The sequence below is a fragment of the Sphingomonas sp. SKA58 genome (assembly GCF_000153545.1).
GTDB classification, from domain to species: Bacteria; Pseudomonadota; Alphaproteobacteria; order Sphingomonadales; family Sphingomonadaceae; genus Sphingobium; species Sphingobium soli.
This window is the reverse complement of the sequence record NZ_CH959307.1, coordinates 972,143-1,059,510: the sequence shown is the minus strand read 5'-3', so window position 1 is coordinate 1,059,510 and position 87,368 is coordinate 972,143. Positions and strand designations below refer to the sequence as shown.

General features: G+C 64.5%; 82 protein-coding genes, 2 tRNA genes, 4 pseudogenes and 1 riboswitch. Of the genes and pseudogenes, 52 read left to right on the top strand and 36 right to left on the bottom strand.

Annotated features, from left to right (window positions below):
• Positions 1–545: pseudogene (locus tag SKA58_RS14560) on the bottom strand (dihydrodipicolinate synthase family protein); the annotation flags it as partial.
• A gap of 99 nt (positions 546–644) precedes the next feature.
• Here SKA58_RS14560 and SKA58_RS14555 point away from each other — a divergent pair.
• The 6 genes from SKA58_RS14555 (at position 645) to rmuC (ending at position 10,993) form a co-directional block, all read left to right on the top strand.
• Positions 645–2,720 (top strand): lytic transglycosylase domain-containing protein, encoded by a 2,076-nt coding sequence (locus SKA58_RS14555; protein ID WP_009823226.1) that lies wholly within the window; start codon positions 645–647, stop codon positions 2,718–2,720.
• Positions 2,721–2,788: 68 nt separating this feature from the next.
• A complete protein-coding gene (greB, locus tag SKA58_RS14550; protein WP_009823225.1) occupies positions 2,789–3,274 on the top strand; it encodes a transcription elongation factor GreB in 486 nt (161 codons plus the stop codon).
• Positions 3,275–3,370: 96 nt separating this feature from the next.
• On the top strand, positions 3,371–4,186 hold the full coding sequence (locus SKA58_RS14545) for an ImuA family protein (RefSeq protein WP_009823224.1): 816 nt from the start codon (positions 3,371–3,373) through the stop codon (positions 4,184–4,186).
• Positions 4,089–5,705: a Y-family DNA polymerase gene (locus tag SKA58_RS14540; protein WP_009823223.1), complete on the top strand. Its 1,617-nt coding sequence runs from the start codon at positions 4,089–4,091 to the stop codon at positions 5,703–5,705. The genes SKA58_RS14545 and SKA58_RS14540 overlap by 98 nt, the downstream gene beginning before the upstream one ends.
• Entirely contained in the window at positions 5,702–9,358 is a 3,657-nt protein-coding gene (locus SKA58_RS14535) for an error-prone DNA polymerase (RefSeq protein ID WP_009823222.1), read from the top strand. The genes SKA58_RS14540 and SKA58_RS14535 overlap by 4 nt, the downstream gene beginning before the upstream one ends.
• A gap of 153 nt (positions 9,359–9,511) precedes the next feature.
• Positions 9,512–10,993: a DNA recombination protein RmuC gene (rmuC, locus tag SKA58_RS14530; protein ID WP_009823221.1), complete on the top strand. Its 1,482-nt coding sequence runs from the start codon at positions 9,512–9,514 to the stop codon at positions 10,991–10,993.
• A 46-nt stretch (positions 10,994–11,039) separates the two neighbouring features.
• On the opposite strand, the gene SKA58_RS14525 is transcribed toward rmuC, so the two are convergent.
• On the bottom strand, positions 11,040–13,202 hold the full coding sequence (locus SKA58_RS14525; RefSeq protein WP_009823220.1) for an AsmA family protein: 2,163 nt from the start codon (positions 13,200–13,202) through the stop codon (positions 11,040–11,042).
• A gap of 157 nt (positions 13,203–13,359) precedes the next feature.
• Between SKA58_RS14525 and rpmI the strand changes: the two genes are divergently transcribed.
• The 5 genes from rpmI (at position 13,360) to pheT (ending at position 18,313) form a co-directional block, all read left to right on the top strand.
• A complete protein-coding gene (gene rpmI, locus SKA58_RS14520) occupies positions 13,360–13,563 on the top strand; it encodes a 50S ribosomal protein L35 (protein WP_009823219.1) in 204 nt (67 codons plus the stop codon).
• 13 nt (positions 13,564–13,576) lie between these two features.
• Positions 13,577–13,939: a 50S ribosomal protein L20 gene (gene rplT / locus SKA58_RS14515; RefSeq protein WP_007711871.1), complete on the top strand. Its 363-nt coding sequence runs from the start codon at positions 13,577–13,579 to the stop codon at positions 13,937–13,939.
• Between the two features lie 170 nt (positions 13,940–14,109).
• Entirely contained in the window at positions 14,110–14,724 is a 615-nt protein-coding gene (locus SKA58_RS14510) for a LysE family translocator (protein WP_009823218.1), read from the top strand.
• Positions 14,725–14,795: 71 nt separating this feature from the next.
• Positions 14,796–15,887 carry a phenylalanine--tRNA ligase subunit alpha gene (gene pheS, locus SKA58_RS14505; protein WP_009823217.1) on the top strand — a complete coding sequence of 364 codons (1,092 nt, stop codon included), beginning with the start codon at positions 14,796–14,798 and terminating at the stop codon, positions 15,885–15,887.
• A complete protein-coding gene (gene pheT, locus SKA58_RS14500; RefSeq protein ID WP_009823216.1) occupies positions 15,884–18,313 on the top strand; it encodes a phenylalanine--tRNA ligase subunit beta in 2,430 nt (809 codons plus the stop codon). Before pheS ends, pheT begins: the two co-directional genes overlap by 4 nt.
• Positions 18,314–18,401: 88 nt before the next feature.
• Here pheT and SKA58_RS14495 read toward each other — a convergent pair whose 3' ends face one another.
• Complete coding sequence (locus tag SKA58_RS14495) at positions 18,402–18,926, bottom strand: hypothetical protein (protein ID WP_009823215.1); 525 nt, start codon at positions 18,924–18,926, stop codon at positions 18,402–18,404.
• Positions 18,927–19,049: 123 nt separating this feature from the next.
• Here SKA58_RS14495 and SKA58_RS14490 point away from each other — a divergent pair, with 123 nt between their 5' ends.
• Both SKA58_RS14490 and SKA58_RS14485 read left to right on the top strand, forming a co-directional pair.
• Positions 19,050–19,934, top strand: coding sequence for an aldose 1-epimerase family protein (locus SKA58_RS14490; protein ID WP_009823214.1), 885 nt, complete (start codon positions 19,050–19,052; stop codon positions 19,932–19,934).
• A gap of 123 nt (positions 19,935–20,057) precedes the next feature.
• Positions 20,058–21,635 (top strand): peptide chain release factor 3, encoded by a 1,578-nt coding sequence (locus SKA58_RS14485; protein WP_009823213.1) that lies wholly within the window; start codon positions 20,058–20,060, stop codon positions 21,633–21,635.
• A gap of 6 nt (positions 21,636–21,641) precedes the next feature.
• On the opposite strand, the gene SKA58_RS14480 is transcribed toward SKA58_RS14485, so the two are convergent.
• Entirely contained in the window at positions 21,642–22,892 is a 1,251-nt protein-coding gene (locus SKA58_RS14480) for a spinster family MFS transporter (protein WP_037543681.1), read from the bottom strand.
• Between the two features lie 90 nt (positions 22,893–22,982).
• Positions 22,983–25,334 carry a TonB-dependent receptor gene (locus SKA58_RS14475; RefSeq protein ID WP_009823211.1) on the bottom strand — a complete coding sequence of 784 codons (2,352 nt, stop codon included), beginning with the start codon at positions 25,332–25,334 and terminating at the stop codon, positions 22,983–22,985.
• A gap of 159 nt (positions 25,335–25,493) precedes the next feature.
• On the opposite strand from SKA58_RS14475, the gene SKA58_RS14470 reads away from it, so the two are divergent.
• On the top strand, positions 25,494–26,108 hold the full coding sequence (locus SKA58_RS14470; RefSeq protein ID WP_009823210.1) for a TetR/AcrR family transcriptional regulator: 615 nt from the start codon (positions 25,494–25,496) through the stop codon (positions 26,106–26,108).
• 6 nt (positions 26,109–26,114) lie between these two features.
• Here SKA58_RS14470 and SKA58_RS14465 read toward each other — a convergent pair whose 3' ends face one another.
• Both SKA58_RS14465 and SKA58_RS14460 read right to left on the bottom strand, forming a co-directional pair.
• Positions 26,115–28,235 carry a prolyl oligopeptidase family serine peptidase gene (locus tag SKA58_RS14465; RefSeq protein ID WP_009823209.1) on the bottom strand — a complete coding sequence of 707 codons (2,121 nt, stop codon included), beginning with the start codon at positions 28,233–28,235 and terminating at the stop codon, positions 26,115–26,117.
• Positions 28,232–28,531: a hypothetical protein gene (locus tag SKA58_RS14460; RefSeq protein WP_037543233.1), complete on the bottom strand. Its 300-nt coding sequence runs from the start codon at positions 28,529–28,531 to the stop codon at positions 28,232–28,234. The genes SKA58_RS14465 and SKA58_RS14460 overlap by 4 nt, the downstream gene beginning before the upstream one ends.
• A gap of 38 nt (positions 28,532–28,569) precedes the next feature.
• Positions 28,570–28,680, top strand: a riboswitch (TPP riboswitch).
• Positions 28,681–28,721: 41 nt separating this feature from the next.
• Here SKA58_RS14460 and thiC point away from each other — a divergent pair.
• The 3 genes from thiC (at position 28,722) to SKA58_RS14445 (ending at position 32,399) form a co-directional block, all read left to right on the top strand.
• Complete coding sequence (thiC, locus tag SKA58_RS14455; RefSeq protein ID WP_009823206.1) at positions 28,722–30,617, top strand: phosphomethylpyrimidine synthase ThiC; 1,896 nt, start codon at positions 28,722–28,724, stop codon at positions 30,615–30,617.
• A 172-nt stretch (positions 30,618–30,789) separates the two neighbouring features.
• A complete protein-coding gene (locus SKA58_RS14450) occupies positions 30,790–31,497 on the top strand; it encodes a glutathione S-transferase (protein ID WP_009823205.1) in 708 nt (235 codons plus the stop codon).
• On the top strand, positions 31,494–32,399 hold the full coding sequence (locus tag SKA58_RS14445; protein ID WP_009823204.1) for a pirin family protein: 906 nt from the start codon (positions 31,494–31,496) through the stop codon (positions 32,397–32,399). The genes SKA58_RS14450 and SKA58_RS14445 overlap by 4 nt, the downstream gene beginning before the upstream one ends.
• Before the next feature lie 33 nt (positions 32,400–32,432).
• On the opposite strand, the gene SKA58_RS14440 is transcribed toward SKA58_RS14445, so the two are convergent.
• The gene (locus SKA58_RS14440) at positions 32,433–33,287 is read right to left on the bottom strand and encodes an MJ0042-type zinc finger domain-containing protein (protein WP_009823203.1); all 855 of its coding nucleotides are present in this window, start codon (positions 33,285–33,287) and stop codon (positions 32,433–32,435) included.
• A 167-nt stretch (positions 33,288–33,454) separates the two neighbouring features.
• Between SKA58_RS14440 and ftsE the strand changes: the two genes are divergently transcribed.
• From ftsE to SKA58_RS14420, 4 genes are read left to right on the top strand one after another with little or no spacing between them, the layout of a single operon-like run.
• On the top strand, positions 33,455–34,183 hold the full coding sequence (gene ftsE, locus SKA58_RS14435) for a cell division ATP-binding protein FtsE (RefSeq protein ID WP_009823202.1): 729 nt from the start codon (positions 33,455–33,457) through the stop codon (positions 34,181–34,183).
• On the top strand, positions 34,180–35,085 hold the full coding sequence (locus tag SKA58_RS14430; RefSeq protein WP_009823201.1) for a cell division protein FtsX: 906 nt from the start codon (positions 34,180–34,182) through the stop codon (positions 35,083–35,085). The genes ftsE and SKA58_RS14430 overlap by 4 nt, the downstream gene beginning before the upstream one ends.
• On the top strand, positions 35,082–35,612 hold the full coding sequence (locus SKA58_RS14425) for a YdcF family protein (RefSeq protein ID WP_009823200.1): 531 nt from the start codon (positions 35,082–35,084) through the stop codon (positions 35,610–35,612). Before SKA58_RS14430 ends, SKA58_RS14425 begins: the two co-directional genes overlap by 4 nt.
• 14 nt (positions 35,613–35,626) lie before the next feature.
• Positions 35,627–36,325, top strand: a complete 699-nt coding sequence (locus SKA58_RS14420) for a lysophospholipid acyltransferase family protein (RefSeq protein ID WP_037543679.1) — start codon at positions 35,627–35,629, stop codon at positions 36,323–36,325.
• 21 nt (positions 36,326–36,346) lie between these two features.
• On the opposite strand, the gene SKA58_RS14415 is transcribed toward SKA58_RS14420, so the two are convergent.
• From SKA58_RS14415 to SKA58_RS14405, 3 genes are all read right to left on the bottom strand, one after another.
• Positions 36,347–37,252 (bottom strand): prephenate/arogenate dehydrogenase family protein, encoded by a 906-nt coding sequence (locus SKA58_RS14415; protein ID WP_009823198.1) that lies wholly within the window; start codon positions 37,250–37,252, stop codon positions 36,347–36,349.
• A gap of 4 nt (positions 37,253–37,256) precedes the next feature.
• Positions 37,257–38,366, bottom strand: a complete 1,110-nt coding sequence (gene hisC / locus SKA58_RS14410; protein ID WP_009823197.1) for a histidinol-phosphate transaminase — start codon at positions 38,364–38,366, stop codon at positions 37,257–37,259.
• 146 nt (positions 38,367–38,512) lie between these two features.
• Positions 38,513–38,604, bottom strand: a tRNA-Ser gene (locus SKA58_RS14405).
• A 228-nt stretch (positions 38,605–38,832) separates the two neighbouring features.
• On the opposite strand from SKA58_RS14405, the gene SKA58_RS14400 reads away from it, so the two are divergent.
• Positions 38,833–39,654: a DUF1134 domain-containing protein gene (locus tag SKA58_RS14400; RefSeq protein WP_009823196.1), complete on the top strand. Its 822-nt coding sequence runs from the start codon at positions 38,833–38,835 to the stop codon at positions 39,652–39,654.
• Positions 39,655–39,662: 8 nt separating this feature from the next.
• Here SKA58_RS14400 and dinB read toward each other — a convergent pair whose 3' ends face one another.
• From dinB to SKA58_RS14380, 4 genes are read right to left on the bottom strand one after another with little or no spacing between them, the layout of a single operon-like run.
• On the bottom strand, positions 39,663–40,745 hold the full coding sequence (gene dinB, locus SKA58_RS14395) for a DNA polymerase IV (RefSeq protein ID WP_009823195.1): 1,083 nt from the start codon (positions 40,743–40,745) through the stop codon (positions 39,663–39,665).
• 39 nt (positions 40,746–40,784) lie between these two features.
• Positions 40,785–41,429 (bottom strand): hypothetical protein, encoded by a 645-nt coding sequence (locus SKA58_RS14390; RefSeq protein ID WP_009823194.1) that lies wholly within the window; start codon positions 41,427–41,429, stop codon positions 40,785–40,787.
• A 34-nt stretch (positions 41,430–41,463) separates the two neighbouring features.
• Positions 41,464–41,985: a DUF177 domain-containing protein gene (locus tag SKA58_RS14385; RefSeq protein WP_009823193.1), complete on the bottom strand. Its 522-nt coding sequence runs from the start codon at positions 41,983–41,985 to the stop codon at positions 41,464–41,466.
• Complete coding sequence (locus SKA58_RS14380; RefSeq protein WP_037543678.1) at positions 41,982–42,506, bottom strand: ubiquinol-cytochrome C chaperone family protein; 525 nt, start codon at positions 42,504–42,506, stop codon at positions 41,982–41,984. Before SKA58_RS14380 ends, SKA58_RS14385 begins: the two co-directional genes overlap by 4 nt.
• A gap of 166 nt (positions 42,507–42,672) precedes the next feature.
• On the opposite strand from SKA58_RS14380, the gene SKA58_RS14375 reads away from it, so the two are divergent.
• Positions 42,673–43,188, top strand: coding sequence for an outer membrane protein assembly factor BamE (locus SKA58_RS14375; RefSeq protein ID WP_156784241.1), 516 nt, complete (start codon positions 42,673–42,675; stop codon positions 43,186–43,188).
• A 52-nt stretch (positions 43,189–43,240) separates the two neighbouring features.
• Here SKA58_RS14375 and metW read toward each other — a convergent pair whose 3' ends face one another.
• Positions 43,241–43,831 (bottom strand): methionine biosynthesis protein MetW, encoded by a 591-nt coding sequence (gene metW / locus SKA58_RS14370; protein WP_009823190.1) that lies wholly within the window; start codon positions 43,829–43,831, stop codon positions 43,241–43,243.
• Positions 43,828–44,964, bottom strand: a complete 1,137-nt coding sequence (gene metX / locus SKA58_RS14365; RefSeq protein ID WP_009823189.1) for a homoserine O-acetyltransferase MetX — start codon at positions 44,962–44,964, stop codon at positions 43,828–43,830. Before metX ends, metW begins: the two co-directional genes overlap by 4 nt.
• Positions 44,965–45,034: 70 nt before the next feature.
• Between metX and SKA58_RS14360 the strand changes: the two genes are divergently transcribed.
• Positions 45,035–45,991, top strand: coding sequence for a 2-hydroxyacid dehydrogenase (locus SKA58_RS14360; RefSeq protein ID WP_009823188.1), 957 nt, complete (start codon positions 45,035–45,037; stop codon positions 45,989–45,991).
• A gap of 89 nt (positions 45,992–46,080) precedes the next feature.
• Entirely contained in the window at positions 46,081–46,371 is a 291-nt protein-coding gene (locus SKA58_RS14355; protein ID WP_009823187.1) for a helix-turn-helix domain-containing protein, read from the top strand.
• 162 nt (positions 46,372–46,533) lie between these two features.
• Here SKA58_RS14355 and SKA58_RS14350 read toward each other — a convergent pair whose 3' ends face one another.
• Positions 46,534–47,250, bottom strand: a complete 717-nt coding sequence (locus tag SKA58_RS14350; protein WP_232209436.1) for a DUF6891 domain-containing protein — start codon at positions 47,248–47,250, stop codon at positions 46,534–46,536.
• 114 nt (positions 47,251–47,364) lie between these two features.
• Between SKA58_RS14350 and SKA58_RS14345 the strand changes: the two genes are divergently transcribed.
• The gene (locus SKA58_RS14345) at positions 47,365–49,215 is read left to right on the top strand and encodes an ABCB family ABC transporter ATP-binding protein/permease (protein ID WP_009823185.1); all 1,851 of its coding nucleotides are present in this window, start codon (positions 47,365–47,367) and stop codon (positions 49,213–49,215) included.
• Here SKA58_RS14345 and SKA58_RS14340 read toward each other — a convergent pair.
• The 11 genes from SKA58_RS14340 to SKA58_RS14290 form a co-directional block, all read right to left on the bottom strand.
• Complete coding sequence (locus tag SKA58_RS14340; RefSeq protein WP_009823184.1) at positions 49,212–49,610, bottom strand: hypothetical protein; 399 nt, start codon at positions 49,608–49,610, stop codon at positions 49,212–49,214. The genes SKA58_RS14345 and SKA58_RS14340 overlap by 4 nt on opposite strands.
• Positions 49,611–49,721: 111 nt before the next feature.
• The gene (locus SKA58_RS14335; protein WP_009823183.1) at positions 49,722–50,279 is read right to left on the bottom strand and encodes a hypothetical protein; all 558 of its coding nucleotides are present in this window, start codon (positions 50,277–50,279) and stop codon (positions 49,722–49,724) included.
• Positions 50,280–50,310: 31 nt separating this feature from the next.
• Complete coding sequence (locus SKA58_RS14330) at positions 50,311–50,865, bottom strand: demethoxyubiquinone hydroxylase family protein (protein ID WP_009823182.1); 555 nt, start codon at positions 50,863–50,865, stop codon at positions 50,311–50,313.
• The gene (locus tag SKA58_RS14325; RefSeq protein WP_009823181.1) at positions 50,862–51,344 is read right to left on the bottom strand and encodes a disulfide bond formation protein B; all 483 of its coding nucleotides are present in this window, start codon (positions 51,342–51,344) and stop codon (positions 50,862–50,864) included. The genes SKA58_RS14330 and SKA58_RS14325 overlap by 4 nt, the downstream gene beginning before the upstream one ends.
• Positions 51,345–51,405: 61 nt before the next feature.
• Complete coding sequence (locus SKA58_RS14320; RefSeq protein WP_009823180.1) at positions 51,406–52,752, bottom strand: S41 family peptidase; 1,347 nt, start codon at positions 52,750–52,752, stop codon at positions 51,406–51,408.
• A 133-nt stretch (positions 52,753–52,885) separates the two neighbouring features.
• Positions 52,886–53,974, bottom strand: coding sequence for a hypothetical protein (locus tag SKA58_RS14315; RefSeq protein WP_156784218.1), 1,089 nt, complete (start codon positions 53,972–53,974; stop codon positions 52,886–52,888).
• A gap of 327 nt (positions 53,975–54,301) precedes the next feature.
• The gene (locus tag SKA58_RS14310) at positions 54,302–55,537 is read right to left on the bottom strand and encodes a murein hydrolase activator EnvC family protein (protein WP_009823178.1); all 1,236 of its coding nucleotides are present in this window, start codon (positions 55,535–55,537) and stop codon (positions 54,302–54,304) included.
• A 58-nt stretch (positions 55,538–55,595) separates the two neighbouring features.
• A complete protein-coding gene (locus tag SKA58_RS14305) occupies positions 55,596–56,018 on the bottom strand; it encodes a 23S rRNA (pseudouridine(1915)-N(3))-methyltransferase RlmH (protein WP_009823177.1) in 423 nt (140 codons plus the stop codon).
• A gap of 47 nt (positions 56,019–56,065) precedes the next feature.
• On the bottom strand, positions 56,066–56,455 hold the full coding sequence (rsfS, locus tag SKA58_RS14300) for a ribosome silencing factor (RefSeq protein WP_009823176.1): 390 nt from the start codon (positions 56,453–56,455) through the stop codon (positions 56,066–56,068).
• Positions 56,456–56,467: 12 nt separating this feature from the next.
• Positions 56,468–57,106, bottom strand: a complete 639-nt coding sequence (locus SKA58_RS14295) for a nicotinate-nucleotide adenylyltransferase (RefSeq protein WP_269572090.1) — start codon at positions 57,104–57,106, stop codon at positions 56,468–56,470.
• 33 nt (positions 57,107–57,139) lie between these two features.
• Positions 57,140–57,958, bottom strand: a complete 819-nt coding sequence (locus SKA58_RS14290) for an inositol monophosphatase family protein (RefSeq protein ID WP_009823174.1) — start codon at positions 57,956–57,958, stop codon at positions 57,140–57,142.
• Between the two features lie 66 nt (positions 57,959–58,024).
• On the opposite strand from SKA58_RS14290, the gene SKA58_RS14285 reads away from it, so the two are divergent.
• Positions 58,025–58,465, top strand: coding sequence for a VOC family protein (locus SKA58_RS14285; protein ID WP_009823173.1), 441 nt, complete (start codon positions 58,025–58,027; stop codon positions 58,463–58,465).
• A gap of 66 nt (positions 58,466–58,531) precedes the next feature.
• Positions 58,532–58,768: a hypothetical protein gene (locus tag SKA58_RS14280; protein WP_009823172.1), complete on the top strand. Its 237-nt coding sequence runs from the start codon at positions 58,532–58,534 to the stop codon at positions 58,766–58,768.
• A 92-nt stretch (positions 58,769–58,860) separates the two neighbouring features.
• Here SKA58_RS14280 and SKA58_RS14275 read toward each other — a convergent pair whose 3' ends face one another.
• Entirely contained in the window at positions 58,861–59,796 is a 936-nt protein-coding gene (locus SKA58_RS14275) for a ribose-phosphate pyrophosphokinase (RefSeq protein ID WP_009823171.1), read from the bottom strand.
• Positions 59,797–59,929: 133 nt separating this feature from the next.
• Between SKA58_RS14275 and SKA58_RS14270 the strand changes: the two genes are divergently transcribed.
• Together SKA58_RS14270 and gltX are read left to right on the top strand one after the other, a co-directional pair.
• Entirely contained in the window at positions 59,930–61,591 is a 1,662-nt protein-coding gene (locus SKA58_RS14270) for an NAD+ synthase (RefSeq protein ID WP_009823170.1), read from the top strand.
• Positions 61,592–61,606: 15 nt separating this feature from the next.
• Positions 61,607–62,935: a glutamate--tRNA ligase gene (gene gltX / locus SKA58_RS14265; RefSeq protein WP_009823169.1), complete on the top strand. Its 1,329-nt coding sequence runs from the start codon at positions 61,607–61,609 to the stop codon at positions 62,933–62,935.
• A 38-nt stretch (positions 62,936–62,973) separates the two neighbouring features.
• On the opposite strand, the gene SKA58_RS14260 is transcribed toward gltX, so the two are convergent.
• Complete coding sequence (locus tag SKA58_RS14260; RefSeq protein WP_037543671.1) at positions 62,974–63,723, bottom strand: alpha/beta fold hydrolase; 750 nt, start codon at positions 63,721–63,723, stop codon at positions 62,974–62,976.
• Between the two features lie 476 nt (positions 63,724–64,199).
• On the opposite strand from SKA58_RS14260, the gene thiL reads away from it, so the two are divergent.
• The 18 genes from thiL (at position 64,200) to SKA58_RS19555 (ending at position 81,252) form a co-directional block, all read left to right on the top strand.
• Positions 64,200–65,111, top strand: coding sequence for a thiamine-phosphate kinase (thiL, locus tag SKA58_RS14255; RefSeq protein ID WP_009823167.1), 912 nt, complete (start codon positions 64,200–64,202; stop codon positions 65,109–65,111).
• Positions 65,112–65,552: 441 nt separating this feature from the next.
• Positions 65,553–67,676 (top strand): sodium-translocating pyrophosphatase, encoded by a 2,124-nt coding sequence (locus SKA58_RS14250; RefSeq protein ID WP_009823165.1) that lies wholly within the window; start codon positions 65,553–65,555, stop codon positions 67,674–67,676.
• 156 nt (positions 67,677–67,832) lie between these two features.
• Positions 67,833–68,957 carry an 8-amino-7-oxononanoate synthase gene (locus SKA58_RS14245; protein WP_009823164.1) on the top strand — a complete coding sequence of 375 codons (1,125 nt, stop codon included), beginning with the start codon at positions 67,833–67,835 and terminating at the stop codon, positions 68,955–68,957.
• Positions 68,954–69,568: a dethiobiotin synthase gene (gene bioD / locus SKA58_RS14240; protein WP_009823163.1), complete on the top strand. Its 615-nt coding sequence runs from the start codon at positions 68,954–68,956 to the stop codon at positions 69,566–69,568. Before SKA58_RS14245 ends, bioD begins: the two co-directional genes overlap by 4 nt.
• Positions 69,569–69,674: 106 nt before the next feature.
• The gene (locus SKA58_RS14235; RefSeq protein WP_009823162.1) at positions 69,675–71,747 is read left to right on the top strand and encodes a M13 family metallopeptidase; all 2,073 of its coding nucleotides are present in this window, start codon (positions 69,675–69,677) and stop codon (positions 71,745–71,747) included.
• Positions 71,748–71,940: 193 nt separating this feature from the next.
• Complete coding sequence (locus tag SKA58_RS14230; RefSeq protein ID WP_009823161.1) at positions 71,941–72,381, top strand: DUF4168 domain-containing protein; 441 nt, start codon at positions 71,941–71,943, stop codon at positions 72,379–72,381.
• A 142-nt stretch (positions 72,382–72,523) separates the two neighbouring features.
• Positions 72,524–74,335: a cation:proton antiporter gene (locus tag SKA58_RS14225; protein ID WP_198005975.1), complete on the top strand. Its 1,812-nt coding sequence runs from the start codon at positions 72,524–72,526 to the stop codon at positions 74,333–74,335.
• Positions 74,332–74,979: an OmpA family protein gene (locus SKA58_RS14220; protein ID WP_009823159.1), complete on the top strand. Its 648-nt coding sequence runs from the start codon at positions 74,332–74,334 to the stop codon at positions 74,977–74,979. Before SKA58_RS14225 ends, SKA58_RS14220 begins: the two co-directional genes overlap by 4 nt.
• Positions 74,980–75,011: 32 nt before the next feature.
• Positions 75,012–76,301, top strand: coding sequence for an adenosylmethionine--8-amino-7-oxononanoate transaminase (locus tag SKA58_RS14215; RefSeq protein WP_009823158.1), 1,290 nt, complete (start codon positions 75,012–75,014; stop codon positions 76,299–76,301).
• 59 nt (positions 76,302–76,360) lie between these two features.
• Positions 76,361–76,579 (top strand): translation initiation factor IF-1, encoded by a 219-nt coding sequence (gene infA / locus SKA58_RS14210; RefSeq protein ID WP_003049127.1) that lies wholly within the window; start codon positions 76,361–76,363, stop codon positions 76,577–76,579.
• 12 nt (positions 76,580–76,591) lie between these two features.
• Positions 76,592–77,164: a Maf family protein gene (locus tag SKA58_RS14205; RefSeq protein ID WP_037543225.1), complete on the top strand. Its 573-nt coding sequence runs from the start codon at positions 76,592–76,594 to the stop codon at positions 77,162–77,164.
• 8 nt (positions 77,165–77,172) lie between these two features.
• Complete coding sequence (locus SKA58_RS14200) at positions 77,173–78,162, top strand: hypothetical protein (protein WP_009823156.1); 990 nt, start codon at positions 77,173–77,175, stop codon at positions 78,160–78,162.
• Entirely contained in the window at positions 78,152–78,346 is a 195-nt protein-coding gene (locus tag SKA58_RS14195; RefSeq protein ID WP_037543222.1) for a DNA gyrase inhibitor YacG, read from the top strand. The genes SKA58_RS14200 and SKA58_RS14195 overlap by 11 nt, the downstream gene beginning before the upstream one ends.
• Positions 78,347–78,394: 48 nt before the next feature.
• Positions 78,395–78,470: transfer RNA gene (locus SKA58_RS14190), tRNA-Phe, on the top strand.
• Between the two features lie 173 nt (positions 78,471–78,643).
• Positions 78,644–79,864, top strand: a complete 1,221-nt coding sequence (locus SKA58_RS14185) for a tyrosine-type recombinase/integrase (RefSeq protein ID WP_037543221.1) — start codon at positions 78,644–78,646, stop codon at positions 79,862–79,864.
• Between the two features lie 201 nt (positions 79,865–80,065).
• Entirely contained in the window at positions 80,066–80,170 is a 105-nt protein-coding gene (locus tag SKA58_RS20360; protein ID WP_232209435.1) for a hypothetical protein, read from the top strand.
• Between the two features lie 79 nt (positions 80,171–80,249).
• Positions 80,250–80,663, top strand: coding sequence for a type II TA system antitoxin MqsA family protein (locus SKA58_RS14175; protein ID WP_009823152.1), 414 nt, complete (start codon positions 80,250–80,252; stop codon positions 80,661–80,663).
• Positions 80,664–80,958: 295 nt separating this feature from the next.
• A complete protein-coding gene (locus SKA58_RS19555; RefSeq protein WP_083784911.1) occupies positions 80,959–81,252 on the top strand; it encodes a helix-turn-helix domain-containing protein in 294 nt (97 codons plus the stop codon).
• Here SKA58_RS19555 and tnpC (SKA58_RS19550) read toward each other — a convergent pair.
• A pseudogene (gene tnpC, locus SKA58_RS19550) lies at positions 81,200–81,967 on the bottom strand (IS66 family transposase); the annotation flags it as partial. The gene SKA58_RS19555 and the pseudogene tnpC (SKA58_RS19550) overlap by 53 nt on opposite strands.
• A 64-nt stretch (positions 81,968–82,031) precedes the next feature.
• Here tnpC (SKA58_RS19550) and SKA58_RS14160 point away from each other — a divergent pair.
• Positions 82,032–83,158, top strand: a protein-coding gene (locus SKA58_RS14160; RefSeq protein WP_115288562.1) for an IS3 family transposase whose coding sequence is annotated in 2 segments (ribosomal slippage) — positions 82,032–82,263 and positions 82,263–83,158 — 1,128 coding nt in all. Because the reading frame shifts where the segments join, the coding sequence is not laid out codon by codon here.
• Between the two features lie 35 nt (positions 83,159–83,193).
• Here the strand turns inward: SKA58_RS14160 and tnpC (SKA58_RS14155) are convergent.
• The 3 genes and pseudogenes from tnpC (SKA58_RS14155) to tnpA all read right to left on the bottom strand — a co-directional run.
• Positions 83,194–83,985: pseudogene (tnpC, locus tag SKA58_RS14155) on the bottom strand (IS66 family transposase); the annotation flags it as partial.
• Positions 83,986–84,045: 60 nt separating this feature from the next.
• Positions 84,046–84,393 (bottom strand): IS66 family insertion sequence element accessory protein TnpB, encoded by a 348-nt coding sequence (gene tnpB, locus SKA58_RS14150; RefSeq protein WP_009823147.1) that lies wholly within the window; start codon positions 84,391–84,393, stop codon positions 84,046–84,048.
• The gene (gene tnpA, locus SKA58_RS14145; RefSeq protein WP_037543215.1) at positions 84,390–84,773 is read right to left on the bottom strand and encodes an IS66-like element accessory protein TnpA; all 384 of its coding nucleotides are present in this window, start codon (positions 84,771–84,773) and stop codon (positions 84,390–84,392) included. Before tnpA ends, tnpB (SKA58_RS14150) begins: the two co-directional genes overlap by 4 nt.
• Positions 84,774–84,941: 168 nt before the next feature.
• Between tnpA and SKA58_RS14140 the strand changes: the two genes are divergently transcribed.
• From SKA58_RS14140 to SKA58_RS14130, 3 genes and pseudogenes are all read left to right on the top strand, one after another.
• Positions 84,942–85,280: a transposase gene (locus SKA58_RS14140; protein WP_037543664.1), complete on the top strand. Its 339-nt coding sequence runs from the start codon at positions 84,942–84,944 to the stop codon at positions 85,278–85,280.
• On the top strand, positions 85,277–85,633 hold the full coding sequence (tnpB, locus tag SKA58_RS14135; protein ID WP_009823144.1) for an IS66 family insertion sequence element accessory protein TnpB: 357 nt from the start codon (positions 85,277–85,279) through the stop codon (positions 85,631–85,633). The genes SKA58_RS14140 and tnpB (SKA58_RS14135) overlap by 4 nt, the downstream gene beginning before the upstream one ends.
• A gap of 100 nt (positions 85,634–85,733) precedes the next feature.
• Positions 85,734–86,423, top strand: a pseudogene (locus SKA58_RS14130) (IS66 family transposase); the annotation flags it as partial.
• A 101-nt stretch (positions 86,424–86,524) separates the two neighbouring features.
• Here SKA58_RS14130 and istB read toward each other — a convergent pair.
• Positions 86,525–87,349 carry an IS21-like element helper ATPase IstB gene (gene istB / locus SKA58_RS14125; protein WP_083784919.1) on the bottom strand — a complete coding sequence of 275 codons (825 nt, stop codon included), beginning with the start codon at positions 87,347–87,349 and terminating at the stop codon, positions 86,525–86,527.
• Between the last annotated feature and the right edge of the window lie 19 nt (positions 87,350–87,368).

Genomic DNA, 87,368 nt, shown 5'->3' with positions numbered 1-87,368 from the left:
GCAGAAGTCCGGGCGGCAGGCCAGACGCTGCGCGGTGACCCGCCCCAGATCCCGGTCGCGTCCTTGATCCAGACGATGGTCTGAAACTCCTCCGACAGGCGGTGGATCACCGGCACGCCGATGTCGGTGATGGTGCGGCTGGGCACATTATACAGGATGATGGGCAGGTCGCAGCGTTCGGCCAGCCAGGCGAAATGGCGATAGACGCCGTCCTGGTTGGGCTTGTTGTAATAGGGCGCGACCACCAGCGCCGCATCCGCGCCCGCGCCCTGCGCCGCATACATATGGTCCAGTGCGATGCGCGTGTCGTTGGACCCGCATCCCGCGATCACCGGCACGCGGCCTGCTGCCTGATCGACGCAGATGGCGATGACGCGGTTATGCTCCTCAACGGTCATCGTCGCGCTTTCGCCAGTCGTCCCGCACGGCACCAGCGCGCTCGATCCATCCGCAATCTGCCAGTCGACGAACGCGCGAAAGGCGGCTTCGTCGATCGTCCCGTCGCGGAACGGGGTGACCAGAGCCGGAATCGAGCCCGAAAACATGATGAAACTCCTTCAAATCTCCGGGCTGCCGGGGCATGATGGGACAAGCGGCGCGCTATAGCGCGTCATTCAGGGCCTGATAAGGACGCAAATGCGATTATGTCCAGCATGCGCACCCCTCCTCCTATCGAAAGTTATCTGATCCGCATGCCGATTATTGCCTTGTTGCTGATGACCGCGGGCGCCAGCGCGCAGACCGAGGACGCGGCGCGGCCTTCGCCCACCGGCGCGATGGTGCAGCCGGTGCCGCCCGAATATGGCCAGCCCAGCCAGTGGAACCAGGTCCAGGCGCAGATTGGCCAGCCGACCGATAGCTCGATCGCCGGCACGATCAGCCAGTGGCGCGCGCTGCAACAGAGCGATGGGCTGGGCTTTGCGCCCTATGCCAGCTTCATCATGGCCCATCCGGGCTGGCCGGGCGAAGACCGGATGCGCCGCCTGGCCGAAACCGCCATCAATCCCGACAGCTATGCGCCCACGCAGGTCGTCGCCTTCTTCGCGCAATTTCCGCCGCGCACGCCCGTCGGCCACGCCCGCAACGCGGTGGCGCTGATGCAATTGGGGCGGATGGACGAAGCGCGAATCGCCGCGCGCAACGCCTGGGTCGGCGGCACGTTGCAACCCAGCGACGAAGCGCGGCTGCTCTCGCTGTTCGGCTCGGCCTTCTCGCCTGCCGACCATGATCTGCGCGCCGACATGCTGCTGTGGAATGGCGACGTTGCCGGCGCGATGCGGATGCTGCCCTATGTCAGCGCCGCGCGCCGCCCGGTCTTTTCCGCGCGTATCGCCTTCAAGCGCAAGGCGCCTGAAGCGACCGCGCTGATGCAGTCGGCCGATGCGATGGGCGCGGCCGATGCCAGCTATGTCGCCGACAAGGCGGCCTGGTTGCGCGACAGCGGCAACTGGATCGCCGCGCGTCAATATCTCGCCAATCGCCCCGCCGCCACCTATCGCCCCGGCGATCCGGAAGAATTTTACGAAGTCCTGCTCAACCAGGCGCGGGGCGCTGCCAATGATAGCCAGTGGAGCTTCGCCTGGGGCATCGCCAGCAAGATTGATGACGCCGTGCCGCCCGGCTCCGACGTCAGTGACCAGCCGATCGGCGTGCGCGACGATTATACCAGCCTTGCCTGGCTGGCGGGCACCACCGCCTTCTACAATCTCAATCGTCCCTCGGACGCGGTCGGCATGTTCCGTCGCTATGCCGACGCGGCCAAATCGCCCCAGACCCGGTCGAAGGGCTATTATTGGGCCGGCCGCGCCGCCCTCTCCGCCGGCGACAGCGCCAGCGCGAACAGCTATTTCGCCCAGGCCGCCAATTATGGCGACCAGTTTTACGGCCAGCTCGCGCTCGAACGGCTCGGCCGTCCGGTGCCCGCGCCCGCCACGGTCGAACGGCCGGTGCCGATCTCGGCGGCCGAACGCGCGGCGTTCAACAACCGCTCGGTCGTGCGCGCGGTCAAGGCGCTGGGGCAGATGGGCTATTGGGCCGACCAGAGCAAATTCGCCCGCGCCATCGCCAATAATGCCGACAGCGACACCGATCATTTTCTGGCCGCTGAACTGGCCCAGCAGATCAATCGCCCGGACATGAGCGTGATGGTCGGCCGGCGCGCCGTCTCCAGCGGCCTCACCGGCTATGGCGACAGTGCCTTTCCCCGCGTGCCGGTGCCCAGCCAGGCGCAATATAACTGGACCATGGTTCATGCCATCGCCCGGCAGGAAAGCCAGTTCGACAAGCAGATCGTCAGCCATGCCGGCGCGCGCGGCCTGATGCAGCTGATGCCCGGCACTGCGCGCGAACAGGCGGGCAAGCTTGGCATGAGCTACAATCCCGCCTCCCTCAATGATCCCAGCTACAACATCATGCTGGGGTCGGGCTATTTTCAGCGCATGCTCGATTATTATGGCGGCAGCTATCCGCTCGCGGTGGCCGCCTATAATGCCGGGCCGGGCAATGTGAACAAATGGATTCGCGCCAATGGCGACCCGCGCCTGCCGGGGTCAGACATTCTGCGCTGGATCGAGAATATCCCGATCTACGAGACGAAAAATTACGTCCAGCGTGTGCTCGAAAACGCTGTCGTCTATGAAGCGATGAACCCGGAACGCGCCAAATTCCGCGGCAGCAACGCGGTGCTCAGCCGCTATCTGGGCAAGCAGACGCCGGGCTGACCCCCTTACGCGGAGTCGGGACGCCCGTCTCGACTTCGCTCCGCCCGAACGGCTAGGAAGGGTCGGCCATGGCCACCCCTTATCCCAATTATATCACACCCGAAGGCTTCGCGAAGCTGCGCGCGGACTATGACCATCTGCTCGGCGTCGAACGCCCCAGCATCGTCGAGGTGGTCAGCTGGGCGGCGGGCAATGGCGACCGCAGCGAAAATGGCGACTATCTCTACGGCCGCAAGCGGATGCGCGAAATCGACGGGCAGTTGAAGCGCCTGTCGAAGAAGATGAAGGATGCCAAGGTCGTCGATCCCTGGCAGCAGCCGGACAAGAGCCGCGTCTATTTCGGCGCGACCGTCACCATCGCGGATGAAGACGACAATCATCGCACCGTCACCCTTGTCGGCAATGACGAAACCGACGTTGACGCTGGCCGCATCGGCTGGGGATCGCCCATCGCCCGCGCCTTGCGCGGCGCGGCGGTCGGCGATTTGCGTCGCGTTATGCTGCCGGCGGGCGAACGTGAATATGAGGTAATGGCGATCCGCTATCCTGATTGAAAAAGCGCCATTTTCGCGTGCTCATGCTCTTTGGCGAAAGAGCATCCATTGACTCGCGCCGTTCCTGCGCAGAAATAGAACATAACAGGAACATTTATGGCCGAGTCGATCCCCAGCCTCGCCGCGCTCAGGCGGCATATCGCCTCGCTGGACCGGGCGCCAGCGCGGGACGCGTGCGTCCGCTTCGCCACCGGCCATGGCCCGCTTGACGCCATGCTGGGCGGCGGGCTGGCGCGCGGGCGCGTGCATGAAGTCTTCGGCGCGGGCGGGGAGGAGGGGGCGGCGACCGGCCTTGCGCTGCTTTGGGCGCAACTGGCGGGGGGGAACGCGCCTTTGCTGTGGCTGCGCAGCGACGGCGCGGCGCGGATCGGCGGCCTTCCCTATGGTCCCGGCCTCGCCGCGCTAGGCCTTGATCCTGCGCGCCTGTTGCTGGGGGCGATGCCCGATGACGCCATGCTGCTGCGCGCGGCGGTCGATGCGCTGCGCTGCGCGGCGTTGGGCGGGCTGGTGATGGAATTGCGCGGCCGGGCGCCCTTGCTCGATTTGACCGCCAGCCGTCGGCTGGCGCTGGCGGCCGAAGCATCGGGCGTCACCGCGCTGCTGCTGCGTATCGACGGCGCGCCGGTGCCCAGCGCGGCGGACACGCGCTGGCAGGTGGCGGCCGCCCCGTCCGCGCCGCTGCCCGGCAATGCGCCGGGACATAGCGCCTTTGACCTCACCCTGCTGCGCCGCCGGGCGGGACCGGACGGGCAGGCGTGGCGGCTGGTGTGGGACACAGAAAGACGATGTTTTGGAGATGTGGGCGATGAACGCCATGGCGATGGACGGGATCGGGCAGACGCTGCCGCGCCGTTATCTGGCGCTGAGCTTCCCCTTCCTGCCGATCGATCGGCTGCGGGTCGCGCGGCCTGATCTCTGGGCCGCGGGCGAAGGGCCGGCGGTGGTGGTGGACATGGTGCGCGGCGCGATGCGGCTGGGGTGCATCGACGCCGACGGGCTGGCGATCGGCCTGATGCCGGGCATGACTCTGGCCGACGCGCGCGCGCGCGAACCGGACCTGCGCGTTTTCGAAACCGATCCCCATGCCGATCAGGACTGGCTGGAACGGCTGTGCGACGGTTGCGCCCGTTATACACCCAATGCCGCGCCCGATGGCATTGACGGGCTGATGCTCGACATCAGCGGCTGCGGCCATTTATGGGGCGGCGACGACGCGCTGGCGGCGGATGCTGTGGAACGGCTGGAGCGGCACGGGTTGCGCGTCCGCCATGCCCTTGCCTCCAGTCCGGAAGCGGCGCATGCGCTCGCCCGCTTCCCCGGTCCCCCCGCGCCGGACGAGGACGCTGCCGTCCGTCGTCTGCCGGTCGAGGCGCTGGGGCTGGACCCGGACAGCGCGGTGGCGCTGCGCCGCGCGGGGCTGCGCACCGTGGGTGATCTCGCCGCCCGCCCCGCCGCGCCGATCGCCGCGCGCTTTGGGGAAGAGGCGATCGACGCGCTCGACGCCTTGCTGGGCCGGGGGCATCGCCCGCTCGCGCCGCGTCGCCCGCGCGCGGCCATACGCATCGACCGGCGCTTTGCCGAACCGATCGGCAGCACCGCCTATGCCCTCAAAATATTGGAGGATATGGCGGCGCAAGCGGGTGATCGTCTTGCCGAACGGGGGGAGGGCGGCCGACGGTTCGAAGCGATCTTCTTCCGCAGCGATGGCCTCGCCTTCCCGCTGCGCGTTGAAACCAGCCTGCCGATACGCGACGCGCCCGCGATCCTGCGCCTGATGCGGGAACGGATCGACGCCCTGTCCGACCCGATCGATCCGGGCTTTGGCTTTGACATGCTGCGCCTCACCGTGCCGCAGGCGGAAAAGCTCGCCCCCACCCAATTGGCTCTGGAAGGGGGGGAGGCGCGGCGGGAGGACAGCGTCGCCGCGCTGGTCGATCGCCTGTCGATCCGCGCCGGGCGCGCGCGCATTCAGCGGCTCGCCCCGCGCGACAGCCATATTCCCGAACAGGCGCAACTGGCCCTGCCCGCGGTGGAACCGCGCGCGCCCGAACCCTGGCAGGGACCTGGCGATGCCGCTAGGGGATTGGGTGATGCCACTGGCGAGCCGGGCGACCCGCCGATGCGGCCGCTTCATCTGTTCGATCCGCCCCAGCCGATCGAGGTGATGGCGCTGTTGCCCGATGGCCCGCCCCGCCGGTTTCGCTGGCGTCGGGGACTGCATGACGTCGCCCGTTATGAAGGGCCGGAACGGATCGCGCCCGAATGGTGGCACGCCAAGGACGGGGCCATTGCCGGCGACGCCATCGGCCGCACCCGCGACTATTATCGGGTCGAGGATGCGCGCGGCCGCCGCTACTGGATTTTCCGCCATGGTCTCTCCGGCGCGGAAACGCCGCAGCCCGGCTGGTATATTCACGGCCTGTTCGCATGAACGGGGGGCGCAAAAGGCGCGGCTATCCCGATCCCGCCCGACCAAAATCCATCGACCGGCGCGAACGGGACGCGCTGGAGGCCGCGCGCGCGCAAAGCAAGGATGCAGCCCCGCCGCCTCCGCCGTCCCCACCGCCCCCGCCGCACGATCCTCCATCGCCACGCGATCCTGCGCCCGCCTTCGCCGAACTGGTCGCCGCAACCAACTTCTCCTTCCTGCGCGGCGCGTCCCATGCGTCCGACATGGTCGCCCGCGCGATGGAGCTTGGACTGGCGGGCATCGGCATTGCCGATCGCAATACGGTGGCGGGCGTGGTGCGCGCCCATGTCGCCCGCAAAAAGGCGCAGGAACGCGCCCGCGCCGCGCTGCTGGAGGCAAAGGCGCAGGCTGGCCTGCCGCCCGACCTCAGCGCTGACGAAGAGGCCGCCTGCCACATCGACCTGCACCTCATCGTCGGCGCGCGGCTCGTCTTTGCCGACGGGACGCCCGACATTGTCGCCTATCCCGCGACCCGGCGGGGGTGGGGCGAACTCACCAAATTGCTGACGGTCGGCAATCTGCGTGCGGTCAAGGGCGGCTGCATTCTCCACTATGAAGATCTGACTGCCTATCTTGATGACCTGTTGCTGATCGTGCTGCCCACCTCCACCGCGACCGAGCAGCAGGTCCATCGCAATCCGGTGGACTATGACTTTGCCGATCGCCCGCCGGGGGAGCTGGTGCAGCATGGCCATCTCAGCCTTGTCCCGCCCCCCCGTCCGGCCGATCTGGCCGCCTTGCTGCGCCGGCTGGCGCGACTGGCGCCGGAGCGCGTATGGCTGGGCGCGCCGCTGCGTCGCGACGGCCGCGACGCGCGGCGGCTGGCCCGCTTCCAGCGCCTGTCGGACCGGGCCGGGGTGCCGCTGCTCGCCACCATGGACGCACTCTATGCCAGCCCCGCGCAGCGCCCGCTTCAGGATGTGCTGACCTGCATCCGCGCCGGCACCACGATCGGGAAGGCGGGGCGGCGGCTGGAGGCCAATGCCGAACGCCATCTCCACGATCCCGCGGAAATCGCGCGCCTGTACCGCGCCTGTCCCGACGCGGTGGCGCAGACCGCTGTTTTTCTGCGTCGAATCCGTTTCTCGCTCGACCAGCTGCGCTATGAATATCCGCACGAACCCGTGCCCGAAGGCTGGACCGCGCAGCAATGGCTGGAGGAACTGACGCTCAGCGCCGCCCACGCCCGCTACGGCCCGCATATCCCCTATCAGGTGCGCCAGCTGCTGGACGAGGAATTCTCCCTGATCGCCAGGCAGCGCTATGCCTATTATTTCCTCACCGTCTACGACATCGTCGCCTTCGCCCGGACGAAGGGTATCTTGTGCCAGGGGCGCGGGTCCGCCGCCAATTCGATGGTCTGCTTCCTGCTCGGCGTCACTTCCGTCGATCCGCAGAAGCATGACCTGCTCTTTTCCCGCTTCGTGTCGGAGGAACGGGACGAACCGCCCGACATCGACGTCGATTTCGAACATGAGCGGCGCGAAGAGGTGATGCAATATATCTATGATCGCTATGGTCGCCATCGCGCCGGCATCGCCGCGACCGTCATTCATTATCGCTCGCGCAGCGCGATCCGCGAAGTGGCCAAGGTGCTGGGCCTGTCCGACGATATCGTCACCCGCCTCTCCAGCACCATCTGGGGCAGCTATGCGCGCGACATGAACGAACAGCGGATCAGCGAAGCGGGCTTCGATCTTGCCAATCCGCAGATCGTGCGCCTGCGCGAACTGGTGGGGCAATTGCTTGAAGCGCCCTTTCCCCGCCATCTGTCACAGCATGTCGGCGGCTTCATCCTCACCCAGAACCGGCTCGATGAAACCGTGCCGCTTCATCATGCCGCCATGGCCGACCGCAGCTTCATCGAATGGGACAAGGATGATATTGACGCGCTCGGCCTGATGAAGGTCGATGTGCTGGCGCTCGGCATGCTCACCTGCATCCGCAAGGCGTTCGACCTGATGCGCGACCATGGGCTGGGCGATCACCAGCTGGTGGTGGACCTTAATGCCGATGATCCGGCCGTATACGACATGCTGTGCCGGGGCGACAGCATCGGCGTGTTCCAGGTGGAAAGCCGCGCCCAGATCAACATGCTGCCGCGCTTGCGCCCGCGCGAACTGTACGACCTCACGGTCCAGGTCGCGATCGTGCGTCCCGGCCCGATCGAAGGGGACATGGTCCACCCCTATCTGCGCCGCCGCGCGGGACTGGAAAAACCCGAATTTCCCTCGCCCGATCCGCCGCACAATCCCAATGAACTGCGCGATCTGCTGAAACAGACCTATGGCGTGCCGCTGTTCCAGGAACAGGCGATGAAGCTCGCCATCGTCGCGGCTGAATTCACCCCGTCGCAAGCGAACCAGCTGCGCCGGTCGATGGCGACCTTCCGCCATGTCGGCGGCATGGACAAGTTCCGGGAAAAGATGATCGGCGGCATGGTGAGGCGTGGCTACAAGCGCGATTTCGCCGAACGCTGCTACAGCCAGATCGAAGGGTTTGGCAGCTATGGCTTCCCCGAAAGCCATGCGCTCTCCTTCGCGCGGCTCGTCTATGTTTCGGCCTGGATCAAATGCCACCAGCCCGCCGTGTTCGCCTGCGCCCTGCTCAATTCCCAGCCGATGGGCTTTTACGCGCCCGCGCAGCTGGTGCGCGACGCGCGCGAGCACGGCGTCACCATCCATGGTGTCGACGTGAATATGAGCCGGTGGGACAATCATCTCGAACCACTGTTGCGCTCGCGCCGAAGCGACCGGGGCGAAGGGGCGGGGCGGGCGTTGGCGCTGCGCCTGGGCTTTCGTCAGGTCGACGGGTTTCGCGAAAGTTGGGCGACGCAACTGGTCGCGGCGCGCGCGGATGGCGGCCTGTTCACCAATATGGAGGATCTCGCCCGGCGCGCAGGGCTGCCGGCGCGGGCGCTACGGCTGCTCGCCGATGCCGACGCCTGTCGCTCGCTGGGGCAGGACCGGCGCGCCGCTTTGTGGGAGGCGCGGCGCACGCCTTCGGACGAGCTGCCCCTGTTTGCCGCCGCGCGCCAGCGGCAGGGCGATGCGCGCGAACTGGGCGCGGAGCCTGATGCCCAACTGCCCGCCATGCCGCTCGCCGAACAGGTGACGACCGATTACGCCATGACGCGCCTGTCGCTGAAGGGGCATCCCATGCAGTTCCTGCGCCCCGTCTTCGCCGCCGAAGGCGTGCTCAGCTGCGCGCAGGCGGGCGCGGCGAAAAATGGCGCGAAGGTCAGGGTCGCGGGCGTGGTGCTGGTGCGCCAGCGGCCGGGCAAGGGCAATGCCGTCTTCATCACCATCGAGGATGAAACCGGCATCGCCAATATCCTGCTTTGGGCGCGCCTGTTCGAAATGCAGCGCCGCCCGGTCATGGCCAGCCGGCTGATGCTGGTGGAAGGGGAAATCCAGCGCAGCCGCGAAGGCGTCGTCCATCTGATGGCCGCCCAAGTCCATGACCGCACCACCGAATTTGATCGCCTCAGTGAAACGCTGCGTCCACGCATCACCCTGTCGCGCGCCGACGAATTTCTCCACCCCCAGCATCCCCGTACCGGTGGCCATCCCCGCGACGTGCGCATCCTGCCCAAGTCCCGCGACTTTCATTGATCCGCCGCAGAGGAAATGGCGCGCACCAATCTCCTATAATTAGGTAGCTAACTAACCTTTTGCACTATCCTTGCATATGTCTCTGTTGCTGTCACTCTTGCGGCACGCCAGCCATCCCGCTAGGTTCCTGTTTCGTTCCAAAAAGGACCCTTCATGGACAGCCCGGCCGCTTTATTCCTGATCCTCGCGCTTCTGCTCGGCCTGGGCGTCGGCTGGCTGCTCCGCACCCGCTCCACCGCGCCCCTCGCTGCCGAACGGGCGGACCTTGCCGCCCGGCTCGAAACCGCGACTGTCCAGCGCAACTCCGCCATCGCGGAATTGGCGGTGGAGAAGGAACGCGTCGCCCAGGCCGCAGTGCAGATCGCCCGGCATGAAGAGGCGCACATCGCCGCTGCCCAGCGACTGGACCAGGTCCAGGCCGTCGCTGCCGATCGGCTGCAAACCGTCCAGGCCGAACGCGAAGTCGCGCTGCGCGACCTCGCTGCACTTCAGTCCGACATTCAGGCGCGCACTCGCGCCTTTGAACAGCAGATCACCGCGCTCAAGGACGCCAAGGACCAACTGTCCGCCCAGTTCAGCGAAATTGGCGGCCGCCTGCTCGAAACCGCCCAGACCCAGTTCCTTACCCGCGCCGACCAGCGTTTCGCCCAGGCCCATGAAAAAAGCGAGGCCCAGCTCAAGACCCTGCTTTCGCCGGTCGAAACCACGCTCAAACGCTATGAAGAAGGGTTGGCGCGCGTCGAAAAGGACCGGGTCGGCAGCTATGCCGAATTGCGCGAGGCGATCGCCATGGTCCATGCGGGCCAGGGGCAGGTGCGCGAGGAAACCGCCAAGCTCGTCAACGCGCTACGCGCTGCGCCCAAGACGCGTGGCCGCTGGGGCGAACAGCAGTTCAAGAACCTCATCGAAACCGCCGGCCTGTCTCCCTTCGTCGATTTCCAGGAGGAAGTATCGGTCACGGTGGAAGACGGCCGGCTGCGCCCCGACTTCATCATCCGCCTGCCCGGCGACCAGCAACTGGTGGTCGATGTCAAATGCTCGCTCGAAGCCTATCTCAACGCCGTCGAATCGGTCGACGGCCCGACCCGCGAGCGATTCCTCGTCGACCACGCCCGCGCCGTGCGCACCCATGCCGATGCGCTGGGGCGCAAGGCCTATTGGGAACAGTTCGCCAAGGCACCCGACTTCGTCATCATGTATGTGCCCGGGGACAATTTCGTCACCGCCGCGCTGGAAGCAGATATGGAATTATGGGAACGCGCCGCGCGCAACCGCGTCATCATTTGCGGCCCCGCCACCTTCCTGCCGCTCGCCCGCACGCTCGCCGGCCATTGGCGCCAGGCCAAGTTGCAGGATCAGGCGAAAGAGGTCGCCGACCTTGGCAAGCAACTGTACGAGCGGCTCGCGACAGCGGCCACGCACCTCAAGCGCCTTGGCTCGGGATTGAGCAGCGCCGTCGACAATTACAACAAGTTCGTCGGCAGCTTCGACCGCAGCGTCCTGCCCGCTGGCCGCCGCTTCCGTGATCTCAATGTGGAAACCGGGGGCAAGGATATCGAAGCGGTGGAACCCCTGGAACTGCTTATTCGCGACTCACAGTCGGACGAAGCCCGCGCCCTGCCGACCGCCGAGTGACAGGGCGGCGTTTGCGCCCGACCGCTTCAAAGGGCGGACGGGACGCTCAGAAAATCCCCAGGAACTTCTTGTTCTGGCTCTTTTTCTCCGCCTTGCTGCCCTTGCCTTCCTCATCCTTGGCGGTGGTGCCGCGGCCGACATCGTCGCGCGCCTTGCCGCCCTTGGTGCGTTGCGCTTGCGCGGTGGCGCCGGCCAGCACCGGGCCGCACGCTGCGCCCTTCGCATCGCCCACATCGACGAAGGCCAGCACCGCCGCCAGCGGGGTCGCCGCGACGCCCAGCGCAGCAGCCGCACCCCCGCGCGCCATCAGGTCCGAACTGACCGCATTGATGCGCGGCTGCGCGAAATAGCCGCCGATACCGACTGGCGACTGGCCGGAAAACAGGCTGATCTTCTTGCCATCGGCGCGGAAGGCCAGGTCCAGCCGCTCGTTGCGGAACGAAAACCCGCCCCGGCCGATCATGACATTCTTTTTGGTGTCGATCAGGATAGGGTCCGCCGCCGCCACGCCGTTGCGCACGGTGAAGGCAATCAGCCCGCAGTTGATCTCCACCGGTTCCTTGAGCTTATTCTCAAACATCTTCGTGATGAAGGTGCCGACGTCGATTTCGGACAATTGCACATTGCGCGCCCACATCGTGCCGGCGGGCAGGATCGCGGCGATGCGGCCATTGGCGCTGCCAAGCGAATCATGCAGCGAATCGCCGATGCCGGTCATCTGAACCCGCCCCTTTACCGTGCCGTTGGTGCCCGATTCCGCCACGCCCCATCGCGCCAGCAACGTGCCCATGGGCGTGGGCGCCAGGCGAATGTCATAATTCGTGTGCGCCGGCCTTTGCCGCGCGTTGATCCTGATGTCCGACGCGACATGCCCGCCCGCCATATCGAATGTCAGGGGCGACAGGGTAAGCAGGCTCCTGTCCAGCTTCACCGTCACCGCCGCATTGGAAATCGGCACATTGGGCGCACGGACCGTCTTGACGCTGTAGCGGACGTCGGCATCGAAATTGCGGATCGCCTCGACCCGCAATGGCGTGTCCGGCAAGACGCGCGGCGTGCCCGATACCGTCTCGATCGCCCCGCCTGCGCCCTGCGACGCCAGCTTTTCGGGATCATAGCCGATAAACGGCCCCACATCGATAATGTCCAGCTTTTGCGTCGCCAGATCGCCCTTGATCAGCGTCCGCTCGCCTGGCTGCGACACGGTGAACCGCCCTGCCAGGTCGCTGTCGCCGAACCGGCCCTTCAAGTGGGTGAAGCGCCACTCCTCGCCCACCTTGGTAAGGTCGCTGGTAAAGCGATAGGTGCGCGTGGGGGGAATCACGATGCCCAGAAAATCGAACAGCCGCGCCAGATTGCGTCCTTGTGCCACCATCTGAAGGTCGCTGCCCTCCAGCTGCGTGGCGCCTGGCAATGTGCCTGACACATCGACCCGCGTCGCGCCGGCCTCCATCCGCGCGGCCAGCTGATTGCGTCCCCCCGTCACCGTCTGATCGGGGGACAGCAGCCCGCCCTTCAAGGCGAAAGGCAACGCGCGCATTGTACCATCGCCGGCAAAGCGCACTTCGCTCGTAAATTGCGTATCGCGCGCCTTCACCGTGTCGAACCCGATGTCGACGCCCAATTGCATCCGGGGATCACGAAAACGCAGCGTCGTCCCGGTCAGCAGCGCCCGGCTCACCAGCGGCAGGTTCAGCGGCTTGCCCTTCTTCCCTGGGTCGCCAAAGGTCCATGTGTTGTGCTGATGATCGCGCGACCATTCCAGATCGACCGCGCCATTGCGCAACTCCAGCCAGCGCACCCGCACCTTGTCGCCGAAGATCAGGCTCAGCGGCGCGATCCGGCTGTCGATGCGGTCGGCGCGAAAGATATCGGGGCGGCTCGCCCAGCTGGTGTTGGACACGCGGATGCCCTCGGCCAGGAATTTGACCGTGATCGGCGCGAAATAGAGCTGGAAATCCCCGTCCACCCGGACCTGCCGATTGAGGCTGTTGCCCACAACATGCTCGAACGGCCGCTTGAGGAACCGCCCCTTGGTCACGAACAGAATCAGCCAGATCGCGAACAGGATGCCGACAAACGCAATCGCGATGCGCGCGGGCAGGGGGAGCGCGCGCCAGCGATCGCGCGCGCGCACGATATGGCGGCTCGTGCCGCCTGCCGCTGCAATCGTCCTTACCTTGGGCGCGTCGGGTTCAGCATCGGCCATCGAGCACCAACGCCAGCCTCACGCTTTAGGTCCGAATCGCTTGCCTTTTGACGCGCGGGCCACTAAGGGCCGCCCTTCGCGATATTCAGTGAGACCGCCCGGCTAACTAGGGCTGCCGTGGCTGTCTGTAATCGTCGCGCCAGATAAGGAGACGAAAATGCCCAAGATGAAGACCAAGAGCGGTGTGAAGAAGCGCTTCAAGTTCACCGCCACCGGCAAGGTCAAGCACGGCGTCGCTGGCAAGCGTCACCGCCTGATCAGCCATAATGCGAAATATATCCGTCAGAACCGTGGCACCAGCGTGCTGTCGGATTCCGATGCCGGTCATGTGCGCCTGTGGGCGCCCTATGGCCTCAAGTAAGGAGTTCTGACTCATGGCACGTGTCAAACGGGGTGTAACCACCAAGGCGAAGCATAAGCGGATTTTGGATCAGGCGAAGGGCTATTATGGCCGTCGCAAGAACACCATCCGCATCGCGCGCCAGGCCGTCGAAAAGGCCGGCCAGTACGCCTATCGCGACCGCAAGGTAAAGAAGCGGACCTTCCGGGGTCTGTGGATTCAGCGCATCAACGCGGGCGTCCGCGCCGAAGGCCTGACCTATTCGCAGTTCATGCATGGCCTGAAGCTGGCCGGCGTCGAACTGGACCGCAAGGTTCTGGCCGACATCGCGATGCATGAAGGCGAAGCGTTCAGCGCCATCATCGCCCAGGCGAAGGCTGCGCTGCCCGCCGCCTGAGCGGAATGATCGCAAGATCGTCCAAAGGGGCGCCGGGGCATCAGGCTTCGGCGCCCCTTTTTGTTTTTGCGGTTTCGTTTGTTCCGAATAGCCATTGAGCAACGTCGAGATGGCGTATCGAAGGACTGCTCAACCCGAACGGGCAAAGATGAAGGTAAAGGACCCATTGTATGTCGCTGCATCTCTGGTGGATCTACGTCACGGCGGTGTTCCTGATCTCGGCGACGCCCGGCCCCAACATGCTGCACGTCATGGCGCAGAGCATCGCCCATGGCCCGCGCAAGGCGCTGGCGACAATGGCGGGACTGATGAGCGCGGTGCTGCTATGCCTTGTCGCGTCGGCGCTCGGCCTTGGCGCGTTGCTCAAGGCCTCGCCGCGGCTGTTTGACGTGCTGCGCTATGCCGGCGTCGCCTATCTGGTCTGGCTCGGCATCAAGGCATGGCGCGCGCCAGTGGGCATGGGCGATGCCGCGCGTCCCGTCAAATCCGACCATGCGCTCTTCGCCACCGGGCTATTGACAGGCCTGTCCAATCCCAAGCTCATCATCTTCGCCGCCGCGCTCTTTCCGCAGTTCATCGTCCTCGATCGGCCCTTCTGGACGCAGCTTGCCATATTGATCGCCAGCTTCGTGGTGATCGAAAGCTTCTGGTATGGTGTCTACGCTCTGGGTGGCGGCCGGTTGAAGCGCTGGCTCGCCCCCGCCAACCGCCAGCGCCTGTTCAACCGCGGCACCGGCCTGCTCTTCATCGGCTTCGGCGGCGCGCTGCTGGGGGCGCGGGCCTGACCCTTTCCATGCGGCGTTCGCGTCGCTAAGGCGCAACGCGACGCTTTGCCATTACGGCCCATGGGAATGATATGACCGAAATTAGCGCACTCAAGACCGGCCTGATCGCCGACATCACCGCCGCCGACACGCTCGACGCGCTGGAGGCGTTGCGCGTCGGCGCGCTGGGCAAAAGCGGGGTCGTCACCGGCCTCTTGAAGACGCTCGGTCCCATGTCGCCGGAAGAGCGGCTCGAAAAAGGCCCGCCGATCCAGGATTTGCGCGAAAGCGTGACGACCGCGCTCGCTGAACGCAAGGCGCAACTGGAGCAGGCCGCGCTCGACGCGAAACTGGCCTCCGAAAAGGTCGACATGACCCTGCCCGCCGACATCGGCCCGCAAGGGTCGGTCCATCCCGTCAGCCAGGTGATGGACGAACTGGCCGAGATTTTCGCCGACTTGGGCTTTTCCGTCGCAACCGGGCCGGAGATCGAGGACGACTGGCATAATTTCACTGCGCTCAACATTCCCGAAACCCATCCGGCGCGGGCGATGCACGACACCTTCTATTTTCCGGACGAAGACGGCCAGAAAAAGATGCTGCTGCGCACCCATACGTCGCCGGTGCAGATCCGCACGATGATGGATCAGCCGCCGCCGATCCGCATTATTGCCCCCGGCCGCGTCTATCGCAGCGATTCCGACGCGACCCACACGCCGATGTTCCACCAGATCGAGGGGCTTGTGATCGACCGGGGCATCACGCTTGGTCACCTCAAATGGACGTTGGAAACCTTCCTCAAGGCCTTTTTCGAGCGCGAAGATATAATCTTGCGCCTGCGGCCGAGCTATTTCCCCTTCACCGAGCCTTCGGTCGAAGTGGACGTCGGCTACACCCTCGCCAACGGGCAGCGCATCATCGGCGGCGATGGCGATGCGGCAGATGGCGGTTGGCTCGAAGTGCTGGGCAGCGGCATGGTCAATCGCCGCGTGATCGAGGCGTGCGGGCTGGACCCCGATGAATGGCAGGGCTTTGCCTTCGGCACCGGGGTCGATCGGCTCGCCATGCTCAAATATGGGATGAACGACTTGCGCGCATTCTTCGACGGCGACCTGCGCTGGCTCAAACATTATGGCTTCTCGGCGCTTGACGTGCCGACGCTGAGCGGGGGAGTGGGCGCATGAAGTTCACCCTGAGCTGGCTCAAGACGCATCTCGACACCGATGCGGACCTTACCACCATCCTCAAGACCCTGAATGCTATTGGCCTGGAGGTAGACGGCGTCGAAAATCCGGCCGAAAAGCTCGCCGGCTTCAAGATCGCCAGGGTGCTGACTGCCGACAAGCATCCGCAGGCCGACAAATTGCAGGTGCTGACCGTCGATCATGGCGACGGCCAGCCCTTGCAGGTCGTTTGTGGCGCGCCCAATGCCCGCGCGGGCCTGGTCGGCGTCTTCGGTCTGGAAGGCGCGGTGGTGCCATCCAACGGCATGGTGCTCAAGAAGACAGCGATCCGCGGCGTCGAATCCAACGGCATGATGTGTTCGACACGCGAGCTGGAGCTGGGCGACGATCATGACGGCATCATCGAACTCGCGCCCGACGCGCCGGTCGGTCAGGTCTATGCGAACTGGGCCGGGCTCGACGATCCGCTGATCGACGTGTCGGTCACGCCCAACCGGCAGGATTGCATGGGCGTGCGCGGCATCGCCCGCGACCTGGCGGCGGCGGGCCTGGGAACGCTCAATGCCATCATCGTGCAGGAGATCGCGGGCGCGGGACCGGGACCGGATGTGCGCACCGACGATCCTGACGGCTGCCCCGCCTTCTACGCCCGCACCGTGCGCGGCGTCGCCAATGGCGCGTCGCCCGAATGGATGGCTCGCCGCCTGAAGGCCATCGGCCAGAAGCCGATCAGCGCGCTGGTCGACATCACCAACTATATCATGATCGACCTTGGCCGCCCGCTGCATGTCTATGACATGGCGACCCTGAAGGGCGGCCTCGTCGCGCGCAAGGGGCGCAGCGGCGAGCAGGTGCTGGCGCTCAATGGCAAGACCTACACGGTCGACGAAACGATGACCGTCATCGCCGATGACGAAGCCGTGCATGACATTGGCGGCATCATGGGCGGCGAACATTCGGGCGCGCAGGCCAGCACCACCGACGTACTCATCGAATGCGCCTATTTCACTCCCGAACGAATCGCCGCTACAGGTCAAAAACTGGCGCTCACCTCCGACGCGCGCGGCCGGTTCGAACGCGGCGTCGATCCCGCCTTTTTGGACGATGGCCTGTCGATCGCGACCGATCTGGTGGTCCGGCTGTGCGGTGGCATCCCCAGCGAAGCGACGCGCGCGGGCACGCCGCCTGTCGCATTGCGCACGCTCGCCTACTCGCCCGATCAGTGCCACGCGCTCGCCGGTGTGGATGTGCCGGCTGACGAGCAGAAGCGCATCCTGGAACGGCTGGGCTTTGGCGTGTCGGGCGACGCGAACAGCGTCGAATATCAGGACGGCATGCCGGTCAGCGTGCCGGGTCACTGGACCGTGACGGTGCCCAGCTGGCGGCGCGATGTCGATGGCTGGCCCGACATTGTCGAGGAAGTGGTGCGCATCGTCGGACTCGACCATGTGCCCTCCACCCCGCTGCCGCGCACGCCCGGCGTCGCCCGCCCGACCGCCACGCCCGAACAGCTTGTCGAACGGCGCGTGCGCCGCACCGCCGCCGCGCGCGGCCTGGCTGAAGCGATCAACTGGTCCTTCCTTTCCGAGAAGGAAGCAGCGGCCGTGGGCGGCGGCGACTGGACGCCTGATTGGATATTGGCCAATCCGATCTCCGAGGATCTCAAGGTCATGCGACCCTCGCTGCTGCCAGGCCTCCTTTCCGCAACCAAACGCAATGTCGATCGCGGTGCCGCGTCTGTGCGCCTGTTCGAGCTGGGCCGGCGCTATTTCAAACAGGGCGAGCGGGCGACCGTCGGCTTCGTGCTGGCCGGGGAAAAGGTCGCGCGTGGCTGGCAGTCGGGCAAGGCGCAACCCTTCGACGCTTTCGACGCCAAGGCCGAAGTGATCGCGCTGCTCGCAGCGGCCGGTGCGCCGGTCGCCAATCTGCAAGGCTTTGGCGAGGCGTCGGCCGCCTATCATCCCGGCCAGTCCGGCACGTTGCGGCTCGGCCCCAAGATGGTGCTGGCCGAATATGGCGTGCTGCACCCCAGCCTGGCGCGGCAGTTCGGCCTGTCGGGCGCGGTGGTGGCGGGCGAGATTTTCCTCGACGCCATTCCGCCCAAACGCAAGAGCGGGGCACTGCGCGCGCCCTATGCGCCGCCTGCGTTGCAAGCGGTCAAGCGCGACTTCGCCTTCCTGGTGCCCGCCGATGTCGAAGCGGACGCCCTCGTGCGCGCGGTGCGCGGCGCGGATAAGAAGGCCATTGTCGACGCGCGCCTGTTCGACGTCTTTGTGGGACCGGGGGTCGAGGATGGGCACAAGTCGCTCGCGATCGAAGTCACGATGCAACCCGGAGACAAGAGCTTTTCCCAGGATGAGCTGGAAGCGATCAGCGCATCGGTGGTGAAGGCCGCGGCCAAACTGGGCGCGACGCTGCGGGGCTAGACGCCAAGCTCCGTTCGTTTCGAGCATGTCGAGAAACGGGACGCATCGTCACCGTTTCTCGCATGTGCGCGAAGCGACCGGAACGTGACTACTTGTTGCCGCCCTTCGCTGCCGGCTCCGGCGCGATGGGCGCGATCTTGCACCCCTTGGCCGCCGCCATGCCGCGAATATAGCCGCGGCGCGCAATGCCGGCGGTAACCGCCGCCTGCAACCGGCGCTCGGCCGGCGCGGCGCCACTGATCTCGCGCACCAGCCCGCGAAACGGGATCAGCGAATTGACCACCGTCTTGCCCACCGCCTCCGCGATCTTGCCGGTGCGATTCTCATTGGCTTCCTTGTCCGCCGTAAAGTCGTCGCCCAGCACCGCGTTCAGCGCGCCCAATTCCCGGTTCAGCCCCTTGCAGCTGCGACTGGGTGGCGCGGCATAGGGATTGTCGACCGCTTCTGTCAGGATGGGCGGAATTTCGTCCTTGTCCAGGCCGATGTCGCGCGCCGGCTGGCTCGCGATCCGGCCGGCCTTGTCCATCGTGTCGTCCCTTTTTTCCTTTTCCTGCGCAGACGCTGTTCCCGCGAGCAGCGTAGCGGCCATCAAGGCCAATCCCATATATTTCATCGTTCGATCCTCCGGATGCAGAACCGGCGACGAGCCCCTCTGGTTCCAGAAGCGAAACGACATGGTGGCAGACAGGATCAAGGGGCGCTGTTATGCGGTCGGGATTCACTTTGGAGGTCCCGCTTGTCCGATCATCCCCTGATCATCCGTTCGTCCGACCTGACCGTCCGGATCGACCGTCTAGGCGCGGAACTCCGCTCGATGCGGGACGGGCAGGGTCGCGAGGTGATGACCGACGCCGATCCGCGCTGGTGGACGGGGCATGCGCCGCTGCTCTTTCCCTTCGTCGGGCGATCGCGCGGTGACGCCTACCGAATGAACGGGCGCACATATTCCATGCCGCAGCATGGCTTTGCCCGGCGCGCCGATTTCGCGCTGGAGGATCATGCGCCCGACAGGCTGCTGCTGCGGCTGGAAGCGGACGCGACGACGCGCGCTGTCTATCCCTTCGACTTCCGCCTTGACATGAATTTCACGCTGGAAGGGGCGACGCTGCGCATGACCGCGACCATCAGCAATCGCGGCGAAGCGCGCATGCCTTTTTCCTTCGGCTATCATCCCGCCTTCGCCTGGCCGCTACCCTTTGGCGGCGCGGTGGAGGATCACCGCATCATCTTCGACAAGCCGGAGCCGGCCCCGATCCGCAGGGTGGGGGACGAACCTGGCCTGATCGCGCGCGCAAGCGAACCCTCGCCTGTCCAGGGCGACAGGCTTGCCCCCACCTATGCCATGTTTGAAGGCGACGCGCTCATCTGGGACGATCTCGCCAGCCGCTCGCTCACCTGGGGCGTTCCCGGCCGACCGCACCTCAAAATCGACTTTCCCGACACGCCTTGGCTCGGCCTGTGGCAAAAGCCCGGCGCCCACTATCTGTGCGTCGAACCCTGGGCCGGCATGGCCGATCCGGTGGGATTTGACGGTGACGTCTGGGACAAGCCTGGTATCATGGCGCTGCTGCCCGGCCAAAGCCGCAGCTTCCGCATGGACGTGACGCTGGTCGGCGTGTAACGGGCGCACTTAAAGGATTCCGTTCGGGCTGAGCCTGTCGAAGCCCTGTTCTTCTCTTCCACAAGAAAAGTGCAGCCCTTCGACAGGCTCAGGGCGAGCGGTTGTTTTCAAGAGCCGATCGACATGACTATCCCATCCCGTCGCACCTTCGCCATCATCTCGCACCCTGACGCGGGCAAAACCACGCTCACCGAAAAGCTGCTGCTCGAAGGCGGCGCGATCCATCTCGCCGGTGAGGTGAAGGCGCGCGGCGCCAACCGGCGCGCCCGGTCCGACTGGATGAAGATCGAGCAGCAGCGCGGCATTTCTGTCACCTCCTCGGTCATGACGTTCGAGCGCACGCGTGATGGCGAAACCATCACCTTCAACCTGCTCGACACGCCGGGCCATGAGGATTTTTCCGAGGACACCTATCGCACGCTGACCGCCGTCGACTCCGCCGTCATGGTGATCGACGCGGCAAAGGGCATAGAGCCGCAGACGCGCAAGCTGTTCGAGGTCTGCCGCCTGCGCAACGTCCCGATCATCACCTTCGTCAACAAGGTCGACCGGGAAGGCCGCGAAATCTTCGGCCTTCTGGACGAGGTCGCCGACCAGCTGCAACTCGACGTTTGTCCCATGAGCTGGCCCGCCGGTATGGGCGGCGAGTTTGAGGGCATCTACGACTTCGCGACGAACCGCCTGCGCCAGCCCACCGGCCCCTCGCGCGAGTTCGAAGGCACGGAGGCGCATGTCTCCGGCCTTGACGATCCGAAGCTGGCGGAATTGCTCTCGCCCCAGGCCCTCGAACGGCTGCGCGAGGAGGCTGAATTGGCGCAGGGCGGCTATGCCGAATTCGACCTTGACCGCTATCGCGCGGGCGACCTGACCCCGGTTTATTTCGGGTCTGCGCTCAAACTGTTCGGCGTCACCGAACTGATCGACGCGCTTGGCCAGCACGCGCCCCCGCCGCGCGCCCAGCCCGCCGAACCTGCTGCCGTCGAACCTGACCAAGGCGAAGTCACCGGCTTCATCTTCAAGGTGCAGGCAAATATGGACCCGATGCACCGCGACCGCATCGCCTTCATGCGGCTCGTTTCGGGCAAGTTCCGCCGGGGCATGAAGCTGACGCCATCCGGCTCGGGCAAGCCGCTCGCCGTCCATTCGCCGATCCTCTTCTTCGCGCAGGACCGGGAACTGGCCGACGAGGCGTTCCCCGGCGACATCATCGGCATCCCCAACCATGGCGCGCTGCGCGTGGGCGATACGCTCTCGGAAAAACCCGGCCTGCGCTTCACCGGCCTGCCCAATTTCGCGCCCGAAATCCTGCGCCGCGTGGCGCTGAAAGACCCGACCAAGACCAAGCAGCTGCGCAAGGCGCTGGACGACCTCAGCGAAGAAGGTGTGATTCAGGTCTTCTACCCCGAAATCGGCAGCCAGTGGATCGTCGGCGTCGTCGGTCAGCTTCAATTGGAAGTGCTGATTTCGCGGCTGGAGGCGGAATATAAGGTGGCGGCCGGCCTTGAACCCTCGCCATTCGACACCGCCCGCTGGATCAGCGGCGACGAAGCCGCGCTCAAGGATCTGGTCGCCTATAATGGCGCCAACATGGCCAAGGACCGCGACGGCAACCTTGTCTTCATGGCCAAGAGCGCCTGGGACATCGGCTACCAGCAGGAACGCCACCCCCAGGTAAAGTTCAGCGCGACCCGCGAGCGATAGGACGCTCTAAGCCGCGACCCAGTCGCGGCGCAGCGCCTTGCCCGCCAGCGCCATGAACAGGCCGGCCAGCAGGTAAAAGCCCAGTGCCGCAACAATGGCGTAGCGCAGCGCCTCATTCCCATAAGCCGGCGTCAGCGCATCCGACAGGTTGCCCACCGCCCAGCTGCCCAGGCCCAGGCCGACGAGGTTGTTGATCAGCAGGAAGCTCGCCGCCGCACTGGCGCGCATATGGGCGGGGACGAGGTGCTGGACCGCGGTCAGCACCGGACCAAGCCAGACATAGACCAGCGCCTGCGGGATCAAGAAAAAGCTAAATGCAAAAGAAACGCTGTCGGACAGCACGCCGATCACGAACAGCGGCATGCCGACCACATAGCTGACCGCGGGCACCCAGGCATAATAGGCTTTGTCGCGGCCGCCCAGCCGGTCCCCCAGAAACCCGCCGAGCAGCACCCCCGCCACGCCGCCGATCAACAGCAATCCGCCCAGGAACTGGCCCGCGCCTATCAGGTCCAGGTCGAAACTGCGCATCAGCAGGCTGGGCAGCCAGAAGGCGACACCATAGCCGCACATCGAACTGCACGCCGCGCCCAGCGCCAGCAGCCAGAAGCCGCGCTTGGCCGCCAATATGCCGAACACGGCGCTCACTGGCACGGCGTCGGCGGCCTGAACCGGACGGGCGGGTTCGCGCACGATCAGGCGGAAGACGGGCGCGATCAGGATGCCGAGCAGCCCCACGACGATGAAGGCGGTGCGCCATTCGACCGCCTGCGCGATATAGCCGCCCAGCAGCACGCCCCCCGCCGACCCCAGCGGAATACCCAGTGAATAGATGGACAGCGCCCGCGCGCGCTGATGCGGCGGGAAATAGTCGGAAATCACGGCATAGGATGGCGCGACCCCGCCCGCTTCACCGACGCCCACGCCGATACGGAACAGGAACATCTGCGCGAAGCTGGATGCCACGCCGCACAGCGCCGTAAAGCCGCTCCAGATGGCGAGGCTGACGGTGATGACCCAGGTCCGGCTGGTGCGGTCGGCCAGCAGCGCCAGTGGAATGGCCAGCGTGGAATAGAGCAGGGCGAAGGCAATGCCGCCCAGCGCGCCGAGTTGTGTATCGGTGAGCTTCAGGTCCGCCTTGATCGGTACCGCCAATATGCCCAGAATCTGCCGATCCAGGAAGTTGAACGTATAGACCAGCAACAGCATCGCCAGCACGACGGCGCGATATCGGGGTGAAGCGGTTTGTTCGGTCATGGCTTGCATCCATCTCCGTTCAGTTCGAGCTTGTCGAGAACCATTGCGCGAAGGGTCCTCGACAAGCTCGAACCGAACGGAGGGGACTCATCAGAATTTGATCGATCCCGTCACGAACACCTGCCGTGGATTGCCATAGAAGGCGGTCAGCGTGCCTTCACGGCCCAGCGACGGTGTCGGGAATCCGGCGGCATTGTTGACGATCGCGCCGGTCGTGGGATCGGCCAGGACGAAGGTGTAGCCCGACGTCTTATATTCCTTGTCCAGGATATTCTTGCCGTGCAGGCCAATGCTCCAGCGGTCGTCAGGCGCGGTATAGACGATGCTGGCGTCCCACAGGGCATAGCCCTTCTGGTCGATATAGGGGTTGGGGATTTCGAACTGATAGGTCTTGGACCGCCACGATACGGTGGTACCGGCATAGATGTTGCCGTCGCCCACCGGCGTCTGGTAGGACAATGTCCCGCTCGCCGTCCATTTGGGCGTGTTCTGCACTTCGCGGAAATCGGCGACGTCGGTGGGCACGCCGCCGATATTGGTGATATATTCCTTATACTTCGCGTCGATGAACCCGATCGCGGTCTGGAGGTTCAGCCTGTCGCCCGGCGTCATCAAGTCGCGGGCCAGCCGCGCATTGCTTTCGAACTCGACGCCCTTGAACGTGGCCTTGCCCGCATTGGACACCACGCCGCAGAAAGACGGGATGCCGCCGACGTCGCATGCGACCGATCCGGGGATCTGCACATCCTTGTAGTCGGCATAGAAACCGGCCAGCGCGACATAGAGCGCGCCATCCATCAGGTTGCCCTTGTAGCCCACTTCATAGCTGTCGACTTCCTCTGGCGCGAAGCTCAGGAACGACGCGACCTCGCTGTCCTGGCGGATGCCATCGCCATTGAGGTCGGGTGCGTTGACGCCCACACCGCGCGGGTCGAAGCCGCCGCCCTTGAAGCCCTTGGACCAGCTGGCATAGATATTATGGTCGGGCGTCGGCTTGTAGCTGACCGACAGGCGGGGGGTGAATTTCTTAAATTCGCTTTCGCCCCGGAAATTGGTGCTGGGTGCGCCGAACGCCGTGCCCTCGCCGCCAAAGACAGGCGATCCGCCGCCCAGATAATTTTGCCGCAGGATGTCGGCGCGACGCTTGTCCCAGGTATAGCGCCCGCCCGCCGACACGCTCAGCTGCTGGGAAATGTCGAAGGTGAAATCGCCGAACACGGCATAGGTTTCGGTATCGACATTGGCCTGGGTGAAGGCGGTGAGGCCCGGCACCGTGGTGAACAGACGTACATCGAACTGCGTGTCGGCGCTGGCGTCGAGATAGTAGAAGCCCACCATGCCCTTCAGCGGCCCATTGTCGTAGAGCAGTTGGAATTCCTGGCTCAACTGTTCGTTGAAATAATAGGCCGGCACGTCGACATCGACGGCGGGCAGAGCGTCGAAATCAATCGGCGACGCGCTGTCATCCTTGCGCCAGGCGCTGATCGACCGCAACGTCACCGCGTCCGACAGCTCCGCCGAAATATTCATCGAAAGCCCATAGGACTTCACATATTGCTTGGGGTCGGCAAGGCCGCCGCGCGTGTCGAACACATCGTCCAGCACTGGCGCGCCCGAAACCTGCCCCGGGATCAGGCGATGGCCGCCGCGCGCATTGCTGTTATCCTTGGTATAGTCGCCGGTGATCCGCATCAGCACCGGCTCGCCATAGCCGCCCATTTCGAACGTGGCGCGCCCGGCCCAGATATCCTTGTTGTAATTATCCTCGCCGGTGGTGAGGTTCTTGCCAAAGCCGCCGCGTGATAGACGGGCAAAGGCGCCGCCGACGCGGATCAGGTCACCGATCGGCGCTGAGGCGCTGATGATGCCATCGGCCTGGTCATAGCTGCCATAGGTCCCCTTCACTTTCAGCGAAAATTCCTGCGGCAGCATCCGCGTTACATATTTGACCGCGCCGCCAATGGTGTTGCGGCCATAGAGCGTGCCCTGCGGCCCGCGCAGCACCTCGATCCGCTCGACGTCGTAAATGTCGAGCAATGCGCCCTGCGGCCGGTTGAGATAGACATCGTCCAGATAGATGCCGACGCCCTGCTCGAAGCCGGACACCGGGTCCTGCTGGCCCACGCCGCGAATAAAGGCGGTGAGCGTCGAATTGGTGCCGCGCGATGCTTCCAGCGTGGTGTTGGGCGTCACATTGGCCAGGTCGCTGATGTCGATCGCGCCGCTGCGTTCCAGCGCCGCCCCGGAAAAGGCGCTGACTGCGATCGGCACGCTCACCAGCGTTTCCTCGCGCCGGCGGGCGGTGACGACGATGGCGGCGCTGTCCTCCTCGCTGGCGGCGGGCGGCGGGGCGGCGTCCTGCGCCAGCGCGGGGAGCGCGACGAGGCCGCTCCAGGCGGCCGAGGCGAGTGCGAATGCACGGATGGTCTGACGGGCCTTCATGGGGGACTCCTCTCCTGAATCTGGGGCGCCCGGTCTGCCGGATCGCGTCCTTGACGTGATTCGATAATGAAAGTTGAACCAGCTTTCAACTTCAAATAAGGAGGGTGTCGTCGGCGCGGTATGACTGCGGTAAAAAGAACACAGGAGAGGGAGAGGCAGATGAGCGCTGGCGAGGCCGCAAAGGATGACAAGGCGCCGCGCACTGCGCGCGGCGAACGCACCCGCCGGGCGTTATTGTCGGCGGCGGCGGCGGAATTTGGCGAGAAGGGCTTTCACGACGGGTCGATCAGCGGCATCACCCGTCGTGCAGGCTGCGCCTTGGGCAGTTTCTACACCTATTTCGACAGCAAGGACGATATCTTCCGCGCGCTGGTCAACGACATGTCTGGGCAGGTGCGCGACTATGTCTCACCCCGGATTGCGCAGGCGCGCGACGGCATCGATGCGGAACGCATCGGCCTTTTGAGCTTCCTGGAATTTGCGCGGGCGCACAAGGAAATCTATCGCATCATCGACGAGGCCGAGTTCGTCGATCAGGCCGCCTATCGCGCCCATTATGAAAATACCGCCAGCCGCATGGCGGCGCGCCTTGCCAATGCGGCGGCGCGCGGCGATGTGCGGGCGGATGTGGAGGAGGTTCATGCCTGGGCGATCATGGGCATGAACGTCTTCCTGGGGCTGCGCTATGGCGTGTGGGACGACAGCCGCCCGGCCGATGAGGTCGCCGCCATCGCCAATGCGTTGGTCGAGCGGGGGATCGGCCGGAGCGACTAAGGTCGCCTATTTCTGCTTTGACGCCTTCCCTTCCAGCTGCTGGCTGAAATAGACCATCTGCATCGCCTGCAACCGCGCGCCCTGTTTGATATCGGCATCACCCGAATGGCCGCCGGCGGTGTCCTCGTAGAAATGGTAGGGAATGCCATATTCCTTGAGCCGCGCGGCGAATTTGCGCGCATGTTGCGGGCCGACCCGGTCGTCCTTGGTTGTGGTCCAGATATAGGGCGTGGGATAATCCACGCCCTTCCGGATATTGGCATAGGGCGAAATCGTCTGGAGAAACGCCTTTTCCGCCGGCACGCTGACGCTGCCATATTCGTCGACCCATGACGCGCCGGCTGCGATCTGCTCATAGCGGATCATGTCGAGCAACGGCACCTGGATGACCACCGCATTCCACAGGTCGGGATGTTGGTTGAACTCGACTCCCATCAGCAGGCCGCCGTTCGACCCGCCATAAATGCCGAATTTGTCCGGGCTGGACAGTTTGCGCGCGAAAATATCCTGCGCCACCGCCGCGAAATCATCATAGATGATCTGGCGCTTGGTCTTGAGGCCCGCCTCATGCCAGGCCGGGCCGAACTCGCCGCCGCCCCGGATATTGGCGAGAACGAAGCTGTTGCCGCGCTCCAGCCACAGCTTGCCGGTGATCGCGGCATAGCTGGGCGTCATCGGAATTTCAAAGCCTCCATAGGCGGTCATGATCGTCGGCGTCGATCCGTCCTTCTTCATGTCCCTGGCGTGGACGATGAAATAGGGGATTTTCGTGCCGTCGCTCGACGTCGCCTCGAATTGCTCGACCACCAGGCCGTCGGCGTCGAACCGGGCGGGCATGGCCTTCACCTGGGTTGGCGCGGGGTTCGCGGCATCCATCGCCCACAGCGTCGTGGGCGCCAGAAAACCCGCGACCGACAGATAGGCCTTGTCGCTTTTGTCGCTGGCCGAAGCGATGGAGATGGTGGCGTTGTCGGGCAACTCCACGGGCGTTTGCGACCAGCCGTCCGCGCCCGGCGTCAGCACCATCACACGTCCGCGCACATTGTCATTATAGGCCAGGATGACATGGCCCTTGGTCGCCGCCACGCCGTCGATCGACTGGCGGGGGGAGGGCGCGAACAGGATCTGCGGTTTGAGCGTCTCGCCCGATTGCAGCGCCTTCAACGGCACGGCAACAAGCGACCCGGTCGGCACGCTGACGCCGCCGCTCTGCCACGCTTCGCTGGTCTGGATCAGCACTTGGCCATCCACCATGCCCTGCAAATTGCTCTTGGCGGGCAGGGGCAGCCGCTTCACTTCCGCGCCATCGACCAGATAGGTTTCGTTGCTAAAGAAGGTAACGCCGCGATAGAGGAAGGCGGCGCGGTTGCCCGATCCGTCGGACAGGATCAGGGGGAAGGTGCCGACCTGGTCGCTCGGTGCCCCGCGATAGATTTCCCGCGCGCTCGACAGCGGTTCGCCGCGCTTCAGCGTCTTGACCACGAAGGGGTAGCCCGATTTGGTCATCGTGCCGTCCCCCCAGTCGCGGGCGATCAGGATGGTGTCGCGGTCCAGCCACGCCTCATTCTGCTTGGAAGTGGGAATGGCAAAGCCGCCGTCCACAAATTTGCCCGTTTCCAGGTCGAATTCGCGCAGGCTGACCGCATCCTCGCCGCCGTCCGACAGGTTGATGAGCGCCAGCCGCTCGTCGGGGTCGAGGATCGACGCGCCCTTCCATACCCATTTCTTGCCTTCGGCCTTCGACAGGGCGTCAAGGTCCAGCACGGTGGTCCAGTTGGGCGTGTCGGTCGCGTAATCGGCTTCACTCGTCCAGCGCCAGATGCCCTGGGGATGATCGGCGTCGCGCCAGAAATTGTAAACGCGGCCATGGACCTGCATCGGCATGGCGATCCGGTCCTTGGCCGACGCGATGGCAAGCGCGTCGCGATAATAGCCGGCATAGCGCGGGTCATTTTGGAAAGCGGCTTCCGTCGCCTTGTTTTCGGCCTCCACCCACTGCATCGCGCGCGGGCCGGTCCAGTCTTCCAGCCAGATATAGGGGTCGTCGGACGGATTGGCCGTGGATGCGGGCGGCGCGCCCGCGCCGGTCAGCAGGGCAGCGGAAACCAAAGTCAAAATCCTCTTCATGCTCGGTCAGTCCCCCTGGATAAAGTCATGCGCCCCCGGCGATAGCGCCGCCGCAGCAGGGCAGCGGCAACCAGCAGGGGTAACGCCATGGCGATCAGCATGATCCCCAGCACAGTGGGCGACCAGCCGAAAATATTGTGCAGATCGAGCGCCGAAGGCAGGATCATCAGTAGCGCGCCCGCCGTCAGCAGCCACAGCCCCCAACGGCGCGGCCGCACCGCGACCATGCGCATTTCGTGGCGGAATGCCTTGCGGCCCGCTTTGGTGCCAAGGTCCGGGATGCTCTCGTCGCTCATAAGCTGCTGGACCTTGTGCGCCCAACCCCCTATCATGTCCAGCATCCCCGGGGGACCGTCCACAGACGGTTGAGAGGCGGCTGACGTGGCCGCGACCCGCTGAACCTGATCCAGTTGACACTGGCGTAGGGAGGGTAGCGCGCCTTCACACCGCCCGCAGTCTCTCTCTCCGTCGCAAGGAGAGCATAGCATGGCAGACGTCCCCGCCCGCACCGAAATGCGCGTGACCACTGGCCCCATTCGCGGCAGCCGCAAGATCCATGTCGGTCCGCTGAAGGTCGCCATGCGCGAAATCGACCTCGAACCCTCCAGCGGCGAGCCGCCCGTGCGCGTCTATGACACGTCCGGCCCCTATACCGACCCGCAAGCCCGCATCGACATCATGGCGGGCCTGCCGGCGCTGCGCCGCGACTGGATCATGGGGCGCGGCGATGTTGAGGAATATGACGCCCGCACCGTAAAGCCGGAAGATAATGGCCTCAAAGGCCCCGACCGGACCGGTGGCGTCCAGCCTTTCCCCAACGTGGTGAAGCGCCCCCTGCGCGCAAAGGCCGGCGGCAACGTCTCCCAGATGCACTATGCCCGCCGCGGCATCGTCACCCCGGAAATGGAATATGTCGCGGAACGCGAAAATCTCGGCCGCGCGCGGCTCAAGGAATATGTCCGCGACGGTCAGAGCTTCGGCGCGTCGATCCCCGACTATGTGACGCCCGAATTCGTGCGCGATGAAGTCGCGCGCGGCCGCGCCATCATCCCGTCCAACATCAACCACCCCGAATCCGAACCGATGGCGATTGGCCGCAACTTCCTGGTCAAGATCAACGCCAATATCGGCAACAGCGCGGTCGCCTCCGACGTCGCGTCCGAAGTCGACAAGCTCGTCTGGTCGATCCGCTGGGGCGCGGACACGGTCATGGACCTGTCGACTGGCCGCAACATCCACGACACGCGCGAATGGATATTGCGTAACTCGCCCGTCCCGATCGGCACCGTTCCCATCTACCAGGCGCTGGAGAAGGTCGGCGGCATCGCCGAGGAGCTGACCTGGGAGATTTTCCGCGACACGCTGATCGAGCAGGCCGAACAGGGCGTCGATTATTTCACCATCCATGCGGGCGTGCGCTTGGCCTATATCCCGATGGCGGCCAAGCGCGTCACCGGCATCGTCTCGCGCGGCGGCTCTATCATGGCGAAATGGTGCCTCGCGCACCACAAGGAATCCTTCCTCTACGATCATTTCGACGAGATCACGGAGATCATGAAGGCCTATGACATCGCCTACAGCCTTGGCGATGGCCTGCGCCCCGGCTCTATCGCGGACGCCAATGACGAGGCGCAATTCTCCGAACTCTACACGCTGGGCGAATTGACCCACCGCGCCTGGAAACAGGATGTGCAGGTGATGATCGAGGGGCCGGGCCATGTGCCCATGCACAAGATCAAGGAGAATATGGAGAAGCAACTGCAGGTCTGCGGCGAAGCACCCTTCTACACTCTGGGGCCGCTCACCACGGACGTCGCGCCGGGCTATGACCATATCACCAGCGCGATCGGCGCGGCGCAGATCGGTTGGTATGGCACGGCGATGCTCTGCTACGTCACGCCCAAGGAGCATCTGGGCCTGCCCGACCGCGACGATGTGAAGGTCGGCGTCGTCACCTACAAGCTCGCCGCCCATGCCGCCGACCTCGCAAAGGGCCACCCCGCCGCGCAGGTTCGCGACGATGCGCTCAGCCGCGCCCGCTTCGAATTCCGCTGGCGCGACCAGTTCAACCTGTCGCTCGATCCCGACACGGCGGAGCAATATCATGACCAGACGCTGCCTGCCGAAGGCGCCAAGACCGCGCATTTCTGCTCCATGTGCGGCCCTAAATTCTGCTCGATGAAGATCACGCAGGAAGTGCGCGACTTCGCCGCAAGGAAGAACCAGCCTGCCGATGGCTTCCTTGAAGCGGGCCTCACCGGCGCGGAAGTGGCAGAAGCTAGCAAGGCGGCGGCGCTCAAGGGCATGGAGGAGATGAGCAAGCTGTTCAAGGAAACGGGCAGCGAGCTCTATATGGGCGCAGGCGGCCGCGACCACGACTGAAGAGGGATAATGGTCAGGCGGATGGCGGCCGGGGCCCGCCATCTCCTGCGGCGACCGGGAAGGCTCAGGCACCGTGTCTGACTGACCCAAAAGGCCGAATTTTCGGGCTGCCGATAAACCATATGCCGCGCCCCCGCGTTCCGCCTCCGGATCACAGCAAGGAGCGTCCCCGATGGCCTATGACTTCTGGTACTGGCCGACCATTCCCGGCCGCGGCGAATTCGTCCGGCTCACGCTGGAGGCTTGTGGCATCGCCTATCGCGACTGCGCGCGGGAAGAAGGGGGCGAGGCGCTGATGGCCGACATGGCAAGCCATGATCGAGGCCCCGCCTTCGCGCCGCCCTATCTCGGCATCGATGGCGCCACCGTGTCCCAGACCGCCAATATCCTTCTCTATCTATCCGAAAGGCATGAATGCGGCCCATCGGGCATGAAAAGCCGCTACTGGCTGGCGCAGCTTCAATTGACGATCATGGACATGGTCGCTGAAGCGCATGACGTGCATCATCCTGTCGGTGTCCATCTCTATTATGCGGATCAGAAACCGGAAGCGCTGCGCCGCGCCCAGGGCTTTCGCGATGAGCGCATTCCAAAATATCTTGGCTATTTCGAACGCGCGCTTGGTTCTGAACCGGGCAACTGGCTGGCCGGGGCACGCTGGAGCTATGCCGACCTCTCGCTATTTCAGCTGGTCGCCGGCCTGACCTACGCCTTCCCGCTGCGCATGGCGTCGCTCGATGGGCGCTTCCCAGCGGTCATAGCCCTGCACGACAGGGTTGCGGCCTTGCCCGAATTGCAGGATTATCTCGCCAGCGACCGGCGGCTGCCCTTCAATGAAGACGGCATCTTCCGTCATTATCCCGAACTGGATGCGGCATGACCTTCGACGACCTCATTGTTCAGACCATCACCCCCGTCAGCCATAATCTGGGCGACTTCAAGGTGCACCGATCCCTGCCGTCCAAGGGGCGCACGATGGTCGGCCCCTTCATCTTCTTCGACCAGGCCGGGCCGGCGCAGATCGCGCCGGGGCAGGGGATCGACGTGCGGCCGCACCCGCACATCAACCTCGCCACCGTGACCTATATGTATGAAGGCGCATTTCTGCATCGCGATTCACTGGGGACCGAGCAATTGATCGAGCCGGGCGCGGTCAATCTGATGACGGCGGGCAGCGGCATCGTCCATTCCGAACGATCGCCCGATGAAGACCGGGCAAAGGCGTCCAAATTGTCGGCCATCCAGACCTGGCTGGCGCTCCCCAACCGGGTCGAGGAAATGGATCCGGCGTTCGAGCATGTCAGCGAAGGTGGGCTGCCCGTCATCGAAGACGGATCGGCGCGCGCGCGCGTCATCATGGGGACGCTCTGGGGCGAAACCTCACCCGTCACCACCTATGCCGACACCATTTACGCCGACATCCAGCTTGCGCCCGGCGGCCGGATCGCCATTGACCCATCCGCCGACGAACGCGCCCTCTATGTCTCGGGCGGCGATGCTGCGCTCGATGGCATGACCCTGACGCCACAAACGCTCTATGTGCTGCGGCCCGGCACCTCCGCCACCTTGATGAGCGTCGATGGCGGCCGGATCGTGCTGTGCGGCGGCGAAGCCTTTTCCTCGCCGCGCCATGTCTGGTGGAATTTCGTCTCCTCGCGCCCGGACCGGCTGATGCAGGCGCGCGAGGACTGGGACGCGATGCGCTTTCCGCTCATCCCCGGCGACGACCAGGAATTCATCCCGATCCCGCAGGGCCGGCCCAAGACGGTCAGCTACCCCTGAAGGTCGACGGCGCGCCCCATTCTGGCGTGCCCTTTACTGAACGAAGGTGAGCGAGAGATTTTCGGCGTTCTTGGGAATGTCGATCCGGCTTTCGTTGATCGACGCTTCCTCGCCCGGTTTCAGCCGCGTCTTGTCCGCCTTCGTCGTCCAGCTGAACACCAGCCGGTTCTGCCGGTCGCGCAGTTGCACCAGCACCGGCGGCACGGGCAGCGCCTGCGTCCCGCTGTTCACGATGCGCGCGCCGAAGGCGAAATATTCCTCCCCGGTCGGCAGCTTGCGGCGCTCGGCGGGCTTCGACAGGTAGAAAAGCAGGTCCGGGTCGCCCTCTTCGGGCACCAGACCCATCGCCACCATCCAGGATGGCGGCCCATAATAATAGAGCGCGCCACCAGCGGCGGCTACGACGAAGAAGAAGGCGGCGGCAGCATAGGTCCACAGCTTGACCGGATTGCGGCGTGCGCGGGTGGCAACCGTCGGCGCGTAGCTCTCTTCGGTGTCCCGGCTGACTGGCGCACCGGCATAAATGTCATCGAAGCGATGATCGGCCTGCGCCGGTTCGGGCGCGGCGGCCGGCGGCTCAGCGGCCGCGTCCACCGCAGGGGGCTCCGCCGCCGCGACTGGATTGTCCGCAGCGTCCGCCGCATCGGACGGAGGCGCGGCAAAGGCTTCGGGCTCCGGGGTCGGAGCCGGCGGCGGAACTGGCGCCGCAGCTGGCGGTTCGGACGGCTGTTCGGCCGGCGGCGCTGCCTCGTCGCGCGCGGGCGGGACGGCTGCTTCCTGGAACCAGCTATGCTTGCATGCCGCGCAGCGGACCTGGCGCCCATTGGGGCCGACGGCGCTGTCGGGCACGACGTAGCGGGTCGCGCAATTGGGACACAGCAGGATCATTTCGCTTCATAGCCATGGCTTGGACTCGCGCGCAAGCGGCAAGACGCGCCTCGGTTCGCCGCCCGCGACTCGCCACGACAGGCGGGGCGGGCTTTACGACGGCACGCCCCCTGTGCCATGGCTGCGCCTTCGCCAAGCAGGGAGCGCCATCGCGCCATCATCCGTCCATGTCGGCCATCGTCCAGTTCGAAAATGTCGGCCTGCGCTATGGGCTGGACAGTGAGACGCTTTCGGACGTCAGCTTTTCGCTCGCCAGCGGCGGTTTCTATTTTCTCACCGGCGCGTCCGGTGCGGGCAAGACGTCGCTTCTGAAGCTGCTCTATCTTGCGCAGCGGCCTAGCCGGGGTGTCATCCGCCTGTTTGGCGAAGATGTGGTGACTCTGCCGCGTAAGCGGTTGCCGGGCTTCCGTCGCCGCATCGGCGTCGTGTTCCAGGACTTCCGGCTCGTCCCGCATTTGTCGGCCTATGACAATATCGCCTTGCCGCTGCGCGTTGCTGGCATGAAGGAGGATGAGGTCGACGCGCCGGTGGCGGAAATGCTGAACTGGGTAGGGCTGGGCGATCGCGGCGACGCGCGGCCCGCCACCCTGTCGGGCGGGGAGCAGCAGCGCGTGGCGATCGCCCGCGCGGTGATCGGCCGTCCAGAAATCCTCGTCGCCGACGAACCGACCGGCAATGTCGATGCGGACATGGCCCGCCGCCTGCTCACCCTGTTCGAAGCGCTCAATCGTCTTGGCACAACTGTCGTCGTCGCCACACATGATCTGCCGCTGATGGCGCAGGTGTCGGGTGCGCAGATGATGAAGCTCGACAAGGGGCGGCTGGCCGATCCCACCGGCACCCTGCGATATCCCCCGCGCGCGCGCGACGATCAGGACAGGGGTGAGGGCCGATGAGTGGCCGCGCCGAGCGAAAGGCTGCCACCGCCGCGCGCCATCGCCTGCTGCCGGGCGGGCGGGTCGCAGGGCCGATGCCTTGGATCATCGCGATCATGATGTTCGTGACGGTGCTTGCCGCTGCTGCGGGCCTTGGCTTGGGCGCGGCGGTCCAGTCAATGCGCGCCGATCTTGCCGGGCGCGCCAGCGTGCAGGTGGTGGAGGCCGACGCGCAGACCCGCGCCGCCCTTGCCGCGCAAACGCTCAGGGCGCTGCGGGCTGCGCCCGAAGTGCGCTCTGCCGATCCTGTCCCGTCCGCCGTCCTGGCCGATCAACTGCGCCCCTGGCTGGGCGAAGAAGCCTTGAATGGCGACCTGCCGGTCCCCGCGCTGATCGACGTCATGCTGACGCCGGGGGACGCCGGGACGAAGGTCGATCGCCTGCGCCAGCGGCTCGCGGCCCTGTCGCCCAAGCTGCGCGTCGATCCGCACGCGGCTTTCCTGACGCCGCTTGCCGGCCTGCTTTCGGCGCTTGGCCTGCTCGCGCTGGGCGCGGTTCTGCTGATGATGCTGGCGACGGCGGCGGTCGTCGTGCTGGCGGCGCGCGGCGCGCATGACAGCCATCGCGGCACCATCGACGTGCTGCATCTCATGGGGTCGACCGATGTGCAGATCGCCCGCCTATTCCAGCGGCGCATCGGGCTCGATGCGCTGATGGGCGGCGCGCTGGGCTTCTCCTTCGGCATTTTCGTCATCCTGCTGATCGGGCTGCGGCTGGGCGCGACCGGGTCGGAATTGCTCGCGGCGATCAAGCTGCCCTGGCAGGGCTGGCTCATTCTTGTGGCCCTGCCGGTCGCCGGCGTGCTGTTGGCGACGCTGACGGCACGCTGGACGGTGCTGCGCGCCCTGGGGCGGACGCTATGATCGTGCGCCTTGCCGCATTGGCGCTGCTCGGCTGGGTGCTGGGCTTTGCCTGGTTTGCCATCTTCCTGCCCGAACCGCTCGACGGTCGCCGCACCGACGCCATCGTCGTGCTGACCGGCGGCCCTGGCCGTATCGACCGCGGCATCGCCCTCATGCAGCAGGGCGCGGCCAGGCGGATGCTGATTTCGGGCGTCGACCGGTCGGTCAGGCCGGGGGAACTGGCCGCCCAATATGATGCGCCCGAAGCCCTGTTCGATTGTTGCATCACGCTAGGCCGCGAGGCCATCGACACCCGCTCCAACGGCCTGGAAACCGCGCGCTGGCTGGCGCGGCGCGATTATCAGACGGTGCGGCTCGTCACCACCGACTGGCATATGCGTCGATCCGCGCTGGAATTGACCCAGGCGCTGCCCCCGCGCATCCACATTGTCTATGACGCGGTGCCCAGCCACCCCAGCCTGTCGGTGCTGATGCGCGAATATAATAAATATCTGCTGCGCCGGATCGCAGCGCTGATCGGCATCTGATCCTGATGAACGCCATCCTGACCGCGCTGCGCTCGCTTGCCTTCATGCTGATCTTTTACAGCGGCAGCCTTCTCTTCGTGCTCGCCGCCATGCTGGCCGGGGGCTTTGACGCCGACATGGTGCCGCGCATCGCCACCGGGTGGAGCCGCTTCCACCGTGGCTGCGCGCGCTGGCTCCTGGGGCAAAGGGTAGTGGTGGACGGCGATCTGCCGCTTGGTCCCTATCTCTACATCATCAAGCATGAATCGATGTTCGAAACCATCGACATGCTGTGCCTGTTCGATCGGCCGGCGATCGGCGCCAAGCGCGAACTGCTCGACATTCCGCTCTGGGGCCTCATCGCCCGCCGCTACGGCCTCATCCCGATCGAACGCAGCGCCGGGGCGAGCGCGCTGCGGACGCTGCGCGCAGCGGCGCGCGCGGCGACCGCGCAGGGCCGGGCCATCTGTCTGTTCCCCGAAGGCACGCGAGTGCCCCATGGCGAAGCGCCGCCGCTCAAATCGGGCTTTGCCGGGCTTTACAGCCTGCTAGGCCTGCCGGTGGTGCCGATTGCGGTGGACAGCGGCCGCGTGTCGCCGCGGGGGCGCTTCATGAAGCGCGCCGGCACGATCACCTACAAGGTCGGCGCGATCGTCCCCACCGGCCTGGATCGCAAGGAGGCGGAACGGATCGTCCACGCCGCCATCAATGCGCTTAATCCGCCACAGGCCTGAAAAGCAGCAGACAATCCCCGCTTAGTGCGACCGGCCGAAGTCCGGCTTGGCGTCATCCTGCCCCTGTTCGATGATCGACCGGCGAATGGCGCGCGTGCGGGTGAACAGGCTGAATAGCGCATCGCCGTCATTCCACCGGATCGCGCGTTGCAGCGCCGACAGATCCTCGGAAAAGCGTTGCAGCATTTCCAGCACCGCATCCTTGTTCGCCAAAAACACGTCGCGCCACATGGTCGGGTCGGACGCGGCGATGCGGGTGAAATCGCGAAAGCCGCCGGCCGAATATTTGATGACCTCGCTCTGGGTCACATCCTCCAGATCGCTGGCCGTGCCGACAATGGTATAGGCGATCAGGTGCGGCAGGTGGCTCGTTACCGCCAGCACCAGGTCATGATGCGCCGGGTCCATCACCTCGACATCCGCGCCCACGCGCCGCCACAGTTCGGCGACCCTTTCGATCGCCGCCGGGTCGGCATCGGCGGGCGGCGTCACGATCGACCAGCGGCCCTTGAACAGCGTGGCGAAGCCCGCTTCGGGGCCGCTATTTTCCGTGCCGGCGACCGGATGGGCGGGAATGATGGTGCGGCCGGGCAGCGCGGTACTCAGCTGCGCCAGCACGTCCGCCTTGCACGATCCCACGTCGCTGATGATGGCCTCGGCAGGCAGGTCGTCGGCAATGTCTGCCGCCACCGCGCCCATCGCGCGCACCGGCACGCACAATATCACCAGGTCGGCGTCGGTCACGGAAGCGCCCGCCGTGTCGGTAATATCGTCGCACAGATCGATCCGCCGCGCTATGTCGCGCACGGCCGCATCGGCGTCATGCCCGGTCACTTGCACGGTTGGCATGTCCGCCCGGATCGCACGGGCGAGCGAGGAGCCGATCAGCCCCAGGCCGATGATGGTGACGCGGGCAAAGGGCAGCATGGCGTCAGGCGGCCTCCGCCATGGCGCGCAGCCTGGCAGCGACCGCGCGGGTCTGTTCCTCGGTGCCGATGGTGATGCGAAGGCCGTTGGGCAGGCCCTGCCCGGGCAGCCAGCGGGTGGCGAAGCCTTCGTCCCACAAGCCCTTCATGGCCGCTTCGGCGGTCAGCTTCCCCTCGAACAGGATCAGCAGGAAGTTCGTCTTGCTCGGGATCGCACATAGCCCGTGGTTGGACAGCGAAGCGACCTCGCCCGCCAGCCATACGCGCCACTGGTTGTTATGCGCGCGGCTGCGCTCCACCCAATCATCATCGCCGATCGCCGCGATCGCCGCGGCCTGGCCCACGGTCGTGACGTTGAAGGGCGCACGGATGCGGTGGAGAATGTCGATCACCTCGGGCGAGCCATAGCCCCAGCCGATCCGCTCGGCGGCCAACCCATAGATTTTCGAAAAAGTGCGCGTCACGAACACATTGGATGCCTCGCGGGCCAGCGCCAGCCCGCCATCATCCTCGCCCTCTTCCAGATATTCGGCATAGGCCTGATCCAGCACGAACAATATGTCGGGGCGCAGGCCCGCATGCAGACGCGCAATCTCGGCCCGGCTGGTCATGGTGCCCGTCGGGTTGTTCGGGTTGGCAAGGAATACGACCTTGGTGCGTTCCGTCACCGCAGCCAGCAGCGCGTCGACGTCGGTCGCATAATCCTTGTCCGGCGCGATGACAGGCGTCGCGCCGACGCGCCGCGCGGCGATGTCGTAGACGGCAAAGCCGTAGCGCACATAGAGGATTTCGTCGCCCGGCCCGGCATAGCCGCTCGCCGCCAGGTGCAGCAATTCGTCCGATCCGGTGCCATAGATGATGCGCGCCGGGTCCAGCCCGTGCTTCGCGCCGATGGCCGCGCGCAGCTTGCTCGCCGCGGGGTCGGGATAGGTCGCCATGTCGGCGGCGGCGGCCATGAACGCCTCGCGCGCCGCCTGGCCCGTACCCAGCGGATTTTCGTTGGCGGAAAGCTTCACCAGCGGCCGACCATCATCGGTCGCGGCCTTGCCGGGCACATAGGCGTGAATGCCCAAAATCCAGTCCTTGGGCTTAGGATGTGCAACTGTGTCTGTCATGGCCGGGGGCTTTACCCGCTCGACGCGAAAAGGCCAAGCATGGGAGAGAAGATGCCCGGCATCGTCCCGACCGTGGGCGATCATGGCGGCGGGGTGCCACTGTTCCACTGAAGTTCTGGTCAGCAACATATGCGGCAAAGGAAAAATGGCGGAGACGGAGGGATTCGAACCCTCGGTAGCCCATTCAGGCTACGACGGTTTAGCAAACCGCTGGTTTCAGCCACTCACCCACGTCTCCGCACGAATTTGCCCACCGGGAAAGGCGGGCAGTGGCTAGGGAAGGGCCTATAGCGAGCGGTTTGCGGCATGGCAACGGGTCTGCGCGACGATTTTTGCAGCCTGTACCGCGGCGGATTCGATCCGGCCCGAAATCGACTCGATTGGCCGTTCGTTCATTGTCGTTTCAGCTTCGCGGTTGATACTCTACAGGATGGAATTGAGAGCGGATTTTCGGGGAGTTTCGGGCATGATCGGCATTTCTGGGCGCATGGGCGCCCGCTTGGCTCGCGCGGCGGGGCTGGCGGCAGCAGTGGCCGGCATGGCGCTCACACCGATCGCTGCTTCGGCGCAGGTCCGCACTGTCGATCCCAACACCGCGATCGACGCCGACCTGGCGCCGCCCCCGCCAGCCAGCAGCGTGCCCACCGATCCCGGCGTCGACCCCACCGTGAATCAGGGCAGTGGCGCGCCCTATGCTGCGCCCGCCGGCGCGCCTCCTCCGGTCAGCAATGCGCCGACGCAGGGCACTACCGCTACCGGCGCGCCAGTGACCCAGGCGTCGCCGCCTGCGGCAATCTCCCCCAGCGAATCCTACCAGGAAGACGACCTGATCGGCGCGGCCGAAGGCGTCTTCGGCAAGGGCGCGGAGGGGCTTGCCGGCATCATCGAGAAAATCCTGAAGGATCAGGGCCGACCCAATGCCTATATCGCGGGCCGCGAGGCGTCGGGCGCCTTCGTCGTGGGCCTGCGCTATGGATCGGGCACGCTCAACCACAAGATCGAGGGCAAGCGCGAAGTCTATTGGACCGGCCCGTCGATCGGCTTCGACGTTGGCGGCAATGCGTCCAACACCTTCGTGCTGGTCTATAATCTCTACGACACGCAGGATCTCTATCACCGCTTCCCGGCGGCGGAGGGCACGGCCTATCTGGTCGGCGGCTTCACCGCCTCCTATCTGCGCTGGGGCGATGTGGTGCTTATCCCGATCCGTCTGGGCGTGGGCTATCGGCTGGGCGTCAATGCCGGCTATATGAAGTTCAGCGAAAAGCGGAACTGGCTGCCTTTCTGAGGCGGCCTTTACAGGGCGAGGGCCAGTTGCGCGTCGCCTTCGCTCTCGTCGTCCCCTTCCAGGTTATGGACGCCCAGCCCCAGCAACCGCGCGCCCAGCGGCAGGGGCAATTGCGCCAGCAGCAATTCGCGTCCCGCCTGCGCCAGCTGCTCGGCTGATCGCACCGGGCTCGCAAAGCTGCGCGACCGGGTGATGATGCGGAAATCGGCGAATTTGACCTTCAGCACCACGGTGCGGCCCCATGCCTGCGCCTTTTCGATCCGGGTCCACAGGCTGGCCGAGATCCTGTCCAGCTCCGTCACCAGCGCGTCCCGATCGGTCAGGTCGCCGAAAAACGTATCTTCCACGCTCACCGACTTGCGCGACTGACGCTCGCGCACCGGACGATCATCCTCGCCGCGCGCCGCGCGATAATAGAAGTCCGCCGCGCTGCCGAAATGCGCCTGGAGGAAGGGCAGGTCGCGCGCGCGCAGGTCCGCCCCTGTTTCGATGCCCAGCGCCTGCATGCGTCTGGCGGTCACCGGCCCCACGCCATGGATGCGCCGCACCGGCATCGCGGCGATGAAGGCCGCGCCCTCGGCGGGTCGGACGACGCAGATGCCATCGGGCTTGTTCTGGTCCGACGCCAGCTTGGCGATCAGCTTGTTGTAGGACACACCCGCCGACGCGGTCAGCCCGGTTTCCGCGCGGATCATCCGCCGTATCTCTTGCGCGACCCGCGTCGCCGATGCGATGCCCGGCTTGTTCACCGTCACGTCCAGATAGGCTTCGTCGAGCGACAGCGGCTGGATCATGTCGGTAAAGCGCGCGAAAATCTCGCGGATTTGGACGGACACCGCGCGATACACCTCGAAGCGGGGTTTGACGAACAGCAGGTCGGGGCAGAGCCGCCGCGCCCTGGCGCCCGGCATGGCCGATCGTACGCCAAATGTCCGCGCCTCATAACTGCACGTTGCCACCACCCCGCGCGGTCCGCCGCCGCCTACCGCGATCGGCAGGCCGCGCAGCGACGGGTCGTCGCGCTGTTCCACCGACGCGTAGAATGCGTCCATATCGACATGGATGATCTTGCGCGGCGCGGGCGAATCCATGGCGCATCTCATGCCACAGGCAAGAACGAAAGGGAAACGTCAGTCCAGTAGCCGCAGATTGCCGAGCAGCGCCTGCAAATGCGCGCGGCTGATGCGGCTCCAGACATTATAGGTGCAGGTCTGGCCCCCGACATGGACATAGGCAATGGATTGCAGCCCATGGCCTTCGGGATTGTCCTCAGGATAAGGCTCCGCACCCGATAAGCCATATCCGGCAAAGGATGGGGCGGGCAGCTGGTCCAGCGCTTGCATATAGGGCCATTGCCGCGCCAGCCGGTCACGCTGCGCTTCGGCTGGGATTTCGTCATCGGGCAGCACGCCCGGCCCGGCAAAACCATAGGCGCTGCGCAGATTGGGCAGGTCAAACGCAACGCCCCAGCCGCCGCTGAAATCGGCGGCGCGGGGCACGCCATTGGCGCCCGCCGCGCTGGCGAGCGCAAGCGGCGCGCAGCGGGGCTTTTCGCCGCTCTTGCCATCGTCCGACCGCGCCCATTGCGCGCGCGCGACATCCGCGCCGACCAATGCGGGCGCGGGCTGTGCCTTCGTCGATTGTGATGCGGGCGACGTTGGCATTGCCGATGCCGCCGTTATCCGCGCGACCGTGGCGCCGTCCTGCCTGTGTGCAGGCTCGTCATCGCATCCCCCAAGGGCGATCAGCAGCATGAGGGTGAGCGCGCGTTGCATGGCCTACCGACGCAGGGGCGGGTGGCAAAGTTCCTTAGCCTTCGCCTTTCAGCGCCCGCAGCGCGGCGAAGGGGCCGGCCTGCTCCTCGCTCAGCACCCCGGCCTCTTTCAGCGCGGTATCGGCCTGGGGCGATCGGGGGTAGGGCGTCATCGCCAGCGCCATCGTCTCGGCCACGGCCTCGCCCATGTCGATCTGCTGCCCGTCATAGCCGATCGTGTCGACATCCTCCGCGTCCAGCTCCAGTTCCTCGCCTTCGACCGCGCTGCCCTCCTCGACGACGAAGCGCAGGGTGAAATCGCTGTCGATTACCTCGGGCACCGGTTCGGCGGTGGCGACGCAGGGCTGGGCCAGGCTGGCGCGCACGCGGCCGCGCGCCAGGATCGCGCCGTCCTCTTCGCTCAGCGCATAGTCCGCCTCCAGCCGGTCCAGCGTCACCAGGCCGAACCGTCGGGCCAGTGCCGCCCGCTCGTCGGCATCCGCCGCGATATGCACATCGCCTGTCATGCGGCGGATTTGTTCGGCGCGCACGGAGCGCGAAAATTCGGGTGTCGTCATCCTATATCTCCTGCCAGCAGCGCGTCGCGCGACAGGCAGCCCAGCCGCACCCAGCGTTCCCGCAACGCGCCTTCCACATGGGCCACCGCAGCATCGGGCACCTCCGCGCTGCGATACAGATTGCGGCGCAGCGCCTCGTCCAGCCCCGTTCCTGTCTGCAATGCCGCGCGATAGGCGCTGATCCGGCCGCCCAGCGCGCTCATCATCCGGCCGACATGCTTGCCCACGACCACGTCGCCAATCCCTTCCTGCCGCAACTGCCCATCCATGTCGTCGACGAACAATTCGGTCAGCCAGGCGCTTTCCTGCGCGGCGTTCTGCTGCTCCAGCCGGATCAGAACCAGCGCCATGATCGCCACGATCATGTCGAAACGCCCGTCGATTGTGTCGGGCACCGCGCCGTCCAGATACCAGTGCGGCTGCCGCCCTTCGCCGACAATGGCGTTGTACAGCGGCGCCAGCCCCTCTCGCGGGTCGGACCGGCCCAGCAGGCGCTGAAGGAAGGAGGGGGCATTGGGCATGGCGATCGGGCTTTTCGTGACGGATGGAATGGTCGCGCGCGGCGACCGGTATGCGCTCGCCCCTTGCCGGACCCTGCGCATTTCCATATTGATCGCAGCGCCGCCCAATGCAATGGCGGCGTCACTTTTATCGGGTTCGCGGGCCATGCCCCCGCAGGAGACGTTCATGCCCCAGTTCAGCCGCCATTCCCGCCGTGGGCGCATCCTGATCGTCATCGGCCTTGGCGCATTGCTGGTCGGCACATCGGCCTGCACCCGCATCCGCACGCATCAGGGCTATCAGGTCGACAAGCTGCTGGTCGATTCGGTTCAGCCCGGCATCGACAATCGCGCGTCGGTGGAAGGCACGCTGGGCCGCCCCAGCTTCGTGTCGCAATTTGGCGAACAGGATTGGTATTATGTGTCGCGCGACATGCGCGCGCTCGCTTTCTCCAGCCCCAAGCCGGTCGATCAGACCGTGCTGCGCGTCCGTTTCGATCCTGCCGGCAATGTCGTCGCGGTCGATCGCATGGGCCTGGAAAAGGTCGCCAACATCTCGCCGATGGGCGCGACCACGCCCACGCTCGGTCGCCATCGCAGCCTGTTCGACGAAATCTTCGGCAATATCGGCGCAGTCGGTGCGGCCGGCATGGGCGGCGCAGGCGGTGGCGGTGGCCCCGGCGGCGGCCCCAACGGCAGCTAAACGCCTCTGAAACGCCCGGTTCCTCAGCAGAGGAACCGGGTGTCGCATGTTCTTATCGCCGCAGCAGGAACACAGCATGTTCGGCGAACAGGTTGGCGTTCGCATGGGTGGTTTCCCGGTCGCCCTTCAAAAACCATTGCCCGTCGATATGCCAGCCGCGCTCCTTCACCAGCGCGCGAAAGTCATCCACCGTCACATGGTGGATGTTGAGCGTATCATACCAGGTGTCTGGCAGCAGCCGCGTCACCGGCATCCGCCCCCCCCACATCAGCGATAGACGCCCGCGCCAATGCGCGAAATTGGGGAAGGACACGAATGCCTGGGTGGCGATGCGCAGCAGTTCCTCGACCACCAGGTCGGGCCGGCGAGTCGTCTGGAGCGTCTGGCTCAAGATCGCATAGTCGAAACTGGCGTCGGGATAATAGGTGAGGTCCGTGTCCGCGTCGCCCTGCACCACCGACAGGCCGCGCCCGACGGCGGCGGCGACATTGGATGCGTCGATCTCCAGCCCGCGCGCATCCGCCTGCGCCCGGTCGCGCAGCTCCGCCATCAGCGCGCCGTCGCCGCAGCCCACATCCAGCACCCGCGCCCCCGGCCGCACCGTCCGCGCGATCAGCGCCAGGTCTGGGCGCAGTGTGCTCATGCCCGGCCGCCGCGCAGGAACCCGTCCACCACCCGGTTGAGTTCGGGACATTCCAGCAGGAAGGCGTCATGCCCGAACGGGCTCGACAATTCGACGAAGCTCGCCTGCGCGCCCCCGGCGTTGAGCGCATGGACGATCGCGCGCGATTCGGCGGTCGGATACAGCCAGTCGGTATCGAAACTCACCAGGCAGAACCGCGCCCTGGTCGCGGCGAAGGCGCGCGCCAGCGACCCGCCATGATCCTCGGCAATGTCATAATAATCCATCGCCCGGGTGATGTAGAGATAGCTGTTCGCGTCGAACCGGTCGACGAAACTGAGCCCCTGATGGCGCAGATAGCTTTCCACCTGGAAATCCGCGTCGAACCCGAACGTCTTGGCGTCACGCCCCTGCAAGCGTCGGCCGAATTTCTCGGTCAGCCCGGCTTCGGACAGATAGGTGATGTGCGCCGCCATGCGCGCCACGGCCAGGCCCGCGCTCGGCACCATCCCGTCGGCATAATAATCGCCGCCGCGCCAGTTGGGATCGGCCATGATCGCCTGCCGCCCGACTTCGTGAAAGGCGATATTCTGCGCGCTGTGCCGCGCGGTCGATGCAATGACGACGCAGCTTTCGACCCGGTCGGGGAACAGGGTGGGCCAGGTCAGCGCCTGCATGCCCCCCATCGACCCGCCGATCACCGCGCTCAGCCGCTCGACCCCCAGATGATCCAGCAACGCCGCCTGTGCGCGCACCATGTCGGCGATGGTCAGCACCGGGAAACGCATGGCATGGGGTTCGCCGGTCGCTGGATCGACGCTCGCCGGGCCGGACGATCCCATGCAGCTGCCGATGACATTGGAACAGATGATGAAATGGCGCGCCGGATCCACGGGCTTGCCTTGCCCCACCAGCCGCCACCACCAGCCCGGCTTGCCGGTCACAGGATGATCGGACGCGACATATTGGTCGCCGGTCAGCGCATGGCAGATCAGGATGACGTTCGACTTGTCGGCATTCATCGCGCCATAGGTTTCATAGGCGATGTCGACCGGGCCAAGGCTGGCGCCGCTCGAAAGGGCGATCGGGCCTGCCAGGCGAACCTGCCGGCGCAGGCCGAAACGGCTGTCATCGGATCGGGGAAGGCTAGCCATGGTCGGCCCGCGCTAGGACTGGCGCGAAGGCCTGTCAATCTGGCATGGCGGCGCGACGCTGCCTAGATGGATGACCATGACAGACACCCAACGCCCCGCCATCGTCGCCTACGGCCCGCTCTATCCCTATCTGATGCAGCAGCTCGAAGCCCGTTTCACGGTCCATGCGGTGGCGGCTGATGCCGATCTCGATGCCCTGCCGGCCAAGGTGCGGGACGCCCGCGCGCTGGTCAGCTTCGGCTCCGTGGGCGCGCCCGCCGCCATCATGGACGCGCTGCCCGCGCTCGAAATCGTCGCGCTCTTTTCAGTGGGCTATGACAAGGTCGATGTCGATCATGCGCGCGTGAAGGGCATTCGCGTCACCAACACGCCCGATGTGCTGACCGACGATGTCGCCGACCTCGCCGTCGGCCTGCTCTATGCCACCGTGCGCAATATCCCCGCCAATGACCGGCTGGTGCGGGCGGGCGACTGGGCGCGGGGTAAAAAGCCGCCCTTGTCCGCGCGCGTCACCGGATCACGCATCGGCATATTGGGCCTGGGCCGCATCGGCCGCGCCATTGCCTGGCGGCTGGAACGGCAGGCGGGCGAAATCCTCTATCATAATCGCAGCGAGGCGAAGGACCCGCCCTATCGCTATGTTGCCGATGCGGTCGACCTCGCCCGGCAAAGCGACATGCTGATCGTCGCGACATCCGGCGGGCCGGAAGCCGCCGGCCTTGTCGATGCCGCCATGCTGGACGCGCTCGGGCCACAGGGCGTCATCGTCAATATCAGCCGGGGCAGCGTGATCGACGAAGACGCGCTGGTCGCCGCGCTGGCGGACGGGCGCATCGCCGGCGCGGGGCTGGACGTGTTCGCGCACGAACCCCATGTGCCGCCCGCGCTGCTGGCGATGGACCAGGTCGTGCTGCAACCGCATCAAGGCAGCGCGACCGTGCATACGCGCGCGGCGATGGCGGATCTGGTCGTCGCCAATCTCGATGCGTGGTTTGCGGGCGATCCGCTGCCGACCCCGGTTGTCTGACGCGGCCAGAGTTGCGCTGGGGCGGTCTAACCAGCAACGCTGCGGAAAATCGCTTTCCTACATTGGCCGATTTTGGTTCATCCTTGCCCATGGACCAGACGCCTGACCGCTCGCGCGCGTCCGCGCGCCACCGCCGCGCCTATTGGACGCCCGCTCGCCAGTGCCAGTTTCTCGCCGCCCTGATGGAAAGCGGCAGCGTCGCCCGCGCGGCGCGCACGGTCGGCATGTCGCGTTCCAGCGCGCATCGCCTGCGGCACCGGCTCGCCGGCACCGCCTTCGATCGGCAGTGGGAAGAGGCGTTGGTCATGCATGCCGGATTGACTGCGGACCCGCTGGTCTGGACTGCCGCCCGCGCGTCCATCGACACGGCCGCACGCTGACGGCAATGGCGCGCTCCACCCCGCAAGTCCGGCCAGTTTTACCTGTCGCCCACCTGTCGCTTCGGTGTCGCTTCGGTGTCGCTTCGCGGTCGCCTTATGGTCGCTTCGGGCCAAAAAACCGCATATCGAATGAACTTTGACAGGCGGGGCCGGCGCGCCGGATCATTCCTCCAGCAGCACCGCGCTGCGGCGTTTCTGCCAATTCATCGGCACGCCGATCCGCTGGCTCCAGCTGCCGTCCCACCGGGTTTCCAGGCCATAGGCCTCCAACTGCGCGACGATGCGATAGCCGACCGCAATCTGCGCTGCCTCGCCCTGCTCGCACGCGCCATAGCTCATATAGAGGCCATGGCCTTCGACCGCCGCCTCGGTGTCCTGCATATGGAAAAAGGCATAGCCCTGGACCGCGATATCCTCGGCCTGCACCGCCTCTATCTCTTCCCATATTTCACTTGCGCCGCAATTGGCGCAGCAAGTGAAATTCTGCCGCGCGATGATACCCTCGGCCTCCAATGCGGCAAAGGCCAGCTCCAGCCGGTCGCAATCAGTCATTTGCGTCCAGCCCTGCTCGGCGGCCCGATGCTCGGCCAACGCCTCGCGCAGCGCCGCCGACGCTTCGCGCCGCAGCGTCGGGCGGGGCAGTTCTTCCTCGAACAGGTCGTGGGCATTGGTCAAAATGGCGTCATCGTCGAAATAGCCGCCCAGCACGTCGCGCCGCATCTGGTCGCGCAGCGCAGTCACGGGATCATAGGGCGCCTCCTCCGTGGGGGCGGGCCGTTGCGGCTCCGCTTTCGCTGCTCTGGTCCCGAAAATCCGTTTCCACAAAGCCTCGAACATGCGCCGTCCTGCCTCCTGCGTCGCGTTGCATGGCGTCAACATGCCCATGCGCGCGGCAAAGTTAAAGGGGGGATATCGAACTTTGCGACGGCGCGACGGCGGCGGCGGTCGGCGCGGGCACTGGATTGCCGCGCCGGATTGCTTAAATAGCATGGGATGCCTCCCGAAAATCCCGTCACAGCGCCGCTCCCGCCCATATGGGCGACGTTCCGCCGTTTCCTGCCCTATCTCTGGCCGGCCGACGCGCCTGCGCTGCGCCGCCGCGTCGTCATCGCCATGCTGCTCGTCGCCCTGGCCAAGGCGGTGACGCTCATCATGCCTTTCGCCTACAAAGGCGCGATCGACCGGATGGCGCCGGGGCTGGAGCCGGCGGTCGGCCTCGCCCTCGCTCTGGTGGTCGCCTATGCCGGCGCGCGCTTTGCCGGCGTGCTGTTCGACAATTTGCGCAACGCCGTGTTCGAAGGGGTGGGGCAGGAAGCGGGCCGGCGTCTGTCCGACGACGTCTTCGTCCATCTGCACCGTCTGTCGCTGCGCTTCCATCTCGACCGGCGCACCGGCGCGGTCACGAAGATCGTCGAGCGCGGGACCAAGAGCATCGACACGATGCTCTATTTCCTGCTGTTCAACATCGCCCCGACCGTGATCGAACTGCTGGCGGTCTGCGTCATCTTTCTCGTGAAATTCGGTCCCGGCCTGGTCGCCGCAACGCTGGCGATGGTCGCGGCCTATATCTGGTTCACCCGCACCGTCACCGAATGGCGAAACCAACTGCGCCGCGACATGGTGGACATGGACACCAGCGCTGTCGCCCATGCCGTCGACAGCCTGCTCAATTTCGAAACCGTCAAATATTTCGGCGCGGAACAGCGCGAGGCGGATCGTTACGGCACCGCCATGCGCAACTATGCGCGCGCTGCGATCAAGAGCGAAAACAGCCTCGCCTGGCTCAATGTCGGCCAGTCGCTCATCACCAACCTGATGATGGCCGGCGCCATGGCCTATACCGTGTGGGGCTGGAGCACCGGGCGCTTCACCACAGGCGACGTGGTGCTGGTCAACACGCTGCTGGCCCAGCTTTTCCGTCCGCTCGACCTGCTCGGCATGGTCTATCGCACCATCCGCCAGGGCCTCATCGACATGGAGGCGATGTATGCGCTGATCGACACGCCGACCGAAGTTGCCGACCGCCCCGGCGCGCCCGCGCTCGCCGTGACCGGGGGGGCGGTCCAGTTCGATCAGGTGCGCTTTGGCTATGATCCCCAGCGCGAAATCCTGCACGGCATCAGCTTCACCGTGCCCGCCGGCCGGACGCTGGCGATCGTTGGCCCATCCGGCGCGGGCAAGTCCACCATCGCGCGCATCCTCTTCCGCTTCTACGATATCCAGTCAGGGTCGGTGACGATCGACGGGCAGGACATAGCGGCCGTGACCCAGCAATCGCTGCGCGCCGCCATCGGCATCGTGCCGCAGGACATGGTCCTCTTCAACGACACGATCGGCTACAATATCGCCTATGGCCGCGAAGGCGCGAGCCAGGCGGAGATCGAGGCGGCTGCCCGCGCGGCGCAGATCCACGACTTCATCCTTGGCATGCCCCAGGGCTATGACACCCGGGTGGGCGAACGCGGCCTCAAGCTGTCGGGCGGGGAAAAACAGCGGGTCGCAATCGCCCGCACCCTGCTCAAGGACCCGCCGGTGCTGGTGCTCGACGAAGCGACCAGTGCGCTCGACAGCCGCACCGAAACCGAAATCCAGACCGTGCTGCGCGACATCAGCCGCAAGCGCACGACCCTGGTCGTCGCCCATCGCCTCTCCACCGTGGTCGATGCCGACGAAATCATCGTGCTGGATCAGGGGCGCATCGTCGAACGCGGCGCCCATGCCGACCTCGTGCGCGCCGACGGGCTCTACGCCACCATGTGGGCGCGCCAGGCGACGGAGCGCGACGCGCCAGTCGCTGAAGGAGAAGACGGTGCCGACCGCGAACCGGCCGCGCCATTGCTTTAAGGGATGCCGGCGCTTTGGTTCATGCGGCGCTCGGCAAACCATTGCTCCAGCATCCTGGCAGTGCATCCGGTAAAGCCGTTGCTGCCGTTGACCGAACAGCTGTTGGGCAGGGTGGACCGCTGGACCTGTTCCATCGTCGCTACCTGGCTGCCCCAGCCCGGTCCGCCGGACGGCGCGGGCTTCTCGCGCAGTTTCTTGGGAATGCGATAGCGCTCCGCCTCGGGCCGCCTAGCGCACACGACAATTTCATCGCCCTGACTCTGCGGGCACGGATCGTCGCCATAGACCAGCAGGTTGATGATCCGCTCGGGCGGCGGCTCCGGCTGCGCGAGGGCGGCGACGGGGAGGAGGGGGATCAGCATCAGGCCGATCAGGGGAATGGCGCCGTAGCGCATGGCATATATCCTTCTTTCATCCCCTGTGAACGTCCACCCCGGCATGGCACCAGCGCATCGCTGGCCCGGATCAGGACGACGCCCCGCCGCCCGATCCGTCACCACCCTGCATCATTGCTGTGGCGGCGACGTCGTATCCTGGGGCGCGGGCTGCTGCTGTGCCTTGGCTTCGGCGGCCTCCTCGGCCTTCACCCGCGCCTCGATGGCTTCGCTGTCGGCGTCGATCGTCGACAGCCGCTTTTCCCGCTCGGCCGCGACCAGATCCTTCCAGCTGGCGTTGTCGGCCTGCTGCCGCTCCGCCTTGGCCAGGCGTGCCAACTGCGCGAAACAGCCGGTTGCACCGCCCGCGCCCGAAGGCGAGCAGCTTTCGGTGCCCGACCGGCCCACATATTCCATCGACCTTACACGTTCGCCCCAAGCCTGGTTGCTGGGCTTGTTGGGATCACCGCGCAGCGGTTCGGGAATGCGATAGCGTTCCTCCTCGCCCTTGCGCGCGCACACGACGATGTCATTGCCTTGGCTTTGCGGACAAGAATCATCGCCATAGACGATGACGATGTTCACCTTCTCCGACCCGGCCGTCCCCGTTTCGGCAGCCGGCTGCTGCGCCAGCGCGGGCGTCACGGCACCGGTCAGCGCGATGGCGGCGATCATCAGCTTGTTCTTCATCGGTCGATCCTCTTGCAGACGCGCCACGGCGTCAGATACGCTTGGACAGGGCGATGGCGGCGCGACAGCCCAAGCGAATGGCGCCCGACAAAATGGGATAGGCCGGCGCCTGCTCGGCGCCATGGGCGATCGCGGCATCACGATGCTCCACCTCCTCCGCCTGAAAATCCGCAATGGCGGTGGAGAGTTCCGGATCGTCGTTGCCGATCTTTTCCAGCTGTTCGGAATAATGAAGGTCAATCTCGGTTTCGACTGCAGCCGTGCATGCCATCGCGGCCCTCGGCCCCAGCGCGGCGGTCACGGCGCCCAGCGCATATCCTGCCATATTCCAGAATGGGCTCAAGGCCGTCGGCCGCACCCCGCGCCGCACGATCATCGCGTCGAACACCTGGCGATGCCGCTCCTCCTGGCTTGCCATGCCAGCGATGACCCGGCCATAGGGATGACGATCACCCATCACTGCCAGTTGTCCGGCATAGATGCGGGTCGCGCCAAATTCGCCGGCCTGGTCGACACGCAACATCGCCGCGCGATCCCGGTCGGACAGGCGCTTGGTGGGTCGCGGATAATCGGGGCTGGTGCTCATGGCTTCCTCGCTTTCAGCAGCAAAGCCAAGATGGCAAGCGCCGCCGCGCTCGACAAGAGGCCGTTATAGCCCGCCATGGATATGCCCATCAGGCTCCAGGGCGCCACATCGCAGCGCGTGATGGGGCTGGCCATGATCTGGCTGAGCAGGTCTGCGGCATTACCCGCTGCCGGCATGGTCGAACAGGTGGTCAGTCCTTCCCACCAGCCATATTCGACCCCGGCGTGAAACAATCCGATAAGGCCGCTGATGCCGACCGCCAGTCCGGCCAGTCCGACAAACAGCGCGCTGACGCAGGCGCGCACCCGCACGCCATAGGCGACCAGGGCCAGCGGAACCGCGGCGAAATGGGCATAGCGCTGCCACCAGCACATTTCACAGGGATGCAGCCCGCCCAGATATTGAAAGCCATAAGCGCCTGCGAGCATGATCAAAGGGGCGATCAGCGCAAGCGCGCGGGCAAGGGACAGGCTCTTCATGCCCTTCGCTTAAAGCCTTCCCGCCCTTTCGTCATGCTGAACTTGCCCGGTCGCATCTGAGCTATTTCGCGCCAGGCTTGCGCGCAGCGGCCTGCGCCACCACCGCGCTCGGCGCTTTTGCCAGCCGCGCAATGGTTTTGAGCGCATAGTCCATCTGGAAATCCTCGATGCCCTGCTTTTTCAGCTCGTCGGCCGACATGGCGAAGCGCGGATCGTCTTTCACATCCTCCTCCAGCGCAGCATCGTCGGTCTTGATCTCGTTGATCAGGTGACGGCGTAGATCGCTCTCGCGGAATTTGGGCCGGTTCTTGTAATCGGGATCGGACAGCTGGGGCACACGGATGTCAGGCTGAATGCCGCCTTCCTGCACGCTGCGGCCCGACGGCGTATAATAACGCGCCGTCGTCAGCTTGAGCGCGGTCGTGTTGCTCAGCGGCAGCATCGTTTGCACGCTGCCCTTGCCGAAGCTGCGCTCGCCCATCACCAGCGCGCGATGCTGGTCCTGCAAGGCGCCCGCGACGATTTCCGACGCTGACGCCGAACCCGCGTCGACCAGCACGATCACTGGCAACCCCTTCGCGTCGTCGCCCGGCTTCGCGTAATAGCGTTCGACATCGCCCTTCTGCCGGCCGCGCTGCGACACGATCTCGCCGCGCTCCAGGAAGGTGTCGCTCACCGTCACCGCTTCATCCAGCAGCCCGCCGGGATTGGAGCGCAGGTCCAGCACATAGCCGGTGGGCTTGTGACCCAGGCTCTTGTCGATGCTGCGGATCGCCTGGCGCACGTCCGCGCCGGTGTTGGCGGAGAAGCTGACAATGGTGATGACGCCGATGTCCTTCTTCACCTCCCACTTGACCGGCTTTAGCTGGATGATCTCGCGCGTCAGGGTCAGATCGATCGGCTTGTCGCGGCCCGGACGCACCAGCGTCAGTTTCAGGCTGGTGCCCGGCGCGCCGCGCATCTTTTCCACCGCTTCGTCCAGCGTGCCGCCATAGATCAGCTGGCCGTCGATATGGGTGATATAGTCGCCAGCCTTGATCCCCGCGCGCCAGGCAGGCGTATCCTGTGTCGGTGCAATCACCTTGACCGCGCCGTCTTCCTGCGTGACCGACAGGCCAAGGCCGCCATAACTGCCCTCGGTCTGGGTCCGCAGATTCTGGAAATCGCGCGCGTCCAGGAAGCTGGAATGCGGGTCAAGGCTGGCGAGCATACCGTCGATCGCGCCCTTGATCAGCTTTTCATCATCGACCTTCTCGACATAGTCGGTGCGGACTTTCTGGAACACGTCCATGAATTCGTCGAGCGCCTTGTAGCTTGACGCTTCCCCGTCCGCGAGCGCGGCCGTGGTGGCAGGGATGAGCGCAAGCGCCCCGAGCGCGATCGCGCCCTGAAGGAAGGATGTCTTCATGGCTGTCCTAGGAGTCCGCATCTGATCCGATCATAGGCCGATTGATCGGCCAACGCAAAAGCACGCTTCGACCAATGTCATCCAGCGGGGATGAGCGTGGGGTGAACGCTGTCTCCGCCCCACGCGCTGGCTTTCAATCGAACAGCGGCGTCACGAGCGGCTGGAACTCGGCAGGCGCGGTCTTCAGGCGAGCTTGCAGTTCTTCCCGCTTCTGCTCACTCATCGTCGCGAGTTTCTTGCGGCCGGATTCGAAGATCGAATGGTCGGTCGCTGGAGCGCCATGAACGAAGCGCTGCGTGATCTGCAACAAAAGATGTGTGGGCTTCAGGAGCCGGACGAGATTGGTGTCAACCCCGGCGGGCTGATAGGCATAGACGACCTCCTGAAAGCCATAAGACAGGGCTTCCGTCAGGTTCGTGCCAAAGCTGTCACCAAATATGAGCAGCTTGCCGGCGATCGGCGCGGATCCGTTGCGGTAGACACGGATGTTGCCGTGATTGTTGATTTCATTATCGAAGACGAGCCTCTCGGAAAGCTTCTCGCGGAAGACGAGTTCGAAATTGGATGTAGGCGGCGTGAGTTTGCTGCCCAGATCGCCGATTTTCTGCCTGACAGCAAACTCCTGAGGCAAAGCATCGCCCGGCAAATCCCACCGCTTCAGCAATGTCTGCCCGGCGATGGTGGCGCCATAGTCGGTCCAGTGCGTGTCGGTCGCCCCGTAGGTGAGGTGTCTGCGATTCCAGAGCTCCCATATGGGTATGAGCAATGGCTGTTCGGCAAAACGTTTCCTGAAGTTATCGAAGGCCGTGTTGAATGCTCTGCGGAACGGATAATAGTCGCGCAGAACCTCTTCCTTGGCCGGCGCGACCATCAGCATGATTTTTTCTAATCCGAAACGCTCCTGCCATTCAGGCATCCTGCTGAAAATATTGGTCCATTCGCTGGCACTGGCCTCGCTGAGCGACCCCGACCGCGTGAACTGGCCGACACTGTCGTTGGTATCGCCGATCAGGAACAACTGTCCCATGCGCCCAAGGAGGGCCTGAGCACCGCCCGATGCGGCGCTGGGCGCTGGCGCGCCGCGCTGCACCATGCCCACCAGCGCCATGTCTTGGCGTTCCTGATCCACGACCTCCCAGCGGCAAACGACGTCCTGCCCCTGTTCCTGCCGGACCGGCATCTCAATGTGATAGACGCCCTTGCGTGCAGGCACGTCGATCACAAAACCGGGGTTGGCGGTCCCGATCGCCAGGATGTCGGCCCCATGTCGGATCGACACGGACACGCCGTCACCCGCATTCCCGACATGGCCTGAAAACACCAGCCGATCATCGCCCACCGGCAGCGGTTGAGCGATCCATACCTTGCCAAGTTGATCCGGCCCCTGCGCGCCATGTTGGCCGATTGCCCAAGTTGCGCCTTTCATGGCACTCATAAATTCGCCTCATTATATTTTTGAAAAGACCATGGAAGACGGCACGCCGTCCCCCTTGCATGCACGCTATGAGCAAAAAAACCACGGCTCAACGGTAAAAGCGCCTGGCAACAATCAAACCGGTCCAATGAGCGGCACGATATCCACCGGCCGGCCATTGCGGCGTAGTTCGACGATGATGTCGCTGCGGCGGTTGCCCGTGACACCCACCGGATCCCCCTGGCGGACATTATCGCCCACGCGCACGGACAGGCGATGCAGTCCAGTGATCAATGTTGTCCAGCCGCCGCCATGGTCGATGATGAGGATCTGGCCATAGTCGCGATAGGGACCGGCAAAGGCGACGCGGCCGGCCGTTGGTGCGATCGCCTGCGCGCTGGGCTGGACGGCCAGCGTAAGGCCCCTCGCGCGCACGCCGCTATCATTGACCTCGCCCAGGCCTGTGACCAGCTGACCGACGACCGGCAGGCGATAGGGCGGCGGGCCGCTCGCCATCGCTTCTCGTTCCGGCGGCGCGGCCCCGGCTTTGTCCGGCCGGGCGGGACGGGGCAGCGGTCCCGACAGCACGGTAAGCCGTTCGCGCAGGTCCCCCGCCGCCTCCAGCCGATCCATCAGGTCGACGATGTCGCGCGCCCGCTCTCCCAGCGCCAGCGCCCGCTCGCTTTCCATGCCCGCATTGGCGCGATAATCGCGCGCGGCGAGGCGCTTTTGCGTTTCCAGCCCGGCCAGCTCCGCCCGCTGCGCCTTGCGATCCCGTTGCGCCTGAGCAAGGGCGTCGGCTGCTTGCTGGGCGGTCGCGCGCAGCGCGCGGCTGCGCGCCAGTTCCGCCCTCAGGCCGGCCGTGCGTTGTTCGATCACGGGCAATATCTGCCCCAGAACGGCGCGCAGATGCACCGCGTCGCTGATGCTGCCCGGCTGCACCAGCGCTAGCGCCAGCGGCCGTCGCGCCATCATCTGTAGCGCGGCGGTCAGTCGAACCACGGGCTCCTGCCGCGCCGCCAGGCGCTTTGCCTGTGCGCGTTGCAACCGTGCGATGATGGCGATGCGGGCCTGCGCGGCCTGGATATCGGCTTCGGCCTGCTGGATTCGAGCGGCCACGGCTGCGGCGCGGCGTCTCGCCTGTTCCGCCGCGTCCCGCGCGGCGCTTGCCTGCTGCGCCAGTCGCGCGGCACGGTCGCGCGCCTCTTCGGATTGTCGACGGGCATCCTTAAGCGCCTGCTGTTCCTGCGTCAGGCTGGTGCCCGCCGTGCCAGGAAGTACCAGCGCATCGCCATCGGCGGCGATGAGGCGTGCGCTTGCAAACGCAATCAGGGCCGCGACGCCGCCAGCGATGAGAAGATTTCGCGTCACCCGATATCCCGCCCTTGTCCTGCGGTGACTAGGCAAGATGGCGGCATCTGTCGACCCGTCAGCCTTCGCGGTGATAGGGATGACCGGCCAATATGGAGGAGGCGCGCCAGAGCTGTTCGGCCAACATGGCCCGTGCCATCATGTGCGGCCAGGTCATGGCGCCGAATGCGATCAGCAGGTCGGCATCGGCGCGTTCTGCGTCGTCGAACCCATCCGCCGCGCCGATCAGGAACCGGCATTCGCGCGTGCCAGCATCTCGCCAGCCTTCGATTCGGCGGGCAAAATCCATGGAACTCAGTTGCCTGCCCTTTTCATCGAGCATGACCGTCACTGTGCCAGCAGCGACGGGCGGCAGCTTGCCGCCCCGGTCCGGCATTTCTGTAACTCGATAAGGCATTGTCAACCGCCTGAGATAGCGATCGACAAGCTCGGCTTCGGGCGATCGCCCGATCTTGCCGCGCGCAATGATGTGGAGAAGCATCGGCGTCTCCTAGCCGATCATCGCGCCACTGTCGAAGCGTCGAAGTCTCAGGCGTTGCCCGCGACCGGCGCGTCGACAAAGCCCCACATCCGTTCCAGATTGTAGAAGCTGCGCACTTCGGGCCGGAACAGATGCACGATGACATCGCCCGCGTCGATCAATACCCAGTCGGCGACCGGCAGACCTTCGACGCGTGCCGAGCGGCCGGTTTCCTTCTTGATCCGTTCGGCAAGGTGCTGGGCCATCGCCGCTACCTGACGCGACGAACGGCCACTCGCGATCACCATGTGATCGGCGATGCTGCTTTTGCCTTCAAGGGGAATGGAGATGGTTTCCTGCGCCTGGTCGTCGTCGAGCGACTGCATGACAAGGGCGTGCAGGGCGGCCACGGATTCGGCGCTGGAGGCCGTATCGTTGGCAGGGGCGGGGCTGGTCAAATAAACTCCAATCTAGACGATATACCGGCGCGTGAGCGGATCGCACACACGCGTTGCTTCATATTCGCGATGCCAGAGGGGGTCCGCCTGCCGCAGCAGGGTTGCCGATCTTGGATCAGGGCGGAAGCGCAATAGCACGAGCGCCGGCACTCTCCAATTCGTCCAGTCTGCACTCTGGCGCGCGGGCCGGACGAAGCGCCGCAGCCAGCTCATGGCCTCAGAGCCATGGGCAACGGCATCATAGCCCGGCCGGGCGATCACCGCAATGGGCATTAGATGGGCGATACCCCGCCAGTTTTTCCACTGGCTGAATTGCGCCAGATTGTCGGCGCCCATCAGCCATATGAAATCGTGGCGCGGATAGCGCGAACGCAGGGCACGTAGCGTGTCGATGGTGTAGCGGGTGCGCAATTGCCGCTCGATGGCGGTGGCGCGGATCGGCGCGCGGCGCGCGACCTTGCGCGCATGGGCGAGGCGCGCGGGCAGCGGAGCCATGCCCTTGGTGGGTTTCAGAGGATTGCCCGGCGATACCAGCCACCATATTTCGTCCAGATCAAGCGCGTCTCGCGCAAAGAGCGAAATAGCCCTGTGCCCGCCATGCGCCGGATTGAAAGAGCCGCCCAGCAGGCCGATGCGCGTCATCCTTGCGATCTGCCAGCCCGCGCCCGATGCGGCAACCGCACGTCAGCCGTGATCGTGATGATGGCCATCGCCTGCGCCATGAATGGCCTCCAGCACATCCTCCAGCCGGGCCGGATCACCCAGCGCCAGAACATGCCCTTCGCTTGTCGAGGTCAGCGGGTCGCCATTCCAGTCGCACATCACCCCGCCAGCCCCTTCGACCACCGGGACCAGCGCTGCAAAGTCATAGCTTTGCAGGCCCGATTCGATGACGATATCCAGAAAGCCGGACGCAAGCAGGCCGTAATTATAGCAATCCCCGCCATAGACCGGCCCTTGCCGTGGCGCGCCGCCCGACACCGCCGCGACCAGCGCCATATAATGCGGAACGTCGCCGTCGGCGAACAGGTGCGGGCTTGTGGTCGCGATCCCTGCGCCCTCCAGGCCGCGGCAGGCCCGCGTGCGAACCGGCTTTCCGTTGAAAGTGGTGGATTGTCCGCTCATCCCCGCCCAGCGTTCGCGTGCGATGGGCTGGTCGATGATGCCGATCGTCGGCCAGCCGCTTTGGGTCAACGCGATCAGCGTGCCGAATATCGGCCGCCCGGCGATGAAGCTGCGCGTGCCGTCGATCGGATCGAGGATCCAGACCCGCTCGGCATCGGCGCGAACCGATCCATATTCCTCGCCGATGATGCCGTCGTCGGGGCGTTCCCGTTCCAATATCGCGCGGATCGCGGCCTCGGCGGCGCGGTCGGCCTCCGTCACCGGCGACTTGTCCGCCTTGATTTCCATGTCATAGCGGGCGCGGAAGAAGGGACGAATCGCTTCTCCGGCGGCATCGGCAAGGCGGTTGGCGAGGGCCAGGTCGTCGCGGGTCGTCATGGCGGCATGCCTAGCTGTTGATCCCGCTTTACGCTACCCTCCTGCGACGATCGCAAGGAGAGGACAATGCCCGGTTCCCCCGTCATTCCATGCCTGCGCTATGCCGATGCGCCTGCCGCTATCGCCTTTTTGTGCGATGCCTTCGGGTTTGAACGTCATGTCATCTATGCCGATGATCTGGACAACAGCATCATTCATCATGCGCAACTGACATTGGGCGAAGGGATGCTGATGCTGGGCAGTGTCAGGGATGGGGAGAGCGAATCGCTCTATACGTGGTCCACCGTTCGCGATCTGGGCGGCACCACCGCTTGTGTCTACATGGTCGTGGAGGACGTCGATGCGCATTGCCTGCACGCCCGCAATGAGGGCGCGGTCGTGGTCGATGAACCGCATGACAATCCTGGCTATCCCGGGCGCGGCTACACAGCCCTCGACCCCGAAGGCAATGTCTGGAGCTTTGGCAGTTTCGATCCCTGGGCGCCGCTTCAGGGTGGCGGCGATTAAGTTTATCGAAACCCCGCCGTCCTACCCTCGGGGTCTGCAAGGAAGTGCATGGCCTAGGGGGACTGCATGGCGCTGATTGGCTGGATATTGAGCTTCATCTGCTTGTTCGCGGGGCTGGCGCTGCGCCAGGACCTGCCGATCGGCGGGTCGGTGACGATTTCCAACCTGCTGATCATCTTCGCGCTGCTGGCCTGCCCGATCGTCTGGCGGGAATTGCCGATCGGCGTTTCGCGCGGCCAACGAATCATCGCCGGCCTGGCACTGGTTTTTGCCCTGCCGATCATCCTGTTCCCGACGCACTGAGCCACCGCGCGGCACGGCCTCCGTCGAACAGGCTGCAGACCGAAGAGTCCGGTCGATCGATCCCCCGGATCGACCGCCAGCCTATTCGCCTTTCAGTCGAACAGGCTGGAAACCGAACTTTCGTCGGCGATGCGCTTGATGGCTTCGCCCAGCAGCGGCGCGATGGGCAGGTGGCGGATATGCGTTGCGGTGTTCACCGCGTCCGTGCCCTGGATCGAATCGGTAATGACCAGTTCCAGCAGTTCCGACGCCTCGACCCGCGCGACTGCGCCGCCCGACAATACGCCGTGGCTGACATAGGCGATGACATCTTCTGCCCCTTCGGCCTTCAACGCCGCGGCCGCATTGCACAGCGTGCCGGCCGAATCGACGATATCGTCGATCAGGATGCAGAACCGGCCCTTCACGTCGCCGATGATGTTCATGACTTCCGATTCGCCCGCGCGCTCGCGCCGCTTGTCGACGATGGCGAGCGGGGCATTGTCCAGTCGCTTGGCCAGCGCCCGGGCGCGCACCACGCCGCCGACGTCCGGCGACACGACGGTGATATTGCGGTCAGCGAACCGGGCCTGGATGTCGGCCGACATGACCGGCGCGCCGAACAGATTGTCGGTCGGAATGTCGAAAAAGCCCTGGATCTGCCCGGCGTGCAAATCGACCGACAGAACACGATTGGCGCCCGCCGTGGTGATGAGGTTGGCGACCAGTTTGGCGCTGATCGGGGTGCGGGGACCGGGTTTGCGATCCTGCCGGGCATAGCCGAAATAGGGCACGACCGCCGTGATGCGCTTGGCCGACGCGCGTTTCAGCGCATCGATCATGATCAGCAATTCCATCAGATTGTCGTTGGTCGGATAGGCGGTCGACTGGATGACGAACACGTCCTCGCCGCGTACATTCTCGTGGATTTCGACAAAAACCTCTTCATCGGCGAAGCGGCGAACGCTGGCGTCGGTCAGGGGGATTTCGATATAATCGGCGATGGCGGCCGCAAGCGGCTTGTTGGAATTGCCGGTCATGAGCTTCATGGCCAAAACCCCCAGACTTTAGATGACGTGACGAAATGATGACGCTGCGCGAGACGCGGCCCCTTTAGCGGGGGGAGCCTGTGGTGGAAAGGCGCTTTTGCGCCTTTGGGTAAAATGCACTAGGGCGCGCGCCATGACCGACAAACTCGTGATCGCGCTTGCGCAGATGACCCAGTCCGTGGGCGACCTCAAGGCTAACGCCGACGCCATGCTGGAATGGCGCGCGCGGGCGAAGGGGGCTGACCTGATCGTCTTTCCCGAGTTGCAGCTGATCGGTTATCCGCCCGAGGATCTGGTGCTGAAACCCGCTCTGGTCACGCAGGCCGATTATCAGCTCGACCGGATGGCGCAGGAAACCGCCGATGGCGGCCCGGCCATGCTGGTGGGCACGGTGGTTGCCGCCCAGGGTGTGCTCTTCAATGTCGTCGCCCTGCTCGACAATGGCGCCGTCACGACGGTGCGCGCCAAGCGGGAGCTTCCCAATTACGGCACGTTCGATGAAAAGCGGCTCTTCGCGCCCGGACCGCTGCCCGCGCCCATCGATTTTCGCGGGGTGAAGATCGGCGTGCCGATTTGCGAGGATATCTGGTTCCCCTTCGTCACCGCACATCTGCGCAGCGAAGGCGCGGAAATCCTGATCAGCCCCAATGGCAGCCCGTTCGAAGTCGACAAGGACGATCGTCGACTGAACGCGGTCGCCGGCACGAGGGTGCGCGAAACCGGCCTGCCGCTCGCCTATCTCAACCGAGTGGGCGGACAGGATGAGCTGGTGTTCGATGGCGCGTCCTTCGTCATGAATGCCGATCTTTCCATCGCGCAGCAGCTGCCCGACTGGGAAGAGGCGCTTGTTCTGACCCAGTGGGAGAAGTGGGATGGCCAATGGGTCTGCCTGCCCGGCGACAGGCATGAACTCGATCCGCGTCCGGCGGATATCTACAACGCCATGGTGCTGGGGCTGCGCGATTATGTGAACCGCAACCGTTTTCCTGGCATAGTGCTGGGCCTGTCCGGCGGAATCGACTCGGCGCTGTCCGCCGCCGTCGCGGTCGATGCACTGGGCGCGGACCGCGTCTGGTGCGTAATGATGCCCTCGCGCTTCACCAGTCAGGACAGTCTGGACGACGCCGTCGCATGTGCGCGCTTGCTGGGCGTGCGCTACGATATCATCCCGATCGAGCCGGCAGTGGGCGCGTTCGATGCCATGCTGGGGCCGGTCTTTGACGGGCGCGCGCCCGACCTGACCGAAGAAAATCTCCAGTCCCGCATCCGCGGCGTGACCCTCATGGCCCTGTCCAACAAGTGCGGGCACATGCTGCTCACCACCGGCAACAAGAGCGAGATGTCGGTCGGCTATGCGACCATCTATGGCGACATGGCCGGCGGCTATTCGGTTCTCAAGGACGCCTACAAGACGACGGTGTTCGACCTTAGCCGCTGGCGCAACGCCCATGTCCCTTCGCTTGGGGCGGGCATGGGACCGGCAGGCCCCGTCATGCCCGAGCGCGTCATTACCAAGCCGCCCAGCGCCGAATTGCGCGCCGACCAGCGTGATGACGACAGCCTTCCGCCCTATGAGATTCTCGACCCCATTCTCTATGGCCTGGTCGAGGAGGAATTGTCGGTCGATGATCTGGTCGCGCGCGGTTTTGAAAAAGAGACGGTCGCCCGGATCGAGCGTCTGCTCTACGTCGCTGAATATAAGCGTCGCCAGGCGCCGCCCGGTGTCAAGCTGGGCATCCGCAATTTCGGCCGCGATCGCCGCTACCCCATCACCAATGCGTTCCGCACCATCTAAGGCGGCAGAAAGCCCATGACCGTCATCACCCGCTTCGCCCCGTCGCCCACCGGCAACCTCCATGTCGGCAACATCCGGGCCGCGCTCCACAACTGGCTGTGGGCGCGCAAGTCCGGCGGCACGTTCCTGCTGCGCCTCGACGACACCGATCTTGAACGCTCGCGCGCCGAATATGCCGATGCGATCAGGGCTGATTTGCAATGGCTCGGACTTCACTGGGACGGCGTGGAGAAACAATCCGATCGTTTCGCCCTTTATGAGGCCCGGTTTGAGGCGCTCAAGGCCTCCGGCCATGTCTATCCGGCCTATGAAACGAGCCAGGAACTGGACCTGCGCCGCAAGATATTGCTGGGGCGCGGCCTGCCGCCGGTCTATGATCGCGCTGCGCTGGCGCTGACGCCTGAGCAGATCGCCGCCAGTGAAGCCGAAGCGCGCGCGCCCCACTGGCGTTTCAAGCTGGACCATGATCAGCCGATCGTCTGGACCGACCTCATTCGCGGCGAACAGCGTTTTGACCCGAAACTCCTGTCCGATCCGGTGATCCGCCGTGCCGATGGGTCTTGGCTCTATATGCTGCCGTCGGTGATCGACGATATCGACATGGGAGTCACCCATGTCCTGCGCGGCGAGGACCATGTGTCCAACACCGCGACCCAGATTCAGATGTTTGCAGCGCTAGGCGCGCCGCTACCGCATTTCGCGCATGAAGCGTTGCTGACCGGCAGCGAAGGTAAACTGTCGAAGCGCCTTGGCTCGCTGGGCGTCGCCCATTTTCGCGAGATGGGCCTGGAGCCCATCGCGATCGCGGCGTTGCTGGCTCGGCTCGGTTCCTCTCAGCCGATCGAGCCCTTTGCCGACATGCAACCGCTGATCGAAAGTTTCGACTTCGCGCATTTCGGCCGCGCGCCGGCGCGCTTCGACGAGGGCGAACTGGCGGCCCTCAACCAGAAAATCGTGCATCAGTTTTCCTATGCGGCAGTGGCCGATCGCCTTCCGGACGGCATGGATGCGGCGGCGTGGGACGCGATCCGGCCCAATCTCGAAACGGTGGCGGGGGCGGCCGACTGGTGGCGGATCGTCACCGGACCGATTGACGCCCCCGAAGTGGAAGAGGGCGATCGAGATTTCCTGGCCACGGCCCATCGCATCCTGACCGATGCGCCCTTTGACGCGGACATCTGGCGGACGCTGACCGGTGCGCTCAAAGACGAAACCGGCCGCAAGGGCAAGACGCTCTTCCTGCCGCTGCGCCGCGCCCTCACGGGCCTCGACCATGGCCCGGACATGGCGCAATTTTTGCCGCTGATCGGCAGGGATCAGGCATTGGCGCGACTGGCCGGGTAATGATGGAGTAGCTTACGGCTCTCGCCGATGACGCCGCCTCAGCCGCGCGTCGTTTCCAGTGCCCTGGCGACGGCCAATATGCCTTCGGGCGAGGCCGCGAAGCCCATATGGGTGCAATCGACCTCAATTGCGGCGTCCCGTTCCCCTGCGCGTCCCCTGGCGCATTCAGGCAGGATCACTCCATCGCGACGGGACCATAAAGCGACCGTGGGGACAGGCGGCTTGTCTTCACGCTTACAGGGGAAAGGCGGGCGATCGACAGGGAAGCCCGACACCAGCTGATAGAGTCGCCAGGCATGATTGGCGCGCGGATCCCCTGAAAAAGGCGTACCCATCGTCACCACGCCGCCGACCTTTTCCGTCGCGAACTTGGCATATTCCCGCGCGTAAAGACCGCCCAGACTCCAGCCCACCAGCGTCACCGGCGCACCGGTTTCCTCGCGGATCGCATCAACGCGGCGGTCGATCTGCTCCAGGCTGTCAGGGCGCGGCCCCATATTGCGGCCCATGCCCCAGTCATGCGCCTGATAGCCGCCAGCGGTCAAAATATCGCGCAGCCATCCCATGCGCCGTTCCGAAGCCATCAGGCCGGGGATCAGCAGCACATGCCGCCCGTCGCCCCTGATCCGACCCGCCAGCGCAGCAGCCTGCGCCTGCGTTCGTTTGAGGTCGAACGGCAGCGACAAATTGCCGAGCAGATGGTTGAGCGATGGCAATTCGGCCGGACGCGGTCCGTCCGCCAGACGGTCCTTCCAGAAATTGCTGACAGCATAAACGTAAGGCGGCACAGAGATAACATTCCAGAAAAGGGCGACTGCCCGAAACATGACATTATCGTGACAAACGCCGCTGCCGTCCATCAGTTTCATCGCTTGCGACCAACGGTTTGCCTCAGCCTTGGGCGAGCCCACAGGGGGCAGGGTTCCTTCGGGCAACGCTCCAGGCCATCGCCGCGCCGCCCGCTGAGGCGAAAGGACCAAGAAACAGCGCCAACTCCATCATAACACCGGTCGCCGTCCAGCGACGAAATATAAGCAACCGGGTGAGGCGAGGATTTGCAGCTTTGCGAGTAATTCGGGCCGGTGATCGATGATCAGGAGCACGCATCCTGGGGACAAGGGTCCGCTTGGTCCAGGGAAGGGCGTCATTATCGTCACGCTTCACAACGCTGCCACCAACAGTTTGAAAGCCTCCATCCAGCGCATCCCCCGCTCGCCCTTTCCGCCATGGTCTTGTCCGCGCCCATGCCTTAGAAAGCGAGGCCATGTCCGATGAATATGCATTCCTGAAAATGTTACGAAGTCGTATCGTTCATGACGGCGCGCGCGGTTTATTCGATGACGTGGCTGTGTTGCCCGTGGGCGACTCGCGCCTTGTCCTCACCAGCGACACGATCGTGGAGGGCGTGCATTATCTACCCGCCGATCCGCCCGCCGATATCGGCTGGAAACTGGCGGCGGTCAATCTGTCGGACCTCGCGGCCAAGGGCGCGCGGCCGGTGGGCTGTATGCTCAATTATGCGCTGTCGGGCGATGCGGCATGGGACGCAGCCTTTCTGGATGGGCTGCACGATGCGCTGGACCGCCACGCCATGCCGCTGCTGGGGGGTGATACGGTCAGGATGCCGGCGGGATCGGCGCGCAGTTACAGCCTTACGGCCATGGGTGAAGCGACAGGTGCCACGCCCAGTCGCTCCGGCGCGCAGGCTGGTGATCGTCTTTTCGTAACAGGGCCGGTCGGCGATGCGGGCATTGGCCTTGAATTGGCCCGCTCTGATCCAACCGCGTCCGGACCGCTGGTCGACGCCTATCGCCGGCCCCGCCCGCGTCTGGCCGAAGGGACATTGCTCGCCCCGTTTGCAACCGCGATGATGGACCTGTCGGACGGTCTGCTGATCGACGCGGCGCGTATGGCGCAGGCCAGCGATGTCGCCATTACCATCGATCATGTCCCGCTGTCGCTGGCGCTCGAAAAAGCGCGCGGGGCGAGCACTGCCGTCCAGATTGCGGCCGCACGAGCGGGCGATGACTATGAACTGCTCTTCGCCCTGCCGCGTGGCGCTACGCCTCCTGTGCGCGCCATTCCCATCGGCTATGTGTCGGCCGGCGCAGGCCTGACGCTGATGATCGACGGCGCGGCGGTGCCTCTGCCTGGACGGCTAGGATGGGAACATTGACCTAACTCAGGTCAATGGTCCGTTTGAAGCTGCCGACGCGGTCATCTGCGCCGGCGTGGGGTCGCGCTTTTCCGGGCTATCCTTGTGTTGCTGCCACTCTTTGGCGCAGGCTTTGCGCTATTTACCAAGCATCAGGTCGATATGGCGACCGGTGAGACGAGCGTGCGGGAAGACCCGATTGCGCCTGAACCCTGATACGGCAGTTTCGCCTGCGCCCTTCTTCCCGTCCATCTTGACGCGCGCCATCGCGCCTGTAGCTTGATCGCCGCCTATTCCTCAGCCCGTTGGAAGGCACGTGCCATGCGTGACGCCCGATGCTGATTGACGCGGAGCCCGACGCCGAACCCGTTTCGTCCGGCCGCCCGCCCTTGCGCCCTTCGTTCGCCCGTCATTCCCTGCGGAGCGGCCGATGACAGCAACAACAGGGGGAGAGGATCAAGCATGGAGATAGTCTTTATCGCCATAGGATGCGGCCTGTTGGCCGTGCTCTACGGCCTTTTCACCGCGCGGCAGGTGCTGGCCGCGTCACCGGGAGACGCCACGATGCAGGCGATCGCCGGCGCGATACAGGAAGGAGCGAAGGCCTATCTGGGGCGGCAATATAGCACCATTGCTGTTGTCGGCATCGTTGTCGCGGTGCTGGTCGCGCTGTTTCTTGGGCTGACGTCCGCCATCGGATTTCTGATCGGCGCGATCCTGTCTGGCGCGGCCGGTTTCATCGGCATGACCATTTCGGTGCGCGCCAATGTCCGCACCGCCGAAGCGGCGCGTACGTCCTTGCAGAGCGGCCTGACCGTCGCCTTTCGCGCGGGTGCGATCACCGGCATGCTGGTGGCGGGCCTGGCGCTGCTGGCGATCAGCGGCTTTTTCTGGTTCCTGACCGGGCCGGCGGGCCATGCGCCCGACGACCGGTTGGTCATTGATTCGCTGGTCGCGCTGGCCTTTGGCGCGTCGCTCATTTCCATCTTCGCGCGGTTGGGCGGCGGCATCTTCACCAAGGCGGCCGATGTCGGCGCGGACCTGGTGGGCAAGGTGGAAGCGGGCATTCCCGAGGATGATCCACGCAACCCCGCCGTCATCGCGGACAATGTCGGCGACAATGTGGGCGATTGCGCCGGCATGGCGGCCGACCTGTTCGAAACCTATGTCGTCACCGTTGGCGCGACCATGGTCCTGACCGCGCTGCTGGTGACGGGCGTGGACAATGGCTTCCTCATGAAGCTGATGGGCCTGCCGCTCATCGTCGGGGGGCTGTGCATCATCACGTCGATCATTGGCACCTATATGGTGCGGCTGGGACGGTCCCAGTCGATCATGGGCGCGCTCTACAAGGGCTTCTGGACCACCGCCATCCTATCGATTCCGGCTATTTACCTGGCGACCAACTGGGTGCTGGGCGATATGACTACGGTGTTCGGCGCCGATCTGGATGGCGTGGGCGGTTATAGCGGCATGGCGCTGTTCTGGTCGATGATGGTCGGGCTGGGCGTCACCGCGCTGATCGTGTGGATCACCGAATATTATACCGGCACCAATTACCGCCCGGTCCGATCCATCGCCAGGGCGTCGGAAACCGGCCACGGCACCAATGTCATTCAGGGGCTGGCGGTCAGCCTGGAGGCGACCGCGCTGCCGACCCTGGTGATCGTCGTCGGCATCATCCTGGCCTATCAGGCGGCGGGCCTCATCGGCATTGCCTTTGCCGCGACCGCGATGCTGGCGCTGGCGGGTATGGTGGTGGCGCTCGACGCCTATGGCCCTGTCACCGACAATGCCGGTGGCATCGCCGAAATGAGCCATATGGACGAAACGGTGCGGGTGAGGACCGACGCGCTGGACGCAGTCGGCAACACGACCAAGGCGGTGACGAAGGGCTATGCGATCGGGTCCGCCGGGCTTGCCGCGCTGGTGCTGTTCGGCGCCTATACCGAAGATCTGAAATTTTATAATTCAGCGCTGGGCCTGACCGCGCCGGTCGATTTCAGCCTGTCCAATCCCTATGTGATCGTCGGGCTGCTGCTGGGCGCATTGATGCCCTATCTGTTTGGCGCGATGGGGATGACCGCCGTCGGCCGCGCGGCGGGCCATGTGGTGAAGGATGTGCGCCACCAGTTCGCCACCGACCATGGCATATTGCGTGGCGAATCGCGGCCCAACTATGCGCGCACCGTGGACTTGGTCACACGCGCCGCCATCCGCGAGATGATCGTGCCGTCTCTGCTGCCGGTGCTGGCCCCGATCGTCGTCTATTTCGCGATCGCGGCGGTGGCGGGCATTGCCAATGGCTTTGCCGCGCTGGGCGCGCTGTTGCTCGGGGTGATCGTGTCAGGGCTGTTTGTCGCCTTGTCGATGACGTCGGGTGGCGGCGCATGGGACAATGCCAAGAAATATATCGAGGATGGCAATCATGGCGGCAAAGGCAGCTTCGCTCATCTGGCCGCAGTGACCGGCGACACGGTGGGCGATCCCTACAAGGACACCGCTGGCCCGGCGGTCAACCCTATGATCAAGATTACCAACATCGTCGCGCTGCTGCTGCTCGCGGCGCTGGCGCATGGGGGATGATCGGATAGGCTGACTGGCAATCGCCGGTATTTGCTGAATGTGCCGGCCCCTTGCACTGACGGGGCCGGCACGTTTTTATGGCAGGACGCGCACCCTTGCTGCATCTGCGCAGCGGCTTGCTTGCCCCCCTTTCCGGGCGCGCCTATAGCCCGCGCCATGACTGCCGAACCCTTCCGGTCCCAGCTTGCCGCGCTGGAACAGCGCGGGCGCCTGCGCCGGCTTTCACCCCGCGCCGGGCGCGATTTTGCGTCCAACGATTATCTTGGCCTGGCTGGCGATCCGATGATCGCGCAGGCCGTGGCCGATGCGGTCGCGCGCGGCGTGCCGCTGGGGTCGGGCGGATCGCGTCTGCTGCGCGGCAATGCGCCCGAACATGAAGGGCTGGAGGCGAAGGCGGCTGACTTTTTCCGTACCCAGGCTTCCTTGTTCCTGGCCAATGGCTATGTGGCCAATCTGACGCTCCTGTCCGCCCTGCCGCAGCGCGGCGACCTGATCGTGGCGGACGAACTGGTGCATGCCAGCGTCCATGACGGCATCCGCATGAGCAAGGCGAGCGCGGTGTTCGCGCGCCATAATGATGTGCAGAGCTTTGCCGACCTGATCGCCGCCTTCCGCGCAGAAGGGGGCAAGGGCCGGGTGTGGATCGCGGTGGAAACGCTTTATTCGATGGACGGCGACATGGCGCCGCTGGCCGACTTGGCCAAGCTCGCCGCCCGGCATGAGGCGATGCTGCTACTGGATGAAGCGCATGGCACCGGCGTGTTCGGCCCATCGGGCCGGGGGCTGTCGGCGGGGCTGGACGGGCTGCACAATGTGGTGACGCTCCACACTTGCGGCAAGGCGATGGGGGCGGAGGGCGCACTGATCTGTGGCCCGCGCATCCTGATCGACTATTTGGTCAATCGCGCCCGGCCCTTCATTTATTCGACCGCGCCTTCGCCACTGATGGCGGTCGCCGCCGCCGCCGCGCTTGACCGGATCGAGGCAGCGGACAATCGCCGCGACCGGCTTTCCACGCTGCGCCAGGATGCCGCCGAAGCGATTTGCGCGCCGCTCGGCCTGCCGCGCCCCCGCAGCCAGATCATCCCGGTCATTCTTGAAGATGACGCCCGCACCATGGCGACGGCCGCCGCCTTGCAGGAAGCCGGATTCGACGTCCGCGGCATTCGCCCGCCCACGGTGCCGGCGGGCACCAGCCGATTGCGCATTTCGCTTAGCCTCAATGTCGGTCGCAACGATGTGCTGGCGCTGGGGGATGTATTGCGGGGCCAGATGCGATGACCGTTTTTGTCGTCACGGGAACGGATACCGGCATCGGCAAGACGGTGTTCGCCGCTGGGCTGGCCGGCGCGCTGGGCGCCTGTTACTGGAAGCCGATCCAGGCCGGCGTCGATCCGGAAGGGGACAAGGAAACAGTCGCCGCCCTGTCCGGCCTGCCTGCCGAGCGCATCTTGCCCGAAGCCTATCGCCTCGCCACGCCCGCCTCCCCACATTTGGCCGCACGGATCGACGGGGTCGACATCCGGCTCGACCGGCTGGCACTGCCGCGCGTCGATGGGCCACTGGTGGTCGAGGGGGCAGGCGGGCTGATGGTGCCGATCAGCGAGACGATGCTGATGATCGACCTGTTTGCCCATTGGGGCCAACCGGTCATCCTGTGCGCGCGCACCGCGCTTGGCGCCATCAACCACAGTCTGCTCAGCATCGAGGCGTTGCGCGCCCGCGACGTGCCGATCGCAGGCATTGCCTTCATTGGCGACGAACATGCCGAAAATGAGCGGATCATTCCCGCGCTGGCCAAGGTGCCGGCGCTGGGCCGATTGCCGATGCTGGCCGAAATGACCCCGGACGCGCTGGCGCACGCCTTTGCTCGGCACATCAACCTGCCATAATTTTCGACCAACGACATGGACAAGCCTGTTGCACGGGCGTTCAAGTCCCGCTCATGCCGGGTGTGCCACAGGCGCGCCCAGTCTATGCCAAGCAAGGGACGCTTTGATGACCAAATTCATTCTGGGGGCCGCCGTCAGCGCGCTCGCCCTGGCCGCGACTGCGGCCCATGCCGATCAGCCCGCGACTGCGGCCCATGCCGATCAACCCGCGACGCCGGCCACGGCATCGTCCACCACCGCGAAGCCGACTTATGGCAGCTATGGCTTTGACGAAAGCGGCATGGATATGTCCGTGAAGCCGGGCGACGATTTCTATGATTATGCCAATGGCACCTGGGCGAAGAACACGCCGATACCGGCTGACAAGTCCAATTATGGCGCCTTCAATATTCTGGATGACCTGTCGCGCGAGCGGACCAAGGGCATATTGGAAAGCGCGCAGACCGATCCCAACAGCAAGATCGGCAACGCCTATGCCGCCTATATGGACAAGGCCGCGGTCGAGGCGAAGGGCATGGCGCCGATCAAGCCCTGGCTTGCCGAAATCTCGGCGGTGAAGGATCGCGCAGCCTATGCCAAGGTCGCGGCGAAAGCAGCGCGCGCCGGCATTCGCGGCCCGTTCCGCTTCTATGTCGGGCAGGATGACAAGGACCCCGAAACCTATATCCTCTCGATGATGCAGGGGGGGCTGGGCCTGCCCGATCGCGACTATTATCTCGACCAGAGTGAGAAGATGGCCGCGATCCGCACCGCCTATGTCGCGCATCTGGAAAAGATGCTGACCCTGGCCGGCCAGAGCGACGCCAAGGCGCGCGCCGCCGCGCTCATGGCGTTCGAGACGGAAATCGCCAAGGTCCATTGGACCCAGATCGACAGTCGCGACGCCGACAAGACCTATAACAAGATGACGCTGGCGCAACTGGAGCAGGCGGCGCCCGGCTTCGATTTCGCGAGCTATTATGCGGCGAACAATCTTGAGCCCGCGAGCCTGCTGGTCGCGCAGCCCAGCGCCATCACCGGCGAAGCGGCACTGATCGCCAAGGCACCGATGCAGGTGCTCAAGGACGGGCTGCTTCTGTCCAGCCTGCATGCCTATGCTGATTATCTGCCGGACACCGTCGCTGACGCGGACTTTGCCTTCTATGGCACCACCCTGTCGGGCACGCCCGAGCGCGAGGAACGCTGGAAGCGCGGCGTCACCTTCCTCAAGGAATCACTGGGCGAGGAAGTCGGCAAAATCTACGTCGCCAAATATTTTCCGCCCGAAACCAAGGCGGCGATGGACGACCTCGTCAAGAACATACTTGCCGCCATGGGCCGCCGCATCGACGCGCTGCCCTGGATGAGCGACACGGCCAAGGCGCGTGCGCACAAGAAGCTGGCCGCCTTCACGCCCAAGATCGGCTATCCCGACAAATGGCGCGATTATACCGGGCTTGAGATCAAGCGCGACGACCTGCTGGGCAATGCGATGCGGTCCAACGCGTTCGAGTTCGACTATAATATCGGCAAGCTCGGCAAGCCCATCTATCGCTGGGAATGGGGCATGACGCCGATGGAGATCAATGCCTATGCCAATTTCGGCATGGTGGAGATCGTCTTCCCGGCTGCCATCCTGCAACCGCCCTTCTTTGATCCCAAGGCGGACCCGGCTGTCAATTATGGTGGCATTGGCGCGGTCATCGGCCATGAGCTCAGCCATCATTTCGATGATCAGGGCGCGAAATATGATGAAACTGGCAAGCTCAACCAGTGGTGGACCGATCAGGATGTCGCCAATTTCAAGGCGCTGACCGACAAGCTGGTCAAACAATATGACGCCTATGAACCGTTCCCAGGCGCGCATGTGAAGGGCGCGTTCACGCTCGGCGAGAATATTGGCGATCTGGGCGGCCTGGCGGTCGCGCTTGACGCCTATCATGCCTCGCTGGGTGGCAAAAAGGCGCCTGTGATCGACGGCATGACCGGCGATCAGCGCTTCTTCCTTGGCTGGGCACAGGTATGGCGGCGCAATTATCGTGAAGCCAATCTGCGCCAGCGGCTGGTGACCGATCCGCACGCGCCGTCGCAATATCGCACTGACATCGTGCGCAATTTCGACGCCTGGTATGACGCGTTCAAGCCGGCACCTAATGGGAAAATCTATCTGTCGCCCGAAAATCGGGTGAAGATCTGGTGAGAATAGAGACGGCCGGCGGAGAAATTCGCCGGCCTACTCAATTATTGATCGCCGACAGCCCGTGATTAAAAACGGGTCGGGCGAATGGAACCGGCCAGTCGTCTATCAGATGGCTCGATTCATCCAATAAGGTCTTCCCACTTCTGCACGGGCTGCCCATTTTGTTTGGGTAACACGACGCAGGAGATCGAAGATGAAGGGTCTGATTGAATCCCGTTTGACTAAGGTTGGCCTTGTTTCGGCTGCCTTCCTGGCCACCACCCCGCTCTATGCGCAGATGAGTCCGGCCGCCCCCGCAGAGCCGGCAGCGCCAGCGGCGACCCCTGCACCGGCTGCAGGGGCCAGCAACTTCACGGATGCCGAGATCAAGCAATTTGCTGCGGCGGCTGTCGAAGTCACGAAAATTCAGCAGGACAGCACAATTTCGGCGGCGGACAAGCAGCCTAAAATGTTGGCTGTGGTGCAGTCGTCCGGTCTTCCGCCCGAAAAATTCAACCAGATCGGGCAGGCCGCAGCAGCCGATCCGGCGCTTCAACAACGTATCCAGGCGTCGGCTCCTGCCGCGCCCGCTGCCCCGGCAAGTCCCGGCGCCGCTCCGATGCAGCCCGCTGATCCGGCCCAGCCACCTCAGTAAACTATCGACGACCTACCTTAAGATTGGGCGGTTTCCGGAAGGAAGCCGCCCTTTCGTGTATCTAAAGCAAAAAATTGGTTCCCTTCCCGAACGAAAATATCGGGGGTGACGACGGCGATCCACTCTGACTATGCTCCGCCTCATGCATGACCAGGCCCTATCCATTGCGTTGATCGGAATTTTCGGCATCGGCGCGCAATGGATTGCCTGGCGCACTGGTTGGCCCGCCATCGCGCTGATGCTGGCGGCCGGTGTCATCAGCGGGCCGGTGCTGCATCTTATCAATCCCGAACATGTGTTTGGCGAACTGCTGGAACCGATGGTGTCGGTGGCCGTCGCGTTGATCCTGTTCGAAGGGGGATTGAGCCTCAATTTCCGCGAATTGCGCAAAACCGATGGCGCGGTTACGCGGCTGGTACTGTTGGGCGCGCCGATCGGATGGATATTGGGCGCGGTCGCCTGTTTTTATGTCGCGGGTCTGGTCTGGCCGGTCGCGATATTGTTTGCCGGCATTTTGGTGGTGACAGGGCCGACGGTCGTCCTGCCACTGCTGCGCCAGTCCAACGTCGCGGCGCGACCGCGCGCAATCCTGAAATGGGAAGCGATCGTCAACGATCCGGTCGGCGCGCTACTCGGCGTCGTGACCTATGAATATCTGCGGCGCGCAGGTGAAGGAGGCTCGCTCGCCTCGGTGATCTTTGCGCTCGTCGCGGCGGCGGTGGTTGCGGGCCTGATCGGCTGGCTGGCGGCGAAGGCTTTGGGATGGGCATTCCCGCGTGGCCATGTGCCTGAATATCTAAAGGCGCCTGTTCTGCTGGTCGCGGTAATTGGCGTGTTTGTCCTGTCCAACGCAATCCAGCAGGAAACCGGACTGCTGGCAGTTACGGTGATGGGCGTGGCGCTGGCCAATATGCGGCTCGATTCGCTGCGCGATATTCAGCCGTTCAAAGAAAATGTCACTGTCCTGCTCATATCGGGCGTGTTCGTCATCCTGTCCGCCTCCCTGGATTTCGAGGCGCTGCGCCAGTTCGAATGGCGTTTTCTGGCCTTCTTGTTGGTGCTGATGTTCCTGGTGCGACCTGCGACGGTGCTGATCAGCCTGGCCTTTACCAAGGTGCCCTGGAACGAGCGGTTGCTGGTGGCGTGGATCGCGCCGCGCGGTATCGTGGCGGTTGCCATTTCCGGCCTGTTCGCGCTGCGGCTGGACCGGTTGGGCTATAGTGACGGGTCGATCCTGGTGACCCTGTCCTTTGCGGTGGTGGTAGCGACGATCCTGTTCCACGGCTTTTCGATCCGCCCGGTGGCGCGATTGCTCAAGGTGACGGGCGGGGCCGAGCGCGGCCTGCTGATCGTCGGCGCAACACCGTTCAGCTTGGAATTGGCGACGCAGTTGCGGCAGCTGGAGGTGCCGGTGACGATCGCGGACAATAGCTGGCAGCGTCTGTCCCCCGCGCGTCATGCCGGCATTCCGACCTATCATGGCGAGATATTGTCGGAGGCGACCGACGAGCGCCTGGACCTCGCCCAGTTCCAGGTGCTGGCCGCGACGACTGACAATGAAGCCTATAACGCGCTTGTCTGTACCGAGTTTGCGCCTGAGATCGGCCGGGACAATGTGTATCAACTGGGCGACGCCAGCAATGACGAGGACCCGCGCGCCTTGCCCGAATCGCTGCGCGGCCGTGCGCTGTTTTCCGCCGGGCATGGCGTGGAGGACATCATCCAGCGCGAGGAGCAGGGCTGGACCTTCCGCAAGACGCGCATCAGCGAGCAGTTCGATTTCGATGCGGCGAAAGCGTCCTTGTCCGAAGGCGGTGACATGCTGCTGCTGCTGCGGAAAAGCGGCGCGCTGCGCTTCTTCACCCATGCGTCACGGCCGACGCCGCAACCGGGCGACACCATTCTGACCTATGTGCCGCCGTCCAAGCCGAAGCCGAAAGGAGAGGATGAATGACGAAACTGGCTCCAGCCCTCCTGCTGCTGGGCGCATTATGTGCCTGTCAGCCGCCCGAGGCGAATGATCCAGCCAATGGGACCAATGTTGCGGTCGACGATGCCGACAATGCGGTTTCGGTGATGGCGGGTGCCAATGAAAGCGCCAATGCCGCAGAACCGCAGCGATCCATCCTGCGTCCCGAAGTGGCCGAGCCCGAAGAGCCGCCCAAGATCGAGCCGGCGCAGGCTGTGATCGGCTTTGGCGAAACGCCGATGAAGTTGGATGACGCGGCCCGGCAGGCGCTTGACGCGCTGATCGCCACACCGGCGATGAAGGCGGGCGGCCCCATAACCTTGCGTGGTCATAGCGATTCGCGCGGGGCCGATGGCGACAACAAGGTCGCCTCAGCCAAGCGGGCGGAACTGGTGCGCGACTATCTGGTCGAAAAGGGCGTGGCCAAGGACCGCATCACCCTCATCGCCATTGGCGAAGGCCGGCCGGTTGCGCCCAATGTTCGGGAGGACGGCAGCGACGATCCTGAAGGTCAGGCGAAGAACCGCCGCGTGGACGTGACGGTCGCCCTGCCAACGGTGATGGTCCCGCCGCCGGTCGCGCCCAACGCCGCCGACCCTGCGGCCAAAGCTGCGCCCAAGTCGCAATAGTCTTTATCAGGACCTTGGATTAAGGGGCGTCCATGACCTCTCCTGTCTGGCACCCCTTTTTCCAGCATGGCCTCAACGAAGCCATCCCCCATGTAGTTCGCGCCGAAGGGGCGCTGCTGCATCTGGCGGATGGTTCGACTTTGATCGACGCCATTTCCAGCTGGTGGGTGACGACGCACGGTCATTGCCATCCCCGCATCGCCGCAGCCATCGCGCAGCAGGCCGGAACGCTCGATCAACTGATCTTTGCCGGCTATACTCACGAACCGGCTGAAGAGGTCGCGCGGGGCCTGATCGCGCTGGCGCCCCGTGCGGATAACCAGCCGAAACTGGCGCACGTCTTCTATTCCGACAGCGGCTCCACGGCGGTCGAAGTCGCGCTCAAGATGGCGCTTGGCTATTGGCATAATCTGGCACTGGATGGCCTGGCGCAGCCGCGCAGCCGCATCCTCGTACTGGAACATAGCTATCATGGCGACACCATCGGCGCGATGTCGGTGGGGGAGCGGGGCGTCTACAATGCTGCCTGGACGCCGCTGCTGTTTGATGTCGACACCATCCCCTTTCCCGCTCCAGGACGGGAACAGGCGTGCCTAGATGCGCTGGAGGCGGCCTGCGCCCGGCATCCCGCGGGCTTTGTCATTGAGCCGTTGATCCTAGGGGCAGGCGGCATGTTCGTTTATTCCGCCGACGTCTTGCGAGAGATGGCGGCCATTTGTCGTCGCCACGGTGTCCTGTTCATCGCTGACGAGGTAATGACGGGGTGGGGGCGGACCGGGACGATCTTCGCCTGCGAGCAGGCCGGGGTCGTTCCGGACATCATGGCGGTGGCGAAGGGAATCACGGGCGGGGCCATTCCGCTGGCGGCGACGCTGGCTACCGCACCGATTTTCGAGGCGCACCGATCGACCGATCGCGCGCGGCTGTTCTACCATTCGTCGAGCTACACCGCCAACCCGATCGCCTGCGCCGCAGCGGTCGCCAATCTGGCGATCTGGCGCGAGGAGGATGTGCTGGGGCGGATCAAGCAGTTAGCGCAAACCATGGCCGATCGACTCGCGACCCTTGCGTGCAGTCCCGCCTTCGCCAATCCGCGTCAGGCGGGCACGATCGTCGCGATCGACCTAGTAACGCCGGATGCGGGATATCTGTCGGATCTGGCGCCCCGCCTGCGTGCTTTCTTTCAGGACCGCGGCCTCTTGCTTCGGCCGCTGGGCAACACCATTTACCTGATGCCGCCATATTGTCTCGATGCTCAACAGCTCGATAGGATTTTCGCGGCCCTGCATGCGGCCGGCGAAAAATTCGGTTTGCACGCCTGACTTTCATTTTGCACCGTTTAACGCTATGGCGGCGCGATTTTTCGCATATCCGGGATATTATGGCCAAAGAAGAACTGCTTGAAATGCGCGGACAGGTTGTGGAGCTTCTCCCCAACGCCATGTTCCGCGTGCGGCTGGAAAATGATCACGAAATTCTCGGTCACACGGCCGGCAAGATGCGCAAGAACCGCATCCGCGTGCTCGTGGGTGACGAAGTGCTCGTCGAACTCACACCCTACGACCTGACCAAGGGTCGGATCACCTACCGCTTCAAATAAGCCGCAGACACGATGCGGCTCATCCTTGCTTCGGCTTCCCCCAGACGGCGTGACCTTCTGGGGCAAATCGGCGTTGTCCCTGATGCGGTGGACCCTGCCGATATTGACGAAACCCCTCATAAGGCGGAATTGCCCGCGGTCTATGCTGCGCGCGTGGCGGCCGAAAAAGGCGCTTTGGTCGCCGGTCGCCATGCTGGCGCGCTTGTCTTGTCGGGCGACACGGTCGTGGCGGCGGGGCGACGCATCCTGCCCAAGGCCGAGGCGAAAGATGAGGCGCGCGCATGCCTCAGCCTGCTTTCGGGGCGGCGGCATCGCGTGTTCAGCGCCATAACGCTGATCGATGGCAAGGGCGTGGCGCGCCATCGCCTGTCGATCAATATCGTGACGTTCAAGCCCTTGGACCGCTCCGAGATCGATGCGTATATCGCCAGTGATGAATGGCGGGGCAAGGCGGGCGGCTATGCGATCCAGGGGCGGGCCGCTGGACTGATCCGCGCGATCCAGGGTAGCCATAGCGCAATCATGGGCTTGCCGCTTTATGAAACCCGCGCGCTGCTGAAAGCCGCGGGCTATTCTCTCGACTAGGACAGACAATGGCCGAATGGCTTTATGAAGAAGGAATTGGCGAAGCGCGGGCCGGGCTGATCGAGCATGGTCGGCTGGTCGAGGCGCTGGTCGAGCGGGAGACCGAGGCGGCGCGCGCGGGGGCGGTGGTGCAGGGGCGGCTGATCGCCACGCTAATTCCGAAGAAGCGCGGAGTCGTGCGGCTGCTGTCGGGTGAGGAAGCGCTGCTGGAGCCGATTCCGCCGCGTCTGGCCGAAGGCGCCACTGTGCTGGTCGAAATCCTGCGCGAGGCGATTGCCGAGGAGGGGCGGCCCAAACGCGCCAAGGCCCGCGTTGCGCCGCCCGGCGTCAAACCGCACCCCGGCCCCAGCCTGCTCCAGCGCATTCGCGCGACCGGCGTCCCCGTCGTGCCATGCCCGGCGCATGAAGAGGACCGTCTGGAAGCGCATGGCTGGAGCGAATTGATGGAGGAGGCCATGAGCGGGGAGGTGGGCACCGAAGCGGCTGCCCTGCGCCTCTATCTGACGCCCGCCATGCTTTTGATCGATGTTGATGGGTCCTTGCCCCCAGCGCAGCTCGGCCCCAAGGGCGCCAAACTGGCAGCGCAGACCATTCGCCGCATGGGATTGAGCGGATCGATCGGCATTGATCTGCCGACGATGAACAACAAGGACGAGCGGATGATCGCCGCCGCCCAGATCGACAAATATCTTCCTCTCCCGTTCGAGCGGACGGCGGTGAATGGCTTTGGCTTCCTGCAGATCATCCGCCGTCGGGAGCGAGCGAACCTGATGGAATTGCTGCTGGACAACGTCGTATTGACGGCCGCGCTTGCCTTGCTGCGGCGGGCCGAGCGACACGGGACGGGCGGTGCGGCGACGCTGATCGCTGCGCCCGCCGTTATCGACCTGCTGCGCCAGCGCCCCGACTGGATCGATCTGCTCGCGCGGCGGCGCGGCGGAGAGGTGGGCTTGCGCGCTGATCCGGCCCTGACCATATCCGGTGGCCATGTCGCCTAAACCCGCCACTTGCCCCGTCTGCGCTGCGCCTTCTCGGCCAGAAAGCCGTCCCTTTTGCAGTGCCGCCTGCCGGGATCGGGATCTGTTGCAATGGCTGGGCGAAGGCTATCGCGTCGCTGGTCCTCCTGCCAACGATATGCAGCAAAAAAACCGCGAGGAAGGGCTGGACAGCCCCTTCGATTGACGCCTATAGGCACGCCTCCAATCGGCGGACGCTTCGCCGAAACCCCGTGCCCGGGTAGCTCAGTTGGTAGAGCATGCGACTGAAAATCGCAGTGTCGGCGGTTCGACTCCGTCCCCGGGCACCATTTGTTCTTTTTTCCTTATCCAGCAGCATCCAGAGCCGTCCAGAAAATGGCGGAAAACGTGGGTTTTTGACTAACCCATCGTCCCCCTACGTCCCCGGGGGTGCACTGGCAGCCACCCCTCGGTGATGGTATTTTGATGGTATTCCGAAAAATACCATCATGGAGATACCATCATGGCGCTCACCGTCACGGCAATAAACGCTGCAAAATCAAGGGATAAGCCCTATAAATTGGCCGATGGCTTGGGGCTATATCTCCTGGTTGCACCAACTGGTGGCCGCCTCTGGCGGATGAACTATCGGTTTCTCGGCCAGCAGAAGACGCTTTCCCTTGGCAGCTATCCGGAAGTGTCTCTCGCGAAGGCTCGCGAGAAGAGAACAGCGGCGCGGGAAGCGCTGGCAGATGGACAAGACCCGATTGAAGTTCGGAAGGCCAAGGTTCGTGAGGCGAAGGCCAAATCGGAAGAGACCTTCAAGGCGATAGCCGATGAATGGCTTGCCCGCCTTGAGATCGAGGGGCGTGCGCCCAAGACGCTCCAGAAGATGCGCTGGCTGCTCGACCTCGCCTATCCGCTCATTGGCAACCGGCCCATCGCAGATCTCACTGCACCCGAATTGCTGGAAGTCCTCCGGACGGTTGAGGTGCGCGGGCGGTATGAGACGGCCAACCGCCTCCGCAGCACCTTCGGCACGATCTTTCGCTACGCGATCGTGACCGGGCGCGCACAACGGGATGTGGCCGTCGACCTTCGCGGCGCGTTGATAACGCCGAAGCCGCAACACCGGGCGGCGATCCTGGAGCCCAAGGCGCTTGGTAGTCTCCTTCGCGCAGTCGATGCCCATGACGGCCAGCCCACCGTGCGAACCGCGCTGAAGATGCTGCCGCATATGTTTCCTCGACCCGGCGAACTCCGGATGGCCGAATGGAAGGAATTCGATTTCGAGGCGGCCGTCTGGACCATACCGGCGGCGAAGACGAAGATGCGTCGCCCCCATAAGGTGCCGCTCACACAGCAGACCCTGGAGATGCTGGCCGAGTTGGAACCGATTACCGGCGGCGGCAAATATCTCTTCCCCAGCGTTCGTTCCGCTGATCGACCGATTACCGACAATACTCTCAATGCCGCGCTGCGACGGCTCGGGTTCGGGAAAGACGAGGTGACGGCTCATGGGTTCCGGGCCACCGCCAGCACGCTTCTGAACGAAATGGGCAAGTGGCATCCGGACGCCATCGAGCGCCAGTTGGCCCATGTGGAATCCAATGATGTTCGGCGAGCCTATGCGCGCGGCACTCACTGGGATGAGCGCGTCAGGATGATGCGGCACTGGTCGAACTACCTTGATGGCTTGCAGGCCGGCGGGAAGGTCCTGAAGGCAAATTTTAGGCGAGAGTAGATTGCTGGCTCCATGTCCGATTGATCGGATATCCCTTACCTTGCAAAATTAACCTTTAAGGTGTATATCGGCGATGGCGATCAAGCGCAGGCCGCATCATGATCTTGAGGCGGTAAAATCGAAGTTCGCCCGAGTGGAAACGCTGGAGGCAACGCGCAGCTATTATGAGCGCGAGCCTTAGGCTATTCGCTCGACGACATCGTGGAGGCGGTTCAAGCGCTCGAAACCGGCGATTTTGTGAAGTCGGAGACGGCGCATAGTCCGCCGAACTCGAAGATATGGCACGACACCTACAACCTGCCGTAGGATGATCGCTGACCCTATCTGAAGTTCGCCGGCGAAACGCTGATCGATGTTGTGCTTACGTCCTTCAACGAGGCCGACAATGACTGAAACACGCGTTCATCCCGAGACGGGCAAGACCTTGCGCCGTGATGTCCGAAAGCAAGTCGTGGCTTTCGGTTCTTTGTCGCGCGCAGTGGATGTGCCCGGCTGGTATCCTGACGATGAAAGTGATTCCATCCACAGCGGTGAAGATCTCGCCGAGTCTGACCGAGCGTTCCGCGATCTGAAGGCTGCCTATGGTGCCCATGTTCGGAGGATCAGGAAGGACAAGCTGAAACTGACACAAGAGGAGGCGGGACGCCTGATCGGCGGCGGGCGCCGCGCGTTCCAAAAATATGAGAGCGGCTCCACACCGCCTAGTGATGCTGCTGTGGGCCTGATCGAATTGCTCGATCGCCACCCGGAGGAGGTGGAGTTTTTGCGTTCCATTCGTTCGACAGCGCAAGCGGCCTGAAGCGTCAAAGGGGGATACAGTCCGCTTAAGTCAGCAGCGAGCGCAGTGCCGATTCAGGTCCGGGCTTACACCACCACGCGACGATCTCAACCAGCACCGGGCTGAGAAACTCATCAAAGCCCAGTTTGCTCTGCGCTGGCGCGTGTTTCTCGTGGGTTTCTCTGCCCTCGAGGTTATGTGGCAAATCGCATAATAGCAAGTTATGCAGATTAGCACATAAAGGGGCTTTATGCTAAAAACAGCATATTCATGAGTTATGCGATTTGAAGCATAATGACCGTCAGGAGATTAGCTAATGTCCCATATTGCGCGATCACCCAAGCAACTCGGCGCCGCCATCCACCGTGCGCGCAAGCAAAACGGTATGAGCCAGACGGAACTGGGCCGCCTGGCAGGCCTGCGGCAGGAACTGGTCTCCAAGATTGAGACCGGACAAGAAGGCACCCGGTTATCCTCGATTTATGCGCTCTTCGCCGCTCTCGATCTGGAAATGGTCATCGATCAGAGGTCCGTAAGCGTGGGCTGGAGACCGCAGATCAGGCGGCTGCGGCGATCGGTTGCTGATCGGGCCGCCAGTTCCACGGCATGAGTTCATCCCAGCGGGCAGCAGGCCATTCGTCCGCGATCTTGGCGATGACGTCGGCGATATATGCCTGTGGTTCGAGGCCATTGAGTTTGGCGCTCTCGATGACGGAATAGACGGCAGCGGCGCGATCACCGCCGGCCTTTGACCCGGCAAACAGCCAGTTTTTACGGCCCAGGGCCACGCACCGCATGGCGCGCTCCGCGATGTTGTTGTCGATTTCCAGGCGCCCATCGTCGAGGAAGCGCGTCAGCGCGACCCAGCGCTTGCGGCCATAGGCGATCGCCTTGGCCATCTCGGACTTGGGCGAGAGACGGCGCAGGGCATCGTCGAGTGCCTGGCGCAGCTCGTCGATCAATGGCTGGGTGCGGTCCTGCCGGCTTCGTCGTCGGATCTCGGGTTGCTGGCCTCGAACCTCTGCCTCGATCTCATAGATCTGGCCGATGCGTTCCAGCAGATCAGTGGTGAGCGACGTCGGCTTGGTGGCGTGGATGTCGAATATCTTTCGCCGGAAATGCGCCCAGCAAGCAACCTCGGTGACGCGGTTCGTGTCGTAGAGCTTGTCATAACCGGCATAGCCGTCGGCCTGGAGATAGCCGGTGAAGTTGGCCAGCTGCCGCTGGGGATGCGCGCCGGTGCGATCGGTGGTGAACTCATACCAGACCAGCGACGGGGTCGTGGCACCGGAGCCACGATCATCGACGGCGTAAGCCCAGAGCCTGGACTTGTAACGGTTTTGCGCCGGTCACCTGAGCGATTAGAGCTCGCAACAGGAGACCGACGAGATGATCAAGCATACAGAAGAGTTCAAGCAAGAGGCGGTACGGATCGCGCTGACCAGCGGGTTGCCGCGCGATCGGGTTGCATCGGATTTGGGGATAGGGAAGTCGACGCTGGGCAAGTGGGTATCGCAGTATCGGCCCAGTGATCTGGTTTCAGCGCCGCAGGCAGATCTGGCGCGTGAGAATGAACGCCTTCGCCTTGAGAACCGTGTGCTGCGGGAGGAGAGGGAAGTGCTAAAAAAGGCCACGCAGTTCTTCGCGAGCCAAAGGCCGTGAAGTTCGCATTTGTGCATAGCTGGCGGCACCGGTGGCCCGTTGAACTGCTCTGCCGTGTCATGGATGTCAGTGAACGCGGCTATCGTTCCTGGCGCTCGCGCCCGATCAGCAGGCGGGAGCGGACAGATATGAAAGTGCTGGCCCATATCCGGGAACAGTACAGGCTGAGCCTTGGCAGCTACGGCCGTCCTCGCATGACGATGGAGTTGAAGGAGGTAGGGCTCGATGTTGGCGAGCGCCGGGTCGGGCGGCTGATGAAGATCAACGGGATCAAGCCAGTCCGCACGCGCAAGCACAAGGTTACGACTGACAGCCACCATCGCCTGGGTGTCGCAGCGAACTGGCTGGACGGCGATTTTGCCGCAGATGCGCCCAACCGTAAATGGGCCGGCGACATCACCTATATCTGGACGTCCGAAGGCTGGCTCTACCTTGCCGTCATTCTCGATCTGCATAGCCGTCGCGTCGTAGGCTGGGCAGTCAGCGACAGGATGAAGAAAGACCTGGCGATCAGGGCGCTGGATATGGCGGTGCGCCTGCGCCAGCCTCCCGAGGGCTGCCTTTTCCATTCGGATCGCGGTAGCCAATATTGCTCCTACGACTATCAGAAAAAGCTGCAGGCCTATGGCCTGCGTCCATCAATGAGCGGCAAGGGAAATTGCTACGACAATGCGTCCGTCGAGACCTTCTTCAAATCCCTGAAGGCGGAACTCATCTGGCGGCAGAGCTGGCCGACGCGGCGTCAGGCAGAAGCCGCCATCTTTCAGTACATCAATGGCTTCTACAACACCCGTCGCCGCCATTCATATCTAGGCGGCATCAGCCCGCTCGCGTTCGAAGCCAAGGTGGCATAATGAGATAGGTGACCGGCACAAAACCGTTACAAGTCCAGCCTGCCAGTCGCCGTCTTGCCGCGTCCCGGATCAAGCATGGGAACCGGCGTATCGTCGGTATGGATCTTCGAGGCGGTCAAGCCGACCTCGCGAATGCGACTGACGATCGGGTCGAGCAGCACGGATGCCTGTCCCACCCAGCCTGCCAGCGTCGAGCGGTCGATCTCGACCCCCTGCGCAGCCATGATCTCGGCCTGGCGGTAAAGCGGCAGATGATGGTCGAACTTGGAGACGACGACATGGGCCAGCGTGCCGAAGGTCGCCTTGCCGCGCGCTATCGCCTTTACCGGTGCGGGCGCCTGCACGATCTTCTCGCAGGCGCGGCAGCTATACTTGGGGCGGATGGTCCGAACGACGCGCCACTGCACCGGCACGGCATCGAGCATCTCGTCGCTATCCTGCCCCAGCGGCCGCAGCGCACCGCCGCACTCGGGACAGGTGCAGGTGCCCTGCTCGGGTTCTATCCGCTGCTCTTCGCGTGGCAGATGGGCGGGCAGCGCCCGAACAGGCGACGGCCGATCAGCCTGTGCCAGATCGGCTCGACGCGCGGCAGCGACGATGGCCTCGCCTTCGAGTTCTTCGAGCGCCAGTTCAAGCTGGGCGATCTGGGCGTCGAGCTTCTCGGACGACTTGCCAAACTGCATCCGCTTGAGGCGCGCGATCTGCACGCGCAGCGTGTCGATCAGGATGTCACGAGCCGAAATATCGGCGTGGGCGGCCGCCAAAGCAGATTCGAGCTCGGCGATCCGAGCGTCTTTGTCAGCTGTGGAAAGGCCTGCGTCCGACACCGCGATCCTATAGCGGAACAACCGCCACAATGCCAGTAAAAGCGCGGGAAAATGGGCGTTTTACCCCGCGAGTGATGGGGTGAAAGTGCGCTCCGGCCGTCGCCAGTCGATGCCTTCCAATAGCATGGAAAGCTGGGCCGCGGTCATCACCACCGACCCGGCCTTGGTCGATGGCCACACGAACCGGCCCCGGTCCATCCGCTTGGAAAACAGGCACATGCCCTGGCCGTCATACCAAAGCAGCTTGACCAGATCGCCTCGCTTGCCGCGAAAGGCGAACAGCGCGCCGGAATGCGGGCTTTGCTCCAGAACCTGCTGCGTCATCACGGCAAGGCCGTCAAAACCCTTGCGCATGTCTGTCGCGCCGCAGGCCAGGAATATCCGCGTCGATGGCGGCAGCGGGATCATCGCGTCAGGATGCCGATCACCCGCGACAGGGCATCGGCATCGACCGTGGCATCCACGCTTACCCTGATACCCGACGGCAACTCGATGCCAATCACGCCGCCGCTGCGCGCCGCGACCGTTGGGGCGGGTAAGGCTAGCTGCTCGCTGATCTGCACCTCCGCAAATGCCGGCTCGGCCAACTTGCGAACCCCGGCAAGCTCACCGGACATCGCCTGGCGCCGCCAGGTGTAGATCGAGCCGCTGCCGACATCATGGCGTTCACAGGCCGCGCGCACGCAGCCCTCCGGCCCGAATGCATCCCGCAGCACGGCCAGCTTCTGCTCTACCGTCCACCGCCGCCGGCCTGACACACGGCTAACGATCTCTATCCGACTACTCATACGACCGCTCGTATGAGCAGTGTATGCGCTGTTTCCCACCCACCTTGTTCGATGTGGTGATTAGGGCAGACGTTGGTCGGTATGGAAGCCCACAGCCTTACGAGCGCACTGGACACCCACACTGGAGTTGGTCTGGAGCCTGTTCGCCGCCCTGAGGTGCTCCGCAGCATGGCAGGTCGGCGACGGATCTGGACGCTGGAGCAGAAGCTGGCGATAGTCGGGGAGATGGCGCGTTGCGGCAACATCGCCGAGTTCTCCCGCCAGCACGATATTCGCACGTCGTTGCTCTACACTTGGCGCCGGGAGCTGCGCTATGTGTTGGAAGCAGGTCGGGCCACCAGCCATGCGGAGCCGATGTTCGTGCCTGTCATGGCCGACAGTCCCAAGCCATTGTCGAGCGATGTCGCAATAGAGGTTGAGGTGGGAGGCGCCGTCGTTCGGATTGGAGGTACGGCTAAGGCCGATCTGGTGGCAGCAGTGATCCAGGCGTTGCAGGTACAGCGGTGATCGGGATCGGTCCGGGCACGCGGGTCATGGTGGCGACGCGCCCGGTGGATTTCCGCAAAGGGCCTGATGCCCTGGCGGCGCTGGTGAGCGCAGATTATGGCGGCGATGCCTTTTCCGGCGTGATCTATGTCTTTCGGGCCAAGCGTGCCGATCGGATCAAGCTGATCTGGTGGGACGGGACCGGGCTGTGCCTGATGGCGAAGCGTCTGGAGCAAGGCAGCTTCAAGTGGCCTGGCATCCAGGACGGCGTGATGCGTCTTTCCGCCGCCCAGCTAGGCGCGCTTCTGGAGGGATTGGACTGGCGCCGGGTTCATGGCGGCCGTCGACCGCAGGCCCCGCAAATTGCCGGTTGACGGGGCTTTGCCTCACTGATTCATTGTTACCATGCTCATGCAAGCGGACCTGCCAGAAGACATCGACGCGCTTCGCGCGCTCGTCCTGGAGCAGTCCCGGATGCTGGCGGAGGAGCGGGCCGCATCTGAGGTCAGGCTGACAGAACTGGTCGTTGCCAAGGGCGAGGCGGACGCCGAGATCGAGCGCCTTCAGTCGATTATCGATGCCTTCATGCGGCATCGTTTCGGTCGCCGGTCTGAGCAACTCGATGCCGATCAGCTCCAGCTGGGACTGGAGGATGTCGAGATAGCCCTTGGACATGCCCGTGCTGCAAGAGATGCTGTTGCACCGCGTTCCCGCAGCGATCAGCCCCGTAAAACCAACCGCGGCTCCTTGCCCGCGCATCTCGAGCGGATCGAACAGATTGTCGATATTGAGGAGAAGGTCTGCCCTTGCTGCAGCGGGGCGCTTCATCAGATCGGCGAAGATGTTGCCGAGCGGCTAGACGTCGTTCCCACGACCTTCCGCGTGCTGGTGACACGACGCCCGCGTTATGGCTGTCGCTCCTGTGAGGGCGCGATCGTCCAGGCTCCTGCTGCGGCGCGGATAGTCGAAGGCGGGATCCCGACCGAAGCGCTGATCGCCCAGGTGCTGGTATCGAAGTATGCCGATCATGTTCCTTTATACCGACAGGCTCAGATCTACGCCCGGCAGGATATCAAGCTCGATCGCTCCACCCTGGCGGACTGGGTCGGTCGGGCAGCATGGTATTTGCGGCCATTGCGGGACCGTACCCTTGAGGAGTTGCGTGTATAGCGCGACGATCTGGATGAGAGGCGGGCGTCAATCAGGATGAGAACAGATTGTCGCGACTGTTCCTGTTTGGCTGTGTTGATTGACGCTGGCAAGAGCTATTGGGCGGGTTGATTGTCGCGGAGCGACATTTCGTCGACGGCTTTGATTGTCGCGTAGGTTGGTGGTCTGCCGGCCTTTGATTGTCGCTGGATGGCAGCTCGGCGGCGGTAGCTCTCGACGTTCATCTCGAAGATGGTGGCGTGGTGGACAAGGCGATCGACAGCTGCCAGCGTCATGGCAGGATCGGGGAAGATCCTGTTCCATTCGCCGAAGGGCTGGTTTGCCGTGATAAGCATGGACTTGCGTTCGTAGCGGGCACTGATCAGTTCGAACAGAACAGAGGTCTCGGCCTGATCCTTGGCGACGTAGGCCAGATCGTCGAGGATCAGCAGATGATATTTGTCGAGCTTGGTGATGGCAGCTTCGAGCGCGAGTTCGCGACGTGCGACCTGGAGCTTTTGGACAAGGTCAGAAGTGCGGGCGAACAGGACGCGCCAGCCATTTTCGATGAGGGCAAGGCCGATGGCGGCGGCGAGATGGCTCTTTCCTCCGCCCGGCGGCCCGAACAGGATGAGGTTGGCGCCCTGTTCGAGCCATCCATCGCCAGAGCACATCGCGGTCACCTGAGCGCGCGAGATCATCGGCACAGCATCGAAGGCGAAGCTGTCGAGGGTTTTGCCCGCAGGCAACCGGGCATCGCTCAGATGCCGTTCGATCCGACGTCGATCGCGCTCAGCCATTTCATGCTCAGCGATGGCAGCAAGCAGGCGTGCACCAGGCCAGCCCTCCTTGTCAGCCCGTTGCGTGAAGTCGGGCCAGACGACCTTAATCGCGGGCAGACGCAACTCGTTGAGAATGAAGCTCACGCGCTGGGCGTCGATATTATGGGAAGCGTTGCTC

What these genes read in the sequence shown, in the direction of transcription:
- gltX (WP_009823169.1), top strand. Translation starts at nt 61,607, where the DNA reads ATGACCGTCATCACCCGCTTCGCCCCGTCGCCCACCGGCAACCTCCAT.
- SKA58_RS14215 (WP_009823158.1), top strand. Translation starts at nt 75,012, where the DNA reads ATGACCTCTCCTGTCTGGCACCCCTTTTTCCAGCATGGCCTCAACGAA.
- SKA58_RS14440 (WP_009823203.1), bottom strand. Translation starts at nt 33,287, where the DNA reads ATGATCCTGCTGTGTCCCAATTGCGCGACCCGCTACGTCGTGCCCGAC.
- SKA58_RS14380 (WP_037543678.1), bottom strand. Translation starts at nt 42,506, where the DNA reads ATGCCCAATGCCCCCTCCTTCCTTCAGCGCCTGCTGGGCCGGTCCGAC.
- SKA58_RS14425 (WP_009823200.1), top strand. Translation starts at nt 35,082, where the DNA reads ATGATCGTGCGCCTTGCCGCATTGGCGCTGCTCGGCTGGGTGCTGGGC.
- greB (WP_009823225.1), top strand. Translation starts at nt 2,789, where the DNA reads ATGGCCACCCCTTATCCCAATTATATCACACCCGAAGGCTTCGCGAAG.
- tnpA (WP_037543215.1), bottom strand. Translation starts at nt 84,773, where the DNA reads ATGAGTAGTCGGATAGAGATCGTTAGCCGTGTGTCAGGCCGGCGGCGG.
- SKA58_RS14495 (WP_009823215.1), bottom strand. Translation starts at nt 18,926, where the DNA reads ATGAAATATATGGGATTGGCCTTGATGGCCGCTACGCTGCTCGCGGGA.
- SKA58_RS14555 (WP_009823226.1), top strand. Translation starts at nt 645, where the DNA reads ATGTCCAGCATGCGCACCCCTCCTCCTATCGAAAGTTATCTGATCCGC.
- SKA58_RS14185 (WP_037543221.1), top strand. Translation starts at nt 78,644, where the DNA reads ATGGCGCTCACCGTCACGGCAATAAACGCTGCAAAATCAAGGGATAAG.
- SKA58_RS14325 (WP_009823181.1), bottom strand. Translation starts at nt 51,344, where the DNA reads ATGAAGAGCCTGTCCCTTGCCCGCGCGCTTGCGCTGATCGCCCCTTTG.
- SKA58_RS14465 (WP_009823209.1), bottom strand. Translation starts at nt 28,235, where the DNA reads ATGAAGAGGATTTTGACTTTGGTTTCCGCTGCCCTGCTGACCGGCGCG.
- SKA58_RS14525 (WP_009823220.1), bottom strand. Translation starts at nt 13,202, where the DNA reads ATGGCCGATGCTGAACCCGACGCGCCCAAGGTAAGGACGATTGCAGCG.
- SKA58_RS14200 (WP_009823156.1), top strand. Translation starts at nt 77,173, where the DNA reads ATGGCCGAATGGCTTTATGAAGAAGGAATTGGCGAAGCGCGGGCCGGG.
- SKA58_RS14205 (WP_037543225.1), top strand. Translation starts at nt 76,592, where the DNA reads ATGCGGCTCATCCTTGCTTCGGCTTCCCCCAGACGGCGTGACCTTCTG.
- SKA58_RS14450 (WP_009823205.1), top strand. Translation starts at nt 30,790, where the DNA reads ATGGCCTATGACTTCTGGTACTGGCCGACCATTCCCGGCCGCGGCGAA.
- SKA58_RS14270 (WP_009823170.1), top strand. Translation starts at nt 59,930, where the DNA reads ATGACCGACAAACTCGTGATCGCGCTTGCGCAGATGACCCAGTCCGTG.
- SKA58_RS14360 (WP_009823188.1), top strand. Translation starts at nt 45,035, where the DNA reads ATGACCATGACAGACACCCAACGCCCCGCCATCGTCGCCTACGGCCCG.
- SKA58_RS14350 (WP_232209436.1), bottom strand. Translation starts at nt 47,250, where the DNA reads ATGTTGACGCCATGCAACGCGACGCAGGAGGCAGGACGGCGCATGTTC.
- SKA58_RS14225 (WP_198005975.1), top strand. Translation starts at nt 72,524, where the DNA reads ATGCATGACCAGGCCCTATCCATTGCGTTGATCGGAATTTTCGGCATC.
- metW (WP_009823190.1), bottom strand. Translation starts at nt 43,831, where the DNA reads ATGAGCACACTGCGCCCAGACCTGGCGCTGATCGCGCGGACGGTGCGG.
- SKA58_RS14175 (WP_009823152.1), top strand. Translation starts at nt 80,250, where the DNA reads ATGACTGAAACACGCGTTCATCCCGAGACGGGCAAGACCTTGCGCCGT.
- SKA58_RS14400 (WP_009823196.1), top strand. Translation starts at nt 38,833, where the DNA reads ATGATCGGCATTTCTGGGCGCATGGGCGCCCGCTTGGCTCGCGCGGCG.
- thiL (WP_009823167.1), top strand. Translation starts at nt 64,200, where the DNA reads ATGTCCGATGAATATGCATTCCTGAAAATGTTACGAAGTCGTATCGTT.
- tnpB (WP_009823147.1), bottom strand. Translation starts at nt 84,393, where the DNA reads ATGATCCCGCTGCCGCCATCGACGCGGATATTCCTGGCCTGCGGCGCG.
- SKA58_RS14375 (WP_156784241.1), top strand. Translation starts at nt 42,673, where the DNA reads ATGCCCCAGTTCAGCCGCCATTCCCGCCGTGGGCGCATCCTGATCGTC.
- SKA58_RS14290 (WP_009823174.1), bottom strand. Translation starts at nt 57,958, where the DNA reads ATGACGACCCGCGACGACCTGGCCCTCGCCAACCGCCTTGCCGATGCC.
- hisC (WP_009823197.1), bottom strand. Translation starts at nt 38,366, where the DNA reads ATGACAGACACAGTTGCACATCCTAAGCCCAAGGACTGGATTTTGGGC.
- SKA58_RS14340 (WP_009823184.1), bottom strand. Translation starts at nt 49,610, where the DNA reads ATGCGCTACGGCGCCATTCCCCTGATCGGCCTGATGCTGATCCCCCTC.
- metX (WP_009823189.1), bottom strand. Translation starts at nt 44,964, where the DNA reads ATGGCTAGCCTTCCCCGATCCGATGACAGCCGTTTCGGCCTGCGCCGG.
- SKA58_RS14480 (WP_037543681.1), bottom strand. Translation starts at nt 22,892, where the DNA reads ATGACCGAACAAACCGCTTCACCCCGATATCGCGCCGTCGTGCTGGCG.
- SKA58_RS14330 (WP_009823182.1), bottom strand. Translation starts at nt 50,865, where the DNA reads ATGAGCACCAGCCCCGATTATCCGCGACCCACCAAGCGCCTGTCCGAC.
- infA (WP_003049127.1), top strand. Translation starts at nt 76,361, where the DNA reads ATGGCCAAAGAAGAACTGCTTGAAATGCGCGGACAGGTTGTGGAGCTT.
- SKA58_RS14285 (WP_009823173.1), top strand. Translation starts at nt 58,025, where the DNA reads ATGCCCGGTTCCCCCGTCATTCCATGCCTGCGCTATGCCGATGCGCCT.
- SKA58_RS14485 (WP_009823213.1), top strand. Translation starts at nt 20,058, where the DNA reads ATGACTATCCCATCCCGTCGCACCTTCGCCATCATCTCGCACCCTGAC.
- SKA58_RS14475 (WP_009823211.1), bottom strand. Translation starts at nt 25,334, where the DNA reads ATGAAGGCCCGTCAGACCATCCGTGCATTCGCACTCGCCTCGGCCGCC.
- SKA58_RS14355 (WP_009823187.1), top strand. Translation starts at nt 46,081, where the DNA reads ATGGACCAGACGCCTGACCGCTCGCGCGCGTCCGCGCGCCACCGCCGC.
- ftsE (WP_009823202.1), top strand. Translation starts at nt 33,455, where the DNA reads ATGTCGGCCATCGTCCAGTTCGAAAATGTCGGCCTGCGCTATGGGCTG.
- SKA58_RS14415 (WP_009823198.1), bottom strand. Translation starts at nt 37,252, where the DNA reads ATGCTGCCCTTTGCCCGCGTCACCATCATCGGCCTGGGGCTGATCGGC.
- SKA58_RS14335 (WP_009823183.1), bottom strand. Translation starts at nt 50,279, where the DNA reads ATGAAGAACAAGCTGATGATCGCCGCCATCGCGCTGACCGGTGCCGTG.
- SKA58_RS14235 (WP_009823162.1), top strand. Translation starts at nt 69,675, where the DNA reads ATGACCAAATTCATTCTGGGGGCCGCCGTCAGCGCGCTCGCCCTGGCC.
- SKA58_RS14445 (WP_009823204.1), top strand. Translation starts at nt 31,494, where the DNA reads ATGACCTTCGACGACCTCATTGTTCAGACCATCACCCCCGTCAGCCAT.
- bioD (WP_009823163.1), top strand. Translation starts at nt 68,954, where the DNA reads ATGACCGTTTTTGTCGTCACGGGAACGGATACCGGCATCGGCAAGACG.
- SKA58_RS19555 (WP_083784911.1), top strand. Translation starts at nt 80,959, where the DNA reads ATGTCCCATATTGCGCGATCACCCAAGCAACTCGGCGCCGCCATCCAC.
- pheS (WP_009823217.1), top strand. Translation starts at nt 14,796, where the DNA reads ATGACCGAAATTAGCGCACTCAAGACCGGCCTGATCGCCGACATCACC.
- SKA58_RS14275 (WP_009823171.1), bottom strand. Translation starts at nt 59,796, where the DNA reads ATGAAGCTCATGACCGGCAATTCCAACAAGCCGCTTGCGGCCGCCATC.
- SKA58_RS14245 (WP_009823164.1), top strand. Translation starts at nt 67,833, where the DNA reads ATGACTGCCGAACCCTTCCGGTCCCAGCTTGCCGCGCTGGAACAGCGC.
- rmuC (WP_009823221.1), top strand. Translation starts at nt 9,512, where the DNA reads ATGGACAGCCCGGCCGCTTTATTCCTGATCCTCGCGCTTCTGCTCGGC.
- SKA58_RS14195 (WP_037543222.1), top strand. Translation starts at nt 78,152, where the DNA reads ATGTCGCCTAAACCCGCCACTTGCCCCGTCTGCGCTGCGCCTTCTCGG.
- rplT (WP_007711871.1), top strand. Translation starts at nt 13,577, where the DNA reads ATGGCACGTGTCAAACGGGGTGTAACCACCAAGGCGAAGCATAAGCGG.
- SKA58_RS14510 (WP_009823218.1), top strand. Translation starts at nt 14,110, where the DNA reads ATGTCGCTGCATCTCTGGTGGATCTACGTCACGGCGGTGTTCCTGATC.
- rpmI (WP_009823219.1), top strand. Translation starts at nt 13,360, where the DNA reads ATGCCCAAGATGAAGACCAAGAGCGGTGTGAAGAAGCGCTTCAAGTTC.
- thiC (WP_009823206.1), top strand. Translation starts at nt 28,722, where the DNA reads ATGGCAGACGTCCCCGCCCGCACCGAAATGCGCGTGACCACTGGCCCC.
- SKA58_RS14230 (WP_009823161.1), top strand. Translation starts at nt 71,941, where the DNA reads ATGAAGGGTCTGATTGAATCCCGTTTGACTAAGGTTGGCCTTGTTTCG.
- SKA58_RS14385 (WP_009823193.1), bottom strand. Translation starts at nt 41,985, where the DNA reads ATGACGACACCCGAATTTTCGCGCTCCGTGCGCGCCGAACAAATCCGC.
- SKA58_RS14540 (WP_009823223.1), top strand. Translation starts at nt 4,089, where the DNA reads ATGGCGATGGACGGGATCGGGCAGACGCTGCCGCGCCGTTATCTGGCG.
- SKA58_RS14320 (WP_009823180.1), bottom strand. Translation starts at nt 52,752, where the DNA reads ATGAAGACATCCTTCCTTCAGGGCGCGATCGCGCTCGGGGCGCTTGCG.
- SKA58_RS14390 (WP_009823194.1), bottom strand. Translation starts at nt 41,429, where the DNA reads ATGCAACGCGCGCTCACCCTCATGCTGCTGATCGCCCTTGGGGGATGC.
- SKA58_RS14280 (WP_009823172.1), top strand. Translation starts at nt 58,532, where the DNA reads ATGGCGCTGATTGGCTGGATATTGAGCTTCATCTGCTTGTTCGCGGGG.
- SKA58_RS14470 (WP_009823210.1), top strand. Translation starts at nt 25,494, where the DNA reads ATGAGCGCTGGCGAGGCCGCAAAGGATGACAAGGCGCCGCGCACTGCG.
- dinB (WP_009823195.1), bottom strand. Translation starts at nt 40,745, where the DNA reads ATGGATTCGCCCGCGCCGCGCAAGATCATCCATGTCGATATGGACGCA.
- SKA58_RS14140 (WP_037543664.1), top strand. Translation starts at nt 84,942, where the DNA reads ATGGCAGGTCGGCGACGGATCTGGACGCTGGAGCAGAAGCTGGCGATA.
- SKA58_RS14250 (WP_009823165.1), top strand. Translation starts at nt 65,553, where the DNA reads ATGGAGATAGTCTTTATCGCCATAGGATGCGGCCTGTTGGCCGTGCTC.
- pheT (WP_009823216.1), top strand. Translation starts at nt 15,884, where the DNA reads ATGAAGTTCACCCTGAGCTGGCTCAAGACGCATCTCGACACCGATGCG.
- SKA58_RS14345 (WP_009823185.1), top strand. Translation starts at nt 47,365, where the DNA reads ATGCCTCCCGAAAATCCCGTCACAGCGCCGCTCCCGCCCATATGGGCG.
- SKA58_RS14220 (WP_009823159.1), top strand. Translation starts at nt 74,332, where the DNA reads ATGACGAAACTGGCTCCAGCCCTCCTGCTGCTGGGCGCATTATGTGCC.
- SKA58_RS14305 (WP_009823177.1), bottom strand. Translation starts at nt 56,018, where the DNA reads ATGCTTCTCCACATCATTGCGCGCGGCAAGATCGGGCGATCGCCCGAA.
- SKA58_RS14430 (WP_009823201.1), top strand. Translation starts at nt 34,180, where the DNA reads ATGAGTGGCCGCGCCGAGCGAAAGGCTGCCACCGCCGCGCGCCATCGC.
- SKA58_RS14460 (WP_037543233.1), bottom strand. Translation starts at nt 28,531, where the DNA reads ATGAGCGACGAGAGCATCCCGGACCTTGGCACCAAAGCGGGCCGCAAG.
- SKA58_RS14545 (WP_009823224.1), top strand. Translation starts at nt 3,371, where the DNA reads ATGGCCGAGTCGATCCCCAGCCTCGCCGCGCTCAGGCGGCATATCGCC.
- SKA58_RS14535 (WP_009823222.1), top strand. Translation starts at nt 5,702, where the DNA reads ATGAACGGGGGGCGCAAAAGGCGCGGCTATCCCGATCCCGCCCGACCA.